Origin of the sequence: Salimicrobium jeotgali, assembly GCF_001685435.2 — a bacterium.
In the GTDB taxonomy this organism is placed as follows: Bacteria; Bacillota; Bacilli; order Bacillales; family Halobacillaceae; genus Salimicrobium; species Salimicrobium album.
Genome location: NZ_CP011361.2, coordinates 1,034,358 through 1,149,700 on the forward strand (window position 1 = coordinate 1,034,358; position 115,343 = coordinate 1,149,700).

A 115,343-nucleotide genomic window follows, 5' to 3' on the forward strand; every position below is an offset into this window, starting at 1 on the left:
CGAAAAGTATGTCGGGTTTGTACAGGGGGGTCTGCCAGTTGAACTGGGCCCGTTCCTGTATCGGGAACTGAGGTTGATTTATCGAACCGGGCAGGGAGAAAGGTACTTCCGTGCTGCGAAGATATTGTGGATAAGCGTCAGTTTTGATAAGTAAGCATCCGTAAAGGATAGGCGAAAGACTGAATTGAAGAGGTGAAAAATATATGTTTGTCGATCAGGTGAAAATATATGTAAAAGCGGGAGATGGGGGTAACGGCCTCGTCGCCTATCGCAGAGAGAAATATGTTCCGAGAGGCGGTCCTGCAGGCGGAGACGGCGGCCGGGGCGGAGACGTGGTTTTCGAAGTGGATGAGGGTTTGAACACGCTCATGGACTTCCGTTACCAGCGTCACTTCAAGGCCCGACGTGGCGAAAACGGTATGAACCAGAAGAAACACGGGAAAAATGCTGATGATCTTGTAGTCCCGGTACCCCCGGGCACTACCGTCCGGAATGCGGCTACCGGCGAACTGATAGCAGATTTGCTGGAGCACAAGCAGCGGGCTGTCATTGCTGCAGGCGGGCGTGGCGGCCGTGGAAATGCCAAATTTGCGACTGCCAGAAACCGTGCACCGGAAATCTCCGAGAATGGTACGCTCGGAGTGGAACTCGACGTCCAGTTAGAGCTGAAACTGCTGGCGGATGTCGGGCTGGTAGGTTTTCCAAGCGTAGGAAAATCAACGTTCCTTTCCACCGTTACTGCCGCGAAGCCGAAAGTGGCCGACTATCACTTCACTACCCTGAATCCTAATCTTGGTGTAGTGGAAACGAAGGATGGACGCAGTTTCGTTATGGCCGATCTTCCGGGTCTTATCGAAGGGGCGCACGAAGGTGTAGGACTGGGACATCAATTCCTCAGGCACATCGAGCGGACCAGAGTAATACTGCACGTTATAGATATGTCGGGGATGGAAGCGCGAGATCCTTACGAAGATTACGTAGCTATCAATCACGAACTCGCCTCCTATGATGAAAGTCTTAAAGACAGGCCTCAAATAGTGATTGCCAATAAAATGGACCTGCCCGATTCGGAAGAAAATCTGGAAAAATTCCGTGCCGAAACCGAAAAGGAAAACTTGCGGATCTATCCTCTTTCTGCGATTACCAGAAGCGGATTGGATGAAATCCTTTACGCAGTGGCGGATGAACTGGACCGGATTCCTAAAGAAGTGAAAGAGGAAGTTACTACGGAAAACAGAGTTCTGTATAAATATGAGAAAGAAGCACCTGCCTTTCATATTACGAGAGATGATGATGGGGCTTACGTACTTTATGGAGAGAAGATAGAGTCGCTTTTCCGCCGGACGAACTTCGATCACGACCAGGCTGTCAACCGGTTCGCACAGCAGATGCGCAGCATGGGTGTGGATGAGGCCCTCCGGAAGAAAGGGGCCGAACACGGCGATACGATTCGCCTGCTTGATTTTGAATTTGAATTTGTAGACGGTTAACGGGGGTGAAGTCATGGCAGATTACAGCGAGAAATTTTATCTGGTACGAAGTGATATACTTCCGGAAGCGATGAAAAAAACACTTGATGTGAAAGCCATGCTCGAGCGTGGAAAAGCCGAGTCCATATACGAAGCTGTCCGCGACGTCGGTTTATCACGAAGCGCTTATTATAAATACAAGGATGCTGTTTACCCATTCCAGACGATGGTAAAAGAACAGATCGTTACACTGTTTTTTCACCTGGAAGATCAGAAGGGGAGTCTTTCGAACCTGCTTGCAGTAGCTGCCGGGTTCGGATGCAACGTACTCACGATACACCAGACGATTCCTATCCAGGGAAAAGCGAATGTTACCCTGTCGCTTAATACGGCAGGAATGACGGAGGAGATGAACAGTCTGATGCAGGATATGCAGGGACTTTCCTTCGTCGATAATGTGGAAGTTTTAAGTTCCGGTGCTTAACAATGGAGGGGTGATAGAATGGAGACGCAAAAGATAGGGTATCTGGGACCAAAGGGTACTTTTACGAAAATGGCGGTGGATTCTTTGTTCGACGGCGGGGAGTTTGTAAGCTTTGATACCATCCCTGCCTGTCTCGATGCAGTAGAAGCGGGAGAAATCGATACGGGGGTCGTCCCGCTTGAAAATGCGATCGAAGGATCCGTTCATCTTACCATCGATTATTTGATCCATCAGGTGAACCAGGCGATTATAGCAGAGCTTACTGTTCCCATACGTCAGCACCTGCTGACGCATCCGGAGTATGACGAACACGACATAACCGAAATTCATTCTCACAGTCATGCGATTGCCCAGTGCCATCAGTATTTGCACAAGCATTATCCGGAAGCGGCAATCCATTATACTGCTTCTACGGGGCGGGCAGCCGAAATCGTCAGGGAAAAAGGTGTGCACGCAGCGGCTATCGGTAATCATCTGGCTGCCGAAATGAACGGGCTGAATATTCTGGAAGGTAACATTCATGATTATGACAACAATCACACGAGGTTCGCTGTAGTGCAAAAAGAGCCGAAAACGTTGAAAGTGAAAGATCAGCCTGTGAAAAAACACAAAACTACCGTAATGGTCACTCTCCCTCAGGACTACGTTGGAGCGCTTCATCAGGTTCTCGCTGCTTTTGCCTGGAGAAAAATGAACTTGTCGAAGATCGAGTCACGCCCTATGAAGACGGGTCTCGGCAATTATTTCTTCCTTGTGGACGTGGACCAGCCGTATGATCAGGTACTCTTCCCAGGAGTACAGCAGGAGTTGGAAGCACTTGGCTGCAGACTTAAAGTCCTCGGCACGTATCCAAGTTATGAAATTGAAACTTCTTCTCCCGTAATGAAGTAAAACGTGCCTTCCGAGGCACGTTTTTTAATGAAAAAGTGTACAGTTTTGACAGAGGAATGAATTTTGATATAGTTATTAAAGGAAAAAACTTGATTTGGAGAGGAGAATGCACCATGGCCGGTCATTCAAAATGGAGTAACATTAAACATCGTAAAGGTGCTCAGGATGCGAAACGGGGAAAACTTTTCCAGAAGCTGGCTCGCCAAATCTTCGTTGCTGCAAAACAGGGAGATCCGGATCCGGAGATGAACCCGGATTTGCGGTTAGCTATAGAAAAAGCCAGATCGAATAATATGCCGAAAGATAATATCGACAGAGCCGTAAAAAAAGCTAAGGGCGATGTCGGAGGAAATGAATACGAAGACGTCGTGTATGAAGGATATGGTCCCGGAGGAGTCGCCGTCATGGTCAACGTGCTGACAGACAATAAAAACAGAACGGCTCCCGAAGTCCGTCACGCCTTCAGTAAACATGGAGGAAATTTGGGGGAAAACGGGTGCGTTTCCTTTATGTTCGACAGAAAAGGATTCATCACCATCGACCGCTCCGCCACGGAAGTGGAAGAGGATGATATTATGCTTGAAGCGATCGAAGCGGGTGCAGATGAGCTTGAGACTACGGATGACTTTTTTGAAATATATACGGAACCCGAAAATTTTCAAAATGTAAAACACGCGCTGGAAGCTTATCCTGTGCAGACAGCTGAAGTGACTATGATTCCTCAGACTTACACTCCCCTGGAGGAGGAAGAGACTGTGGAGCAAATGCTGAAGCTCATTGATATGCTCGAAGATAATGACGACGTTCAGGATATCTGGCATAACCTTGATGCCGATCAGGAAGTACTGGAGAAGCTGACCTGAATTCGTCGTTGGAAAGAGTGGTTTTCTTTACATTTAAAGGAAATCACTCTTTTTGTATAGAAATATCTACAGACGCAACGTCATCACTTTTTCTCATACGAACGTGTGTATGTATGTTATAATATCAGGGACAACGCAGGAATGGAGCGAAATGAATGATTGCATACGTTAAGGGTACATTGACAGCGGTAGAAGAAGAAACCATTAATGTGGAAGTTCAAGGTCTTGGCTATGAAGTTTATTGTGCCAACCCTTTTTATTTTGAAACGAAACTCGGGGAAGAAGTGAAAATATATACATACCATCACGTGCGGGAAGACGCTCAAATTCTTTTCGGTTTCCCGAAAAAAGAAGATAAACGACTGTTTGCCAGGCTGCTCAGCGTTTCGGGAATCGGACCAAAAGGGGCGCTGGCCATTCTTGGCGGAGTGAGCGTATCGGATTTCATCAGTGCCATTGAACGGGAAGATGATAAATATCTGACCAAATTTCCCGGGGTCGGAAAGAAAACCGCCAGACAGATGATTCTGGATCTGAAAGGGAAACTGGTCGACTGGCTGCCCGAGGAAGAGAATGAAGCGACCATCTTCTATACCAAAGCAAGAGCCGATCAGTCGCTTATTGCGGAAGCACTGGAGGCACTGGAAGCTCTGGGTTATTCGGATAAGGAACTAAAGTCGATAAAGCCCGAACTTCAGACGATGGAAGCGGACCGGGTGGATGATTACGTAAGACAGGGACTGCAGTTACTACTGAAGACATAGAAAGGAGCAACATCCTATGGAAGATCGCATCATTTCCGGGGAACAGCAGGGAAGAGAAGATGAAATCGAACAAAGTTTAAGACCTGAACTTCTCTCCCAGTATATCGGTCAGGAAAAAACGAAACACAATCTCAGTATATTTATAGAGGCTGCGAAAATGCGGGAAGAACCTCTGGATCATACGTTGCTTTATGGACCGCCGGGCCTTGGTAAAACAACGCTTGCCTCCATAATCGCCAACGAAATGGAAGTGCAGTTTCGGACGACTTCCGGTCCGGCCGTAGAAAGAGCCGGAGATCTTGCGGCCATCCTTTCTTCGCTCGAGGCGGGGGATGTTCTGTTTATCGACGAAATTCATCGCCTTCCGCGTTCCGTGGAGGAGGTGCTGTATCCGGCAATGGAAGACTTCTGTCTTGATATTGTGGTCGGCACCGGTCCGAGCGCGAGATCCGTCCGTCTCGACCTGCCGCCGTTCACTCTCGTGGGAGCCACCACCAGGGCAGGACTGCTGTCGGCTCCGCTCCGTGACCGGTTCGGGGTGCATGGCCGGCTTGAATTCTATTCGAACGAAGCTCTTTCCGACATCATCAGAAGAACGGCGGAAATATTCAATGTATCGATAGATGAGGAAGCCTCGGACGAAATTGCCAGCCGCTCCCGGGGCACTCCGAGGATTGCCAACCGTCTGCTGAAACGCGTACGGGATATAGCCCAGGTGAAAGGGGAAAGTGAAATTTCTCTTGCTACTGCCCGTGAAGCGCTCGGTATGCTGCAGGTGGATGAAGACGGGCTGGATCACATCGATCACAAACTCCTTCTTGCGCTGATGGACTCTTTCCGCGGGGGACCTGTCGGTGTTGATACGATGGCGGCCACCATCGGAGAAGAATCCCAGACTATCGAAGATGTGTATGAACCTTTCCTGTTACAGAAAGGGTACATACAGAGAACACCGAGGGGCCGGACGGCTACTCCTAAAACTTACATGCACTTTGACCGGGAGACGCCCGGAGGGTCATGAACGAGTTCAGTAAAATCTTTATCATTATCGGCATCGTTTTTCTTTTGTTTGGAATCATTGGAGCCTTTATCGGTAAACTTCCGGGAGATCTGATTTTTAAGAAGGGAAATACGACTTTTTATTTTCCGGTAATGACGTCGATCGTCGTGAGCATTATTTTGTCTTTAATATTTTATATAGTCAGCAGATTGAAGTGAGGTTGAAGGATAATGACAACAGATATCAATGAATACGATTTTGAACTGCCGGAAGAACTCATCGCCCAGACGCCGCTTAAGGATCGGGATTCTTCCCGTCTTATGGTTCTTAACACGGAAGCAGAAAAGATAGAACACCGGGTATTCTCGGATGTGAAAGATTATCTCCACCCCGGAGACTGTCTCGTTTTGAACGATACAAAAGTACTTCCTGCGCGGCTGTATGGCGTGAAAGAAGATACGGGAGGAAAAGTGGAAGTGCTTCTTCTTCATCAGCGCGAAGGCGACGAATGGGAAGTACTGATGAAGCCTGCCAAAAAAGTGAAGGAAGGTACGGAACTCACCTTTGGTGACGGACGACTGAAAGCCGTTTGTACAAAAGAGCTGGAGCATGGCGGGAGAATCGTCGAGTTTTCTTACGAGGGCATCTTCCTTGAAGTGCTGGATTCTCTCGGAGAAATGCCACTCCCTCCGTACATTACCGAGCAACTGGAAGACCGTGACCGTTACCAGACGGTTTATGCAAAAGAAGAGGGATCGGCTGCTGCGCCCACGGCCGGTCTTCATTTTACGGAAAGGCTGTTCCGGGAATTGGAGGAGTCGGGGGTTGAACTAGTATATCTCACTTTGCACGTAGGCCTCGGAACGTTCAGACCGGTGAGTGTGGAGAACGTAGAAGAACACGACATGCATGCAGAGTTCTATACTCTGGGGGAAGACTCAGCCGGGACGCTTAATCGTATAAGGGAAAACGGTGGGCGCATCATTTCGGTAGGTACGACGTCTACCCGGACGCTTGAGACGATCTACCGGGAACATCAGCGTTTCGTGGCGCAGAGCGGGTGGACGGACATTTTCATCTATCCTCCGCACCAGGTGGAATCAATCGATGGACTCGTGACGAATTTCCATCTTCCGAAGTCCACGCTGATTATGCTTGTGAGTGCGATTGCCGGCAGAGAATTCATACTGGAAGCCTATCGCAGGGCGGTGACAAAGAGATACCGTTTCTTCAGTTTCGGAGATGCAATGCTAATTTTAAAGTAGGAGTGGAAGATACAGATGGCAGTAACATATGAACATATAAAAACATGTAAGCAGACAGGTGCAAGGTTAGGGAAGGTCCATACTCCTCACGGAACGTTCGAAACCCCTGCGTTCATGCCTGTAGGTACGTTAGCGACCGTTAAGACGATGAGTCCGGAAGAGCTTGAGTCCATGGGGGCCGGTATGATTCTTTCGAACACTTATCATCTCTGGTTGCGTCCGGGAGCGGATATCGTCGAAGAAGCCGGGGGCCTTCACAAATTTATGAACTGGAAAGGTTCTATCCTTACAGATTCGGGAGGTTTCCAGGTTTTCAGTCTTAGTGATCTGAGAAAAATCGAAGAGGAAGGCGTCCATTTCCGTAACCATATAAGCGGGGAGAAGCTATTTCTTTCTCCGGAGAAAGCGATGCACATACAGAATCAGCTCGGCGCGGATATTATGATGGCATTTGATGAATGCCCGCCTTACCCTGCAGAACATAAGTATATGAAGGATTCCGTAGAGAGGACGAGCCGCTGGGCGGAGCGCTGTTTGTCGGCTCATAAACGTCCCCACGATCAGGGCCTGTTCGGTATCGTTCAGGGCGGGGAATACGAAGATCTGCGGAAACAGAGTGCGCGTGATCTTACATCGCTGGACTTCCCCGGGTATGCGATCGGCGGTCTGTCGGTCGGGGAACCGAAAGATGTAATGAACAGGATGCTTGAATCGACGACTCCTTTGCTGCCTACAGATAAGCCGAGATATCTCATGGGCGTAGGATCCCCTGATTCCCTGGTGGATGGTGCAATACGGGGGATCGACATGTTCGACTGTGTGCTTCCGACACGCATAGCCCGTAACGGTACCTGTATGACGTCTAACGGACGTCTGGTCGTCCGTAACGCTAAATTCGCCCGTGATTTCGGGCCGATCGACGAAAATTGTGATTGTCATACGTGTCGTAACTATTCGAGAGCTTATATCCGTCACCTCGTAAAATCGAACGAAACGTTCGGAATCAGACTTACTACTTATCATAACCTGTATTTTCTGTTAAAATTGATGAGGCAAGTGCGAGAAGCCATTAAAGAAGACAGACTCGGAGATTTCCGTGAAGAATTCTTTGAACAATATGGTTTCAACAGGCCAGATGCGAAAAACTTTTAGGGGGGGAAGACAGAGATGGAAACATTGATAAGGCTACTGCCTATTATTTTAATGTTTGTTATCTTTTACTTTTTGCTGATTCGTCCTCAACAGAAAAAGCAAAAACAAGTGCAGCAGATGCAATCCGAACTGCAAAAAGGTGATGAAATCATTACAATCGGCGGCATTCATGGTACGATTCACGCGCTTGACGAAGGCACCGTCGTCGTTACGGTTAACGATGGCTCTTCGTTGAAGATGGATCGTTCATCAGTCAGAGAAAGAAAGAACGACTAAGACCTAGGGAAACGAAAGACGGCTCTTATTTCAAGCCGTCTTTTATCAATACCTGAGGAAAAAGAGTGATTCCTGCATTGAGCCGGGAATCACTCTTTGTTTTTTGCAGGGGTTTTTTGGATTCTTTCGACTCAAACTGACCTGTAAAAATCTGATCATTCGGTACAGTTTTTCACTGAATAGCCTGTTCATCTTCTCAAAGAAATGATTTTCCGCTACAATAGATTATATGCTTGTACATATAGGCCGGCGCCTCCGCGTTTCAGGGAGGGTGTGTGCTTACCTGCCCTCTTTTGAAGCACGGGCAGGCAATGGTGAAACAGTGATTATATATTGATGAAAAAGGTATGCAATGCAAGCAGGGGCTGCTTTTGTGACTCAAAGGAAGTCCCGTATGATTGACGTCAAGAGGAAAGAGTCCCTGAAAAGAGGGACAATAAGGGGGAGCGAAGGAAATGAAAAAACGAGGTCGCATTGTCGCCTTTTTTCTTATAGTAGCTTTACTTGGAACGATGATAGGCACGACTGTTACGGGTGTCGCCAAAGACATAAAGCTCGGACTCGACCTTCAGGGAGGATTCGAGATTCTCTATGAGGTGGATCCGATTGATGAGGAACAGGAAGTCAACCGTCAAGTACTTGAAGCGACTGTGCAGTCACTGACAGAAAGGGTGGACTCCCTTGGTATCAGTGAAGCGAATATTAACATCGAAGAGCCCAACAGGATAAGGGTGCAGCTTGCGGGTGTCGATAATCAGCAGGAAGCGAGAGAATTACTGTCGACGACCGCCGAACTGTCTTTTCGTGACGTAGAGGGCAATGAATACCTTGATGGCAGTGATATTGTCGAGGGCAGTGCCCAGCAGTCATTTGATGCGAACACGAACCAGCCTGTGGTTACTGTGAAAATGGAAAGTGCCCAGGAATTTTACGAAGTTTCGGATACTATTACGAGTAAGGAACAGGATCCGGAGACTCCGTATGACGACCGTATGATGGTCATCTGGCTCGACTATAACGAATCCGAGACGACGTTCCCGGAAGAGTACGGCAAAGAAGATCCGGCATATATTTCCGCTCTCGGATTTAATAATGATGAGCCGATCAGAAGCACGGACGTCCAGATTGACGGGAACTTTACGGTGGAATCAGCCAAACAGCTGGCCGACATGCTGAACGCCGGATCGCTTCCGGTGAACCTCGAAGAAATGTACTCGACGTCCGTAGGAGCACAGTTCGGGGAGCAGGCGATGAATAAAACCGTTATTGCCGGAGCGATAGGTATTGCGCTAATCTTCCTTTACATGATTGCCTACTACCGTTTTCCGGGGATTATTGCAGCAGTCACACTTTCCGTATATATATACCTTATTCTTGTAGTGTTCGAACTCATGAACGGGGTGCTGACACTGCCCGGGATAGCCGCTCTTATTTTGGGAGTAGGTATGGCTGTAGATGCGAACATCATAACGTATGAACGTATCAAAGAAGAACTGAAATCCGGTAAATCGGTAATGTCCGCTTTCAAATCGGGGAATAAGCGATCTCTTGCGACTATCCTTGATGCGAACATAACAACACTGATAGCTGCAGGCGTACTGTTTATATTCGGGACGAGTTCCGTGAAAGGGTTCGCTACGATGCTGATAGTGAGCATACTGGTAAGCTTCATCACCGCCGTTTTCGGTACCCGCCTTTTCATGGGTCTGTGGATTCACAGCCGTCTGCTGAATAAACGTCCCGGCTGGTTCGGGGTGAAGCCTTCACAAATCCAGGATATTAATGATACGACCCCGGTGAATACAACTGTAAAAGGTAAAACTTTCGATTTTGCAGGGTTACGGAAGCGATTCTTTGCAATTTCGATTATACTGATCGCCTCCGGCGGTATCGCGCTTATGATATTCAAACTTAACTTAGGGATTGACTTCACAAGCGGATCCAGAGTGTCTATTCTTTCCGATGGCAATATCAAAGCTCCCCAGGTGGAAGAGACGCTCGAGGAAGAATTCGGCGTTACGCCGAAACAGATAGTGATTTCAGGGGACAACGACGAAATTGCTGTGGCCCGGTTCGAAACGGTTCTTCCGAAAGATAAGGTAGGAGAAATCCAGGCCCACTATGAAGAAAAATATGGCAACACGCCCAACGTAAGTACTGTATCTCCGATAGTGGGACAGGAACTGGCCAAGAACGCAGCCCTGGCTGTTCTCTATGCCTCTATAGGAATCGTTATTTATGTTACGATCCGATTCGAGTTCTTTTTTGCACTCACGGCAATTCTGGCCCTGTTGCACGATGCTTTCTTTATCATAGCTCTATTCAGCATAACCAGGCTTGAATTCGATATAACGATAATTGCCGCCATTCTGGCAATCGTCGGGTATTCCGTCAATGATACAATCGTCACCTTCGACAGGATACGCGAAAACTTGAAACTTAAGCGGAAAGTGAAGACCTTCGGTGAACTGGCGAAAGTGGTCAACGAAAGTCTGATGCAGACGCTTGCAAGGAGTTTCAATACTGTAATCACCGTGGTGTTCGCAGCGCTGATGATCTTCCTGTTCGGAGCTTCCTCTATAACGAATTTCGGATTTGCTCTTGTAGTAGGACTAGTGGCCGGTACGTATTCTTCACTCTTTATTGCCGCCCAGCTCTGGCTGGTAATGAGAGGACGTACAATCGAGAAGAAACCGATCGAGTACTCTGCGAAGAAGAAAACGAACGGACCGCAGGTATAAAAGCGAAAAGTCTTCGGCACAATTGAATAGCAGATAACAAAAACCGGACCCTTGTGTTCGGTTTTTGTATTTTTTACGAGTAAGGGGGAGATGGATTGGGCACCTCTGCCCGGAGCGAGCCTGTTATCCTTCCCTTCAGATGCGAAGGTAAGGATAACGTTCTTTTCGTGACGTTGAGAGGTATGAAGGAGCGGTGAATGTCACGATTCCGGCATAAACGTTACCTTCGTTCCGTTTCACAGCTTACGAAAGGAAGGAAAGCCGACAGATGACACTTACTCTTTCTATTCGCTGGAAAAAGGAGGGCCGGGCTTACCTGTTTTCTGATTGAATCACTTTCCGCGGGGGTATACTACAGAAGAAAGGAGGTGGCTGTCGTGAAGGGACAGACTTACATTATACTGGCCATTATATTTGCTCTTTTAGTAGCTATATTTGCAGTCATTAACGTGGATCCTGTACAAGTGGACTATTTATTCGGATCCGGTGAAGCTCCCCTCATACTTGTCATCCTCATCTCCGTACTGATGGGTGGAATTATAACTGCTTCCGTAGGCTCACTCCGGTATTTCCGGCTGAAACAGAATTACCGTTCTCTGGAGAAGAAAATGCAGAACGGCACGGAAAATACACCGGAAGAGCCAACCGTCAGTGAAAAGGATGAGGAGAAAGGCTCGAACGATGAGCCGGATAAACATAAGGACAGGTAATATGGTTGTTCACACCCCCGGCCTTTAGTATAATTAACAGGTCAGGGGTGTCGTTATGTTAAAAAGTAAAATGAAATGGGATTTTACATACAGTTCGGATTCTGCCAACAGGCAGGAGTTGATAAATGAGTTACTGGAGCAGCGCGGCTTGCATACGGAAGAGGAAAGAAACAGGTTTTTGCACCCGGCGCTTGCTGATTTACATGACCCTTTCCTCATAAACGGAATGCGGAAAGCTGTGAACCGGGTCAAAGAGGCTATCCACTACGGAGAGCCCATTCTGATTTTCGGGGATTATGACGCAGATGGTGTCAGTTCGACAGCGTTAATGATGGAGTGTCTGCGATCGCTCGGAGCGGAGTGTGACTTTTATATTCCTAACAGGTTTACGGAAGGATACGGTCCAAACGAAAATGCATTCAGATGGGCCTCCGCACAGGGATACACGCTTATAATTACAGTGGACAACGGTATAGCCGCTGTGGAAGAAGCGAAAGTTGCAAAAGAATTGGGGATCGATCTCATTATTACGGATCACCACGAAGTCCAGAACGAACTGCCGGAGGCATTTGCGATTCTGCATCCGAAAACGTCTCTCCAGTATCCTTTTCAGGAACTGGCAGGGGTCGGGGTGGCGTTCAAATTCGCCCACGCTCTTCTGGAAGAGAAGCCGGTTCACCTGCTTGATCTTGTAGCTATAGGAACGGTCGCCGACCTGGTGCCACTTGAAGATGAGAACAGGATACTTGTTTCCTTCGGACTTGAGGCTATTACAAAGACGAAGCGCCCGGGGCTCCGTCAGCTGAAAAATTTGAATAGCATAGACGGAGACGTAGATGAAGAAGCGGTCGGATTTATGATAGGTCCAAGAATGAACGCAGTCGGCCGCCTGCAGGATGCTTCTCCTGCCGTGGATCTTTTACTTACCAGGGATGAAGAAGAGGCACAGGAACTGGCCGGGTTCGTTCAGGAACTGAATAAAGAGCGTCAGAAAATCGTTCAGGAAATAGCTGACGAAGCCGAGACACTGCTCGGGGAAGACGTGCAAGATGAAGTGATTGTGGTGGCCAGGGAAGGCTGGAACGCCGGAGTGCTTGGCATCGTCGCTTCCAAGCTTGTGAGGAAATTCGACAGGCCTGCAATTGTTCTTACCATTGATAAGGAGAAAGGTCAGGCGAAAGGGTCCGCCAGAAGTATAGATGCCTATGACATGTTCGAAAATTGCATGGAGCACAGGGATCTGTTTCTTCACTTCGGCGGGCATTCCCAGGCTGCAGGTATGACACTGACGGAGGACAATATAGTTCCGCTGAGAGAAGAGTTGTCCCGACTTGCGAGAGAAAAACTGGCGCCGGAGGACTACCGTCAGTCATTACCTGTCACGATGAGTCTCGATCTCAGTGAAGTGTCATTACAGCAGATAGAATTCGTCAATCAGCTGCGGCCATTCGGAATGGCTAATCCGAAACCGTATTTCCACGTCAGAAGCAAAGCGAAGGAATTGAGGCTGATAGGCAGCAAAAAGAATCATATGAAAGTAACGCTGGAGCAGAACGGCTCCCGTCTCGACGCTATCGCGTTCGGACAGGGAGACGCATATCACTCGATCGCTCCTCAGTCTCCGATAGATATGGTAGGGCAGCTGAGTATCAACGAGTGGAACGGAACGAGGAAACCACAGCTGATGGTGGAAGACATTGCAGTGAAAGAGTGGCAGCTGTTCGACTGGAGAGGAACGAAACATTTGCAGAAGTCTTTACCTTCCTTCCAGAAAGACGAAGCCGCCTGTGTCACTTTCGGGTTGCAGACGGAAGGACCCGGAGAGTTACCGGTGATCGGGTTCAACGACAGCAGGGTCAAAGATTACAGTACCTTGATTTTACTCGATCTCCCCGAACGGCTTGAAGATCTGCATGTGCTCCTCGGGGAGGTATCACCTGAGCGTATTTACGCCGTCTACTCTTTGAGAGACGATGCGTTCATGCAGACGCTGCCGTCCCGGGAACATTTCAAGTACTTTTATGGAATGCTGAAGAAGAAGAAAACGTTTGACCTTGAAAAAGATTCGGCTCTTCTCGCAAGACACAAGGGATGGAAAGTCGATTCGATAAAATTCATTTGTAACGTGTTTTTTGATTTGGGTTTTGTTACAATAAAAGATGGTCAATTGTTTATGAACACACAACCCGAACAGAAAAGCCTGACAGAATCCCGGACGTTCCAGACGAGACAGGAACAGATGGAAGTTGAAAAAGTACTATACTATTCGACATATAAAGAATTGAAAGATTGGATGGAAACCCGGCTGCAAATTACAGGGGCGGAAGTCAAGGAGGAAATAGGATATGGATTATAAAGAACATATAGCAATTGTTGAAAACTGGCCGAAAGAGGGAGTTCAGTTTAAAGACATCACTCCCCTTATGGATAACGGTCCTGCTTTTAAAGCAGCTGTGGATGACATCGTGACTTATGCCAAAAAGCGCGACATCGACATCGTAGTAGGTCCTGAAGCCCGTGGCTTTATAGTAGGGTGCCCTGTGTCCTACGCTCTTGAAATAGGTTTTGCCCCGATTCGCAAGAAAGGAAAACTTCCCCGGGAAACGATTGAAGTGGATTACGGTCTGGAATACGGCCAGAACATCCTGGCTATACACAAAGATGCAATAAAACCTGGCCAGCGCGTACTTATCATCGACGACCTGCTCGCTACCGGAGGTACAATTGAAGCAACTATAGATCTGGTGGAACAACTGGGCGGAGAAGTGGCAGGGTGTGCCTTTCTCATCGAACTTCAATACCTGAACGGCAGAGACAAGCTCGAAGGATACGATGTACTGACACTAATGCAATACGAGTAGAAGAGTGCGCCCTCTGTAAGGGCGCTCTTTTGCTATCATTTCCCTTGGAAAGGCGGAGGTTATGTTCAGCATTTCAGTAAAAGATAATTCAACATATAGAAATCAGGGTGATTGTTATGGCGAATGATAATGTGTTGACTGCGGAAGAAGTGATTGATGGGGCAAGACATTATCTGAATGAAGACGATTTACAATTTATTCGGAAAGCCCATGAATATGCTGCCTGGGCACATCGTGATCAGTATAGAAAGTCAGGGGAGCCTTACATTATACACCCGGTCCAGGTAGCCGGGATCCTCGTCAATCTGGAACTCGATGCTGAAACGATAGCCAGCGGCTTTCTTCATGATACGGTGGAGGATACAGGCGTAACGGTGGAAGATCTGAAGGTGACTTTCAATGAGGAAGTCGCTATGCTCGTGGACGGAGTGACTAAATTAGGGAAAATCAAATATAAGTCTAAAGAAGAACAGCAGGCGGAGAATCACAGGAAGATGTTCGTCGCAATGGCGAAGGATCTTCGTGTCATTCTGATTAAACTTGCTGACAGACTTCATAACATGAGGACTCTCAAGCACCTGCCGGCTGAGAAACAGCGGAGAATTTCCAACGAAACTCTGGAGATTTTTGCACCTCTCGCTCACCGTCTCGGTATTTCAACTATCAAGTGGGAACTTGAAGATACAGCACTGCGATATCTGAATCCCCAGCAGTATTACCGTATCGTGCACCTTATGAAGCAGAAGAGAAACGAGCGGGAGCACTACGTGGATGAAGTCATCAATCAGATAAGGGGCGAGCTCGATAATGTAAACATAGAGGCTGATCTGGATGGCCGCCCGAAGCATCTGTACAGTATTTACAAAAAAATGGTTCTGCAAAGCAAGCAGTTTAACGAAATATACGATCTGCTTGCCGTACGCATTCTGGTAAACAGCATTAAAGACTGTTATGCAGTATTGGGCATTATACACACATGCTGGAAGCCGATGCCGGGACGCTTCAAGGATTATATCGCCATGCCGAAGCCGAACCTGTATCAGTCTCTGCATACGACAGTCATCGGTCCGAAAGGTGATCCTCTCGAAGTGCAGATCAGAACACATGATATGCACGAAATCGCCGAATACGGCATTGCTGCCCACTGGGCTTATAAAGAAGGAAAACAGTCCGGCAGCACCCAGTCTTTTGAAGAAAAACTGTCCTGGTTCCGTGAAATTATGGAATGGCAGAGCGAGACCCATGATGCGGAAGAATTTATGGAATCTTTAAAAATGGATCTGTTTTCCGATATGGTTTACGTCTTCACTCCGAGAGGTGATGTTATCGAACTGCCGTACGGTTCGAACCCTCTTGATTTTGCATACCGGATCCATACGGAAATCGGTAACCAGACTATAGGTGCCAAGGTGAACAGCAAAATGGAGCCTCTTGATTACGTGTTGAAAACCGGAGATATCGTAGAAGTGATGACTTCAAAACATTCCTACGGTCCTTCTGAAGACTGGGTGAATATTGCCCAGACTTCCCAGGCAAAAAATAAAATCAAACAATTTTTCAAGAAGCAGCGCAAGGAAGAGAATATTTCCAAAGGCCGGGACGCAGTGGCACGGGAAATAAAGAACCTTCACCTGTCTCCGAAAGAGGTACTGACACAGGATAATATTCAGCGGGTGCTCGATAAATTCAATTTCACCTCGCTTGATGATATGTATGCAGCGGTAGGATACCAGGGAATCACTGCAATTCAGGTAGCAAACCGTCTTACGGAGAGAATCCGGCGTGAGAAAGAAAAGCAGGAGGCTCTGGAAGATACGGTAGCCAATGTAAACAAAAAAGACTTAAAAAAACAGCCCAACGTGAAAAAAGATGCGGGGGTCGTAGTGGAAGGGGTCGACAATCTGCTCGTCCGCTTAGCCAAGTGCTGCAGTCCGGTTCCGGGTGACGAAATCATCGGATATATAACGAAAGGCCGCGGTGTTTCCGTGCATCGGACCGACTGCCCGAACGTCAAGACCGAAGAAGCTAAAGATCGTCTCCTGCCTGTTAAGTGGGAAGAAGAGGAAGATAACGGCAAACAGTATCACGTGGATCTCGAGATCTGGGGGTATGATCGGAGAGGTCTTGTCAATGAAGTGTTACAGGCTGTCAACGAAACGAAAACGAATATTACGGCGGTTTCGGGAAGGTCCGACCGCAATAAGATGGCTACAATCAATATTACAATACTGATTCAGAATACTTCCCATCTCAGGAAGATAGTGGAGAGAATCAAACAGATCCAGGAAGTATATACGGTGCGGAGAGTAATGCAATAGAGGTGAAATCAAATGAAAGCAGTAGTACAGCGGACGACTGAAGCGAAAGTTACGGCAGAAGGAAAAGAACCGGGCAGAGTGGATAAAGGTCTCGTGGTTCTTCTTGGCGTTTCCCGGGAAGATACGGAAGAAGACGCTCTGTATCTGGCGAAAAAAATACCTCATCTGCGGATTTTTGAAGATGAAAATGAAAAGATGAATTATTCTGCGGTGGACGTGGAGGGGGAGATACTTTCGATATCTCAATTCACTTTATTCGGCGATACGAGAAAAGGCCGCAGGCCCAATTTCATGCAGGCTGCCAAGCCTGATATGGCCAATGACCTGTATGAAAAATTTAACGCCTACGTCCGCAGGGAAGGAATCCCTGTGGTGACCGGGAGTTTCGGAGAAATGATGCAGGTGGATCTTGTGAACGACGGTCCCGTCACATTGATTCTGGACAGCAAAGAGCGGTGAGTCTTGACAGAATGACAGGACGTCTATATGATAGAAAGCAATTCAGTTAAAGATAAAACCATCGAGGGAAAAAGTAACCGGTACCCACATAGTTCAGAGAAGAAGTGTCACGGCTGAGAACACTTCCCTATGATGCATCGGTGAAAGACGTTTCTTAGGTGCCGTGCCGAACGTTATTGGTAGGTGCGGACGTAAAGCCTGCGTTAAAGGTCCAAAGTGGAAGAATTATCTTCAATTAGGGTGGCACCACGGGCAGTCCCGTCCCTTTTTCTGCAGCACTGCAGAAAAAGGGACGGGGCTTTTTTTAGGGCTCTGTCGCCCTGATCGGTAAGAGTAAATGAATATTCATAATATGAATCAGGAGGAATGGCTATGGCAATGAATGCGCCGAGAGGGACTCAGGATATACTGCCGGGAACTGTAGAGGATTGGCAATATATAGAAAACACTCTTAAAGATTTGTCGCATCGCTTTAATTACAAGGAAATTCGCACGCCGATATTCGAACATACGGAACTTTTTCAGCGCGGGGTGGGTGATTCCACCGATATCGTGCAAAAAGAGATGTACACGTTTGAAGACAGGGGTGGCCGGAGTATAACGTTAAGACCCGAAGGCACGGCTTCGGTTGTACGTTCATTCGTACAGAACAAACTTCATGGTCTTGCGAACCAGCCTACCAAACTTTTCTACATCGGTCCTATGTTCCGCTATGAACGTCCTCAGCAGGGAAGAACCCGCCAGTTCGTGCAATTCGGAATAGAGGCCCTTGGCAGTGAAGATCCTGCTGTAGACGCCGAAGTTTTATCTTTCGCGATGAAAGCATATCAGGAACTCGGTCTCTCTTCGTTAAAACTGATCGTAAACAGTCTTGGGGATCAGGAAAGCAGGGAAGCGCACAGGGAAGCACTTGTGAACCACTTCTCTCCTCACAAAGAGGAACTTTGCAGTGACTGTCAGATCCGTCTTAAAGAAAACCCGCTGCGGGTACTTGACTGCAAAAAAGACAGAGATCATCCGGCGATGAAGACTGCTCCGTCTATTCTGGACTTTCTGAATGAGTACTCGAGAACGTATTTTGAGAAAGTGAAGTTTTATCTTGACGCAATGGATATCGATTATGAAGTCGACCCGAATCTGGTACGGGGGCTTGATTACTACAATCATACAGCCTTTGAAATCATGAGTGAGGCTGAAGGGTTCGGCGCCATCACAACACTGAGCGGTGGCGGCCGATATAATGGGCTCGTGGAGGATATCGGCGGTCCTGCGACACCGGGTATAGGTTTCGCTCTTAGTATCGAACGTCTTCTGATGGCTCTGGAAGCGGAAGGAGTGGAACTGCCGAAACAGGAAGAACTTGATTGCTATATCGTTGCAATCGGTGAAAAGCCGGAGCTTGAAGCGGTGAAACTGGTGGATAAATTACGTTCGGAAGGACTTCGCGTTGATAAAGACTATCTCCATAAGAAAATGAAAGCACAGTTTAAGGCTGCGGATCGACTGAAAGCTAAAAAAGTGCTAATTCTTGGAGATAGAGAAGTGGAAAATAACTTGGTGAACGTTAAAGATATGGCAACGGGAGAACAGAAAGAAGTCTCTCTTGAAAATGTTATGGCTGAGCTGAAGAAAATGAAGGAGGAATAGAGAATGGAGCGTACGTCTTGCGGATCGTTACGGCAAGAACACAAAGGAGAGAACGTATTACTGAAAGGATGGGTGCAGAAGCGGAGGGATCTTGGAGGTCTTATTTTCATCGATCTCCGGGACCGTTCCGGTATCGTGCAGGTGGTGTTTAATCCGGAAACGTCCAAAGAGGCACTGGCGGTAGCGGAATCGGTGCGCAGCGAGTACGTCCTCGAAGTGGAAGGGAAAGTGGTGCAGCGGGATGAGAGCACCGTCAACGAACAGGTAGCTACCGGGAGTATCGAGGTGGTAGCGACAGATGTTCAGGTTTTAAACAAAGCGAAAACTCCTCCTTTTATGATCGAGAACGATACGGACGTTGCAGAAGATGTTAGATTGAAACATCGCTACATCGATCTGAGGAGAAGTGAGATGCAGGAGACATTTCTCATCCGTCATAAAACGACACAGGTCATCCGCGACTATCTCAACAGCGATAATTTTCTGGAGATGGAGACACCTATTCTGACTAAAAGTACACCGGAAGGGGCAAGGGATTACCTTGTGCCGAGCCGTGTCCATGGCGGCGGGTTTTACGCTCTGCCCCAGTCCCCTCAGCTGTTCAAGCAATTACTGATGATGAGCGGATTTGAAAAATATTATCAGATCGCCCGGTGTTTCCGGGACGAAGATCTCCGGGCGGACCGTCAGCCTGAATTCACCCAGGTGGACATCGAAGCTTCTTTCGTAACAAAAGAAGACATTATGCGCATGACAGAGGGTATGATGAAAGCGGTCATGAAAGAAGTGAAAGGGATAGAGATCGATACTCCTTTCCCGAGACTATCCTATATGGAAGCTATGGAAAGATACGGGTCCGATAAACCGGATACTCGATACGGACTTGAGCTCGTTAACGTTTCTTCGGTTGTTTCCGAGAGCGGTTTTCAGGTTTTTGAAAAAGCCGTCTTTTCGGGTGGTCAGGTGAGTGCCATTAATGTGGAAGGGCAGGCTGATCAGTTCTCCCGGAAAGATATAGACCAGCTCACCGAAGAGGTGAAGGTTTACGGAGCGAAAGGGCTTGCCTGGATGAAAATCAAGGACGGGGAAATCACCGGTCCCATAGCTAAATTTTTCGGCGAGCCGGAAGCCTCTTCTCTTAAAGAAGCTTTAAACGCCAAAGATGATGACCTGCTGCTGTTCGTAGCAGATAAATCGGGAGTGGTTCAGGAAAGCCTTGGAGCACTTAGGCAGAAGCTGGCCAGCCGTCTCGGCCTTATCGATCGTTCCAGTTTCAACTTTCTCTGGGTGGTGGACTGGCCGCTGTTTGAATACAATGAAGAAGATGGAAGGTACTACGCTGCCCACCATCCGTTCACTATGCCGGCGGCTGAAGATGAACAGCATCTTCTCGACCGCCCGGAGAGTGTACAGGCTGAAGCTTACGATATTGTACTGAATGGATATGAGCTTGGAGGAGGATCGCTTCGTATTCATAAGCGCGAACTTCAGGAAAAAATGTTTGAAGCTCTCGGTTTCTCAAGGGAAGAAGCCGAAGAGCAATTCGGATTCCTGATGGAGGCACTGGATTCCGGAGCACCTCCTCATGGCGGAATCGCTTTCGGACTGGACCGGCTGATCATGATTCTCGCCCATCGTCAAAACCTTCGTGACACGATTCTGTTTCCTAAAACGGCTTCCGCTTCCGATCTTTTAACGGACGCGCCGTCTGAAGTTGCCGGGAAACAGTTGGAGGAACTGCACTTGAAATTGAATAAAAAGAAATAAGATTCCTTGATAACCTTATACATCTATGCTATGATTTGAATACAAAGTAAAAGAAATCAATCCTGATGTGTTCGTTGTAAAACTGTACGTTTTGACCGAACATTTATGAGAAGGGAGTCCGAAGTTTCTGCATGGAATGAATGCCTCGTTGTATATTTATACTTAGAGGACTCAAGAAATGCAGAACAGGACACCCACCTGCCAGTAGCGGGTTCAAAACTCATGACACGACGGCACGATCGGGATTGATTTTTTTAATGTAAGTAAACCCGACTTTTTAAGTCGGGTTTTTAGTTTGCAGCTCAACACTTACAATTGTCCTATTTTTTCTTTTGCTGATTTATATTTTCGTAAACTTTCTGCAGTGCCTGCTCATATTTACCGCTCGATTTCGGCTCGTAGTAGCGCCTGTCCTTAATTTCATCCGGGAGGTACTGCTGATTGACCCATCCCGCCGGTGCATTGTGAGGGTACTTGTAATCGACTCCGTGTCCGAGGGATTCCGCTCCTTTATAGTGAGAATCTTTTAAGTGATCAGGCACTTCCCCGCTTTTTCCTTTTTTAATATCTGATATAGCTGCATCGAGTGCTTTGTATGCGCTGTTTGATTTCGGTGAGAGTGATAAGTCCGTCACGGCTACCGCCAAGGGAATTCTCGCTTCGGGAAAGCCGAGGCGTTCCGCTGCCTGTACCGCATATAAAGCTTTCGGTCCGGCTTGAGGATTGGCGACTCCTATGTCTTCGTAGGCGATGACAACAAGTCTTCTGGCGATACTCTCGAGATCTCCGGCTTCTATCAGTCTTCCGAGGTAGTGAAGAGCAGCGTTGACGTCACTCCCGCGAATCGATTTCTGAAAAGCGGATAATACGTCGTAGTGAGCGTCCCCGTCTTTATCGTGAGAAAAACTTTTCTTCTGCATCGATTCCTCCGCAGCACTCAAGTCGATTGATATAACTCCATTTTCATCTTCCTTCGTTGAATAAGCGGCAAGTTCAAGACCGTTCAAAGCCCCTCTCAAGTCTCCATTTGAAGCCAGCGCAAAGTGATTGAGAGCTTCTTCGGAAATATCAAGAGAAAGATCGGCCAGTCCTTCTTCGGCGTCTACAGCACGTCCGATCGTTTCCTTCACTTCTTCGAGGGACAGTTTCTCAAGTTCAAAGAGATGGACCCGGCTTCTGATTGCAGGGTTTATGGAGTGGTAGGGATTGCTTGTGGTACAGCCTATCAATGTGATAGTATTCTTTTCTATATGAGGGAGAAGGAAGTCCTGTTTGGCTTTATCGAGCCGGTGAACTTCGTCCAGAATAAGCACCATCCCTCCGTGCATTTTCGCCTCTTCTACAGCTACTTCCATGTCCTTCTTCTTATCCGTCACCGCATTCAATATTTTATAGGGAAGAGACAAGCTCTTGGCAAGAGCTGTAGCGAGAGAAGTTTTTCCGGTGCCGGGCGGACCGTACAGAATCATTGACAGAAGTCTTCCGGAATCGATCATTCGCCGTAACGTTTTCCCTTCGCTCACGAGATGTGATTGGCCGATAATGTCTTCTATGTGTGCAGGTCTCATTCGAAATGCCAGTGGTTGTTGACTCATTATGTCCTCCTTGGTGTAGGTAATATACGATAATCGTAGAGTTTGTACAGAAAAAATGCAAGCACTCCACCCTTCATGGTATAATGGCGTGTGGTAAAATAGGGAGAAGGATTAATTATGCGGAAAACTATGGACAATAAAAAGTTACGATGGTCTTTTTTCACCATCGGTCTCATTATTCTGGCGTTCGGAATTTCTCTTACAATCCAGGGCCGGGCTCTTGGTATCGGCCCGTGGGACGTGTTCCATTACGGATTGTACGAGCAGCTCGGACTTACGATAGGATCGTGGTCGATAATCGCGGGGATAACTATCGTAGTCGCCACCTCCATTTTTTACAGGCAGTTGCCGAAACTCGGGACTATTTTAAATATGATTCTGATTGGCGTATTCATAGATATATTTAACTGGATGCTTGTAGAACCCGAGACACTTGCAATGCAGATCACCGTTTTCGCGCTCGGAACGCTGATTATGGCGTTCGGGATAGGAATCTATGTAGCTCCTGATCTAGGTGCGGGTCCGAGGGACAGCTTTATGCTGATGCTTTCCGATGTGCTTGGCTGGAAGATCTCCACCTCCAGAAACGTGATGGAAGTATCCGTGGCGGTCCTCGGATGGCTGCTGCAGGGACCGGTAGGTGTAGGGACAGTATTTATAGCACTTATGCTCGGTACAATGGTAGGATACAGCCTGCCTATGGCGAAACGTTTGTTGAAGTTTTTTATGAAGAAGGGTGAGAAGAATGAAAATATCGACCAAAGGACGTTATGGTCTTACGATAATGATTGAACTGGCCAGAAAATACGGGGAAGGTCCCGTGTCTCTCAAGCAGATTGCGAGAGACAACGACTTATCCGAACATTACCTTGAACAACTTATCGCTCCTCTCAGAAACGCCAGCCTCGTGAAAAGCGTGCGCGGTGCTTATGGGGGCTATATGCTTAAGGATCGTCCCGACGAAATTACGGCAGGAGATGTGATCAGAGTTCTGGAAGGACCGATCACCCCTGTTGAAGGAATCGAAGAAGAGGAACCGGCAAAACAGGCGCTGTGGCTGCGGATCAGGGATGCGGTCAGGGAAGTGCTTGACACGACTACTCTGGAAGATTTGAAGAATCATACCGGAGAACAGACACAGGATGAGTTTATGTTCTACATTTAAGACCAGGAGGAAATCAGTTATGGAAGCAATTTATCTTGATCATGCTGCCACGACGCCAGTACACGACGAAGTGATTGAAGCTATGGTACCTGTTTACCGGGAAGTATACGGAAACCCCTCCAGCATCCACCAGTATGGAAGAAAAGCACGGCAGGTGCTGGACGAAGCGAGACGGAAGGTGGCTGCCTCTATCGGAGCCGGGGAAAAAGAAATCATTTTCACAAGCGGTGGAACGGAAGCTGATAACCTTGCGATTTTCGGTGTGACCGAAGAATTGGGTGAAGGTCACGTCGTTACCACCTCCATCGAACATCACGCTGTGCTCCACGCCGTGGCTGCTTTGGAAAAACAGGGGTTTGACGTGACGTACGTCGCTCCGGAACCGGACGGAGCGGTAACGGCCGAAGCTGTTAAAGAAGCACTCCGCGAGGATACAGTGCTTGTTTCTGTTATGATGGTGAATAATGAAACAGGGGTGCGGCAGCCCGTGGAAGAGATCGGAGAAGCTTTGAAAAATCATCCGGCCTATTTTCATTCGGACGCAGTTCAGGCTCTTGGAATCGAGAACATTGATGTAAGGGAGACGGCTGTGGACCTGCTTGCATTTTCCGGCCATAAGATTAATGGACCGAAGGGCATCGGCTTTCTTTTCGCCCGGGAAGGTGTACCTCTCACTCCGATGACTTACGGAGGGGAACAGGAACGGAAACGTCGGGCCGGTACGGAAAACGTTCAGGCTGTGAAAGGTCTTGAAAAAGCGATGGAAATGATGGAAGAGAATCGGGAAGAGAATGTAGCGCAGTACGAAAACTACAAAAAATCGTTCCTGTCGGTCCTTGAAGAGGAAGAAGTGTCGTTCGAGGTGAACGGACAGAATACGACAGCTGCCATCGTCAATATCAGTTTTCATAATATGGACGTAGAGACGATGCTTACGAATTTTGATCTGGAAAAAGTAGCCGCTTCAAGCGGAAGCGCATGTACTGCCGGTTCTTTTGAACCTTCCCACGTTTTGAGCGCTATGTTTCCTGATGATCCGGAACGTATGAGAAATTCCATACGCTTCAGTTTCGGAGCAGCAAACAACGAGACGAACGTAAAAGAAGCTGCTCGACGGGTGGCTTCCATTTACAGAAGATTAAACAAATAGGAGGGATCCTTAATGAAAGAACCGAAAGACACACGGGTTGTTGTCGGAATGAGTGGCGGGGTCGATTCATCCGTGGCTGCTCTTCTTTTGAAAGAGCAGGGGTATGACGTTGTGGGCATTTTTATGAAAAACTGGGACGACACGGACGAAAACGGCGTGTGTACCGCTACGGAAGACTATGAAGACGTCATCCGTGTCTGTAACCAGCTTGATATCCCTTATTATGCAGTGAATTTTGAGAAACAGTACTGGGATAAAGTATTCACGTATTTTCTTGATGAATACAAAGCCGGACGGACACCGAACCCGGATGTAATGTGTAACAAAGAAATTAAATTCAAAGCTTTTCTCGACCATGCTCTCTCTCTTGGAGCCGATTATCTGGCTACCGGTCACTATGCACGTGTCCGGGAGCGGGACGGACGAGTGGAAATGCTGCGGGGCGTGGATGAGAACAAAGACCAGACGTATTTCCTGAACCAGCTGGACCAGGAAGCTCTGACTAAAGTTATGTTCCCGCTCGGAGATATACCGAAGCCGGAGGTGCGGGAAATCGCCCTCGAAAACGGACTCGCAACAGCCAAAAAGAAAGACTCGACGGGCATCTGTTTCATTGGAGAACGGAATTTCAAGGAATTTCTGAGCGAGTATCTGCCTGCCCAGCCCGGTAGAATGGAGACGCTGGACGGAGAAACTAAGGGTGAGCACGACGGTCTTATGTATTATACCCTCGGACAGCGCCAGGGTCTCGGCATCGGCGGTGCGGGTGATCCCTGGTTCGTCGTCGGTAAAAACGTAAGCGAGAATATTCTCTACGTCGGTCAGGGATTTGACCACGAAGCGCTCTATTCCGATGCTTTAATTGCTGTGGAAATGAACTGGACGGACAATCGCGTGCCCGAAAATTCATTCGAGTGTACAGCCAAGTTCCGTTATCGTCAGAAAGACTCCAAAGTCACCGTCCATCCTTTGACGGACAACCGGATCAAAGTCGTGTTCCATGAACAGGAACGCGCTATTACACCGGGCCAGGCAGTTGTTCTGTACGATAACGAAGTGTGTCTCGGAGGAGCCACAATCGATGAAGTCGAAAAGAACGAGGTACCGATGCAACACGTCGGTTAATAGAGGAAAGCCATGTAGTTATACGGCATGGCTTTTTTCCTACATAAAAGAAAGGGGTATCGGTATGGATAAACTGCAACAGGGCATCGACCGGATGCAGGAACAGAAATTTGAGGAAGCCGCGAAATTGTTTACGGATGTTATTGAGGAGAATCCCGGGGAGCCGCTCGGCTATATAAACTTCGGAAATCTGCTTTTGCATATGCAGGAATACGAAAGGGCAGAAAGGTTTTTTGAACGTGCGATTTCGCTGGATGATACTGCAGCCACCGCTTATTACGGTCTCGGTAATGTGTATTATGAACAGGATAGTTTTACGAAAGCCCAGAATCAATTCCTCCAGGCGATCGAAAAAGGGCTGGATGAAGCGGACGTTTATTTTCTGCTCGGAATGAGTCTCGTTCAGCAGGATTATCACAAGCTGGCTCTTCCCTATCTGTCCCGGGCAGCCGAAATAGATCCGAACGATGTGGACATTCAGTTTCAGTTCGGCCTCTGTCTTGCACAGAATGAACAATTCGACGAAGCGGCACGGGTATTAAAGGCGCTTCTTGATATAGTTCCGGAACATGCGGATGCTTTCTACAACCTCGGCGTGATCTGCATTTATAAAGAAGAAGCCGAAGCAGCCCTCGATTATTTCAATGAAGCACTGAAGGTGCAGAGTGATCACATGCTCGCTGCCCATGCAAAAGGGGAAGTCGAAAAAGCACTGAATGGGAAATAAGGAGCCGGGTGATGGATAATCAGCAATCGATCGAACAGGAAAAGAGACCGTATGTAAAAGCGGAACTGAAGCGGATGATTTTTCATAAAGAAGAAGAGGCATTTTCGATAGCTTCCGTGAAAGTACTGGAAACCACCGAAAATCTAAAAATGGAAGAACTGATTGTCAAAGGGCATTTCACTCCTCTTGAAGAAGGGGAAACCTATATATTCCACGGGTACTTCGAACATCATAAAAAATTCGGGGAACAATATGTAGTGGAGGAGTATCGCAGACTTCTCCCGGAAACGAAGGATGGACTGATCGCCTACCTTTCCAGCGAACTGTTTGACGGTGTCGGGAAGAAGACGGCCGAGAGAATTGTAGAGACTCTCGGGGAAAATGCAGTACCGAGAATTCTCTCCGACAAACAGGTCCTCGATCAGGTGCCGAAGATGTCGGCGAAGATAAAAGATAAGCTTTATTATTCTCTCACGGAGCATCAGGGGTTCGAACGGGTAATGGTAGAGCTTACGAAGCACGGTCTCGGCCTCAAAACGATACAGAAGATTTACGGTGCGTTCGGGGATAAAACGCTTGATATTCTGGAAGAGGACCCTTACCAGTTCGTCTTCACCGTCGAAGGCTTCGGTTTCCACAGAGCAGATGAGCTGGCAAGACACAGGAACCTGACCCATGATCATCCTACCCGTATCAGGGCCGGATGCCTGTATACTCTTCACCAGAACCTCCAGGCCGGTCACATTTATTTGCCGCTTGAAACGTGTCTTCTCGAGATGGAGCAGCTGCTCCATCATCCCGGGGAGTCGCCGCTTACGTATGAACAGCTTTCCGGGGAGGTGATTCACCTCGGGGAAGAGAAATATGTATATATTGAAGAGGATCGTATTTACCTCCCGACCCTTTATTTTGCAGAAAATGGTTTCGTTACACAGGTGGAGCGCATTCTCTCCGGAGAGATGGAGGTCGACTTCACCCAGGCCGAATTGTTGAAAGTTATCGGTTCCATTGAAGAGGAAGAGACGATGAGTTACGGAAAAGAACAGTTCGAAGCTATTGAGACAGCTCTAAAAAAGAAAATGATGGTAATCACCGGTGGTCCGGGGACGGGAAAAACGACCGTAATCAAAGGCCTGTTACATGCGTACTCCAAACTTGAAGACTGCTCTCTCGACCCGAAAGACTATACGAAAGATGTGCCTTTCCCTTTTGTGCTCGCAGCTCCTACCGGCCGGGCGGCTAAAAGAATGAATGAGTCTACAGGTCTTCCTGCGAGTACTATTCACCGGCTTCTCGGCTGGGACGGCCATCAGACGTTCGAAAAAGACAGTACTAATCAGATCGAAGGAAAGATTTTGATCATTGATGAATTCTCTATGGTGGATATGTGGCTGTCCAATCAGTTATTCCGTGCGATTCCTTCCGACATGCAGGTAGTGGTCGTTGGGGATGAGGACCAATTGCCTTCGGTCGGGCCGGGGCAGGTGCTCGCCGACCTGATAGCTTCCGATGTCATTCCGCTGATACAGCTGATTGAAGTGTATCGGCAGAAAGAAGGTTCGAAAATTATCCACCTTGCTCACGCAATAAAAAATGATACGTGTACGCTTGATATGCTGAAGAAAGAGCAGGATTTTAATTTTATCCACGCTCCCGACAGCCGCCTGAACGAAGTAGTGACCAACATCGTGGCGAAAGCGCATGAGAAATCTATCGATATGAAAGATATCCAGGTTCTTGCTCCCATGTACCGATCGGAAACGGGTATTCATGAGATCAACCGTTCTTTACAGAACAGAGTGAATCCCGGAAGTAAAAACAAACGAGAAATAGAGTGGAAAGGAAACATTTTCCGAAAAGGGGATAAAGTCATCCAGCTTGTAAACCAGCCGGAAGAGGGAGTCTTCAATGGAGATATAGGGGAAGTGGCCGCCATTTTCCGTGCGGAGGAAAACATCGATCACGTTGAACAGGTGGTAGTAGAGTTCGATACGAAAGAAGTGACGTATTCCAAAAAAGAACTCTCCAACATTATGCTTGCCTACTGCACTTCTATCCATAAGTCCCAGGGCAGTGAATTCTCGATAGTGGTTCTTCCGGTCACCTATCAGTACAACCGTATGCTGAAGAAGAATCTTCTTTATACGGCGGTGACCCGTGCTAAGCAGTCGCTGATTCTTTGTGGTGACCCGCAGGCGTTCATCAAGGGCATACGGACAAAGGATACCAATCAGAGATATACGTATCTTCAGGAGAAATTGAAAAAAGAGACGGATTTTACTTACGATGAAGATGAAGAGGATGAGGCTCTTTCTCCATATGATTTCATGTAAAGAGCCGGTTTCTTTTAGAACCGTTGACACGGGAATATCCGTTGCTTATAATTTAATTTAGATATTAAGACTAATGCGAAGATGGGAAGAAGTACGTATATCGGTCATCCAGAGAGGTGCCCCCAGAGGCTGGAAGGGGTGTTATGTAACTGAATGCGGAAAGCTCTCCCGGAGTGCGGGTTAATCCCCGACGGCTTTATGGACGCCGTTACAGGTCCACTAAGTGATGGTTTATCCATAACCAGGGTGGTACCGCGGTCATAGCCGTCCCTCAGAATATTTCTGAGGGATTTTTTTATTAGAGAGATCAGGAAGGTGAATATTACCTTCTGGCGTTGAGTATATTAAAAGGAAAAAAAGGAGTGGCACACGTATGAAAAATTTATCATCAGTAGAAGTCAGGCAAATGTTCATCGATTTTTTTAAAGAGAAAGGGCATGGGGTAGAGCCGAGCGCCTCCCTTATTCCTCACGAAGATCCGACGCTTCTCTGGATCAACAGCGGAGTAGCTACATTGAAGAAATATTTCGATGGACGTGTCGTGCCCGAAAATCCGAGAATAGTGAACGTGCAGAAGTCGATCAGAACCAATGACATTGAAAACGTGGGCTTCACCGCGAGACACCACACATTTTTTGAAATGCTAGGTAATTTTTCCATCGGTGATTATTTCAAGGAAGAAGCGATTGAATGGGGATGGGAATTTCTTACCAGTGACAAGTGGATAGGATTCGATGAAAACAAACTTTCTGTAACTGTTCACCCTCAGGATGACGAAGCGTACAACATCTGGAAAGATAAAATCGGATTGCCTGAAGAAAGAATCATCAGAATCGAAGAAAACTTCTGGGACATCGGAGAAGGACCGAGTGGCCCGAACACAGAGATCTTCTATGATCGCGGGGAAAGCTTCGGGAATAACCTGGAAGACCCGGAACTTTATCCGGGAGGAGAGAATGAACGGTACCTTGAAATATGGAACCTCGTGTTTTCCCAGTTCAATCACAACCCGGATAATACGTACACTCCACTGCCGAAGAAGAACATTGATACCGGCATGGGACTCGAACGGATCGTTTCGGTCGTCCAGGGCACGCGGACGAACTTCGAGACGGATCTCTTCCTTCCGCTGATCAAGCATACTGAAGAGATCTCAGGTCGTTCCTATGATGAAAATGAAACGACGGATGCGGCTTTCAAAGTAATCGCCGACCATATTCGTACGGTAGCTTTTTCTATCGGAGACGGTGCTCTTCCTTCCAATGAAGGCCGGGGGTACGTATTAAGGAGACTGCTGCGGCGCGCTGTCCGATTTGCAAAACAGCTGGGCATCGATGAGCCGTTTCTTTATAAACTCGTTCCTGCAGTTGCCGGCATCATGGAAGATTTCTATCCGGAAGTGAAGAACAAAGAGAGCTTTATCCAGACGGTCATTAAATCGGAAGAACAGCGATTCCACGAAACTTTAAATGAAGGTCTCGATATCCTTTCTTCGATCATGAAGAGGGAAGCGGAAAAGGGGAGTCAGGTATTCCCCGGCGAGGATGTATTTCTGCTTTATGACACATACGGATTTCCTAAAGAGCTGACGGTGGAATACGTGGAAGCGGAAGGCTTCACCGCAGATGAAGAAGGTTTCCGGAAAGAGATGGAGAACCAGAGGGAGCGCGCCAGAAGCGCCCGTCAGAAAACGGATTCCATGCAGATCCAGAACAGCGTCCTCGGTGATATCCACACGGAGAGTAAGTTTGTGGGATATGATCTGCTCGAAACGGAAAGTGTAGTGACGACCATAGTGAAAGAAGGAGCCATCGCGGAAAAAGCGGAAAAGGGAGAAACGGTGTATCTGATGCTTGATCGTACTCCCTTCTATGCGGAAAGCGGAGGCCAGATCGCTGACAGAGGTTTCCTATCGACTGAGGAGGCCACTCTTGAAGTGACGGACGTACAAAATGCGCCGAATAATCAGAATCTGCATGAAGTTACAGTGAAAGAGGGGTCGATCGGTCAGGGAGAAGAAGTCCGGGCTACAGTGGACAGGAGCTCGAGGTCTTTCATTGTCAAAAACCATACGGCTACCCACCTTCTGCATCAGGCTCTCAAAGATATATTGGGTGAGCACGTGAATCAGGCCGGATCTCTCGTTGAGAGCGAGCGGCTGCGATTCGACTTTTCCCATTTCGGAGCTGTTACTGAGGATGAGTTAAAAGAAATAGAAAATGCAGTAAATGAGAAAATATGGCAGGCTCTTCCGGTTTCGGTCGATTACAAGACTCTCGAAGAAGCAAAACGTGAAGGCGCTATGGCGCTTTTTGGTGAGAAATATGGAGAGGAAGTACGAGTCATCAGTATCAGCGACTACAGCCTTGAGCTTTGTGGCGGCTGTCACGTAGCAAATACTTCTGAAATCGGTGTGTTTAAGATCCAGTCCGAAACGGGAATCGGAGCAGGTACAAGACGTATTGAAGCTCTGACATCAAAAGCTGCGTATGAATTGACGAATGAACGGGAGGCCGTATTGCGTGAGTCAGGAGAACTTCTTAAAGCACGTATGGAGCAGGTGCCGGAAAGAATTCAGACTCTCCATCAGGAAATCAGGGAGATGAAGAAAGAAAACGAATCGTTGACTTCCAGATTATCGAACCTCGAAGCTTCCTCCATTCTCGATGAATTTAAAGAAGTGAACGGAGTGAATGTTCTTGCCAAACAGGTGGAGGCCAAAGACATGAACGCTTTACGCGCAATGATGGACGACTTGAAACAGAAGGTTTCATCAGGGATAATATTGCTTGCCACCCCTTCGGGTAATAAAGTTCAGCTCACAGCCGGAGTTTCCAAAGATCTGGTGGAAAAAGGTTACCATGCAGGAAATCTCGTCAAAGGTGCCGCTTCCCGCTGTGGCGGAGGCGGAGGTGGACGCCCGGATATGGCGCAGGCAGGCGGGAAGGATACTTCCAGAATCTCGGAAGCTCTCGACTATGCCTATGATTACGTATCCGGGACTGTCTGATTTTTATTCTTCGTTAAATAGTATATAATGGAGGGTAACTAAACGTGCGAGGTGATGAAGATGAGTTCAATGGATAAGACTATGAAGTTCAATTCCCCGGAAGATCCTGAAAACAGGGAGATAGAATCGATTTTAATGAACGTTTACGATGCGCTTCAGGAAAAAGGGTATAACCCGATTAATCAGATTGTCGGTTATCTTCTTTCAGGTGATCCGGCTTATATCCCTCGTCACCGGGAAGCGCGCAATCTGATCAGAAACGTGGAGCGGGATGAATTGATCGAAGAGCTGGTGAAATCGTACCTGAATAAACAAAAAGAGGGTAAGGAATGAAGAAACTGGGACTGGACGTCGGGGAAAAAACGATAGGTGTAGCTGTCTCCGATGCTCTGGGGATGACAGCGCAGGGAATCAAAACGATTCACTGGGATGAAGATGATTATTCGACTGCGAGGCAAGCTCTGACGTCGATCATCGAACGGGAAATGATTACCGAAGCAGTAGTCGGATATCCTAAAAACATGAACGGGTCTATCGGACCGAGGGCTGAGCAGAGCGAGCGGTTCGCGAATTGGCTTGAAAAGAACTTCGAAATTCCTGTACACCTGTGGGATGAGAGATTGACTACGATGGCAGCTGAACGCGTGCTGTTAGAAGCCGATGTAAGTCGGAAAAAGCGTAAGAAAGTAGTGGACAAAATGGCAGCTGTAATGATCCTTCAGGGATATCTGGATGCCCCAAAATAAGGAGGATGAATATCATGGCACTGGAAAAAGAAGAAAAAATTGTAATACCTGATGAAAACGGAGAGGAGCACCTTTTTGAAGTATTGTTCACGTTCGATGTCGACAAAACGGAACAATCGTATATCGCAGTTGTGCCCGCCGAGCAGAAAGATAATGAAGAGGTGGAAGTTTTCGCCTTCCGTTATGAAGAAAAGGAAGACGATGATGAGAATCTTTCCCTCTATCAGATTGAATCCGACGAGGAATGGGAAATGGTCGAAGAAATGCTGAACACCCTTTCTGACGAAGATTTGACTTAAGTTAACTCCCGGTTTGAAACCGGGAGTTTTTCCTTTAAATACAACTGTTCTGCATTAAACGGAATACATAGCATTCATGAGGGGCAAGTGGAACCGCTTGTTGAAAAAGTGAAGAATTTCGACACAATCCTCTGAATTATAGTATAATAAACCCGGTGAAGGAGGATGTGACGTGTCGGATTCCAAGTTCAAGGAAGAATACGAAAAGAATAAGAAAAACCGCACCGAAGAAGCCGGTAAAGTCCGGAAAATTGTAGCATCTGTGCTGATTGTTATAACAATCGTGCTTATCGTTGGTGTGGTGGGCGGGTATTTCTACGTCTCGAGTGCTTTAAAACCTGTGGACGAAAATGATGAAGAACCCGTGAACGTAGAGATTCCCAGTGGCTCCACCAATTCTGAGATAGCTGCGATTCTTGAGGACAAAGGAGTTATATCGAATTCAACCATCTTCAGATTTTATACGAAGTTCAAAAATGAGACGGGCTTCCAGGCCGGGTCCTACGAATTTACGCCCGCGATGAAGACGGATAGTATTATAGATTCACTTCAGTCCGGAAAAGTCGTTAAGGAACCCAAAAAACGGGTCACTATTCCGGAAGGGCAGACAGTGGAACAGATAGCGGAGATCTACGCCGGTGAATTTTCATTTTCCAAAAAGGAATTTATGGACAAGATGAAGGATACCGACTACATCTCGAGCTTGAGAGAGAAGTATCCGGAACTGTTGAGCGAAGCTATTATGCAGGAAGAGATACGTTATCCGCTCGAAGGATATCTGTTCGCAGCCACCTATTCCTTTTACAAAAAGGAGGTGGGCATCGAAAAGATCATAGAGAAAATGGTGTCGAAAACATCTTCGGTCGTTATTCCTTACAAAGAACAAGTGAAGGAACAGGGCCTCAACATTCATGAAGCGGTAACGATGGCCTCGCTGCTTGAAAATGAAGCAAGAACAGCTGAAAGCCGCAGGGAAATCTCCGGAGTGTTCTATAATCGTCTGGAAGAAGATATGCGCCTTCAGACGGACCCTACTGTTGCTTATGCACACGGGGAGCACCTGGAACGTACGAAATATGATGATCTGGAGATCGAGTCTCCCTTTAACACCTATCATATAAGCGGACTTCCTATCGGACCGATTTCCAATTTCAATGAGAACTCCATGGAAGCTGTGGCAAGTCCTATTAATTCTGAATACTTGTACTTCCTTGCGGATGGAGAAGGTAATATCCACTATTCGAAAACGCTGAAGGAACACAATAAGAAAAAGGAAAAATATATCTCCGGTAATTGAATAGGGAAAGCGGGAATAACCCTCGCTTTCCTTAATTTTTTTATGTTAGAATAATTAAGTTGTGAACGGAATCTTATAAAGGAAGATGTCTATGAATAATGATAACGAATATATCAGGGGCCTCCTTCCTGATTCGGAAGGGCATATACGTGAAATGGAAGAATATGCAGCAGAAAATCACGTACCTATAATGGAGAAAGACTCCATCCATTTTCTCAGGCAGATGATACGTCTTCAAAAACCCTCAGTCATTCTGGAAATCGGGACTGCAATCGGTTATTCTGCTATTCAGATGGCCGAAGCATTTCCGGGGGTGCGTGTCGTATCAGTAGAAAGAGATGCCGGACGGTATGAAGAGGCGATGGAAAACAGGAAAAAATCCCCCTGTGGAGCTGACCTCATTCTTTACCATGGAGACGCTCTTGAAATGAAAGATGTTGTACAGAAGGAAGGGCCGTTTGATCTTTTATTCATCGATGCAGCGAAAGGGCAGTACAAACGGTTTTTTGAGCTATACACGCCTCTTTTGAGGGAGGAAGGGGTAATCGTCACCGACAACGTGTTATTCAAGGGGCTGGTGGCCGACCCGGATAATGCTGACAAAAGATTCGGAAAGATTGCCGGGAAAATCCGCAGCTTCAACGACTGGCTTATGCAGCTTGAAGATTACGAAACGTCCATCGTCCCTTCAGGAGACGGTGTGGCGATTACCACCCGAAAGCACAGAAGATCAATGAGGGGAGAAAATTTTTCAGATGAAAGATAAACCGATTGTAATAGGAGTAGCCGGTGGTTCCGGTTCCGGAAAAACGAGCGTGACAAAGTCGATCATTCAGCAGTTTACGGAACAGTCCATCTTGATGATAGAACAGGATTATTACTATAAGGACCAGTCCCATCTCCCTTTTGAAGAGAGATTGAATACGAACTATGACCACCCTCTTGCTTTTGACAACGATCTTTTAATCGAGCATATCAATAAACTGATCAAGCGGGAACAGATTGAGAAACCGGTCTACGATTATAAAATGCACACGCGCTCCGAAGAAACGGTGCAGGTGGAAGCGAGAGACGTAATTATCCTCGAAGGTATTCTGATTCTCGAGGATGAAAAACTTCGTGATCTTATGGATATCAAGGTCTTCGTAGATACTGACGCGGACGTCCGCATTATACGAAGAATGCTCCGTGACATCAATGAGCGGGGGAGGACGCTTGACTCTGTCATAGAGCAGTATACAAACGTCGTGCGTCCCATGCACCTGCAATTTGTGGAGCCGACGAAACGCTATGCGGACATCATTATACCGGAAGGCGGACAGAATCATGTCGCTATTGATATTATGGCTACGAAGATCCATACTATTCTGAGAGAGCGGGGCCTCATTCCGGACAGCCTTTGATACGGGAAATTATTTGACTGTTTTTCATAATTTGGTAAAGTATAGAGAGATTGTTATGAATAGTGGAGCAGTTCATTAAGGAGTGTAAAAAATGGCAGAAGAAAAAAGCTTTTATATGACAGAAGAGGGTAAAAAGAATTTAGAAAGTGAACTTCATGAATTGAAGACAGAGAAACGTAAGGAAGTAGTGGAACGTATAAAAACAGCGAGAGATTTCGGAGATCTTTCCGAGAACTCTGAATATGATGCTGCTAAAGATGAACAGGCTTTCGTGGAAAGCCGCATTCAGCAGATAGAAAATATGATCAGAAATGCAGTTATCATTGAAAATACGTCCGATAATCCGGATGTCGTGACTCTCGGTAAAAGCGTCACATTTCAGGAACTTCCTGAAGGAGACGAAGAGAAGTATACAATAGTCGGTAGTGCCGAAGCCGATCCTTTCGAAGGTAAAATCTCCAACGAATCCCCGATGGCGCAAAGTCTGCTTGGCAAAGAAATAGGGGATAAAGTCACGGTACAGACTCCGGCAGGCGATTTGAAAGTTAAAATTATATCGGTCTCATAAGCAGGAATACATTTCCTGCTTTTTTGCTATATTCATCTTTTTTCAATACGTAGTATAATACATATGTGAAGGAGGATTTCTTACATGAGTGAATCGAAAAACAATTCCAGACAGGAACGGATGAAAGAAAAAAGAAAAAAGAAAACGGTAGTTTCGGCAGCGATTGTATTAGTGGCCGTGCTCCTGTTGTTCTGGGTGGCAGGCAGTCTGACTGGAGGAAATGAACAGCAGGCGGGTGATCAGTCTGCTTCCGGAACGGAAGAAACGCAGTCCGGAAACGAGAGTTCGGGCAGTGAAAATGAGTCTGAAGGCGAGAGTTCACAAAATGAGTCTTCCACTGACAAAGATTCTTCCGGAGAGAATGAATCTTCCTCAGATAAAGACTCTTCCGAAGACGAGAAGAGTTCAGACGAGGGAAGTTCTTCAGACGAAGAAAAGACTTCCGGTGATGAATCGGATAAAGATGCATCCTCTGAGGAAGAGCAGAAGGAAAACAGTGAGGAAGACGGACAGTTCGATGTTGTAGAAACGGAACAGGATACTTCAGGGTCTCACAGAGTCACTTACGATCGCGGCTCACAGGACTGGAATGAGATTTTGCAGGCAGCCGCTAATGCTACCGGTTTGAACCAGAGCGACATGATTGCCTGGAGAGTCGAAAACGGCGGTGGTCCTCAACTGGTGAATACCGTTGTTTCGGACAGTCAGCAGAATAGTGTTTACCGTGTGCTCATCGAATGGCAGGAGGGGCAAGGGTACAAGCCTATTGAAAAAGAAGTTTTAGAGAATAACCCATACGATTGATGGAATAAAGGAGCTTTTGGATGAGTGTAGGTATAATTGGAGCGATGGATCAGGAAATAAAGCATTTGAAAGAAGCGATGGAAGTAGAAGAGGAACGTACAGTAGCAGGACAGGTTTTTACGAAGGGACGATTAAATGGAAAAAGTGTAGTACTGTTATTATCAGGTATAGGGAAAGTGAACGCCGCCATGTCCACCACCATTCTGCATGAAGAGTTTGACATAGACTACTGCATCAATACAGGTTCTGCAGGCGGATTTGATTATGAACTGGAAACAGGAGATATAGTCATTTCAGAGACCGTTCTGCATCACGACGTGGATGCTACGGCATTCGATTACGTTCACGGTCAGGTCCCCGGGATGCCGGCTGTATACCCTGCCGATAAGCAACTTGCTTTTGATGCCCTGCGTCAGCTTAAAGAAATGGGGCTGAACGGAAAGCTGGGGGTCATTGCTTCCGGAGATACGTTTATGCAGGAAGAAGTGAGAATCAACGAAGTGAGGGGTCGTTTCCCCGATCTTATTGCTGTCGAGATGGAAGCTGCTGCAGTGGCGCAGGTATGTTACAGATACAGTACTCCATTCGTCGTCATTCGCGCTTTGTCCGACGTGGCAGGAAAAGAATCGTCTGTATCCTTTCAGAAATTTCTCGATCAGGCTGCGAAAAATTCCACTGATTTAATCAAAGCCCTCATATAGTAAGAACAAAACCCGGAGAAGGGAGGATGCGTGTTGCATCTTCTCTGCTCCGGGTTTTGTATGGATTAAATAAATTCCTATCCTTAGGAAAAAACAGACGGATTACTCTTCAAAAGTTTCTTTGTAGTCATCCTGGACCGCTTCTTCAGAAAGAGGGATACCGCTTTTATAGGCGGCACGACCAATCATATGAGCGGAGACGGGAGCCGTAATGAGAACGAACAGAATACCGAGCAGAAGTTTTCCGCTGACGATGCCATGTTCGTTAAGCATGAAAAGAAAAGCCCCCAGCATAAGGCCGGCCACACCGAGAGTTGAACTCTTGGTGGCAGCGTGCAGACGTAAATATACGTTTTTGAATCTTACTACTCCCAAAGCACCGGAAAACACGAAAAATGTACCGGAAAGCAGGAAAAAAATGATCAGAATGTCTATCAGTAAATTAATTATCGTCCCGTTCAATAATAACACCCTTTTCTATGAATTTCGCCAGGGCGATCGTTCCTATGAAAAGAAGTATCCCGATTAACAGGACAACGTCGTTCAGTTTTGTCGTAACGAGAAGGATGGTGACCAGCCCGGCCAGTGCCATCAGAGTAATGCCCATTACGTCGAGGGCGACGGCCCGGTCAGGATTGGTAGGACCTTTGATTACCCGGTAAAGCAACATGAAAATAGATATCCCGACGCCGATGATAGCCACCTGGGTCGAGATTTCCATGATGGTCCGGGTCACACTCAATGCAGTTTCCATCAGCGGGTCACCTCCATTATCGCTTTTTCAAAAGTGTCTTTGATATCCGATATTGAGGTTTCAATATCAGGGATATCCATGGCGTGTATATATAACACGTCGTGATTATCACTTACTGCAAGCGACAGAGTTCCCGGGGTAAGAGAAATAAGATTAGCCAGAAGCGTTACCTCCCAATCGCTCTTAACCTCAAGAGGAAGGGCGAAAATACCCGGGCGGTTATCCAGTTCCTTTTTGTAGACGAATTCCACGATATCGATAGAGGACATAATGAGTTCCCTGATGAACAGCAGAATAAGCAGGCTCACTTTCCACACTCTGTTAAGGTAGAAAGGTCTTTTAACGAATCGCCTCATGATGAAGAGAAGGAAGATCCCTAAAATGTACCCGACCGCAAAGGTTGAGAAATTATATGTTTCACTCAGAAACATCCACATAACAGCGATAATAATATTTAAAACTATTTGAAATGGCATAGACGTTTACTCCTTAAGAACAGATTCAATGTATAATTCAGGGTCCATTACATACTCGGCGATGGAGGATACGGCAGGGTAAAACATTTCTGCACCGACACCGAGAAGGATGGAAAGGCTGAGCAGGATGCCGACCGGCCACGTCATGGCGGCCAGAGAAGGTTTCTGTTTCGGTAAATCCATTATATCAGCTTCTCCCCAGAATCCTCCAATGAATATTCGGATCATGGAAAACAGAATTCCAAGACTGGATATGAGCGCTACGATTACGATGAGGATCTCTTCCTGATTCAAACCTCCCTGGAGCAGCAGCAGCTTTCCTATGAAACCGCTGAAGGGCGGAATTCCGGCCAGAACCAGGGTAGAAAGAAAGAACATCCAGCCGAGCACCGGATAGTGGTGGATCAGCCCTCCCATTTTTTTCAGATCGGAAGTGCCGGCAGCATAAGTGACAGCACCGATAAGAAGGAATAAAACGGCTTTGATGATCATGTCGTGTACCAGATAGTAAATGGAACCTGCAATGGACGTCTCCGTGAAAATACCGATTCCCATAAGCATAAAACCGACAGCCGGAATAACGTTATAAGCTATGATCAGTTTTACGTTGTTCGTTGATAAAGCGCCTATCACCCCGAATATCATTGTAAACATCGCCAGGTATATGAAGAGGGTATGCGTTAAATCGACTTCGTAGTTGAAGATGAGCGTAAACGTACGAAGGATGGAGTATACCCCTACTTTGGTCAAAAGCGCTCCAAACAAAGCGGATACGACAGCATTAGGCACGGTATAGGAAGAAGGGAGCCAGTAATAGAGAGGGAAAACAGCTGCTTTTGTAGCAAAAACGAAAAACAGCAATATACCTATTACGGTAAGCACACCCTGCTGTTCGACCTCGCCCACTCTTTCGGCCGCCTGGGCCATGTTCACTGTACCGATAACGGAATAAAGGAACGATATAGTGGTTACAAAAAGCATGGAGGAGAAAAGGTTAATTAAAATATACTTCAGCGATTCCCTCAGCTGTGCTTTTCCGTTCCCGAGAACGATGAGCCCGTAGGAAGCCATGAGCAGTACTTCAAAGAACACGAACAGGTTGAAAAGGTCCCCGGTAAGGAAAGCACCGTTCACCCCTGCAATCAGCAGGAAGAAAAAGCTGTAAAAATAAAATTCCTCCTGGATCCTGGAAAGTGATTTAGGTGCATAGATGACAGCCGCCGTTGCTACCACTGCTGTAGTCATAGTCAGTAGAGCAGACAGAGGGTCAGCTACTATCACAATACCAAAAGGCGCTTCCCACCCTCCGACTTCAAGCACATAAGTACCCGATTCCTGGACACTCATAAAGATGAAAATAGTGAGCGCCAGATGGATAACAGTGGCTATGATTGAAAAAATTCTTGATGCTATCAGATTTTTATGAAAGAAAGCTACCAGTACCCCTGCCAGAAACGGCAGCAGTATAGGCAGTATAGCTAAATTACTCATAGTCGTTACCTCTCAGTTTTTCCATATTGTCCGTGTGGTTTATTTTGGATGCCCGATAAGCTAATACCAGCAGGAGGCTGGTGACACCGAAACTGATAACGATAGAAGTAAGAATCAGTGCCTGTGGAAGAGGGTCGGTGTAATTTTCCACTCCGTCGGTCAGAATAGGTGCAGCCCCATCTTTCAATTTACCCATGGTAAGGATGGTGAGGTGAGCCCCGTGTGAAATGAGTGCTGTTCCTATAACGATTCTCAGCAGTTGTTTTTGGAGGAGGTTGTACACGCCGGTCATAAACAGAAGACCGGCGAGGACGGACATCACTATTTCCATTCTTATTCCTCCTTCTTATTCTTGATTTTAATCAGGCTGTAAATAGCCATGGCTGCAAGGCCGAGGACGGTAATTTCGAAAATAGTATCCAGTCCACGCATGTCCACCAGGATGACGTTCACTATATTATCTCCGCCTCCGAGTTTATAGGAATTTTCAACGAAGTAACTGGAAATCGAATCAAACCATTTACTGCTGTGGGAAGAAATGGCCACAGTGGTTACGAGAAGTCCGAATCCTATGGAAATGATCCAGTTGGATATTTTGGCAGGTTTGGATTCCCCCCTGCTATTCAGGGAAGGAAGATGGTAGAACACCAGCAGGAACAGGGCTACTGTAACTGTTTCAATAATCAGTTGTGTAAGAGCAAGGTCAGGGGCCCGGTAAATAATGAACAGCATGGAAAGCCCGTAACCGACCACACCGAGTATCAAAATGGCCGCAATTCGATTGTTCGTAAATATTGTTCCTAAAGCAGCAATTGCCATAGTGACTGCTACGATAAGTTCAATTGTGGTAACTGATGCAAGTTGTGACGTATCTATCGCAAACCCGTCTGTAAGGAAGAAAAACGCGAAACTCACTAATATAATAGCTCCGAGTATAAGTTTCATATAAAGGGCAAGCGATCCGTTCATGTAGCCTCTCGTCAATTTCGACGAGAAGGATACGGACTTATCGACTGTGAAATCATATGCCTTATTCAGACTCAGTACGCCCGGAACATAGCTATAGACGGAACTCCACCGCGGGATGGTCAACGCCAGTATCGTTCCGAAAGCTACCACCGTCAAAGACATGATTAACGGAAGGTTGAAGCCGTGCCAGAAGTATATATCCTTGGAAGCATCGGCCCCGTAAACGGCCGTAGCCGCATGACTGATGAAAGGTTCATTGATGAAAGACGGGAATAGTCCGATAATCACTACGAGCAGCACCAGAATAGCAGGAGAAATAAGCATCCCTACAGGTGCTTCATGCGGTTTTTTCGGCAGTTTTCCAAGGTTCGCCCGTCCCCGGAACGTTCCGAAGAAAAAGTACATGGAATATACGAATGTAAAAATACTTCCAAAAACCGCCAGATAAGGAACGAGGCTTGCGACTATCGATGCAAAGTCTCCCTGCCCGCTCAGATCCAGCGATGATAAAAAGAACATTTCTTTACTGTAGAATCCGTTTAGAAACGGAAGCGGGAAGCCTGCCATCGAAAAAACGCCGAACATAGCCAGAGTCGCGGTCATCGGTAAGTAATTCATCAGACCGCCCAGCTTGCGGATATCCCGTGTTCCGGTTTCATGATCGACAATCCCCGCCACCATAAACAGACTTCCTTTAAAAGTAGCATGGTTTAAAATGTGGAACATGGCTGCAAATACAGCGGCCTTCGTACCAAATCCTAACATAGCCATAATCATACCAAGCTGACTGATGGTAGAGAAAGCCAGAATCCCTTTCAAATCTGTCTGTCTTACAGCCATATAGGAACCCCAGCACAAAGTGAGGATTCCGAAGCTGGAGACGATGATGAAAAACCATTCGGAAGAAGACAGCATAGGTGAAAAGCGGGCTACGAGAAACAGTCCTGCTTTTACCATGGTAGCCGAATGCAGATATGCACTAACCGGCGTCGGAGCTTCCATAGCGTCCGGTAACCAGATGTGAAAAGGAAACTGTGCCGATTTCGTAAATGCTCCCAATAATAGAAGTATAAGGATTAACGGGAAAAACTCACTATTTAAAATAGCTTCACTGTCAGCCAGCATCTGCTGGATACTCGTAGTTCCGGTTATGGAGTGCATAAAAACAAGTGCACCCAGAAGGCTGAGTCCGCCGAATACCGTAATAAGCATCGACTTCAGCGCGCCGTATCTGGATGCATGTTTATGATTCCAGAACCCGATGAGAAGAAATGAAGACAGGGAAGTGAATTCCCAGAAGCTGTACAGTGCATATACGTTATCGGACAGCACCAACCCAAGCATGGATCCCATGAAGATCAGAAAGTAAACGTAGAAGTTCCCGAGTTTTTCTGTCGTATGTAGGTAGTAAATGGAGTACAGAGCTACCAGTGTACCTATGCCTGAAATAAGTAGAACAAACAGAAGGCTTAAGCCATCCAGATGAAAAACCAGATTCATATTTAGGGAGGGGACCCAGTTGTAGGTTTTAGTTACAGCACTGAAGCCTCCTGCAAAGAAACTGGCAAAATAAATGAATATTATAAGCGGTACAATTGTAACCACTATGCCTGTATGAAACTTTTCTTTCCATTTACTCAGGAAAGGGATAAAAATAGCAATGATAAACGGTAATAATACGGGTAGTATCATCTAAAGGTGCCTCCCTCAATCTCTCGTCCTTTTAGAATGTCTTCTCAATTGTAATCAAAAACACAGTTATTATTCAACTAATCTTTCTTCCTGTACTGCAGATAAATGCACCTTTCTGTTTAAATATTAAATAGGAAGAGACAGATGATTCCGGCCTGATAAAATTTCTTCCGAGTTCTGCAAAGATGGAGTTTCCTTAAGGGTGAGAGCGTGTAATTATACATGGAAGAGTTGCAAACCTTAATGAATGACGGAGGAAATCAGCTGCTGATTCAACAGGGAGGTTACTATCGGGTTACATGTGAGGTACAATGGGGTAGTTATCTGAAGTGTAATTTAATAAAATAGGTTAATATATGATAGTTATCGTCAGATACGGTGGCGAATGATCTGACAGTATGACCGTCCGGGTAAGTGGAACAGTTATTCATGAAAAGAATGACTTTGAACCCCGGAAGAATTTTGTATATGATTGAAAGGGTATATATACGGAACGGGGAGTGAGAAGCAGGTGTTTAATATATTTATTCCTGACAGGCATGCGAACAACATTCTGGAGATAACTCCGGAAGATCTTGAAAAAGAAAACGTGAAAGGTATCATTACGGATCTGGACAATACGCTCGTCGCCTGGGATGAGCCGAACGCTCCGGAGGAAATAATAGAGTGGTTCAAAAGGATGGGAGACGCTGGAATTGAGATAGTAATTACCTCCAATAACAATGAAAACCGCGTCAAACTTTTCTCTGAACCTCTGGATAAGTCCTTTATCCATAGTGCCAGAAAACCACTGGCGCGGGCTTTTCAGAAAGCGAGAAAAGATATGGGACTCAAGAAAGAAGAAATCATCGTAGTAGGAGATCAGCTCCTGACAGACGTACTGGGCGGGAACCTGGCCGGGTATTACACAGTACTCGTTACCCCTATCGTAGACAGTGACGGGTTCTGGACGAAGATAAACAGAAGAATAGAAAAAGTCATTATGAAGAATCTCGAGCATAAAGGGAAAATATAACATGGGAGGTCCAAATATGGACAAATTGATATGCGCAGGGTGCGGCGCGGAAATCCAGACGGAGGATGAATCGGCAGCGGGTTACGCTCCGAAGTCAGCACTTGAAAGAGAAACGGTGATCTGCAAGCGGTGTTTTCGTCTGAAACACTACAACGAAGTACAGGATGTTGATTACGACGATGACGATTTCCTGGAAATGCTGCAGCAAATTAACGATACAGACAGCCTGGTTGTACAGCTTATAGATATATTCGATTTTAATGGGAGTCTGATTCCCGGTTTGAATCGTCTGACGGGGAACAACCCTGTTATACTTGCGGCGAATAAAATGGATTTACTTCCGAAATCGGTGAATCTCAATAAAGTTGAGAAATGGCTGAGACGGGAAGCGAAGGAAGCAGGACTGCTCGTGGAAGACGTGCATCTTATCTCCGCTTCCACGAACCAGGGGATCGACGAACTTGCCAAAGCGATTGAACAGAAACGAAGTCGTAAGGATGTATTTGTCGTGGGCACGACGAACGTCGGGAAGTCCACGCTTATCAATGAGCTCATCAACCGGTCGACAGGAATCAAGGATGCCATTACTACATCTTACTTTCCGGGAACTACACTGGGATTCATCGACATCCCGCTGGATGATCACAGCTCTCTATATGACACACCTGGTGTAATTCAACGTCATCAGCTGGCACATTACGTTTCGGATGAGGATCTCAAACTCATCACTCCCCAAAAAGAAATTAAAGCGAAAATCTATCAGCTGAACGAGGAACAGACTCTCTTTTTCGGTGGCCTGGCACGTATGGATTTCGTTAAAGGGGAGCACTCTTCCTTTGTATGCTATCTTTCTAACCGTATACCGATTCATCGTACGAAAATGGAAAAAGCCGGACATATCACCGAAAACAGGATCGGGGAAATGCTCGTGCCTCCGGATGAGAACTCATTATCAAAACTGCCTCAGTGGAAGCGGCAGACTTTCAGAATTCCTGAAGGAAAACACGATGTAGTCATATCCGGGCTCGGCTGGATCATGATTCCCGAGGGAGAAGTCACTGTCCACATCCATGCACCTGAGGGAGTGAAAATTTCCCTCCGCGAATCACTAATTTAAAAAGAGGGAGGTCTTACATGTTACAATTAGGATTGATCGGATCACCGCTCGGACACTCTTTATCCCCGTGGCTTCACAGCAATTTCCTGGAGCAGACAGAACTGAAGGGTGAATATCAGTTAATGGAGATTAAGCCGGAGAATTTCCCCGAAGAAATCAGCACGTTGAAAGACAGGGAAATGAACGGCTTTAATGTAACAGTTCCTTTCAAAAGGGAAATCATTCCGTTTCTGGACAGCATTGATGACAGGGCTTCTCGTTTGGGAGCCGTCAATACAGTGGTGGTGCAAAATGGAAAGTGGAGGGGTTACAACACTGACGGGGACGGCTATCTCGAATCAGTCCGTGCTGTATACCCTGACATTATTTCCTCTGCCGAAAGGGTGCTCATCATTGGAAGTGGAGGTGCCGCCCGGGGAATCGCTTTTTCTTTAAGTGGTTTATCGCTTAAAATCGATGTTACGAATCGCACTCCCTCCAGGGCCGAAGAGCTGCTTTCGGATCTCCCGGAAGCTGTTCGGGGCCGTTTTTTAACACTGAACGAAGCTGCTCTTGCTCTGGATGAATACGATTGGGTGATCCAGACCACTTCAGTGGGAATGGCACCGAAGGCGGAAGAAATTCCGATTGACGTAAAGAAAGTGAAAGAAAATGCTTTGTTCAGTGATATAGTGTACAGGCCGCTTGAGACCCGATTTTTGCTGGAAGCAAAAAGAAAAGGAGCGAGAGTTCATTACGGGCATCTGATGCTGCTTTATCAGGCTGCTTACTCATTTGCCCTTTGGACGAACGAAGAAGTGCTGCCCGCTTCTTTAATAACAGAAATGGAATCGAAACTGGAAGGATGATATCATGCTCACAAGTAAACAAAAGAAACACTTAAGGAAATTATCCCATAATATACAGCCTATATTCCAAATTGGAAAAGGCGGTCTGAACAGTAACCTGGTCGTTCAGATAGATGAAGCACTGGAGAAAAGAGAACTGATTAAAGTCAGTATACTTCAGAACTCGATGGAAGAACCATCTGTTGCTGCAGAAGAAATAGCGCAGGATACAGATGCTGAAATTGTACAAGTGATCGGGGGAACGATCATACTCTACAGAGAATCGGAAGAAAATAAAGAAATCGAGCTTCCTTAGAAGGAGCGTACTTAAATGGAGAAAATAGGTTTGTTTGGAGGTACGTTCGATCCTCTTCACATCGGCCACATGATTCTTGCAGAGGCTGTTCGGGAAGCTTGGAAGCTGGAGGAGATATGGTTTATCCCCTCTCACCTCCCTCCCCACAAAGAGAAAGCTTCCGTCAGCGGCAGGGATCGTATGGAGATGGTCAGGGAGAGCATCAGCCAAAATGACAAGTTCAAAGTCTGTGATCTGGAACTCCTGAGGGGGGATAAATCCTACACTTTGAAAACAGTACGTGAGTTGAAAGAACGGTATCCGGATAAAAAGTTTTTTTTCATCATAGGCGGAGACATGGTCGAGTCTCTCGGGAGCTGGTACCATACTGAAGAACTTATGGAGGAGGTTTCGTTTGTCGGAGTGAACCGTCCCGGTTACTCATTCGGAACTGATTATCCTGTATCGAAGGTGGAAATTCCTCCTCTGTCTATATCTTCCAGTGAAATAAGGGAAAGGATGGAGAGAAATTTGACCATCCGCTATATGGTACCTGAGCCGGTTTACTTTTATATCAAAAGGAAGGGTCTGTATGAACACGAATAGAGAAGTGCTGAAAGAGTTTGTCCGCCCCCATTTAACAGAAGAACGGTTCCGACACACCATACGGGTGACGGATACTGCGCATCAGCTGAGTGGCAGGTTCGGCGGAGACAGTGATAAAATTGAGGAAGCGGGTATGCTCCACGATTATGCCAAGTTCAGGCCGAAAGAGGAAATGGCCCGCTGGATTTCCGGGAGCGTGGAGCTGCCGAAGGATCTTCTGGATTATTCCCCGGTTCTCTGGCACGGACCGGTAGCTGTGAAGATGCTTGAGAAGGAATGGGGGCCGTTGCAGCCGGAGGTACGTACAGCCATCGCTTCCCATACGACGGGGAAAGCTCATATGTCCCTGTATGATAAAATTATTTTCCTGGCCGATTATATAGAGCCTGCACGTGCTTTTCCGGGAGTGGAGGAAGTGAGGGAGATCGCCGAAGAGAGCCTGGACCGGGCCTGTCTCGCTGCCCTTACCAATACGATCGGTTTTCTGATGAAGAAGAAGCAGACCGTCTACCCGGATACGTTTCATGCTTATAACGAACTACAACGAAAACAGGAGGAACATTATGGATAGTAAAGAACTTGTGAAAATAGCGGCTCAGGCCTGCGACGATAAAAGGGCCAACGATATAGTTGCTCTGAATATGGAAGGAATTTCTCTGATCACTGATTATTTCCTGATCTGCGACGGTTCCAATGAAAGACAGGTGCAGGCTATTGCCAAGGAAGTGAAAGACCAGGCGGATAAAAATGGAATTGAAGTAAAGCGCGTAGAAGGAGAAAAGACAGGAAGATGGATTCTTGTAGACCTTGAAGATGTTGTATGCCACATCTTCCACAAAGACGAACGCGACCATTACAATCTCGAAAAACTATGGGGAGATGCCGAAACAATGTCTCTTGAAGGAATAGCGAGTTCATGAGTTACGGGCAGTTAGCCGTCGTTTACGACCGGCTGATGGAGGATGCTCCATATGATGAGTGGAAAGCATTTTTTCTGAACGTTTTATCAAACGAAGAGGTCCGTGCTGAATATGTACTTGAACTCGGGTGCGGTACCGGTGAAATCACTCACCGGCTGGAAGAGGAAGGTTTTAAGATGACCGGCGTCGACCTGTCGGAAGAGATGCTTGCGATTGCTTCCTCTAAACGCAACTCCTCCGTCCGCTGGGTGCAGCAGGATATTGCTAACCTTGAAGGCCTGCGGGGATACGGGGCCGTCATTAGCTTCTGTGATGTAGTCAATTACATCACAGAAGCGCGAGGGCTTGAATCGATGTTTCTGAACGCTTATGAGGCACTCGGAGAAGGAGGGGTGTTCATCTTTGATATCCACTCGCCTTCCCATGCCCATGAACATATGTCGGGTCAGACTTTTGCAGAAGTTTATGATGACCTCAGCTATATATGGTTCTGTGATGAAGAGGACGACGTGATGACCCATGACCTTACATTTTTCGTAGAACATGAGGGGGTCTACCGTCGTTTTGATGAAGTGCATCATCAGCGCATATACCAACCGGACTATATCCGTAAAGCGCTATCGGATGCCGGCTTTGAAATTTCGGGTGTTTACAGCGACTTTTCGATGGATGAAGCAGAAGACGGCGACCGATTATTTTTTGTGTGTAAAAAGGTGTGATAACTTCACATCTTTTTTTCATAGGTGTGTAACTTTAAGGGACGTAAAAGAGGAATATGAGAATAAATGTCGAATATTTACTTACTGACACCATCCCCCTCAAATAACACATCATAACCAATTACCCCTGTTTATCCTCTTCCTTTTCGTTTCCGAAGTCCACTTTCTCCTCCCGTATATGGAGGATCGAATATGACTTTCATAAAAAGATATTGGCCGGCGGGTATCGTACTTATTATCGTTATCAGCCTATTGTTCAATTTTACGACCGGCAGCAGAGAGGAAGTACTAGAGCAGAAAGAAAACCCCTTAATCACAGAGGCGGAGCCGGCGGGCGATGATGAAACAGAAGCTGCGGAAGGTGATCTGATCGTCGATGTTAAAGGGGAAGTCAACGCCCCGGGCATCTATGAAGGGAGGCCCGGTATGAGGGTGTATGACGCTGTGGAGATGGCCGGAGGATTTACCGATCAGGCGGACGAGGCGAGCGTAAATCTCGCTCAGAAACTTGAGGACGAAATGGTTATTCTTGTAACAGTTGTTACCGGGACGGAGGGCGGCGCTGGCTTGGCCGTTTCGGAGCAAGGCGACAAAGTGAAAATTAATTACGCCACAGTGGATGAAATAACGACCATCAATGGTATAGGACCTTCTAAGGCAGAAGCGATTGTAGCCTACAGAGAAGAAAATGGAATGTTCAGGAAGACTGAAGAACTTTTGGAAGTCAGGGGGATAGGTGAGAAAACTCTTGAAAATATGGAGGAATATATTTTGATCCCCTGAAAAGATTTGACGGATCAGGTGGAAGTATTTAAACTTTTTTCAAAAAGGATGTGAGAGCAATGGCTAGAATTGCATGGGACCAATATTTCATGGCCCAGGCTCATTTACTCAAGTCGAGAAGTACGTGTGAACGCCTTTCCGTCGGTGCAGTGATAGTAAGAGAAAAGAGAATGATCGCCGGAGGTTATAACGGAAGTGTCACCGGAGGTGTTCATTGTACAGATGAAGGGTGCTACGTTGTGGACGGTCACTGCATCAGAACGATCCATGCAGAAATGAACGCACTGCTTCAGTGTTCCAAATTCGGAGTAGCCACAGAAGGTGCAGAGATATATGTAAGTCATTTCCCATGTGTGCATTGTACAAAAGCTATCATCCAGTCGGGCATCAGAGCGGTGTATTATGGGGGGGATTATAAAAACCACCCTTATGCCGTAGAACTGCTTCAGCACGCAGGCGTACATACAGAAGAAGTACCGTCGACAGTAGCCATAAGAGATTCTGAGGAAGAGACCCGGCTTATGGATGAAATGCTGGAACGGCTGAAGGAAAGAGACGATCCAGAGTACGAAGAGTTCCGCAGGAAAGTTGATAACCTTACGAATGAACGGATAAGTTCCAATCTGTGAAGGGGAAATGGCATTTTCCCCTTCTCTGTTTTTTACTAGGCGCCTCGTTGATCCAGTTTTCACCATCGTGGGTGATCCTCCTGTTTTTTCTGATATGGATGCTCTTCTTTATACGGTCGGGAGTTTTGTTTCCGGTGATGCTCGCAGCTTTCTTTTCCGGTGTACTCGTATACAGTTTATCTGCCGAGACGATTGAAGATACAGGAAGTCCCTACACGGGAAAAATCCTTTCTCCCCCCAAATATAACGGGAGTGCAGAATCTTTTTCACTGAAGACAGACGAAGGGGTGATTCTGGACATTACTCACTTTGTCGGAGAGGGTAGCTCCTTTTTCTTTGATGAATTCAAAGCAGGTGCTGAATGCAGGGTGCAGGGAGAAATCGAATCGTTCCCTGCAGCGTCCAATCCCGGTGAATTCGATTACTCCGGTTTTATGCAAAAGCGCGGCTACGGGGGGCAGGTAGAGGTCGAACATACTGCTGAAATTACGTGTGACGGATCGAGTCTGCTCGGTGAGTTTTATGAACGAAGAGAAATGGTTATGGACGAGTTGGCAGGGAAGACTTCAATTGCCCTGTGGCCCTGGATGAAAGCTCTTGTTTTCGGGGAACAGACAGAAATCAGGGAAGAGACCCTCCAGGCGTTCCGTAAATGGGGAGCCTCTCATATCCTGGCTATATCCGGCTTACACGTGGGGTTATTGTGTGGCCTGATATACGTTCTTTTCTACCGAAGCGGTGTTATGACGTTGTCACAGGTGAAAATACTGATTCTGTCCGTGCTCCCGATTTTTGCTTTCGTGGCAGGCTCACAGCCTTCCGTACTCCGTGCTTCCCTGATGGCATGTTTTATGGCGATATTGTGGTATTTGAAAATGAAGCCTTCCATGACTGATATATTGTCGGCCGCCGCTTTTATACTTCTTTTCATAAACCCCGCACTTCTTTATAACGCAGGGTTTCAGTTTTCGTTCGCTGTAACATTCAGTCTGCTGCTTTCCGCCAATTTCCTTGGAAGGGACACGCGGGCGTGGGTTCTTTCCCTACGGGTCGCGCTGATATCCCAGTTAGCGCTCCTGCCGCTCCAGCTTTACTACTTTTATGAATTCTCCCCTTTATCGCCCCTGATCAATTTACTGCTCGTTCCTTATTTCACCCTCTTTTTTATTCCTTCCATTTTCCTTTTGTTTCTGATGTTCTTCAGCCTTCCGGAATTCGTATATGAAGCGTTCACAGCAATGCTGGGCAAAATACACGTCAAATTTATCGATGCAGTTCTTTATCTGGGAGAAGAAGTTAACGTACAGTGGGTGACAGGGGAGTTCCCTCTTTCCTGGTTTCTTCCGTACTATTTATGCTTTTACGTAATGATGAACCATGTTGTGAAAGGAGAAAACCGGGCAGCGTTCTGTTACGGAACGCTACTGTCTCTGGTACTTATTGTCCACAGTTCTCTCCCTTACATGAATGAAGAAGGGAAAGTGACTTTTCTGGACGTCGGTCAGGGGGACAGTGCAGTTATAGAACTTCCTCGCAGAAGAGGTGTAATTATAGTGGATGCGGCAGGTCCTCCACACTTCCAGGAGAATCGGGATAAAATAGCGGAAAATATTCTTATGCCTTTTCTCAACTCCCGGGGGATAAAGAAAGTGGATGCAGTGTTCATCACTCATAATGATACTGATCACAACGGCAGTTTCGCCGGTTTGCTTAAAGATATCGATGTCGGCCGTCTTTTCGTCTCCCCTTATGATGAGGGGGACTACAAATTCAAAAAGACGGAACTCTCCGCCGGAGATACTTACGGAATAGAGGGGTACGAATTCCACGTACTGTCCCCGGAGGAAGATCACCTGGATAAAAATGATAATTCACTCGTTTTCCATACTGAACTCGGCGGAAAAGGATGGCTATTTACGGGAGATATTTCGGCAGGGGTGGAGAAAACGGTGAAGGAGGCTCATGGGCTGCTTCCTGTTGATATTCTGAAAGTGGCTCACCACGGCAGTGAAACTTCTACCTCGGAACTATTCCTCGATACTTTTGAACCCGGTATCGGAATTATCTCGGCCGGTCGTAACAACAGATATGGTCATCCCCATCCCGAAGTGCTCCATACACTGGAAAAGGCGGGGGTCGAAGTGTGGAGAACGGACAGACATGGTGCTGTCACTGTCACTTTTATGGATGACAACATTGCGACGGTTACGGGTTTTCTTTCTCCATAAAAAAAAGACTGCCGAAGCAGTCTTTACACGACTATGATCCTAATACGGAAAAAGCCGTTCCGATAAAGAAAATGATAAAGAAGAAAACGAATGAAAAAACAAATCCGAGTCCCGAATCGATGACGTCATTTGTTTTTGTTTGAATTTCTTTTTCAAATTGGTTCATGACTCACCCTCCTATATCTTCATTAAGTATAAAAGAATTATAGAAAAAAATCCAGATGAAAATATATTATCATTGTAAGTGATTACCATTGTGTATGTAAACTTCTTTGTATAAAATGGTCCCGCCGCCTTCCGGAGGTTTTTTTGACAGGAGAAGGATTCCTTTTTAAAATGATAGTGATGAACCAGATAGGAAGTCAGTACGTTTAAATGTGAGCGAGGTTATACTATGGGGAAAATCTACGTGTTATACGGAGAAGAAAGATACCTGATTGAGCAGGAAAGAGAAAAAATTGTAAGAGCAGAAACGACGAAAGAGGAAAGAGAATTCAATTACAGTACGTTTAATCTTGAAGATACGCCTGTAGAAGAAGTAGTGGCGGACGCTGAAACTCTGCCTTTTCTCGGAGATCGTAAACTTATCGTCGCAGAAAACCCTGTATTTTTACTTGCCAAACCTCCAAAGTCGGAAGTGGAGCATGATATAAACCGGTTGTTGACGTACATAAATGATCCCGCACCTTACACAACTCTCGTTCTTATTGCTCCATATGAAAAAGTGGACGAACGGAAAAAAGTGATGAAAGAACTGAAGAAAAAAGCGGAAGTGAAATCCTTTTCGGCCATCAGGGAATGGAACATGGAAGAGTGGGTGGACAAATTAGCCGTGGAACTGAATCTTGACCTGGCATCCGGGGTGAAAGAACTGGTTATACAATCTGCCGGCACCAACCTTATGATTATGAGAAGTGAGCTTGAAAAGCTCGGTCTTTATGCAGAAAATAACTATATCTCCACGGATATTGCCGAGGAGCTTCTTTCATCTTCTCTTGACACTTCAGGACTGAAGCTCGTGGATGCTGTTATTAATAAAGATTTAGGCAAAGCCGTGTCCATTTATAAAGAACTGTTGAGGATGAATGAAGAACCTATTGCTCTCATTGCTCTGCTGGCCTCCCAGTTCAGAATGATCGCCCAGGTGAAGATTTTGAAGCAGAAAGGGTATACGGAAAACCATATGAAAAATTATATTAAAGCTCACCCCTACGTTTTGAAATTGGCAGGCCAGAGGGAAAAGAAATTCACTCAGGAGAAACTGGACCACATTCTTCTTACCCTCGCAAGAACGGATGAGTATATGAAAAGCGGACAGATGGAGAAGGAACTGGCTTTTGAGATGATGCTTTACGATATTATAGCTGAACATAACAGAGGCGCACTTACCCCGTAACGGGGAGGTGCGCCTCTGTTATGTTCATTTTATATACGGTATAAAAAAAACGACCCGCTCACGGATCGTTTGTTGGTCATAAAAGAAAACCTGTTACGCGTTTTGAACAAGCTTCGTCAAGCGGGATTTTTTACGGTTACCGTTATTTTCATGAATTGCTCCACGTTTAACGGCTTTATCAATCTTCTTAATTGCCCCGTCAAGAGCTTCTCCTGCGTTTTGGTCATTGCTTTGCGCCAGTTTTTCTACGCGTTTAATCGCAGTACGCATATCTGATTTGAAAGCTGCGTTCAGTTGACGAGCTTCTTCGTTAACACGTACGCGTTTTTTGGATTGTTTAAGGTTAGCCATTCTTTCACCTCCTAGGTAAAAACAGTAGCATAATTGCATTCGAACAAGGGATATTGTATCAAAGCGGCGCTGTTATTTCAATGATATTCGTTCTGCAATCTTTAAAATAACAAAATAACAAAGAAGGAGAATACGCTCCGGGATCAGTTCCGCTCTGAATCGACGTTACGCAGGAACCGTAGCTGAAAAGGTTGATACAGATGAAGGGATCTAATTGAATAATTCCTGTTCAGTTGCTATAATCAACCTAGCTGTATGCGCGATTTTACTAGGAGTGATATATGTGACAACGCAAATCAAAAAGGAGAATGTGCGTAATTTTTCAATTATAGCCCACATTGACCACGGAAAGTCTACGCTCGCCGATCGTATATTGGAAAAAACGAAGGCGTTGACGCAGAGAGAAATGAAGGAGCAGTTCCTTGACGGAATGGATCTTGAACGTGAAAGAGGTATAACCATTAAGCTGAACGCAGTCCAGTTGAACTACACCTCTGCAGCGGATGAGGATTATTTATTTCACCTTATAGATACACCGGGTCACGTGGATTTTACATACGAAGTGTCGCGGAGCCTGGCCGCCTGTGAAGGGGCGATTTTAGTCGTGGACGCTGTCCAGGGGATTGAAGCCCAGACGCTCGCGAACGTGTACCTCGCTCTTGAGAACGAACTGGAAATCATTCCTGTCATCAATAAAATTGATCTGCCAGGCGCTGATCCGGACCGGATAAAACAGGAAATCGAAGACGTTATCGGTATCGATGCGTCGGAAGCCATTCTCGCTTCCGCCAAAGATGGAGTCGGCATCGACGAAATACTTGAACGGATAGTAACGGACATTCCGGCTCCCGCCGGAGCAAAAGAGAACCCGACAAAAGGGCTGATCTTCGACTCCCTGTATGACTCTTACAAAGGAGTCATCGCTTATACATGTATAAGGGAAGGTTCGATCCGGGTAGGTGACAAAATCCGGATGATGGCGAAAGGGAAAGAATTTGAAGTGACGGAAATCGGCGTCTTCCGCCCGGAGCCTACGCCGGTTAAAGAATTGATAGTGGGTGATGTCGGTTACCTTACAGCTTCCATCAAAAATATCGGAGATTCCCAGGTCGGGGATACTATTACTCTCGTCAAAAATCCGGCTGCCGAACCATTGCCGGGGTATAAACGAATGAATCCTATGGTCTACTGCGGAATGTTTCCGGTTGATTCCAACAGCTATAATGACCTTAGAGATGCTTTGGAGAGGCTTCAACTTAACGATTCCTCCCTGCAGTTCGAAGCTGAGACGTCGCAGGCTCTCGGTTTCGGTTTCCGTACAGGATTTCTCGGTATGTTGCATATGGAAATCATACAGGAACGGATTGAACGGGAATTTAATATCGACCTGATAACTACGGCTCCAAGTGTTATTTACAACGTTATCCTGACGGATGGAACAGAAAAACAGGTGGATAACCCTTCCATGATGCCTGACAACCAGAAACTTGAAGAAGTTCAGGAACCTTATGTGAAGGCGACCGTAATGGTGCCGAACGAGTATGTCGGTCCTGTGATGGAACTTTGCCAGAGGAAACGCGGTAATTTTGTGGACATGAAATACCTTGATGATAATCGCGTGAACATCATCTATGATGTCCCGTTATCCGAAATCGTTTATGACTTTTTCGATACGCTGAAATCACAGACTCGAGGGTATGCTTCTTTCGATTATGAGTTCATAGGTAACCGTACGTCCGATCTCGTGAAAATGGAAATCCTTCTGAACGGCGATACGATTGACGCTCTTTCGTTCATCGTCCATAAAGATTTCGCTTTCGAGCGCGGCAAGCAGATTACGGAGAAGCTGAAAGATCTCATACCGAGACAGCAGTTTGAAGTTCCTGTTCAGGCAGCTATCGGTAATAAGATCGTTGCCAGATCCACTATCAAAGCGATGAAGAAAAACGTACTTTCCAAGTGTTACGGCGGAGACGTTTCCAGAAAGCGGAAGCTCCTTGAGAAACAGAAGGAAGGTAAAAAACGTATGAAGATGGTAGGGTCTGTAGAAGTCCCTCAGGAAGCTTTTATGTCCGTGCTTGAAATTAATGATGATTGATCAACGGAAAACCGCAGGGAAATGCTTGCGGTTTTCTTTAGTGGGGAGGAATAGTATATGAAAATTTCTTCAGCTTACATCCACATTCCGTTTTGTCAGCAGATTTGTCACTATTGTGATTTTGTTAAATTCTTTTATGACGAGAAAGCTGCAGATCAGTATCTGGAAGCGCTGGAAATAGAGATGGACGGGTATGTCCCGGGTGCGAAACAGGTGATGAAGACGATTTATGTAGGAGGCGGCACACCTACCGTTCTGACAGCTGTCCAACTGGAAAAACTGCTTAAAATGATCGACGGCCATTTTGATATAGATAAATGTGAAGAATATACTTTTGAAGCGAACCCGGGTGATCTTGATCAGGAGAAAGCCGATCTGCTTGCGAAGTACGGAGTGAACCGGATCTCTCTCGGAGTTCAGACTTTTGATAATACACTACTGGAGGAGCTCGGCAGGGTTCATAAAGAAGAAGATGTATATCTTAATATTGACAGGTTGCGTCACGCCGGGATAGACAATATAAGCATCGATCTTATGTATGGCCTTCCGAACCAGTCCGTCGAACTCTTTGAGGAATCTGTGGACAAGGCACTCGAACTGAACCTGCCCCACTATTCCTCTTATTCGTTACAGATAGAGCCGAAGACGGTGTTCCATCAGCGGTACAAAAAAGGTGAACTTTCAAAACCCCCGGAAGAAGATGAAGTGGAAATGTATCATCTCCTGCAGAAAAAACTCCGGGAAGAAGGCATTTACCATTATGAAATAAGCAATTTTTCCCGCCCGGGTTATGAGAGCGAGCACAACCTCACTTATTGGGACAACGCTTATTATTATGGAATCGGTGCAGGCGCTCACGGGTACCTGCCCGGAAAACGGACCATTAATATCAGGCCGCTCCCTGCCTATTTGAAGAAAGTATTTGAAGATGGAAAGCCGGTACTGCATGAAGAGCCGGTAGAATTGAAAGAAATGATGGAAGAAGAAATGTTTCTCGGGTTGAGGAAGATGGAAGGTGTTTCCCGGGCACGATTTAAAGAGAAGTACGACAGGGACCCTGACGAAGTTTTCGGAGGAGCTGTCGATACGTTGATCGACCGGGGCCTTTTAGAAGAGGATGGCGGATATATAAAGCTGACGGAACAGGGGAAACTGTTCGGCAATGACGTCTTTGCCTCTTTTTTAATCGACTGAGAATTTTTCCGGTTTATTCGTTGACATCTTTCTGACCTTTTGATAACTTAATTATAGATTTAGCACTCGGAACCAATGAGTGCTAACAGAGGTGATCATCGATGCTAACAAATCGTCAGTTGCAAATACTAAAAGTAATCGTTGATGATTTTATTCTTACTGCCCAGCCGGTGGGCTCACGGTACATTTCCAAGAAAGAAACCGTGGACTTCAGTCCGGCGACTATTCGTAATGAGATGGCGGACCTCGAGGAAATGGGTTTTCTGGAAAAGCTTCATTCCTCTTCAGGAAGAGCACCGTCTGAGAAAGGGTATCGATTTTATGTGGATCATCTGCTTTCTCCCTCCACACTGAGTTCCAGGGAGAAAAACCTCATTCGGGAATCTTTCGGGAAGAAAACGCTGGAGTTTGAACAGGTGGTGGAAAAGTCGGCAGGAATACTTTCTGACCTTACCAATTACACCTCTATCATTCTCGGGCCGGAAGTTTTCGAAACCAGACTTAAACAAATCCAGATTACTCCCCTGTCTCATGAAAAAGCTGTAGCAGTGCTCGTTACCAACACGGGTCATGTGGAACACCGCGTGTTTTCAACACCAGTGGAGATTAAATCGACTGATCTTGAGAAAATGGTCAATATCCTTAACGAGCGTTTGAAAGGCGTGGCTTTGATTGAAGTGCCCGAGAGATTGAATAAAGAAATTTTTTCTCTTTTGAAAGAGCATGCCGAACACTTCAATGATGCTTTCATGTACCTTCGTGCAGCTTTGGCCAATGATAACTCCGCCAAGCTCTACGTAGGGGGAAAGACCAATATTCTGATGCAGCCCGAATTCAAGGACATAGACAGGATAAGGTCTATTATGTCCATGATTGAAGAGGAAAAGGATATTGCCAGCCTTCTGAAAACGAGCGATAAGGGTATTCAGACAATGATCGGTCACGAAAATCCTTTTATTGCCCTTCAGCACTGCAGTATCATTACCGCTAATTACTACCTCGGGAATCAGCAGGTGGGGACACTGGCTCTGCTCGGGCCGACCCGTATGGAATACAACCGCGTAGTAACGTTAGTGGAAGAACTGTCCAGACACATGACGGAAACCTTCAGGGAATGGTATTAAACGAAGGTTCCGCTTGTTGCTGTCACTTTCTTTTGTGATGGTGTTTATATGTGTTATATTCAGTAACGGTGAGAATAACCCTGGGAGGTGGCCTTCATGGCAGAAGAAGAAAAAGACACTAATACTGTTATGAACGAATCGGATGGGACAGAAGAAAACCCTGAAGATATAGTGTCCGAATACACAGAAGAGCAGACAGAACTGGAGAAAGTCGAGCAGGAAAGAGACGAAATCCAGGAAAGAATGCTTCGTGTACAGGCGGATTTCGACAACTTCCGTCGGCGTACACAGAAAGAAAAAGAGATGGATCGTAAATACAGATCCCAGTCTCTCACAGAAGAATTGATCCCTGTCCTGGATAACTTTGAGCGTGCTTTACAGACAGAAGTTAAAGAAGAATCCGCTCAAGGGTTTGTCGACGGGATGAAAATGGTATATAACCAATTGTGGAGCGCTCTTGAAAAAGAGGGTGTGGAAGTAATAAGTGCCCAGGGAGAAACGTTCGACCCTCATGTGCATCAGGCAATGATGCAGGTGGAGGAAGAGGGTTATGAATCAAACGTGGTCGTCGATGTACTTCAGACCGGTTACAAACTGAATGACCGCGTGATTCGCCCTGCTATGGTAAAAGTAAACCAATAAAAGTTTAATGTATTGAAGGAGGATGTCACTATGAGTAAGATTATCGGAATTGATTTAGGTACCACAAACTCTTGTGTAGCAGTGATGGAAGGCGGGGAATCGAAAGTAATCCCTAACCCGGAAGGGAACCGTACTGCTCCATCTGTAGTAGCGTTCAAAAATGGCGAACGTCAGGTAGGGGAAGTGGCGAAGCGTCAGGCTATCACTAACCCGAACACTGTCCAGTCCATTAAACGTCACATGGGCACGGATTACAAAGTGGAAATCGAAGGAAAAGAATATACACCACAGGAAATTTCAGCAATCATCCTTCAGTATCTGAAAGAATATGCGGAAGACTATCTCGGTGAAAAAGTGGAGAAGGCAGTTATTACAGTACCTGCTTACTTCAACGATTCCGAACGTCAGGCTACAAAAGATGCCGGTAAGATTGCAGGCCTTGAAGTAGAACGTATCATTAACGAGCCTACAGCTGCGGCGCTTGCATACGGTATTGACAAAGAAGACCAGGATCAGACAATCCTTGTATATGACCTTGGTGGCGGTACGTTTGACGTGTCCATTCTGGACATTGGTGACGGTACGTTCGAAGTTGTGTCCACAGCAGGGGATAATCGTCTCGGTGGTGACGATTTCGACGAACTTCTTATGGACCACATGGTCAAAGAATTCAAAAAAGAAAACGGAATCGATCTTTCCAAAGACAAAATGGCTAAACAGCGCCTGAAAGATGCCGCTGAAAAAGCTAAGAAAGATCTGTCCGGAGTAGCACAGACGCAAGTATCCCTTCCGTTTATCACAGCGGGCGAAGCAGGTCCTCTTCACCTGGAGATGACAATTACCCGTGCGAAATTCGAAGAGCTTACTTCCGAGCTCGTGGAGCGTACGATGAAACCTACACGTCAGGCTCTTAAAGATGCGAACATGAGTGCATCCGACATTGACCGTATTCTTCTCGTAGGTGGCTCCACTCGTATTCCTGCTGTTCAGGAAGGTATTCAAAAAGTAGTAGGAAAAGAACCTTCCAAAGGCGTAAACCCGGATGAAGTAGTGGCTCTCGGTGCCGCTATTCAGGGTGGAGTGCTTCAGGGAGACGTCAAGGACGTTGTTCTTCTGGACGTAACACCGCTCTCTCTCGGTATCGAAACGATGGGTGGCGTAACGACGAAACTTATCGAAAGAAACACTACGATTCCTACAAGTCATTCCCAGACTTTCTCTACAGCAGCGGACAATCAGACAGCTGTCGATATTCACGTCCTGCAAGGGGAACGTGAAATGGCCCAGGATAACAATACGCTAGGTCGTTTCCAGCTGACTGATATCCCGCCGGCACCGCGCGGTGTACCACAAATCGAAGTTTCTTTCGATATTGATGCAAACGGTATTGTAAACGTTCGTGCCAAAGATCTCGGAACGAACAAAGAGCAATCCATTACCATCAAGTCCTCTTCCGGTCTCTCCGACGAAGAAGTGGAGCGTATGGTTAACGAAGCCGAAGAAAACGCTGAGGCTGACAAGCAGAAGCGCGAAGAAATCGAACTTCGTAACGAAGCTGATCAGCTGATCTTCACTACAGACAAGACGATCAAAGATCTTGGCGAACAGGTAAGTGAAGAAGAGAAACAAAAAGCTGAAGATGCTAAAGCTGAGCTGCAGACAGCACTTGAAGGCGAAGATATTGAAGATATCAAAGCTAAGCGCGACAACCTTCAGGAGCAGGTTCAGGCGCTGTCCGTAAAAATGTACGAGCAGGCCGCCCAGCAACAACAGCAGAATGAAGGCGAAGAAGGTCAGGACGATGTTGTAGATGCTGATTACGAAGAAGTGAACGACGAGGATAAAGACGAAAATAAATAAGAAAGATCAAAAAAGTCAAAGTCAGGATTTTCTTGGCTTTGACTTTTTTCAACAGAATGAACGTGTCAATGCAGGGCAAGCTGGAAGAGGTGATCCGCCTGTAAGGCGGATTTTCTTTCGGACGCCTGTTGAAGGAAGGACGATATCCTTCTATAATTATGCTTGTAACAGAGTTCGGGAGAGTGATTGAATTTGAGTAAACGAGATTATTATGAGGTCCTTGGAATTTCTCAGGATGCTTCAAAACAGGATATTAAGAAAGCTTATCGCAAACTCGCCAGAAAATATCACCCTGATGTAAGCGAAGAAGAAGGGGCTCAGGAGAAATTTAAAGAAGTAAAAGAAGCGTATGAAACACTGAGCGATGATCAGAAAAGATCTCAATACGATCAGTTCGGTCATGAAGGTCCCGGCATGGGTCAGGGAGGATTCGGCGGAGCTGAAGACTTCGGCGGTTTCAGTGACATTTTCGATATGTTCTTCGGCGGCGGCGGGGGACGCAGACGCGATCCGAACGCACCGAGAAGAGGTAATGATCTGCAGTATACGATGACTCTTGAATTCGAAGAAGCGATCTTCGGCAAGAGTACGGATGTAGAGATTCCACGGGAAGAAGAATGTGACACTTGTGACGGTTCAGGCGCCAAGCCTGGCACTTCTCCGGAAACGTGCCCTCATTGTCAGGGGGCAGGGCAGATCAATCAGGAACAGAATACACCGTTCGGCAGAGTCGTTAATCGCCGCGTCTGTCATCACTGCCAGGGATCCGGAAAAATCGTTAAAGAAAAATGTGCGACCTGTGGCGGAAACGGCCGGGTAACCAAAACAGATTCCATCCATCTGGACATTCCTGCAGGTGTGGATGAAGGCCAGCAGGTACGGATTCCAGGAAAAGGAGAAGCAGGTGTCAACGGCGGTCCTGCCGGGGATCTGTATGTAGTTATCCAGGTCAAACGTCACGAATTCTATGAACGTGACGGCGATCACATTTTCTGTGAAGTGCCACTCACATTTGCTCAGGCCGGGCTCGGTGACGAAATCGAAGTGCCGACCCTGCACGGAAAAGTTATGCTGAAGATTCCTGCAGGAACGCAGACAGGCAAAACCTTCCGCTTGAAAGGGAAAGGTTCCCCTAACGTTCATGGCCGCGGCCACGGTGACCAGCATGTTAAAATAAGAGTGGTTACTCCTAAAAACCTGACGGACAGACAGAAAGAACTGCTCCGTGAATTCAACGAAATCAGCGGGAATGAGACAGCCGAAGAACAGCATGGAAACTTTTTCGAAAGAATGAAACGTGCTTTTAAAGGTGAATAATTTTGTGTAAATATAATGCTCGATGTAAGATAGGAAGGAGGAGCTCCTCCTTCCATTTACATGGAGTATTTTGTTTTATGGCGTGTTCAGAGCGAAATGTCGACAAAGACCGCTTTCAAATAAGTTCCGTGATAAAACGACCCTTTTTATTAAATCAATCATTCTCTGTTTTATTTTTGACAGATAAATGAGGAAAGAGCAGGTGGAGGAAATGAATTGGTCCGAAATCAGTATACATACAACAAATGAAGCGATAGAACCGGTTTCAAACCTCCTGCAGGAGTTCGGGGCAGGCGGAGTGGTGATCGAGGACCCGTCGGATCTTGAAAAATATTCCGCGAGATTCGGGGAAATCTATGATCTGGATCCTTCAAATTATCCGAAGGATGGGGTTATCGTTAAAGCATACCTGCCCGAGAGTTCTGCAACACCGGAGGTTATAAAAGAGATCGAGGCCTCAGTGACGTCCCTTACCGATTATGGCATTGATATCGGATATAATGAAATCACTGTAAAGGCCATAAGGGAAGAGGACTGGGCAAACTCCTGGAAAAAATATTATAAACCTGTAAAAATATCCGAAAAAATCACAATTGCCCCGACCTGGGAAGATTATGAAGCGGACACACCGGGAGAACTTGTAATTGAAATGGACCCCGGCATGGCATTCGGAACCGGAACACACCCCACTACGGCTCTCAGTATGCAGGCGCTGGAGAAATATATCAAAGATGGGGATGCGGTACTTGATGTCGGCGCAGGCTCCGGTATTCTCAGTGTAGGAGCCGTGCTTCTCGGAGCTGCCTACGTACATGCGTTTGATCTGGATGAGATAGCCGTTAAGAGTACCAGAAACAATGCACGGTTGAACGGTGTAGAGGACAGGGTGAAAGCGGAAGAAAACAACCTTTTAGAAGGCGTAACACAGGAGGCGGATGTCATTGTCGCCAATATACTTGCGGAGATCATCGTCAAGTTTCCAAATGACGCCTTCTCGTTGTTGAAGCCGGGCGGTTATTTTATAACATCCGGAATTATAGAAGGAAAAAAAGACCTCGTACGTAACAGCCTGGAGGAAGCCGGATTCGAAATCGTGGAAACGACTAACATGAAAGACTGGGTCTCCTATACGGCAAGACGTCCGCTGCAGGAGGACGAATGATGCAAAGATACTTTGCAGGACGTGAAAACTGGAACGAAGACAGAGTGAAGATCACCGGTCCGGATGTGCATCATATACGGAAAGTTATGAGAATGGCCCCTGGAGATACAGTGACAGTAATTCACCCTGACAAGAAAGCTTTTGAGGCGGAAATAACAGAGATAAATGAGGAAGTGTACTGTGCACTGAAACATCCTCTCGAAACCGATCCGGAACTTCCCCAGAAAGTGACCATCGTGCAGGCAATCGGAAAATCCGACAAGGTGGAGTGGGTCGTGCAAAAAGGCACGGAACTCGGGATGGCGGAAATGATCCCTTTTCAGGCGGGGCGCTCCGTAGCGAAATGGGATGAGAAAAGGCAGCAGAAAAAAGTGGAAAGATGGAACAAAATTGCCAAAGAAGCTGCTGAGCAATCGGAAAGACTGATGATCCCCGAAGTTAAATCAGTGGCATCTTTAAAGCAGGTCATCCAGTGGACGGAGGGATTCGGGCATTTGTTGTTCGCTTATGAAAACGAAGCCCGGGAAGAGACGGAATCCCGGTTGTCCGGGTACATCGGAAAAGTGGGCCCCGGTGAAAGCGTCTGTCTGGTTATAGGTCCGGAAGGCGGATTCACCCCGGAAGAAGTTTCTGTGTTGTACCAGGCATCTTTTCAACCGGTGCGGCTCGGCCGTCGCATTTTAAGAATGGAAACAGCCGCTTTATATTTCCTCTCTGCCCTGTCGTATGAATGGGAAGAATAAGAAAACGCTTTTCTTTTGGTTTGAAAACAGTTACTATGGAGTTAGATGTACGAACAAGCTGAAAAGGAGATGTATTATGAGCACACTGGCAAAGATGATCGACCATACACAGCTTAAACCCGAAACGACGAAGGAAAAAATCGAACAGGTATGCGAAGAAGCAAAAGAGTATGATTTCGCTTCTGTCTGTGTAAACCCGTACTGGGTTTCTTACTGTAACGAACAGTTGAAAGATACGGATGTAATGGTTTGTACGGTTATCGGTTTCCCGCTTGGCGCTTCTACAACAGAAGTTAAAGTATATGAAACGAAAACGGCGATTGAACATGGTGCCGAAGAGGTGGACATGGTCATCAATGTAGGGGAACTGAAAAGCGGCAACACGGATGCGGTACAAAAAGATATCGAGGCTGTCGTGGAAGCCGCAGCCGGCAAAGCCACTGTTAAAGTGATTATTGAAACCGCTCTTCTTGAAAATGAAGAAAAAGTCACAGCTTGTGAACTTGCTAAACAGGCCGGTGCTGATTACGTGAAGACCTCGACCGGTTTTTCGGGTGGAGGAGCTACACTCGAAGATGTTTCTCTTATGAGGGAGACAGTCGGAGAGGACATGGGAGTCAAAGCATCAGGCGGCGTAAAAGATTACGAAGATGCAAAACAGATGATTGATGCAGGAGCTACGAGAATTGGAGCGAGTTCCGGAATTGCGATCATTCAGGGAAAAGAAGGCACATCTGATTATTAAGAGCAGAGTGCTTGTTGACCTGATGAATTTGGTGTAATATAATTGACAAAGATATGGGGTCTTTCCATATCTTGAACTAGTTTTGTTTGTTTCGGAGGGAGGGAAGTAATATGTCTAAGACCACTCGCGTACGCAAAAACGAATCTTTAGAGGATGCTCTTCGTCGTTTCAAGAAAGACGTATCTAAAAGCGGTACTCTGGCTGAGGCTCGTAAGCGTGAATATTACGATAAGCCAAGCGTTCGTCGTAAGAAAAAATCCGAGGCAGCAAGAAAGCGCAAGTAAGTGTTCTGTGAAGAGGGTGTAGAGATAAAATGACTATTTCTGAACGTCTTACAGAGGACATGAAAGTCGCTATGAAAGCCAGGGATAAAAAAAGACTTGGCGTTATCCGTATGGTGCGATCATCCATGCAGAACGAAGCGATAAAACTCGGTAAGAATGATCTGACGGAAGAAGAGGAACTGACGGTTTTATCGCGTGAGGTAAAACAAAGGAAAGATTCCCTCCAAGAATTTAAACAAGCTGGTCGGGATGACCTTGTAAGTGACCTTCGGGAAGAAATCAACATTCTAAACGACTATCTGCCGAAGCAGTTGACGGAAGAAGAGTTGGAGACTGTAGTCTCTGAAACTATTAATGAAGTCGATGCTTCCGGTAAAAGCGACATGGGTAAAGTAATGTCTGCCGTTATGCCTAAAGTAAAAGGGAAAGCGGACGGCACCCAGGTCAATAAAGAAGTTATGAAGCAATTATCATAAACAGGGAAAAGGCCTCTCAGAAACGAGAGGTCTTTTTTCATAAATTCCCTGAAACGTTTTCACAGCTACATACGTATAAGGTATAAGCGAGACGAAAGGGGGGATGACGGTGAGCGTGATCAGGAAATGGAAAAGCTCCATATTACTCTTTCCATTTCTGCTTATGTTATTAGCTCCTGTCTCCGTGGAAGCGGCGGGCGAGGTGTATGTAGTTCCTGTTGAAGAAACGGTGGAGAAAGGTATGGCCTCGTTTATCGACAGAGCAATAACTGAAGCGGAAGATGCGGGGGCGAAGCAACTTATTTTCGAAATCGATACCCCGGGCGGACGTGTGGATGCAGCGAACGAGATAGGTGAGTATTTAACCAATACCGACGTCCCGACCGCTGCCTACGTCACTAGTCGTGCGTACTCTGCCGGCTCGTATATAGCTCTGAATATGGATGATATCTATATGAAATCCCAGGCGACCATGGGAGCCTCCGGAGTCATCAATTCGGACGGAACGGCGGCAGATAAAAAAGCCCAGTCCGCCTGGATATCAGCTATGACTGCGGCAGCAGAGAATACCGGGAGAGACCCTTTGTATGCAAAAGCCATGGCGGATAAAAGTATAGACTTACCCGAGCATGGAGCTCCGAAGGGAGAGTTTCTTACACTGACCCCCGCCCAGGCAGTAGAGGTGGGGTATTCTGAAGAAACGCTTTCCAGTATGGACGCTGTCGTTAAGAAACTCGGGTATGACCCTTCCGACACGGTGAGGGTCGAGCCTACATTTTCCGAAAATCTTGCCAGATTCCTGACAAACCCTGCGGTCGTACCTATTTTGTTATCGCTCGCAAGCTTAGGACTTATAGCGGAAATATATACTCCGGGCTTTGGTATCCCCGGTTCTATCGGTATCATGTCGCTTGTCCTTTTCTTTTACGGGCACGTAATCGCCGGACTTGCAGGATTTGAAGCGATTATTCTGCTTGTGGCAGGAATAGCACTTATTATCGCAGAGTTCTTCCTCCCGGGAGGAATTGCCGGGATCGGAGGGGCGGTTGCTATTGTGGCTTCGCTCCTCATGTCGGGGCAGGATCTTGGATATATGGCTTTCAGCATCGGAATAGCTGTTCTTGTTACTATCGTAGCCTCAGTCCTTCTTTTTAAATTTGTCGGTTTCCAGAACAACTTCGTTAAAAAAATTGTTCTGAGCGATTCCACAAACACTTCGGAAGGTTACGTTTCGTCCCGAAGCAGACTGGAACTGATAGGCGAGACAGGCGAAAGTCTGACCCCTCTCCGTCCTTCCGGGTCCGGTGTTTTCGGAGACGAAAGGCTGGATGTAGTGAGTGAAGGGTCATTTATTCAGGCAGGTACAGGAATCAAAATCGTAAAAGTGGAAGGGTCAAGAATTGTAGTACGGGAAATTGGAGATAATAAGGAGGAAAAATCATGACGTTACAGGAATTGATGCCATTAATCATCGTCGGAATCATTATTATTGCTTTAGCTGTACTGTTCACTTTCATCCCCGTGATGCTGTGGATCAGCGCACTGGCTGCAGGGGTCAAGATCAGTATATTCAGTCTTGTGGGTATGAGATTAAGACGGGTAACTCCCGCCAGAGTCATCAACCCTCTGATCAAAGCTCATAAAGCCGGTCTTGATATTAATACGAACCAGCTCGAGAGCCACTACCTGGCCGGGGGTAATGTGGACAGGGTGGTCAATGCGCTTATTGCCGCGCACCGTGCAAACATAGAACTGACTTTCGAGCGATGTGCAGCGATCGACCTGGCCGGCCGGGATGTACTGGAAGCTGTTCAGATGAGTGTTAACCCTAAAGTGATAGAGACTCCTTTCATCGCCGGTGTGGCTATGGACGGTATTGAAGTGAAAGCGAAAGCCCGTATCACGGTCCGGGCCAATATCGACCGGCTCGTAGGGGGTGCCGGGGAGGACACGATTATCGCACGTGTCGGAGAAGGTATCGTTTCTACTATCGGTTCCAGTGAGAACCACAATAAAGTGCTTGAGAATCCGGATTCGATTTCCAAAAACGTTCTCGGAAAAGGGCTTGATGCAGGTACGGCTTTCGAGATTCTCTCGATTGATATTGCAGATATAGACATCGGTAAGAACATCGGAGCTATTCTGCAGACGGATCAGGCAGAAGCTGATAAAAATATCGCTCAGGCGAAAGCGGAAGAACGAAGAGCGATGGCTATCGCCCAGGAGCAGGAAATGCGCGCCCGTGTTCAGGAAATGCAGGCGAAAGTGGTCGAAGCGGAAGCGGAAGTACCACAGGCTCTTGCAGAGGCGTTGCGTTCCGGAAAAATGGGAGTTATGGATTATATGAACTACCAGAACATTGATGCGGACACCGACATGAGAAAAACGTTAGGTACTACCGGAGAAACGGATGACGAGGACAACGGCAAGTAATTGGACCTCATTTTCAAGCTTTTGAAGAAAGAGGTGATGATCAGTGGGAGATTTAATATCAGTGATCTTTTCAAACATTTTCATAGTGGGAGCTGTACTTTACGGGATTTTCTCTCTCTTCCAGCGTTCTCAGGAAAACCGGGAAGATAACAGCCCTTCCTCCGTACCGGAACGGCAGAACAGTCCCGCCCCTTCTCTCAACGAGAAGTATGAAGAAATGAAGGAACACGCGGATCAGGATTTTGAAGAAGAGAATGTACACGTTGAAAAAGCATCGGAGAAAAAACATGACGGAATTTTGCAGCACGGAGATCTCGTTGTAGATAAAAAAGAAGACGAGACTAAGGAAGTCCATCCGTTCCTCAGGGAAAATTGGACGAAAAGACGAATTCAGGACGGTATCATAATGAGTGAAATCCTGGGTCCGCCAAGAGCAAAACGTCCCCATCGGCCTTTAAGAAGATGGTGAAGCACGAGACCCGGTCTGCCGAATGCAGGCCGGGTTTTGCTCGTGGTTTAGAAGGAGGTGTGAAAAGGTATGTGAAAACTATAAACATACATATCCGCCTCCTTATTACGAAGAGCACAGGGACTGGTGGAAAAGTTTTGCACCGCTATACAGACAGTGGTAAAGTAAAATTAATTCTAAAATATAAATTAAATCAAAAATCTTATGCAACGAAATATATTAATCAAGGAGATTGAATATGCAGGAAGACTTACAAACGATAGATGTGCATCTGGACAGTCCCGAAGAAGCGCTCACGCTGTTCGGGACGGAAGACAGAAACCTTAAACAGATGGAAGAACAGTTAAGCGTAACTATTGTTTCCAGGGGAGAAAAAGTGAACGTTTCCGGTGTTCCGGAACACGTAGCCATCGTAGAAGATGTTATCGGCTCCCTGCTGGCGCTCATACGCAAAGGCCTCAGTGTTACGGAGAGAGACATTGTATACGCCATTGAGCTTGCTAAAAAAGGTAAAATTAATCAGTTCGAAGCATTGTACGAAGATGAGATAACGAGAAACGCCAAAGGAAAACCGATTCGTGTGAAAACACTGGGGCAAAGAGATTATATCAGTGCCATTAAAAGGAATGATTTGACTTTCGGTATAGGCCCTGCCGGGACGGGAAAGACATATCTTGCTGTAGTTATGGCTGTCAACGCGCTGAAGAATGGAGACGTCAAGAGAATTGTACTCACCCGGCCTGCTGTCGAAGCCGGAGAAAGTCTCGGTTTCCTGCCCGGAGATCTGAAAGAGAAGGTCGATCCGTACCTTCGTCCCCTTTACGACTCCTTACATGACTTGTTCGGTGTTGAGCACACGGCAAGACTGATTGAAAGGGGAACGATTGAAATTGCACCGCTTGCTTATATGAGAGGACGGACGCTTGACGACGCTTTCGCTCTTCTGGACGAAGCACAGAACACTACACCGGAGCAGATGAAGATGTTTTTGACAAGGCTCGGTTTCGGATCGAAAATGATTATTACTGGGGACATAACCCAGGTGGACCTTCCGAAAGGTATGAATTCCGGTCTTATCGAAGCGAAGCAGAAGCTGTCGAAGGTGAAAGGGAGCTCTTTTATCCATCTTGATGAAACGGACGTTGTTAGACATCCGCTGGTGCAGCGGATTATTGAAGCGTATGAAGATAAAGAATAGAGGGGGCTGTTAAGATGTTGAAAATCGATTTTCATGATGAGACGAATTCCATCGATGAAGCATTTGTGGATCTGATTGAACGGGTATTATCTTTTGCTGCCGAGAAAGAAGGAGTAGCAGGGGATAATGAACTTTCCATTACCTTTGTCAACAATTCGCAGATACAGGAACTGAACAGAAATTACCGGCAGATAGATCAGCCGACAGATGTTCTCTCCTTCCCTATGCTTGAAGAAGGGGAAGATGAGCTTGAGGCCATCGATGAAGATATGCCACGAATGCTCGGGGATATCGTTATCTCCGTTGATAAAGCAAATGAGCAGGCGGACGATTACGACCATTCTTTAGAGAGGGAGTTTTCTTTTCTTGCCCTTCACAGCCTCCTGCATCTGCTCGGGTATGATCATGAAAAGGAAGAGGACGAAAAGAAAATGTTCAAACGTCAAGAGGACATATTGAATGAATTCGGACTTGAAAGGAAGTAAACGAAATAAGCGGATAGGTTTCCGCTTCGCCCTGTCGGGTATCCTTGCCGTGGTAAAGACAGAGAGGAATCTGAAAATCCACTGTTTTGCCTCTGTAGCCGTACTTTTAACAGGAATCTTCCTTTCCATTTCACCCATTGAATGGGCAGTATTGTTTTTGACGATGGGACTCGTCCTGTCCCTGGAGGTCGTCAACTCTGTAATAGAACGGGTGATGGATTTCATTCATCCGTCCTATCATCAGGAAGTGAAAGTGATTAAAGATGCTTCAGCCGGAGCAGTTCTTATTGCTGCATGTTTTGCAGTAATGATTGCTCTGGTAATTTTCGTGCCAAATTTGTAAGTATGGAGGATGACATATGTCAGATACGTTTAAGTCCGGCTTCACAGCCATCGTGGGCAGGCCCAATGTGGGGAAATCCACATTCATGAACCGTGTGATCGGTGAAAAAATTGCCATTATGAGTGATAAGGCGCAGACGACAAGAAACAGAATACAGGGTGTATATACCGATGAAGACAGCCAAATAGTTTTCATTGATACCCCGGGCATCCATAAACCGAAACATAAGCTCGGGAACTATATGGTCAATACTGCTGAGCAGACGTTGAACGAAGTGGATATTATTTTATTTATGATAAACGCCGAGGAAGGTTATGGGCGTGGCGATCAGTTCATTGTGGACCGTCTGAAGAACGTGGATCGCCCCGTCTATCTGATCATCAACAAGATCGACCGCGTGCATCCTGATAAGCTGATTACGCTTATTGAGCAGTACAGAGAACTGATGGAGTTCACAGAAATCGTTCCCATCTCTGCTCTGGAAGGAAACAATGTCGACCATCTTCTCACAGTTATCAAAGGCCATCTTGAAGAAGGGCCGCAATACTATCCGGAAGATCAGATTACAGATCATCCCGAGCGATTTGTTATAAGTGAATTCATAAGAGAGAAAGTTCTGCACCTGACAAGAGAAGAAATTCCCCACTCCATCGCGGTAAAGATAGAGGAAATAGATGAAGAGGAGAATGGTTCTCTTCACATTCAGGCAATTATAGTTGTAGAAAGAAAGTCACAGAAGGGTATAATCATCGGAAAGCAGGGGAGCATGCTGAAAGAAGTGGGGACAAGAGCCCGAAAAGACATAGAAGCGCTCCTCGGAAGCAAAGTTTTTCTTGAGCTTTGGGTGAAAGTTCAGAAAGACTGGAGAAACCGGTCGATTGATCTGAATGACTTCGGATACAGAGAAGATGACTATTAATAGAGACACTCCTCGCCCCGCTTATTTTGAGTGAAATATTTGCTCCATGGGAGACAGGTTTGAAATGACGGGGAAAGAATCATGAGTGGGAGGACAGGTGAAAGAGTTTGTTGGAAAAAATCGAGGGTCTGGTTATCAGGACAAGAGATTACGGAGAAACTCATAAAATTGTCACGCTTTGGACACGGGAAAAAGGCAAGATTACTGTAATGGCCCGGGGAGCGAAAAAACCGAGCAGCAGAATGAGTTCGGTGACCCAGCCCTTTATTTACGGCAACTACCTTATATATATAGGGAGCGGCATGGGATCGATGTCCCAGGGAGAAACTGTCGATTCTTTTCGTTCAGTGAGGGAAGATATATTAAAGGCGGGATACGCTTCTTTTGCCTGTGAACTCGCTGATAAACTGGTGGAAGAAAAAGAGCCGGACCCATTCCTTTTCGAACAACTTCTTACAACACTTACCTACATCGATGAAGGCCGGGACCCGGAAATTGTCACGATGATGTTCGAATTGAAAATTTACAGGAAAGCGGGATTTGCTCCGGTCCTCTCCAGGTGCATTAATTGTGGAAATTCGGAAGGTCCTTTTTCTTTTTCTGTCGCGGAGGGAGGATATCTCTGCAACAGGTGTAAACACGTGGATCCTGATCGTTATGAGTTGTCGGAGAGGTTCAGCAGTCTGCTGCCTCTGCTCGCAGAGATGGACCTGAAGAGACTCGGAAACATATCGATGAAGAAAGAAAATAAAGAAAAGCTTCGTCAGCTTTTGGACAGATACTACGAACAATACGGAGGGTACTTTCTGAAGTCCCGGAAGTTTTTGAAGCAAATGGATAAGTTTTATTGACAAGTGGAGCTCAGATTATGTATGCTTTCATATATCATATACATTGTGAAGAAGGGAAGTAGTACTCGGAAGCGGAGATGTCCAGCGAGGCTGTAACAGGTGCAAGGCAGCCCATTTCCCTCCGAAGAAGGCAGTCCGGAGCAATGATCGGAAAGTGGCTGATACGTCAGGACGTATCGGCAAATAGGGTGGAACCGCGGAAATCCCGCCCCTATGTCTTAACGGCATAGGGGCGGGATTTTTCGTGCAGGATGGTGAGTAAAAAGAATTTCTTTAATATACAGGAGGTAGAGGAATGGATATCCAAACGATGATATTGACTTTACAGAAACACTGGTCAGACCATGGGTGCATTTTAATGCAGGCCTACGATACGGAGAAAGGGGCCGGGACGATGTCTCCTATGACGCTGTTAAGGAGTCTGGGACCGGAACCGTGGAATGTAGCTTATGTGGAACCTTCACGTCGTCCGGCTGACGGAAGATATGGAGAGAACCCGAACAGACTTTATCAGCACCATCAGTTCCAGGTCATAATGAAACCGTCTCCGGACAACATACAGGAAATATATCTGGAGTCCCTGGAAGCTCTCGGTATCGACCCGAAGCAGCACGATATCCGTTTTGTGGAGGATAACTGGGAAAACCCTACACTCGGCGCTGCCGGCCTTGGCTGGGAAGTGTGGCTTGACGGCATGGAAATCACTCAGTTCACTTATTTCCAGCAGATAGGCGGCCTGGAAGCGAAACCGGTTTCTGCGGAAATCACGTACGGTATTGAACGGCTGGCTTCCTATATACAGGATAAGGAAAATGTATTCGAGCTGGAATGGACGAACGGGGTGACCGTAGGCGATATTTTTTCTCAGCCCGAGTATGAACATTCCGTCTATACTTTCGAGGAATCGGATGAAGAAATGCTGTTTGAACTGTTTACAACGTATGAAAAAGAAGCGGAGAAGCTTATGGAAAGAAATCTCGTTTTCCCTGCCTATGACTACGTTTTGAAATGTTCCCATACGTTCAACCTTCTGGATGCAAAAGGTGTTATATCCGTCACTGAGCGGACCGGTTATATCGGAAGAGTGCGTAACCTGGCGAGAAAGATAGCGAAGGCGTATGTAGAGAAGCGGGAAGAACTAGGTTTTCCAATGTTAAAGGAGGAATCGACCCATGAGTAATGAGGCACTATTCGAAATAGGTCTTGAGGAGCTGCCTGCCCGATTCATCAGCAGTGCCGAAAATCAACTGAGAGAAAAAACAAAAGAGTGGCTGGAGGCGAACAGACTTCCATTCACCGGGATAACTGTATATTCCACTCCGAGAAGACTGGCTGTATATATAGAAGGGCTGCCTGAAAAGCAGCCGGATACCGAGGAAAAGGCGAAGGGTCCTGCCGAGAAAATTGCGGTAAATGAAAATGGAGAGTGGTCGAAGGCAGCTATCGGTTTTTCCAAAGGTCAGGGAAAAACCCCGGAGGATATCTACTTTGAAGAGGTTAACGGTACGTCTTATGCGCACATAGATAAATATATTAAAGGCGAAGAGACGGAAACTATTCTGCAGGACTATAAGAACGTGATCCTGTCCCTCGCTTTTCCGAAAAATATGCGCTGGGGAAATCATTCCCTTAAATTCATAAGACCGATCCGCTGGCTCGTCGCTTTGTTCGAATCAACAATCATTCCTTTGGAAATCGAAGGGGTTTCCGCAGGAAAAACTACGCGCGGTCACCGGTTTTTAGGAAAAACCGTTACAATAGAACATCCTTCCCGGTACGTAAGCGCTCTTTACGAACAATTCGTGGCAGTGGATCGTAACGAACGTAAAGAGGACATTCAGCGTCAGCTGGAGCAGCTGCAGCAGGAGAAGAACTGGGACATCCACGAAGATGAAGATCTTTTATGGGAAGTCACGGACCTCGTAGAGTATCCGACGGTGTTCAGCGGGAGTTTTGACCAGTCCTTTCTTAAGGTACCGGATGAAGTACTGATCACTTCTATGAAAGAGCATCAGCGTTACTTCCCTGTGCACCGGGACGACGCTCTTCTTCCTTACTTTGTAGGTGTGAGAAACGGTGATGGAGAGCATATCGATAATGTAGCGAAGGGGAATGAGAAGGTGTTACGGGCAAGACTGTCGGACGCCGAGTTCTTTTACGAAGAAGACCTGAAGGTATCGATTGAACAAAGGCTTGAAAAGCTTGAGAAAATCGTTTATCAGGAAGAGTTGGGAACGCTCGCTGAAAAAGTGGGCAGAAATGAAGATATAGCTCTTATCATAAGCGACAAACTGGCTATCTCAGATAGTGACAGGGCAAATGTGCAAAGGGCAGCCCGTATATCCAAATTCGACCTCGTTACGCAAATGGTCGACGAGTTCACTGATTTACAGGGAATCATGGGTGAAAAATATGCACGCATTTTCGGGGAAACTGAAGAAGTTGCTGTAGCTATCCGTGAACAGTATCTTCCGAAACAGGCGGGAGGCGCCGTACCTGAAACAATTACAGGGGCCGTATTAAGTCTGGCTGATAAACTGGATACAATCGTCGGGGCGATAGCTGTCGGTAACCTTCCGAGCGGTTCCCAGGACCCTTATGGTCTCAGAAGACAGGCCCTCGGAGTTCTTAAAATCATCGAAGATCACGGGTTTGATATCAATATAACGGAACTTCTGGACAGAGCGGTGTCCTACTACGGGGAGAAGGCGGTCGGAACAGCAGCACAAACGGAACTTCGAGCCAATGTCCATGAGTTTTTCAATGCAAGAACCGCCTACCTGTTGAAAAAAGAAGATGTAGAAAGCGATGTCGTGGAAGCGGTGCTTGCGGAAGGTAGCGGTAATTATTCCCTCACGAAAGAAAAAGCCCATCTGCTTTCCGCAAAAAGGCATGAAGACGGGTTCCGCGCTGTTCAGGAAGCGTTTGGAAGAACATTGAATATGGCCGACAAGGCAGAAGGTGCCGAAGTGGATAAATCTTTATTCGAAAAAGAAGAAGAACTAAGGTTATATGAAAAACATGAAGAAGTGAAAGAAGCATTCTTTAAACAACTGGAGGAGAAAGAAATAAATGCTTCTCTCCGCACTCTGAGCGAACTGGCGGAGCCGATTCATTCATTCTTCGACAATATTATGGTCATGGCGGAAGATGAAAGTGTAAGAATGAACCGTCTGGCACTTTTAAAGAACGTGGCGGACACTCTTTACGTTTTTGCAGACTTTAATGCTATCCAGTGGAAGCAGCAGAATTGACGCCTCCCTTCTTTTCCTTTCTTTTTAAAAATGTATATAATATTAAATAATAGTATGGCATAGTTAGGACGAGGGTGGTGAAATCATGGATCTGTCCAACCGACAAGAAAGAATTATTGAAATCGTAAAAGAACAGGGCCCTATTACCGGGGAAAATATAGCTGATCAGCTAAGTCTCACGAGAGCCACGTTGCGGCCCGATCTTGCGATACTGACAATGGCCGGCTACCTTGATGCCCGGCCGAGAGTAGGCTATTTCTTTACGGGTAAAACCGGATCGGAACTGCTTACGGAGAAACTGAAAAAATTTAAAGTGGGAGATTTTCAATCGATCCCGATTGTTGTAGATGAAAATGTATCGGTTTATGACGCTATTGTTAATATGTTTCTGGAGGATGTAGGTACTATTTTCGTCACGAATGAAAATGCTAAACTGACAGGCATCCTCTCGAGGAAAGATTTACTGCGGGCAAGCATAGGGAATCAGGATCTCACTTCGGTACCCGTACACATCATAATGACCCGAATGCCGAATATTGCCTACTGTTCAGCAGAAGATTTACTGCTCGATACCGCACAGACATTAATTGAAAGACAGATAGATGGAGTGCCGGTCGTGGAGGAAAAGGAAGACGGCCTTGAAGTGGTAGGCCGTTTGACGAAGACGAATGTAGCGAAAGCGCTGGTCGAACTCGGGAGAGACGAGCACCTGTAAATCATTTTGGGAGGGGACAGCATGGTCAAACCATTTGTATATATTATGTCAGACTCCGTCGGGGAAACGGCGGAACTTGTAGTGAAAGCGGCTTTGAGCCAGTTTAATGATGGACCCTTTGACGTACAGAGAATACCATATATCGAAGATGAATCGATCATCGATGAAACGCTCATTCAGGCAAAGGAACATGAAGCATTGATCGGGTTCACCCTCGTATCGCCGGAACTCAGGAAGTATCTGCTTAAGCGGGCCGAAGAAGAAGAGTTGGAATGTGTAGACATAATGGGGCCTATGATAGACTCTATGGAGAGACACTTCGGTAGAGAACCTAGGCTTGAAGCAGGACTCGTCCACAAACTTGACGAAGATTATTTCAAGCGGGTGGAAGCGATCGAATTTGCAGTCCGCTACGATGACGGCAGGGATCCGCGAGGGATAAAGAAAGCCGACATTGTACTTATCGGGGTCTCCAGGACTTCCAAAACCCCTCTTTCCCAATATTTGGCGCATAAACGGCTTAAAGTTGCCAACGTTCCAATCGTTCCGGAAGTCAAACCACCGAAGGAACTTTTCGAAGTTGATCCAAGAAGATGTATAGGCCTGAAGATAACGCCCGAAAAATTGAATGATATAAGAAAAGAACGCTTAAAAGCGTTAGGTCTGGGCGATGAGGCGAGTTATGCCAATCTTGAAAGGATCAAACAGGAAATTTCCTATTTTGAAGGAATTGTCGAAGATATCGGCTGTGAAGTAATAGATGTCTCCCACAAGGCTGTGGAAGAGACGGCTAATAAAATTATTCACACTTTACGTACCAATGGAGAAAAATAGAAAAGTCGCGCTGTGACAGCGCGACTTTTTCAAGCGTGAAAGCCAAATAGTGGCATCCGGCCAGAAAGTTGTTTTATAATAGAATGTCGTAGCCCAATATGGAGCTTTCAGAATAATAAAACATTCATCAGAAAGAAGGATTTCAGAGTGCTCTGTAGAAACTAAAATTATGACGAAATTTACACTGACTATATGGGTAGACGCTGACAGCTGCCCTGTAAAAGAAGAGATTCGATCAATTGCGTACTTGCAGACTATACCCGTCCGATTCGTAGCGAGCTACGACCATTATTCCCCGGATCTCGGAGAGGAATGGACTTTCGTAGAGAAAGGGCAGGATGCGGTGGATCTGTTTATTCTTAATCATGTAAACCCTGGTGATGTAGTGGTGACACAGGATTTATCCCTGGCATCACTGCTTCTTGAGAGAGGGGTTTACGTTCTGACCCCCAGAGGTAAACTGATTAAAAGCTTTGAGGTGGAATCGATTATGCATTCCAAATATATAAGAATGAAGGAAAAAAGACGCGGAAACTATGGGAAGGGGCCTGCCGCTCTGACCAGGCATGACCGCATGCTGTTCAAGGAAAGATTGTCTGATATCCTGCATGAGCGTGGCATGTAATCAAATTATAGAGTGCTGGTGATAGAAATGGCCGGACGAATTCCGGAAGAAACTGTAGAAGAAGTTCGGAAAACCACGGATATTACAGATGTAATCGGGGAACATGTACAACTGAAGAAACAGGGGAGGAACTATTTCGGACTATGTCCGTTTCACGGAGAGAGTACGCCTTCTTTCTCTGTATCTCCGGAAAAACAGATTTTTCACTGTTTCGGTTGTGGAAAGGGAGGAAACGTATTTTCCTTCCTGATGGAAAAAGAGAACTGGACGTTTATCCAGGCTGTCGAACATCTGGCTGCCAGGAATAATATCGCCCTTCCCGAAAAGAATCAGACGGTGACCGAAAGGGAAGTTGACGGAGTCCAGCGGATATTGGAAGCCCATCAGTGGCTGGCTAAACTTTATCATCATTTTCTGGTGAACACTACGGAAGGTAAGGAAGCACTTCAATACCTGACGGAAAGAGGTTATTCAAGGGAGACCATTGATACTTTCAATCTGGGGTACGCCCCTGACAAGCCGGATGTAGTAGCCACTTTTCTGGAGAAGAAAGGTTATCACCCTCAGGAAATGGTGAAAGCCGGTCTGCTTTCGGAGACAGGCAGTGGAGGGTACCTCGACCGTTTTCGCGGAAGAATCATTTTCCCGCTGCGGAATCATCTGGGAAAAACGGTAGCTTTTGCCGGCCGGACCCTTGGGGAAGGCCAGCCCAAGTATTTAAACAGTCCCGAAACTTCCGTGTTTCATAAAGGGAAACTGTTGTATAATTTTGATCTGGCGCGTGGCTATATCCGGAAACAGAACCGGATCGTTCTTTTTGAAGGATATGCCGATGTGATCGCTGCTTATCAGGCGGATATCGGCCCCTCCATCGCTACCATGGGAACGTCGCTCACCCCGGGGCAGGCAGAGCTTATGAAGCGGTATTCGGAAAAGGTTATCATATGTTATGACGGGGACAAACCTGGAATCGAAGCTTCTGTGAAGACAGCCAAAGAACTCCAGAATGCCGGCATTCACGTATTTATAGCCAGAGTGCCCAATCAGAAAGACCCTGATGAATTTATAAAGACAGAAGGCGGAGACAGGTTCAAACGGGAAGTAATCGATACGAGTGAGCCGTTTGTAGGGTATCTCATGAGATACTATAAAAACCAGTTCAATCTTCAGGTTGAAGGCGACCGTTTCGAATACCTCGAGACTGTCCTGCGGGAAGTCGCCAAGTTAGAAAGAGGGGTAGAGAGGGAATACTACTTACAGGAACTCAGTAAGGAGTTCTCTTTATCCATGGAGAGTCTCAAAGAGGAAATGGAAAAATGGAAACCTGAAGCAAATACGGAGACACACCGTCATCAAAGCTGGCGGAAAGCAAATGATAAAGAATCACGTGCTCCTTCCGGTAATAAACCCCGTCGTGCTTTTCACAACGCGGAGCGGAGACTGCTGGCTTATATGATGAAAGACACTTATATTGCTGAAGTGGTGAAACAGGAGATTTCTGCCTCTTTTAATATTGAAGACCACCAGATTATAGCAATGCAGCTATATGCGTATTATGAAGAAAATGAATCAATGAATATCAGTGAATTTCTGGAAAGTTTCAGCGAAGACCGTCTCAGGAATCTCGTTACGGATATCGCTTCCATACCTCTTACACCTGAAGTCCCTGAAAAAGAGATAGAGGATTATCTGTATCAGGTGAAAAGGGAGAAATGGAAAAAAGAAAATACGAATCATTTGCACAAAGAAATGAAAGAAGTGGAAAAACAGGACCCGATACGCGCTGCTGAGATAGCCATGCAACTGTTGCAGGAAAACAGAGGCTGGAAGAGCAGAAAGTAGGCTGTTTACAAGTTTGAAGGAGGGGAGCTCATGGCTGAAAATAACCAAAAGTCAGCTAACGCTAATGCTAACGAAAATGAACTGACGCTGGACCAGGCTAAAGAACAGGTAATGGAGCTTGGAAAGAAACGTGGAGTTCTTGCTTATGAAGAAGTGGCAGAGAAATTATCCCATTTTGAATTGGATTCCGATCAGATGGATGAATTCTATGAGAAGCTGAATGAGCAGGGTGTAGAAGTGATAGGGGACTCCGAGAAAGACCCTAATATGCAGCAGTTGAACAAAGAAGAAGAGTTCGACCTGAACGATTTGAGTGTACCGCCAGGAGTGAAAATAAACGATCCCGTGCGTATGTATCTCAAAGAAATAGGACGTGTGAATCTGCTGTCTGCGAATGACGAAATCAGTCTAGCCCACCGTATCGAAGAAGGAGACGAGTTCGCTAAGAGAGAGCTGGCGGAGGCGAACCTTCGTCTCGTCGTAAGTATCGCCAAGCGTTATGTAGGCCGTGGTATGCTGTTCCTGGATCTGATTCAGGAAGGGAACATGGGTCTGATCAAAGCGGTAGAGAAGTTCGACTATCGTAAAGGGTTCAAGTTCAGTACGTATGCAACCTGGTGGATCCGCCAGGCGATTACGAGAGCTATCGCCGACCAGGCCCGGACGATACGTATCCCTGTCCACATGGTAGAGACTATCAACAAACTTATTCGTGTCCAGAGGCAACTGCTTCAGGATTTCGGCAGAGAGCCGACACCCGAGGAGATTGCGGAAGAAATGGAGCTTACTCCTGATAAAGTCAGAGAAATACTGAAAATAGCTCAGGAACCCGTTTCCCTTGAAACGCCTATAGGCGAGGAAGATGATTCCCATCTGGGGGATTTCATTGAAGACCAGGAGGCTACATCTCCTTCCGATCACGCAGCATACGAACTCTTGAAAGAACAGCTTGAAGATGTACTGGATACGCTTACGGACCGGGAAGAGAATGTTCTTCGTCTACGTTTCGGCCTTGATGACGGCAGGACCCGGACACTTGAAGAAGTAGGGAAAGTTTTCGGGGTTACTCGCGAGAGAATAAGGCAAATCGAAGCCAAAGCTCTGCGCAAGCTTAGACATCCGAGCCGCAGTAAACGTCTGAAGGATTTTATGGAGTAAAGGGAATAAAGCATGGTGTCCGGGGAGCTTAATGTCTCCGGGCATCCATTAATACCCTGGAGGTAGACGAACTTTGTCAAAAAACCGTAAGGACGTTATCGTAGATGAAATCAGATACTGGAAAGAGAATAAGCTGTTACCTGATAAATACTGTGATTTTCTGTTAGCTTTATACACAGAAGGTGAGAGCGGAGCTGATAAAGAGAAAAAAGTCTCACGTACAAGCCCGTGGCTTGCTACATATTACTCTGTTAATTTCCTGTTGATTCCATTGTCATTTACAGTTATATATTTTACTGAAAACGGTATCATTTTGCAATCTTTACTTTTGACCGGTTTTGCAGCTTCCTCTTTTTTAATGCAGAGCTTGATAAAAAAAGAAAATGCGCCGGTTGAGCTTCCGTTGGTCATTACACTTATTATCGTTTTCCTGCTTACCACTTCTTCCGCTGCTTATTATTTCCCCGTGATATACGCCGAGGGGATTGCTCTTTTGAATGCAGTCGGATGGATGACGATCGGTATGCGGAGGAGCCTGTTCTATGTCAAGGTTTCAGGCATCGCTCTGTTGGCAGGCACGTTGATCAGCATGCTGATCAGATAATTTTTAGTACTTATAAACCTCTTTAAAAATTTAATTTTTAATTTATCATCTTTTCTAAATGGAGGATATCGAGTAGAATATATATAGCTCGGTTTAAAATACCTACAGTATAATGAATACATAAGGAGGAAGTTTTGTATGATAAAGAAACGATTAGTCCCTTTTGCACTTATCGCCGTATTGGGTATCCTGACGATGATAATTGTCGGCAGCGTAGGGATGAACGAGCAACAGGCGATTGAAAACGAAGACGAAGGCGGTGGAGAAGAACAGACGGCCAGCGCCAATCCTGAAGAAATGTTCCAGAATTCCTGCGCAAGCTGTCACGGCAGTGATTTAAGCGGCGGGGTAGGTCCGAACCTCCAGGGCGTGGGCGACCGTCTCTCCGTTGAGGAAATCGTCAGTACTATAGAGAACGGTAAAGGCCAGATGCCGGCGGGGCTTTACACCGGAGAAGAAGCTAAAGCAGTAGCTGAATGGCTGGCGGAACAATAAATACGTAAGTGAAAAGCTTTCTGGATGCCAGGAAGCTTTTCTTATTGAAGGAGGAGTAAATGGTGAGGTTATCCGAACGCCTGTCTCTCATCGCGGAGTATCTTCCGGAGGAGACATATTTTGCAGACATAGGGTCCGATCATGCTTATTTGCCTGTATATTACTGTTTGAATCATCCGGAAGCGAAGGCTTTGGCCGGTGAGGTGAACGAGGGACCGTTGAACAGTGCAAAAAAAGTAATAGAAGAATACGAGGTCCATAACAGAGTAGAAGCGCGGAAAGGGGACGGGCTGGACGTTCTGGAGGGCCGTAACGTTTCCGAGGTGGTCATTGCAGGTATGGGCGGGCCGCTGATCGCCTCCATTCTTGAAAGAGGGAAGGACAGACTCCGAGATGTAAGGCGCTTACTGCTCCAACCTAATATCCATTCCGAAATAGTGCGCAGATGGCTTGAGGAAAACGGGTTTGCCCTGGTCGATGAAAAAATCATCGAAGAAAATAATCATATATATGAAATATTGATTGCAGACCGCGGTGCACCGTCTTCGTTGTATACAAAGGACTGTAAAGAAACGGAGTTATGGCTCGGTCCTATTTTAATGAAAGAAAAAACGGAAGCGTTCAGAAAAAAATGGGAACGGCAATTGAAGAAAAATATGGAAATTCTTCATAAGTTGGAACTGGCTGTAGATGAACAGGAATCGAAAAAGAAAGAAATTATAAAAGAAATCGATATACTGAAGGAGGTCCTCTATCATGAAAACGATTAAGGCAAAAGAAATTATGCGGGTAATGGACGACTGGGCACCGGAGACGTGGGCATTTGACTGGGATAATGTCGGTCTTCAGGTAGGCGGCAAAAATAAACAGGTGTCTAAAGTTATGGTTACTTTGGATGTACTTGAACCTGTAGTTGATGAGGCAATCAGTGAAGGTGCGGACTTAATTATTGCTCATCATCCCCTCCTTTTTCAAAAACCGGATACGATTGATACAGAGAAGGCTAAAGGTCGAATACTCCAGAAACTGCTCGCTCACGACATCACCGTCTATGCATCGCACACCAACCTTGATATCGCTGAAGGCGGTGTAAATGACGTGTTGAGTGACAGCATAGGATTACAGAGAACGAAACCGTTTGTATCTTTATTTCAGGAAAAGGTGTACAAGGTAGCTATACATGTTCCTCATGACCATGCAGAAGATATCAGAAACGCTATGGCTGAAGCCGGAGGCGGACACCTTGGTGAATACAGTCACTGCACTTTTCAGATTGAGGGTGAGGGGACATTTAAGCCTTTGGAAGGAGCGGACCCTTATATAGGTGCACCGGGAGAAATGGAAAGAGTCGATGAGTTAAAAATAGAAACTATAGTGAAAGAAAACGATTTGAATAGTGTTATTCAGGCAATTGCGAAAGCTCATCCGTATGAAGAACCTGCTTATGATGTCTACGAAGTGAAAATCAATGGGGAGAACAGAGGCCTTGGCCGAATAGGAACACTAGCCTCGCCGACAAATCTTGAAAGTTTTACGGAAAAAGTGAAAAAAGCTTATCAGGTACCCTCAGTACGGGTTACCGGAGATTTGAATAAACCGGTGAAGAAAGTGGCAGTCGTCGGAGGGAGCGGCGAAGATTTTTTCAAAGCCGCAATCTCAAAAGGCGCTGACGTGCTGATCACAGGTGACGTGACCTTCCATAAAGCCCAGGATGCCTGGGCGGAAGGACTGGCTATCATTGATCCGGGCCACCACGTGGAAAAACTGGTATGTCCGGAGATTAAAAGAAGAGTCGAAGAAGCATTCGATGTAGAAGTGATCATATCGGAGACACAAACTGAACCTTTTCGATTCATTTAGAAGAGAAATGCAGTAAGACCGGCAGTTTTACCTTCGCCGGTCTTTTTTGAATTTTTATTTAACATACAAAAAATACAGAATGCCTGTTGCGGCATTCTGTATTTAAAAGTACTATACGGTGATAACGCTTTTCAGTTTTGCTTTGATGCTTTCGGTTTGTTCTGTTTCCGTTTAACCGGAGGTAGTATTTTTTTCTGTTCTACTTTGGATTCGCGGATCCAAGTGTCTTCGTCTTCCTCGTCGAAGTTTTCAATAAAACGGATTACCTCTTTGGTGATCGGAGTAGGGGTGGATGCACCGGCGGTTACAGCTACGGTTTCCACTCCATCAAGCCAGTCGAGGTCGATGTCTGTTACGTCTTTAATGCGATAGGCCTGTGTACCGGCTTTTTCAATAGATACCTGGGCAAGTCTGTTGGAGTTGTTACTCTTAGGATCTCCCACGACTAGGGTGAGATCGGCTTCCCCTGCCTGCTCAGAAACGGCTTCCTGACGGACCTGAGTGGCCATGCAGATTTCCTGATGTTTTTCGGTGTGAGGATATTTCTCCTTCACCCTTTCCATAACATCATAAACGTCCCACTGGCTCATCGTAGTCTGGTTAGTGATAAGCAGTTTATCACTGTTGACTTCCAGATCCTCCACTTCGTCTTCCGTCTGAATCAGATGAACTTTTCCGGGAGCGACTCCAAGCGCACCTTCGGGTTCCGGGTGCCCTCTTTTACCTACATAAACGATTTCGTATCCTTCTGCCACTTTATCCCTGATAAGGTTGTGCGTATTCGTAACGTCAGGACATGTAGCATCCAGAGTCATCAGCCCTTTTTCTTTAGCCCGTTCTTTAACTTCGGGCGAAACTCCGTGGGCCGTAAATACGACTGTTCCATCATTGATGGATTCCAGTATTTCCAGACGATTTTCACCGTCGAGAGTTATAATCCCTTCGCTTTCGAAGGCGTCCGTAACGTGGGAGTTATGGACGATCATCCCTAAAATATATATCGGCCGCGGAAGGTTCGGGTCTTTCGCTGCGTTCTGCGCGATGACCATCGCATCCACGACACCATAGCAGTAGCCACGAGGGGCAATTTTAATAACTTCCATGTGTTTTGTCCTCCTCCGTCTTCAAACTCTAATCTCATTATAAAGGTAAACGTTACTGATGTAAAAATTATTAGTGTGCAATATGAACCAGCCTCTATTATAATAGGGAAAGGATAAATTCTAAAGGAGTTTGATTATGAGTACACATTCGTTCGACCAGTACGACATTACACCCACTGTTTCTAATATCGTGACCGCCTTGAAATTCAAAGAACCTACTGAAATTCAGCATAAAGTATTGCCGCCATTTTTAAGGGGGGAAAGTGTGATTGCACGGTCGCACACCGGTTCGGGTAAGACCCATGCCTACCTCCTTCCGATTTTTAACCGCCTGGTACCGGACAGGAAAGTGCAGGCGGTCGTCACCGCCCCGACGCGGGAGCTGGCCATGCAGATTCATGAAGAAGTCAAAAAGTCTCTGCAGGCTTCCGGATTCGGCGAAGAAGTAAAAGCGAAACTTGTCGTAGGGGGAAGCGACAAGTACAGAATGATGGAACAGTTGAAGAAGACTCCTCCGCAAATAGTAGTGGGCACTCCCGGGAGAATTCTTGATATGACTAAAGAGGGCGCCCTTGATTTATCTGATGCAAAAACATTCATTCTGGATGAAGCTGATCTGATGGTGGATCTCGGGTTCATCGAGGACGTGGATCAGATTCTGATCCGGATGAAAGAGGACCTGCAGGTAGGAGTGTTTTCCGCCACCATCCCGGAAAGATTGCAGCCTTTTCTTAAAAAATATCTCCAGTCCCCCGTATATATAGAAACTGATATGAAGCAGCTGGCCCCGGAATCCATGGAACACAGGCTGGTAGAGCTGAAGCATAAGGAACCGGCTGATGTAATTATCGAAATTTCGAAAGCGATACAGCCGTATCTGGCTATTATTTTCACAAATGGGAAAGACGAAGCCGATAAACTCGCTGCTGAATTGACTTCACGGGGAATAAAGCCAGGTCTCATCCACGGAGGTCTCAGTCCAAGAGAAAGAAAACGCGTACTTAAAGATCTCAAGGAACTGCGGTTCCAGTACATCGTAGCTACCGACCTTGCTTCAAGAGGTATAGATATCCAGGGGGTCAGCCACGTAATCAACGCTCAGATGCCTAAAGAAACGGAATTCTATCTTCACCGGGTAGGACGGACAGCGAGAGCAGGTTTAGAAGGCACCGCCATTAATCTGTACAAAGATTCGGATCTTCCCCTCATTGAAAAGCTGAAAGGGAAGGGGCTCACATTCAACTTCTACGAAGTGAAAAAAGGTGAATGGAGAGAAGCGAAGGACTACCGGCGCAGAGAAAACAGAGAAAAACAGGAAAACGAAATGGAAAAGAAAGCGAAACAGCTCGTACGTAAACCGAAAAAAGTGAAACCGGGCTATAAGAAGAAAATGAAATACAAAGCTGATAAAAACTATAAACAGATGAAAAGAGAAAGTTACCGAAAAGGGAAGAAATGACAGGAGGACTGCTGAAGTATGACTAAAATTGGTTCACACGTTTCGATGAAAGGTAAAAAAATGCTTCAGGGGGCCAGTGAAGAAGCTGTCTCCTATGGCGCCAATACGTTCATGATCTATACAGGTGCCCCTCAAAACACGAAGAGGAGACCGATCGAAGAACTCAACATCGAGAACGGGCAGAAGCATATGGAGGAGCATGGAATCGAAGAATTTGTAGTGCACGCTCCTTATATCATCAACGTCGGTAATACTGTGAAGCCGGAAACGTTCGAGCTGGGCGTGGATTTTCTCAGAAATGAAATTTCAAGAACAGAAGCTCTCGGAGCAAAACAGATTGTTCTTCATCCGGGCTCTCACGTAGCTCAGGGGGCGGATCTCGGCATCGCCAAAATTATCGAAGGGCTGAATGAGGTGTTATATAAAGACCAGCACGTACAGATAGCACTGGAGACGATGGCCGGAAAAGGTTCTGAAATAGGCAGGAACTTCGAAGAGCTGGCTTCGATAATGGAAGGGGTGGAGCATGATGAACACCTTTCCGTATGCCTTGATACGTGTCACATTCACGATGCAGGCTACGACATTGTAAATGATTTCGATGGTGTGCTGGAAACGTTCGACCGTATTGTGGGACTCGACCGGCTGAAGGTTATTCACGTAAACGACAGTAAGAATGAGAGAGGGGCCGCCAAAGACCGGCACGAAAATATAGGTTTCGGTTATATCGGCTTTGAAGCTCTCCATCACGTCGTTCACCACCCTAAACTCAAAGATCTTCCCAAAATACTGGAGACCCCTTACGTAGGAGAAGATAAGAAAAATAAAAAACCCCCTTATCAGCACGAAATTGAAATGCTGGAGGCCGGGATTTTCGACCGGGATCTGAAAGAAAAAATTATGAATCAGTAAGTTCGCGACTGCTGCCGACCTCTATGAAACATTGGAGGGAAGCGGCAGTTTTTATATCTTTTATCATAGAAAAAGCCCTGACGAATATTTCTTCGTCAGGGCTGATGCCAAGGAAAGAGGATCAGTTAATGATTCCTTCTTCTCTTTGTTTTTCGTAATGTTCTTCGGCAAGTTTATCCACTTCTTTTTTCAGTTCCTCTACCATAATGTCTTCAGGAACTTTACGTATGATTTCACCGTGTCTGAATAACAGACCTTCGCCGCGGGCACCTGCAATTCCTATGTCGGCCTCACGGGCTTCGCCCGGACCGTTCACCGCACAGCCAAGTACTGCAACTTTGATGGGAGCTTTAATCGTCTGGATATACTCTTCCACTTCGTTGGCAATGCTGATCAGGTCGATTTCGATTCTCCCGCATGTAGGACAGGAGATGAGTGTGGCTGCGTTGGATGCCAAGCCATAGGTTTTAAGAAGCTCTCTCGCTACTTTCACTTCTTCCACAGGATCGGCACTCAGGCTGATACGCACGGTACTTCCGATGCCTTTGCTCAATATAGCGCCGAGACCGGCAGCACTTTTTACCGTTCCTGCGAACAGAGTACCTGATTCGGTTATACCTAAGTGAAGAGGGTATGAGATCTGTTCAGCAGCTTTTTCATAAGCTTCAATCGCCAATTTAACGTCGGAAGCTTTAAGAGAGACGATAATATCATGGAAATCCAGCTCTTCCAGAATCTGAATATGGTGAAGGGCACTTTCTACCATACCTTGAGCGGTCGGATATCCATATTTTTCGAGAATATGTCTTTCGAGTGAACCGGCGTTCACCCCAATACGGATCGGTACACCATTCGCTTTTGCTGCTTTTACAACTTCTTCGACTTTTTCACGTTTACCGATGTTTCCGGGGTTGATACGGATTTTGTCCGCTCCGCCTTCAATAGCTTTCAGTGCTTTACGGTAGTCAAAGTGAATATCTACGACAAGCGGTATATTGATTCTCTTTTTAATCTCGGGAATAGCGTCTGCTGCCCGGTCGTCGGGACAGGCTACGCGTACAATCTGACAGCCTGCTTCTTCCAGACGAAGAATTTCTGCCACAGTCGCTTCTACATCATGAGTTTTTGTGGTAGTCATGGACTGTACAACGACCTGGTCGGAACCTCCGATAGTGAGATTTCCTACTTTTACAGGTCTGGTGTCTTTTCTGTGAGTTATTGCCATTATGAATCGCTCCTTTTACATTAAAAGGTCTCTTGTCTCATTATAAAGGCCAATATTTTAAATGAGAAGTTTCCCTTTTTCCTTTATACTGAATAATAACATCATATCATGTTTAAAACTATCTACAAAGCAAGAGAAGTTATTGAAACGAAATACGTATATTTTTCGTACATATGGTAAAGGTGAGGTGAGTACTTTGTTGACATATGACTGGATTGCTTTCTTTATAACCTTCTTCAGTACAATGTTCCTTCTGGGGGAACTGCTCGTCCGTATGAAAGGCGTTTTTGCGCTGCTCGGTATCGGGTTTATTACTGTGTATTTCTCTTCGTATCTCGAGCCTGATATGTTCTTCCTGATGGGGGCGATGTATCTGCTGGGGCTGGCACTTCTCATCGTGGACGGAAAATTTGTGAACGACGGTACACTCGGTACGATCGGGGCGGTAATCATGGTACTATCCGTAAGTCTCAGTGCACCGAGCTGGGGAGCGGGATTATACAGTGCGAGCGGGGTAGTTCTTGGTGGATTATCTTCATTGGTATTCCTTAAAGTATTCCCTAAACGTCAGATGTGGAGCAAGGTTGCTTTGAATGATCAGTTATCCTCGGAGCTCGGGTATAACAGTATGAATGAGACATATAGAGCTCTTATCGGTGAAAATGCGACAGCCGTAACCGATATGCGCCCTACCGGAACGATAGAAGTAAAGGGGAAAGAATATAGTGCCACTACGAATGGTAAGTGGCTGGAAAAAGGAGAACAGTTGACCGTCGAGGATGCCGATGGTACAAGGATTCTCGTTACGAAGACAGAAACCTGAACAAATGGTTTCTGTCTTTGTTTGTAAAGATAATGTTAAGATTCGAAAATAACCTTTACAATAGCTCTTTCAATCATTAATAATGAGGACGGTAACAGAGAGAATGATTGATAACCAGCTGCCTGGGCAGTGAAAGGGTGAGGGGATTGGATATTAGTTATCAGGAAATTATATTTCAGTTTTTCGGTGGACTCGGAATATTTTTATTCGGTTTAAAGTATATGGCGGACGGTTTGCAGAGGACAGCCGGAGATCGCCTGAGAGATATTCTGGATAAATTTACGAAGAACCCTTTTATGGGAGTCATCGCCGGTGCAGTAGCAACGGGTTTTCTTCAAAGTAGTTCAACCACGACCGTGTTGACTGTCGGGCTTGTGAACGCAGGGTTCATGACCTTCAGACAGGCGATCGGGGTCATAATGGGAGCGAACATAGGTACTACACTTACAGCATTCATTATCGGTATTAATATTAAGGCATACGGGCTGCCTATTTTGGCAATCGGGGCCTTTATGATTTTCTTCTTTAAAAACCACAAAGTTTCCAACTGGGGCCAGACCATTTTCGGTTTCGGTGCACTCTTCTTCGGACTCGAGACGATGGGGAAAGGTGTAGAACCTCTTGAAAATGTTCAGACATTCACAGACCTCACAGTCAGCATGAGTAACAACCCGATTCTGGGTGTAGTCGTGGGAGTTCTGTTCACGGTTCTTGTCCAAAGTTCAAGTGCCACCATAGGTATTCTTCAGAGTCTGATGGGGGAAGGACTGGTATCCATTGATGCCGCCCTACCGGTGCTTTTCGGTGATAATATCGGTACTACCGTAACGGCGGCTCTTGCTGCAATCGGGGCAAGTGTCGGAGCCAAACGGGCAGCTTTCGCTCACGTTATCTTCAACGTGCTTGGAGCCGTAATCTTTCTTATGCTCCTCGTACCCTTCGAAGCTTATGTCAGATGGATAAGCAGTTATCTGGACCTGGGCCCCGAGATGACGATAGCTTTTGCTCACGGGTCGTTCAACATCGCGAACACGATTGTACAATTTCCATTCATCGCAATACTTGCATGGATAGTAATGAAACTGGTGCCGGGTGAGGATACGGTAATCGAGTACAAACCTCAGCACCTGGATCCGATCTTCATAGAACAGTCCCCGTCTCTTGCCCTGGACCAGGCGAAAGCAGAGATTATACGTATGGGAGACTATGCCTACAAAGGTCTCAGTGAAACGAACCTGTATCTCACAAGTAACCTGAGAAAACACTCCGAGCTTGCGACACAGGTGGAAGAAGCACTGAACAACCTCGACAGAAAAATCACAGATTACCTGGTCGACCTGTCGCAGACCTCACTTTCCGACGACGACAGTCATAAGCACGGGGCACTTCTGGACTCGGTGCGCGATTTCGAAAGGATAGGAGATCATTTTGAAAACCTTATAGAACTGATCGATTATAAAAATACGCACAAAGTGAACTTGACTGAACAGGCTCATGACGATCTGAATGAAATGTTCAGTCTGACTCTGGAAACGGTGAATCAGGCCACCAGATCTCTGGAATTCATGGATGAAGATGAAGCCCGGGAAGTAGTGCGGAAAGAAAATGAGCTTGACCGAATGGAACGTACTTACCGTAAGAAGCACATTATCAGATTGAACGAAGGAATCTGTTCAGGCCAGGCAGGTATCGTATTTGTGGATATGCTCAGTAACCTTGAGCGTATCGGTGATCATGCTGTAAACGTGGCGGAAGAAGTGCTTGGGGAGAAAGAAAACCTGTAGAAAAAGCAGGAGGAGGGAGGGGAAAACCTTCCTTCTCCATTAAATTTTCATGAACGTGTTGACAATAATAAATGACGCATGCTATATTAAATAGCGTCGTTAAAATACTTCATATGGCGGTGTAGCTCAGCTGGCTAGAGCGTACGGTTCATACCCGTGAGGTCGTGGGTTCGATTCCCTCCACCGCCATTACATATCTATGGCGGTTGTGGCGAAGTGGTTAACGCACCGGATTGTGGTTCCGGCATACGTGGGTTCGATCCCCATCAACCGCCCCATACGGACCCTTAGCTCAGCTGGTTAGAGCTATCGGCTCATAACCGATCGGTCGCAGGTTCGAGTCCTGCAGGGTCCATTATTACGGGGGAGTACCCAAGTACGGCTGAAGGGAGCGGCCTCGAAAGCCGCCAGGCGGTATTTATGCCGCGCGGGGGTTCGAATCCCTCCTCCTCCGCCACTTCCTTTACTTAGGCTCGGTAGCTCAGTCGGTAGAGCAACGGACTGAAAATCCGTGTGTCGGCGGTTCGATTCCGTCCCGAGCCATTTAAAAATGAACAGGCATCATCCGGAATCATCAAATTCATATGAATTTGATGATTTTTTGTTTAAACGGAAAGTAACTGAGGTAAACAATGGATGGATGCGGAAGGTAGTCGATCAAAACGTTTGCATCGATACTGACCGTTTGGTAAGTTAATAGTAAGGGTTTCAATCCCTTACATATTAAATACAAGGAGGATTTTATTTATGGCTAAATTTGAACTTCCAGAACTTCCATATGCTTATGATGCACTGGAACCGACAATCGACAAGGAAACGATGAACATCCATCATACCAAACACCACAACAAGTACGTATCAACATTGAATGATGCGTTGGAAGGTCACAGTGACCTGCAGGACAAATCCCTCGAAGAACTTCTTCAGAACAACCTGGAAATTGTTCCTGACGAGATTAAAACACCGGTACGCAGAAACGGCGGCGGTCACGCTAACCATGACCTTTTCTGGACTATCATGTCTCCGAACGGTGGCGGTGAGCCAAGTGGTAAACTTGCGGACGATATTAAACAGACGTTCGGAAGCTTTGAAGATTTCAAAGAGAAATTCGAAGCTACCGCTAAAGGCCGTTTTGGTTCCGGATGGGCCTGGCTCGTAGTTAATAACGGAAAACTTGAAGTTATTGATACACTGAACCAGGATTCTCCTCTTATGGAAGGTAAGACACCGGTACTCGGTCTGGACGTATGGGAGCACGCGTACTATCTCAACTACCAGAACCGTCGTCCTGACTATGTTGCAGCGTTCTGGAACGTTGTCAACTGGGACGAAGTAGAAAAACGCTATAACGAAGCTAAGTAATTCTTTACGCCCCTGCCGTTCATACGGCGGGGGTTTTGCTTAGGTTGCGGACCTTAGTTCCGCTCCCTGCGTACAGGCAGCTTCTGACGGAAAACATTCAAATAAAAGAAAAGTGTATTGTGAAAATGCTTGAAAGGGAAGCGACAATCTGCTATTATAATGAAGTCTGATTACAACTTTGAAATCATTAACATTAAAGAAATATTGGAGGGACAGAATATGCGCGTAAATATTACACTAGCCTGTACTGAAACAGGAGACCGTAACTATATTACTACTAAAAACAAACGCACAAACCCTGAGCGTCTTGAATTGATGAAGTATAGCCCACGCCAGGGGAAACACACTTTGCACCGTGAAACAAAATAAGCTTATCATCAGATCGCGACATTCACTGTTGCGATCTTTTTTTACATACGGAAGTACAGGCATTTCACTGCTTCAGGGGAGAGGGTGAGTCCATGAAGAAATTGATGCGTACTGAAATTATGCGTTACTTAAAGAACCTTTCGAGAGAACAGAGACATCGAATTGAGGAGGAACAGTTTGTAAACGTAACGGGTACTTCCCAATGGGAAAGAGCCCGTGTAATAGCTATAACAGTTTCCAAATACCCGGAATGGAGTACGAGAAACTTTATCGAAAAAGGGTGGGAGGAAGGTAAGAAGGTCGCGGTTCCCAAAGTCTCCCCAACTTTAAAAAGCATGGAGTTCTATCTCGTTCATACATATGAACAAATGAAAGAAGGATACAGCGGTATTTTGGAACCTGATCCTGAATTCTGTTCAATAATTCACAAAAAAGACATTGATTTACTTTTTGTGCCGGGCTTATTATTTAATTACGACGGGTATCGTATAGGGTTCGGCGGGGGCTTCTATGACCGTTACCTGGAAACATTTTCAGGAAAGACGTTATCTGTAACTTCCGAAAATCAATTGCAGGACTTCATACCCGTCGAAGATCACGATATACCCGTTCAGTTGATTGTAACAGAGAGCCGTCTTATCAATACTTCCGGGGAGGAATGAACTTATGATGAATATGCGAAATAGAGTAGTTATCATTGGGAACGGAGCGGTGGGTTCCAGTTACGCCTATGGACTCCTGAACCAGGGAGTGGCTGATGAGCTGGTGATCATCGATCTGGATAAAGATAAAGCGGAAGGAGATGTCATGGATTTGAATCATGGACTTGCTTTCGCACCATCTTCTATGCAGATAAGAACGGGGGACTACCGGGACTGTGAGGGAGCGGATATAGTTGTAATTACTGCGGGAGCCAATCAGAAGCCCGGAGAAACCAGACTGGACCTTGCCATGAAGAATACGGAAGTGTTCAAATCCATCGTTGATCAGGTGATGTCCCATTCATTTGATGGTATATTTATAGTAGCAACCAATCCTGTGGACGTTTTAAGTTATATGACCTGGAAGTTCTCCGGGTTATCCTCCGAGCGGGTTATAGGGTCCGGCACGATTCTGGATACCGCCAGATTGAGGTATCAGCTGGGAGATTATTTCCGTATCGATGCAAGAAATGTACACGCCTACATCATCGGTGAGCATGGTGATTCGGAATTGCCTGTCTGGAGTCATGCGAACGTGGGCGGTATTCCCGTGGATCAGTACATATCCATGCATACGGAGAGATATGATGAAAAGGATCTGGAACCTATTTTCCATAAAGTACGCGATGCGGCTTATCATATTATAGAAAGAAAAGGTGCTACTCATTATGGAATAGCAATGGGGCTGGTACGCCTGACCAAAGCGGTTCTCCGCAACGAAGATGCCCTGTTCACTGTATCGGTACTTCTTGAAGGGCAGTATGATGAGGAAGATGTGTACGTGGGCGTACCGGCGATCATTAACAGAAACGGCGTTAGGGAAATAGTGGAATTGAATTTACGACAGGACGAGAAGGATTTATTCAAGAAATCCGTCTCTGTAGTGAAGGATGCTGTGGAGCGCGTAAAACATTATTAAGTTGTGACGAAGGGGGAGGTTACATGGAGATGGAACAGCGGTATTTTTTTTGGAAGTTGGCGTATGATCTCGTCTCCCGCTTCGATTTTGAGATTATACATCTTCACCTGCAGCGTGAAGAGGTGTGGCTTGAGAAGTCGTCCGGAGGTCAGTCACACGTAATCCGTCTGCTGAACAAGGAATTTCACTGGTCTAATCACGTGAAGGCGGACATTGAGCATGTGAACAGACAGCTGGAGAAAAACAAAAGATATTTTTCGGGACGGATAAAAAACATCGATTTATTATATGTGGCTGAACACCCGACAGTAGACGAGTTCGATTCTCCGTCGGTAAAACTGGCACATAATTCGAACGTTATTTTTCTGAGTGATGATAATAAAGAGAGGGGACTGGAACAATTAGCTGCCACGAACAAGCTGGATCACCCGCCAGAAATCAACTATAAACTGCCGGATGCCCCTCTTGAATATGAATCTACCATTGAATATATGAAACATCAGCTTTATTCTATCAGGCAGAAGCAGCAGCAGAAAATGAGAGAAGTTTTCGAGTATGGAAAGCCCAGGATCACTTACCTCCTGTTGATAATAAACTTAATCATTTTTTATTATTTGGAAAGTGTCGGGAGTACTACTTCCATCAGCACTCTCATTGAATACGGAGCTAAGTATAATCCCGGAATCATCGAAGGGGAATGGTGGCGTCTTATATCTTCCATGTTTCTCCACATTGGTGTCCTGCATCTGCTGATGAACATGCTGGCTCTTTTTTATTTAGGTACAGCAGTCGAACAGATATATGGATCTTTCAGATTTACGATGATTTATTTTCTTGCAGGAATACTCGGTAGTGCAGCGAGTTTTTACTTCAATACTTCGGTGGCTGCAGGAGCTTCGGGAGCGATTTTCGGATTGTTCGGAGCGCTTTTATATTTTGCATGGCGGTATCCCTCTCTGTTTTTCCGCACGATGGGATGGAACCTTATTATACTGGTTGCGATTAATATCGTATTCGGTATAACGGTGCCCCAGGTGGATAACAGCGGTCACATGGGAGGACTTATCGGCGGTTTTCTGGCTGCGCAGCTGGTGGATCTGCCAAAACTTTCTCATCGGGTTTATCGGACAGTGTCTGTCGCCTTGTACGCTTTGGGGTTAGCTGTATTATTAGCATCAGGAAGCGGAGGTGATTTAAAACTTACGGCCGCAGATATACAGTATTTGCAGGAATTGCAGGAAGAAGAAAGATATGAAGATATGCTGGATATTACGGAAAGCCTGGAGAAGACGGAAGGCGAGTGGGAAGATGAATACTTATTTTTCCGATCATATGCTTACTTACAAACAGGAAAAGAAAATCTGGCATTCGACGACCTGAGAAAAGCCGTGGACATTGCTCCGGAGTTTGCTGAAGCTCATTTTAACCTGAGTATCCTTTATGAGCGCCGGGGTAATGAAAAGAAAGCGGAGTACCACCAGGAAAAGGCTGAGGAACTTAATGCAGAATTACGGAACAAAGATCCCGAACGGCCTGCTTCTTCGTAGTATGAAAGAAGCGCCGTTCTTTTTTGTGTTTGGAGAAATTTATAAATAATGCCCGTTCCAGCAGAGTTCCATCGTTTCTTTTGTCAGGCAGGATTGATATAATGAAGGCGGTGATAAAGATGAAAACAATTTACGATATCCAACAGTTTCTGAAGAAATTCGGAACCATTATTTATGTCGGAGACCGGGAAGCGGGCCTCGAACTAATGGAAGATGAAATCCAGGAACTGTATAAATCTCAATGCATGACCCAGGAAGACTACCGTATGGCTATACTATTGCTGCGTTCGGAGATAGCCCGGGAGAAGGACAGGAAAAGAAAAGAGGTCTAATACTGCTATGGAAAAAGATAAATATATTGGTGTTGATATCGGTGGTACTACTGTAAAAATGGCTGTTCTTGATAGAGATGGGGAAATGATACATAAGTGGGAGATACCCACCGTTACTGAGGAAAGCGGGAACAGTATCATTTCTGATGTCGCTTTGTCTCTGGAGCATACACTGGATGAGCTGAAAATTGATAAACGTACACTTCATGGTATAGGAGTAGGAGCACCGGGGTTCATAGAGCAGGAAGAAGGTTACGTTTATGAAGCTATAAATATAGGCTGGAAAGACTTCGGAATGGGAGAAGCCTTAAAACAGGCTGCCGGCCTGCAGGTATGGGCTGATAATGATGCTAATATCGCAGCACTCGGGGAAAACTGGCTCGGAGCGGGGCATAATTGCGCCAGTATGGTGGCAGTCACTCTTGGAACCGGTGTAGGTGGCGGTATTATCGTCAATCATAAGGTGATCAACGGTACGAACGGAACCGGTGGAGAGATTGGTCACATCACAGTAAAACCGGGGTCTCCGCATTATTGTAATTGCGGCAGATACGGGTGCCTCGAAACAGAAGCGTCTGCGACGGCGATAGCTCGTAAAGCGAAAGAAAGACAGTTGAAGAATGAAAACGGGTTTTTATCATCCATTAAAAATCCGGAAGCAAAAGACGTATTCGAGGGGCTGAAACAAGACGACGAAGACTGCCGGCTTATAGTGAAAGACGTCACGGATCAGCTGGGTCTGGCTCTGGCCAACCTCGCAGTTTCCATCAATCCGGAAAAGATAGTGATAGGCGGAGGTGTATCGAAAGCCGGCGAACAGCTTATAGAACCTTTGAAGACGGCTTTCCGTAAGTATGCTCTTCCACGTGTCAGGGAAGTCTGTGACATCAGTATCGCCGAGCTTGGTAATGATGCAGGTGTTATAGGAGGCGCCTTCCTGGTTAAGACAAAGACGGAGAACAAACAGACCGGGGCTCAGGAAAGATAATCGCTCCCTTGCGATCGACTTCGTTATTTTCATTTACTTGAAACTTATGAAAGCAGTCGAACGTTATAATAAAGAAAGGTGTTATCTTCTGCGAGGCAGGAGATGGTATGTAAAGTGTTTTGTTGTGAAGCGGAACGAGGAGGAAATTTAATGAAAGAATTAATAAGGAGAACTCCCTTATTTGTTCTTGCAGCCATTTTGTTCGGTTTAAAAACTTATTTGGTCTACAGATTCATGTTCGGCATTTCTATCGATAGTGCGTTGCAGGAACTTATATTAATTCTGAATCCGCTTGTCAGTGCCTATGTGATTTTTGTTATAAGCATTTGGCTGAAAACGAATAAACAAGGAAGATACCTGAAATATTCATCGCTATTAGCAACTCTTGTACTATATGTGAATTTGCTGTTTTATCGTAATTTCACGGATTTCATTACACTTCCCGTCCTTTTTCAGGGAAACAATGCGGCAGATCTGACTTCAAGTATTTTTACTCTGATCCACTTCACGGATCTGCTGCTGTTTCTGGATGTGATTTTGATCTGGATTCTCAGTAGAAATCCCGGATGGCCCGCCATTTCTGAAAAACCGCAGAAAGTAGCGGCTACGGCAGTTATGTTTCTGCTGCTTGCGATGAACGTCACTTTAGCTGAAGTGGAGAGGCCCATGCTTTTTACAAGAACGTTTGACAGGGAGTATCTGGTGAAGAATATCGGACTGTTCAACTATCACATATATGACTTGACGATGCAGACGAGAACACAGGCCCAGAGAGTGTTTGCAGACGGAAGTGAAATAGAAAAAATCCGTAATTATATAGCCGATCAAAAGGGAGAAGAATCGTCGAAGACAGAACTTTTCGGCATAGCCGAAGACAAAAACGTAGTTTTGGTAAGTGTGGAGTCGATGCAGAACTTTGTTTTGGATAAAGAAGTGAATGGGGAGGAGATAACCCCTTTTATGAACGATCTGAAAGAAAATAAAGATACTTTATGGTTCAAGAACTTCTATCATCAGACAGCACAGGGGAAAACGTCGGACTCCGAGTTCCTCGTAGAAAACTCTTTGTACCCTCTCGACCGGGGGGCTGTTTATTTTACACATGCCCAGAACTATTACAATGCGTTGCCCGAATTGTTGAATGAAAAGGGGTATACTACTTCCGTGTTCCACGCTAACAATGAAAGTTTCTGGAACCGGGACGTCATGTACGATAATATCGGGTATGATCATTTTTATTCGAAAGAAGATTTTGAAATCAAGGAAGAGAATTCTTTCGGTTGGGGTCTGGAAGACAAAGCATTTTTCGAACAGTCCATTCCATATTTGAAAGAACAGGAGCAGCCGTTTTACAGCAAGTTTATAACACTTACCCATCACTTTCCTTTTGACCTCCCGGAAGATAAAGCATCGATCGATAAACTGGATACAAATTCCACTACACTGAATCAATACGTACAGACAGCGAGGTACACGGACGAGTCGCTGAAGGAATTTATGAACCGGATGAAAGAAAAAGGTATGTATGAAGATACGATGTTTATATTCATGGGAGATCACTATGGAATAAGTGAATTCCATAAAGGTGCCATGAGTAATTATCTCGGCCGGGATATTAACGGATACGAACATATCCAGCTTCAACGTGTCCCTTTAATGATTCATATACCTGGTTCGGGGGAAGGGAAAATCTATGAAAAAATCGCCGGACAAATAGATATGAAGCCCACGATACTGCACTTATTGGGAATCGAGGAGAAAAGGGATATTAATTTTGGTGAGAACATGCTGGCAGAACACAGGAAGGATTTTATAGCTATGCGCGATGGCAGCTTTATAACGAAAGATTATATTTATTCGAAATCTGTCTGTTATGATAAGGAAACCGGTGAGCCTGTCGAATTGCCTCCGGAAGAGGAATCGCCTTGTGAACCTTTTAAAGAAAAAGTATCGAAAGAACTCGAGTATTCGGACAACATCATTTATGGAGATTTATTCAGGTTTTATGATTTCAAAGATTAGCCATGGGACCGTCCTTTTTAGCACAGGACGGTCTTTCCTTTATCGGGAGAACGCATAGGGGGTAAATAAATGTGATCGAATTCAGAAATGTGAGCCACGGGCCGCTCAGAGATATTTCTTTTACGCTTCAAAAACAGGAGCGGGCTATTCTTTTCGGACCTTCAGGAACCGGAAAAAGTACGCTTCTTTTTCTTTTTAATCGGCTGAAAGATCCGGAGGAGGGGGGAATTTTTTACAACGGAAAACCTTTGGCAGATGTACCAATTATCGAACTGCGTCAAAAATTCGGTCTGCTTCTTCAATCTCCGAATCTATTTCCGGGCACTGTCCTCGATAATTTGAAATATGGCCCTTCTCTCACTAATTCGTGGCGACCGGGCAGAGAGAAGGAGCTGCTTGAGTATGTCCAGCTGTCTCCGGAGATGAAAGACCGTGACGTCGATCATCTGTCGGGAGGTCAGCAGCAACGGGTGTCTCTGGCGAGGACTCTTGCAAATGAACCGGAGGTGCTTTTACTGGATGAGCCGACAAGCGCTCTTGATGATAAAACTGGAGAAGATATCGAAACGGTGCTGAAGGAGCTTATTGAACAGCAGGGGCTTACGATGGTAATGGTGACCCACCAGATGGCCCAGGCGAGAAGATTGGGGACAAATGGCTTGTTCATGAATGAAGGAACTATTGAGGAACATGGAAAAATACCGGAAATGCTTGAGCAGCCGCAAAGTAGAGCATTGAAGGAATATTTACAGGGATAGGGGGGGGAATCATGTCACCTGAAATTTCGAGCCAGTCTTTATGGTTTTTGATTATTTTTGTAGTTATACCGCTATCCGTATCTTATTTCTATCAACTGGGGTTAAGCCGCAATGTCATAGTCGCTTCTCTCAGAGGTACTGTGCAGCTTTTTGCGATCGGTTATATCCTTACTTACTTATTCGATTTAAATGCATATATAGGTATTCCTTTAATGGTAACGGTCATGCTGGTAGTTGCAAGCTTTCATGCAAGAAAGAAAGGGAAAGAATTGCCGCATATTCTTCCTGTGATTTTTGGCGGGCTCGTGCTCGTGGAAGTCAGCGTACTGGCCATGTGGCTTCTTTTCGGCATGGTGGAATTCATCCCCTCCGAAGTTATACCGATGAGCGGGATGGTCATCGGGAACAGTATGGTAGCGATGGGACTTGCGCTCGAAAGGATGAAAAGTGAGTTCACCGAGAATAGGGGGAGGCTTCTTGCTGCTCTTTCGTTAGGGGCGGAACCGAAACAGGCATCCACGCTGATTGTTCGGAGAACTTTGAATGCAGCACTCATTCCGAACGTGGACAGAATCAAGACCATTGGACTTGTCCAGCTTCCGGGAATGATGACGGGACTGATTCTCGGAGGAGTGGAGCCGATTATGGCTATCAAATACCAGTTGGTAATTTCCCTCAGTATATTTTCATCCGTATCTTTAAGTGCGATGTTCGTCACGCTTATTATGTACAGACACTTTTTTACGGAAAACAAGCAATTGCTTGAATCGGAAGAAGCGATGCTCGCTTATGCTTCCAATCAGGAAAAATAAAAAAGACGCTGAGAATCTCAGCGTCTTTTTAGCCGAATAAATTAGCATAGATGGTCATTACGGAAAACCATCCGAATACTGCTGCAGAAATTAAAGAAAAAGCTACGGCAAGAAAGTTTTTAGTTTTAATTTCCCGGAAAATTGCCATGACGCAAAGAATAGTCACGAGCAAAAACAGGATAGCTGTTACCATGTCCGCACCTCCCAGTTGATTCTATCTGTACTGTTGTACGAGATGTTATACTTATGTAAGATATTCATTCTTCACTTATTTTATAGGATTTTTTCTATTTTGTCGAGGAATAAAAATGTAAAGCTGATAATGGAGGGACATTATGTTACGGATTGCAAGAATACCACTCGGACCTCTGGGTACGAATGGCTATGTACTTTATGAAAATGGCAGGGCTCTCGTTATTGATCCGGGTGGTGATTTTGATAAGTTGAGAAAACTTATGGACGAAAAAGAATTGAAGGTGGAAGCGATAATTCTGACTCACGCTCATTTTGATCATATAGGGGCACTTGAAGAAACGAGGACGCACTATGACGCTCCCGTTTTTCTCCATCTGGACGAAGCCGGGTGGCTGAGTGACCCTGCAAAAAACGGTTCGGAATGGTTTGGGATGGATCCTGTCATTGCTGCGGACCCTGATTTTATATTGGAGGAAGGAAAGCAGAAGATCGGAGCGTTTTCCTTTGAAGTCCGACACGTCCCGGGTCATTCTCCCGGAAGCGTAGCTTTAGTGTTCCGGAATGAAAGGTTCACTATCGCCGGAGATACATTGTTTCAGGGAGGGATAGGTCGGACTGATTTGCCCGGTGGAGATCATGAACAGCTGCTGGATGCGATATTAAGTGAACTGTTCACCCTTCGTGACGATATGAGAATCTATCCCGGGCACGGAGATCCCACGACCGTTGGAGATGAAAGAAAATCGAATCCTTTTCTTACCTAAAAAAACGTTCCATTAGTGCACAGCACTGATGGAACGTTTTTTTTAGTGACCAAAACCTGGTTGTAAAATAAACGAGGTATAATAAGTAAAACCAATCATAAAGACTGTCAAATAAGAGAAAAATATGTAGATATACATACGTTCAGACAGCTTGAGAAAGCCAATCGCAAGGAAAAAGGCAGTTTGAGCCAGGGATATCAATGTAGCTTCCATCATGTCACCAGCGTAAAACATGACAGCAAATATACCTGTCCAAAAGGCCAGCGTACGAAACATACGATCCATACTTCTTCCCCTCCTTCATATTAAACTATCATTCACATTATATACGAGAATAATCAGGATGTAAATGAAACGTAAGAGGGAATCTAATCCAATTTGTAAGTTTGTTTGTAATTTTTGTGTAAATCTTTGTAGATTACCGTGTATGTGCACAAGATTCGGACTTCTTCATCGTTGCAGGTGACAGATGCCTCTCCATCCGTCAGGGGACGGCGGATAGTTAGTGGAAAGCTTGTGGAAGAGATAATGAACGGGGTCCATTTATCATAAACGGACTGGTAGTATCGCTGGGTCTGATAGCTTTTTTTAATTGCCTGATTCAGTTCCATGTTTTGATAATAGGTATGGATCATATAACCGAATACCAGCAAAAACATAAATAGTAAAGCCGAAACCCAGGGGTAGTAGAATCCCTTTTCATTTACCGGGAACGTATAGCGATTTTTCAAACCGTTCTCCACCTTCGTATTCAATTTTTACATGCAATACGTCCGACTTAAAAAAGAAAGTCATATCCCTTATGTCGAATAGTAACGTTTCATGTCCCTTACCGCTCACTCTTCTTCTTACTAAGTTACGATATTGTTCTATAGAGACGATACTTCCCTCTATATTAGTGTAATGGAGATTATTCTTTTGAACATTCACTGAAGAGGCCGTGTTCAGTTCTTCCTGCAGCAGCTGAATATATTGGTGTGTTTGCCAGTCCCCGTTCCACTCCAAAGGTCTCAAATAATTCATCAGGGGGACTAACACGACGAGTGCTGTCAAAAGGATCGAAAGGGATAACAGCACTTCCATTAACGTGAAACCTTTCGTATCTTTAATCATACAGACAAAGCTCCTGTTGCTGTCCGTTCTCCCAACGTGCGCAGTATCTATGGGATTCTTTCAGTACAGTGACCGGATACTTATATTCGATTTCGCCCGCGTGTGAATCCAGTATAGTGTAATTGTGCAACAGCATCAGAATTTCACGCTCGTCTTTCAAATGATTCAATGATGTATGGACGGTAATAAAAGAAGGGAAAATCAGAGCGGTAAAAACAGTGATAAGAGCAAGTGTTCCGACAGCTTCCAGTAATACAAATCCTTTATTGTTCATCAATAACGACCCCGTTTCTGCTGAAAGGAAAGGTGACTTTATACTGTTTATCTCCGGTATGGAACCACATTGTACCCGGAGTGCTGATTGTACCGTTCACGTGAAAAGTCGTATAGGATTTCAAAGTTGCAAGCTGTATCTCCCATTCGGGAGGGAACTCTTCCTGTATTATAGGGGAAGAGCCCCAGCTTTCATAAATGCGATAAACGTTGTTGACTTTATCAATATAGAGCGTATGTTCTATTCCCTTCTGAACACTCATCTGCTGAGCAAAATGTATGTCGTCGGCAAATTGTTGAATGGTCTGCTTCTCTGTGAGATGAGAATGACTTAAGTGCTGGCCGGGAGCTAAAATAGCAAGCGAAACGGTAATGAAACAAAGAACCACTATCACTTCTACCATCGTGAAACCTTTATGGTTGTAAAACACTCGAAGTTATTTCTCCGGTTGAACTGTCGTAATTAGGGATCTCTCCGTTAGGACATGTGCTTTGTTTCAGGTATCCTTCGTCTTCCAGAGTTTCCAGACTTAAAGGGAAAGCTCCGGTTTTCATAAAATAAGATTCTATCTGTGCCTCTGCTGTCAGAGTGAAAGCTTCACACCCTTTTGTTCTGATAGTGTTGTTATTTTCGGTGATGTTCGGAAGTGCCACGATAAGCAACACAGTGATTATAAGTAAGACTACAAGCATTTCTATTAATGTAAAACCGGCATTATTTTTCATTATGGTACACCTCATTTTTAATATGTTTCTATCCAGCTGTATAAAGGAAGCATTATAGACAGATAGATGGAAATAATTACTACTGCAGTTATAATCAGAAATATCGGCTGTATAAGCTGAATCGTCTTCTCAGTTTTCATCTGCAGCTGCTCCAGAAACATCCCCGCAAGCAGCGATAGTTCATCAGCCAGTGCCTGGTTGTCATTAGCTTCGTGGAAGATTGACACCATTTCTTTACGCATTAATACTGTTTCGTTAGCTGCCATGCCCAGAGTGTTCCCTTCGGATAAAGATTCGAGAATAGTCCGGGCGCTGAAGGAGAGTTCCTGCTGGTTTCTCTGGGAAATAAGAATATCAAGCACCTGATTAAGGGAGAAACCCGCTTTAAGCATGGAGCTCGCATGGATCGCAAACTGATAGCTGACAATGTAAGTTTTTATACTTAGAACAAACGGGATTCTTCTGTAAACATTCATTTTTGTCTCGAATTTCAGTCTAGGAGCAGCCAGTTTGTATACGAAAAAAGTGGTGCCGGCAATAACCGAAAGAAGAACAAAGAAAGATATGGAATAATCTATGGTCTGAAAGATGTAAAGGGACCACGGTTTATTCTCTTCATGTTCATAAAGGTTTTGAAAACTCGGAATTACGGACTTTTTCATGAAATAAAAGGTCAACAACAGAAACAACATTAAAATGACAGGATACCTCAACGTGTGCGCAAGTTTCTTTTTAGTTTGATAAGTTATGGTTAATAATTGAAAACACTGATGGAATAAAGAGGGGAAATCTTTTCTCATCTTTCCGAAGTAAAGGAAAGATATGACGAGGGAAGAAAAGCGGGCTTCGGCAAACGCCTTCTCCATAGGTTCGCCTTTTTCGAAATGATATAAAAGCTGCGAAGTCAAAGGCTTCAGGTCCTGGTCCCAGCCTGTAATGTTTAACGCCCGGGGCAGGGAATATCCTTTGTTCAGCAATGGGTACATTCTTTTGAAGAAATGAATCTGCAGTGGGACAGCGAGAGTTTTCCGATTAAATAAATCCATAGGCCCATGCTTTCTTTTTCAGGTGAGGGAAGGTATGAGAAGTAACAGGGGGGGAACCTTTCAAGGCGGTGGAAAGAGCAGCATCTTCCAGTATTTCCAGAATGGCCACTCTGCGCTTAATAGCGGAAGAAAGAAGCAGTTTCTGACTGGCGACTGCCCTTAAAGTCTGCTCCAAATCAACTTTCGGTATATTCATTTCCTGGAGCCTTCTGATTGTACCCAGAGCGTTTTTGGCATGAAGGGTACTGAAAACCAGATGACCGCTGAGAGCTGCCCGTACTGCAAAATGTGCCGTGGCTTCATCCCGGAGTTCTCCCACGATGATGATATCCGGATCATGTCGTAAAGCGGCTTTCAGTCCTTCGTTGTAATCGAAAGCATTTTTTTCATTCACCTGTACCTGAATGACACCGGGTACACTTCTTTCCACCGGATCCTCCAGGGTAATAAGCTGGAGGTGCCCTTTTTGTGCAAGTATTTCCATTAGGGCATATAGAGTCGTTGATTTGCCACATCCGGTCGGACCCGTAAAAAGAACAAGACCTGAGGTGTAACCGATCCATTTCATAACCCTCTTCATTTGTTCAGGAAAGAGGAAAAGCTCACCGATAGAAAGATTTTCGGTTACGGAAAACAGCCGGATGGCAAGACTTTCCGTAGAAGAAAGGGGTAATGTCGACAACCTGAGGTCTGTAGAAAGACCGCGGGAAAGGTAAGAGAGTTTGCCGTTTTGAGGGAGCTTCATTTCTCCTATATCCATTTCCGAGGAGAATTTCAGAAATGTGAGAAGTTTGTTGTAAAGGGGGAGAGGGAGGGAGCGGGAAAAAACCCGGAGTCCCTGTACGCGGAAATAAACGTGGACGTTTTCATCCTCCGGAATAAAATGAATATCCGAAGCTTTCCGGTCCAGGGCTTCATCAATAATTCTTCTGCTTAATTCTTTGGCGTTCAACTCATTAATCACCTCTTCTTATGTTTATAGTAATATATATTCGACCCCGAAGGAGATATTCCTCTTTTTTGTCTGGCCCGCGCTTCTTTATTTTAGAAAATTTTCAATTAAGTGAAATATTATATCCTGGTATGATACAATGAAAATGCTTCATTATTCATAAAAGTTAAATTACATAATCAGCGCGGATGACCGTGGAGGGAGAGACTGCAAGTACGGATCATTAGTAACTGCGGCGCCGAAGGAGCAAGCTACGAGCGAATCTCTCAGGCACAAAAGACTTTCACGGGACGCAACTCTGGAGAGCGTCTGCATATGCAGACCACCTACGAAGCAAGCCCTCGGGCGTTAAACTTTCCGGTAACAGGACAGAGACTTTTTCTTAAAAGGGGAAAGTCTCTTTTTTTATGCCGGTGAAAAGGAGGAAACCTGATGGATCAACAGAAAAAGACTCCACTATATGAAGAGTTTGTCAGATTGGGAGCGAAGACGATTAACTTTGGCGGCTGGCAGATGCCGGTACAGTTTACGAGCATCAAGAAAGAACATGCAGCCGTAAGGGAAGCTGCAGGGTTGTTCGATGTTTCCCACATGGGAGAAATATCCGTCAAAGGAGAAAAGGCAACAGCTTTCTTGAACAGCGTTCTTACTAATGATGTGGAAAAACTGAGCGAGGGAAGAGCTCAATACACGATGATGTGTTATGAAAATGGTGGCACTGTCGATGACCTGATCGTTTATTATCTCAATAAAAATGAATATTTACTTGTAGTTAATGCTGCTAACAAAGATAAAGATCTGGAATGGCTGCTTGCCCATCAGACGGGTGGAGTCGAGATTGATGATGTTTCCGCCTTCTATGCACAACTTGCCATTCAGGGTCCGAAGGCTGAAGAGATTCTCCAATCTCTTACGGATACTCAGCTTCAGGACATTAAGTTTTTCCGCTTTCATGCCGGGACGAGTTTTGACGGGGTAGACGGAAAGGCGCTCGTTTCCCGTACCGGTTATACCGGAGAGGACGGATTTGAAATTTATCTTCCCGCATCATCCGCTGTAGATTTATGGAAGGCGTGTCTCGAAGCGGGGGAAGAGTACGGGATTCAGCCGGTCGGTTTAGGTGCAAGAGACACGTTGCGCTTTGAAGCCGGTCTGCCGCTGTATTCCCAGGAGCTATCCGAAAATATCACCCCGGTAGAAGCTGGGCTTGGCTTCGCGGTAAAAATAGACAAAGAGGCGAATTATCCAGGTAAGGCCGTCCTGAAAAAACAGAAACAGTCCGGAGTCGGGAGGAAGTTGGCCGGAATCGAAATGCTGGATAAAGGAATTCCGAGAACCGGATATGAGGTTTACGATGAAGATGGCGAAAATATCGGTTTTGTTACGAGCGGTACTCAATCACCGACTCTCGGAAAAAACCTGGGTCTTGCCATTGTGAAAAAAGAATATACGGACTTGGATCAGATAGTATACGTAGAAGTAAGAAAGAAAATGTTAAAAGCCAAAATAATAAATACTCCATTTTATAAAAGGTAGGAGGCACGACGGATGGAATTCAGATATTTACCTATGACCGACGAAGATAAGTCTGAGATGCTGGAAACGATCGGAGTGGGGTCGACCGATGATTTGTTTTCGGATATCCCCGAAAAGATCAGATTAAAAGAGGAAATGAAGCTGAAACCTCCTGAAAATGAATATGCTCTGATGAAGGAACTGAGGGAGCTTTCCGAGAAGAACGCGAACATGCGTCAGTATACCTCGTTTCTTGGAGCGGGCGTATATGATCACTACATACCTGCAGTAGTTGATCATATCATTTCAAGATCGGAATTCTATACAGCATACACCCCTTACCAGCCTGAAATTTCTCAAGGGGAGCTGCAGGCTATTTTCGAATTTCAGACGATGATTGCCGAGCTTACAGGCATGGACGTCGCCAACTCTTCCATGTACGACGGCGGCACGGCGCTTGCAGAAGCTGTAACCCTTGCTGCGGCACAGTCGAAAGGAAAAAAAATATTACTTTCGGATACGGTACACCCTGATTCACTGGAAGTAATAAAGACGTACGCCAAAGCACACGACCTGGAACTGGTGTTTCTTAAGGAAGAGAACGGGACGATGGCCTTAGACGAGCTCGAAACTCATCTGTCGGAAGATGTTGCGGCAGTTGTAGCCCAGTACCCGAATTTCCTCGGGAAAGTCGAACCGCTCGGAAAAATAAAGAAAGCCATGAAAGAAAAAGCTGAAAAGGCGATGTTCATCGTCTCTGCCAATCCGCTTGCTCTCGGATACCTGACTCCACCCGGGGACTTCGGGGCGGATATCGTAGTCGGTGATACACAGGTGTTTGGTATTCCGGCCCAGTACGGGGGGCCACACTGCGGGTACTTTGCCGTTACGAAGAAACTGATGAGGAAGGTTCCCGGAAGGCTCATCGGGGAAACGGTGGATGAAGAAGGGGAAAGAGGCTTCGTTCTGACGCTTCAGGCCAGGGAACAGCATATCCGCAGAGAAAAAGCGACATCGAATATCTGTTCCAACCAGGCACTGAATGCTCTTGCTTCAAGTGTTGCACTTACATCACTCGGCAAGGAAGGTCTGGTTAAAATGGCGAAAATGAATATTCAGAAAGCAATGTATCTGCGAAAGTGTGTAATAGAAAAAGGAATGAGTCTGCTCGTGGATGGTCCGTTCTTTAATGAATTGGCTATCAGACTTCCTGTTCCGGTCAAAAAAGCCAACGAGTATTTGTTCGACCACGGAATCATAGGTGGTTTTGATCTTGGAAAGATAGACGGTAAATATGAGAACTGCATGCTGGTGGCAGTAACTGAACTCCGTTCAAAAGATGAAATTGAAGAATTTGCACAGTTGTTGGGGGGATTAGATGAATAACGAGGCGTATCCACTTATATTTGAAAGAAGTACCGCTGGAAGATCCGGTTTCAGTCTGCCCGAAAATGATGTGGAGGACATGGAGATTGAAAGCATGTTTGAAGATGAATACATCCGAAAAGAGAAGGCAGAACTTCCGGAAGTGAGTGAGCTTCAGCTGATCAGGCATTATACAGGTCTTTCCACGAGGAACCACGGTGTGGACACAGGTTTCTACCCTCTCGGTTCCTGTACGATGAAATACAATCCAAAGCTGAATGAGGACGTAGCGCGACTTCCGGGCTTCAGTCACATTCATCCTTACCAGGAGGAGAGCACGGTGCAGGGGGCTCTCACATGGATGTATGATCTGCAGGAGTCTCTCTGTGAAATCACGGGTATGGACACCGTGACACTTCAGCCGGCAGCCGGTGCTCAGGGCGAATGGACAGGACTTATGATGATCCGGGCCTTCCATGAAAATAATGGGGACTACGGACGGACCAAAGTTATTGTGCCTGATTCTGCCCATGGAACGAATCCTGCTTCCGCAACAGTAGCCGGGTTTGAAGCGGTAACAGTGAAGACGAATGAACGCGGGCTGGTGGACATTGAAGATCTTAAGCGACTGGTCGATCATCAGACCGCTGCCCTTATGCTTACGAACCCTAATACTCTCGGTTTGTTTGAGGAAGAAATTCTTGTAATGGCAAAAATCGTTCATGAAGCCGGCGGCAAACTGTATTATGACGGAGCGAACCTGAACGCGATCTTAGGGTACACAAGGCCCGGAGATATGGGTTTTGATGTTGTCCACCTAAACCTTCATAAGACATTTACAGGCCCGCACGGAGGAGGAGGACCGGGGTCCGGGCCGGTCGGGGTGACCGCCGAGTTTGACCCGTATCTGCCTAAACCGGTACTCGTGAAAAACAATGACAGTATTACGTTCGAGTACGAGAGACCTTCCTCCATAGGACGAGTGAAGCCTTATTACGGTAATTTCGGCATAAATCTGCGTGCCTACACCTACATCAGGACTATGGGGGCAGAGGGGCTCAGGAGAGTCAGTGAGTACGCTGTCCTTAATGCCAACTACATGATGCGGAAGCTTGAAAAATCATTTGACCTTCCGTACAAACAGCATTGTAAGCATGAGTTTGTAATTTCCGGAAAACTTCAGAAGAAGCAGGGAGTACGGACGCTGGATATGGCGAAGAGACTGCTTGATTTCGGTTATCATCCGCCGACGATCTATTTCCCGATAAATGTCGAGGAAGCGATGATGATCGAGCCTACGGAAACAGAAGCCAAAGAAACGCTGGATGGTTTCATTGAGACGATGGAGCAGATTGCGCTGGAAGCGAAAAACGAGCCAGAGAAAGTGCAGGAAGCCCCTCATTCAACAGTAGTGGGACGAATGGATGAAACGACTGCTGCGAGAAAACCGGTCCTGAAATACGACTTCAACAGATAACGGCTGCGGGAGCATATGTAATAATAATAACCCCCGGACAATAGAGAGTCCGGGGGTTATTACTGTTATTTTTTTGCCTTGATTTTACCGTTCCACTTTTTGAATCCACCCTCGAGCTGATTCAGATCTTTGTAGCCTTTTTTGTGGAGAAGCATGGCTGCACGTGTCGATCTTGCTCCGCTCTGACAATAAAGGTAGACGGGTTTATCCTGACGTATTTCCGCTGTACGGTTACGCATCTGCGAAAGAGGAATGTTGCGTGCTCCGAGGATATGTCCGCTATCGAACTCTTTCGGTTCCCTTACATCAATCAGTTGTGCTTTCCGGTATTCCTGTTTAAACTCATCTTCTGACAGCGTAGTTAGAATTTTCTTGGATTTCATATATCGATACACAGAAAAGGCAATGAAAATAATGACAATGCCCAGTAGAATCCACCAGCTCATAAAGTCTTCCCCCTAATTAAGAATATTTCCTTATTAATTATAATCAGTTCCCCTTACAATTTCAAAGGTTTCCTTCCTGGAAAAGCCATCCAAAAAAAGCAAGGCACAAATTCTTTTGAAAGCAATGATTTTGACGGATTTTCCTGTATTATACGCCGTCACGTTTCTTTATATATACGTTTGCTAAGTTGACAAATTAAAAATAAGTTGTTCAAAAACACAATATATTGTGTTTTTTTAAAAATGAAGCACAATATATTGATTAACTTTTTGTGGATGTGGTATGTTACTAATTAGAAGATATGTTCCGGAAAGGGAGAGGATTACCATGACAACGAGTGCATCTGAAAAAGTTCACACAAAAATTAATGTACAACAGTTGAACGAGGATATCAAATTGTTTCCTCAGGTTTTTGAGGTGAGTGATGACATGACCACCACCCATAATGGTGTCTCCAGGCTTGTAATGCTGGACAGGTATGCATTTAAGGATACAGAGAGACTGACGTTAAAAGAAGGGGACTTTGTCGTACTGACCGTCAAGGCTGATCCCAAATTCCCTGCACGAGGATACGGTTTCATCGTCTCTATCGACTGGGAAACTAGAGAGGCTATGGTGAAAGTGGAAGATGAGTTTTCTCACGTGCTGGATGAAGAAGAAGCTGACGGAATCGTGAAACGCGGTCTCGATACTATCGATAAACCTCTGGAAGTTTATTATGAACAGATAGCCAAAAGAAATGCTGCGGGTCTTTCCCGGGTCGAGACTACTAAAGAAAGACAGGAACAGAGTTTCAGCGAATTCTATGAAGAACTCTCACAGATGAACTTCGTTCCTGCAGGCCGGGTGCTTTACGGGGCAGGTTCCGAAAAGGAAGTAACGTATTTTAATTGTTACGTTATGCCTTTCATCCAGGATTCTAGGGAAGGCATTTCAGATCATCGTAAACAGGTGATGGAAATTATGTCCCGGGGGGGAGGAGTCGGTACAAACGGATCGACATTAAGACCGAGAAACACGTTGGCAAGAGGAGTGAACGGGAAGTCCTCAGGCTCCGTCTCCTGGCTCGATGACATAGCGAAACTGACTCATCTGGTGGAACAGGGCGGTTCCCGCAGAGGGGCTCAGATGATCATGCTTGCCGACTGGCATCCGGATATTCTGGAGTTCATAATTTCCAAGATGCAGAACCCGAGAATTCTCCGCTATTTAATTGAAAATACAACGGACGAACAGATTAAGCAGCTGGCGCAGGATAAGCTCAAATTCCAGCCTCTTACCGAAAAAGAACGGGACCTTTATCAGAGTGTCGTTAATTTTAAGGGGATAGAAGGTCAGGGAGGATTTACAAACCAGTCTATCAGAGAGGCTGAAGAAAAACTCAGAGATGGCGGCACGTATTCCGTACATCACTCAGACTTTTTGAGCGGGGCCAATATTTCTGTATGTATTACAGACGAATTTATGGAAGCTGTTGAGAATGAAGCGTTCTACTCTCTTCGCTTTCCGGACGTGGAGTCGTACTCCGAAGAAGAAATGAAGTATTACAATGAAAACTGGCAAAACTCCGGGGATGTAAGAGAATGGGAAGAAAAAGGACTGGGCGTACGTACTTACAGAAAAGTTGCAGCCCGGGAACTATGGGATCTGATTAACATCTGCGCAACTTATTCAGCAGAACCGGGGATCTTTTTCATCGACAATGCGAATGAAAAAACAAACGCTACGTCGTATGGACAGAAAGTTGTTGCGACCAATCCTTGCGGGGAACAGCCACTGGCTCCCTGGAGCGTGTGTAACCTTGCAGCTGTGAACCTTGCAGAGATGGCTGATAAGGAAAACAAAACGGTTGATTACGAAAAATTGAAACATACGGTAAGCGTCGGAGTACGCATGCAGGATAACGTTATTGATTCCACTCCTTACTTCCTGGAGGAAAACAAAAAACAGGCTCTGGGAGAACGCCGGGTAGGTCTTGGTGTAATGGGTCTTCATGATCTGCTTATTTATTGTGAGACAGAGTATGGTTCGGAAGAAGGCAATAAACTGATCGATGAAATTTTCGAAACGATTGCCGTAACCGCCTATGAGGCTTCGATTGAACTTGCCGGCGAGAAAGGCAGTTTCCCATTCATAGAAGGGGGATCTCCGGAAGATACGAAAGAAAAGAGAAGTCAATTCGTTAACACGGGATACATGAAAGGAATGCCGGAACACGTAAGAGAAGGAGTGATGAGAAATGGAATCCGGAACTCTCACCTGTTGACCGTGGCTCCTACCGGTTCCACAGGAACGATGGCCGGAGTGAGTACCGGTCTGGAACCGTATTTCTCCTTCTCCTATTACAGAAGCGGCCGTCTCGGGAAATTTATCGAAGTGAAGGCGGATATCGTTCAGGAATATCTGGATCGTACGCCTGGAGCTGATGAAAACAATCTGCCACACTGGTTCGTAACGGCCATGTCCATGACTCCGGAAGCTCATGCTGATGCCCAGTGTGTAATCCAGAGATGGGTGGACAGTTCAATTTCGAAAACGGTGAACGCTCCTAAAGGTTACACTGTGGAACAGGTGCAGTCCGTTTACGAAAGGTTGTACGATGGCGGTGCAAAAGGCGGTACCGTTTATGTGGACGGCAGTCGTGACTCCCAGGTTTTAACCCTGAAAGCCGAACAAAGTGAATTCGACGGGGAACAGGAATCTTTTGAGTTCGAAGATGAAAAAAGAAAAGTAGTTCTCATGGATACTGTACAGGAGTTGCAGTCCACTAACGTTTCTATCGGATCAGAAATCGGAGATACATGTCCTGTATGCAGACAGGGGACGATTGAAGACATCGGCGGCTGTAATACTTGTACGAATTGTAATGCTCAGTTGAAATGCGGTCTCTAAAAGTGTCAAAGTGAAGATATTCTAAGGCGTATATGTATGAAAAGGACCCGGACTCTTTCAGAATAGTCCGGGTCTTCGATATATGCGGAATGATTTTCCACCAGTGGTCATAAACCTTCGTGATCACCCTGACGTAAAATGGAACGGATGTTTTCACGTGAAGCTGAGTTGTTAATCCCTTTGAATTAGTGTATGATTTTTAGTGAATGACCTGAGTGATAACGGAGGTAAATTATGCCCACACCGAGTATGGAAGATTACATTGAGCAGATTTATTTGTTAATTGAGAATAAGGGATATGCCAGAGTTTCCGATATTGCGGAAAATCTTAAGGTTCATCCTTCCTCTGTAACCAAAATGGTACAAAAACTCGGGAAAGATGAATACTTGATCTACGAAAAATACAGAGGTTTAATGCTTACTTCAAAAGGTAAGAAAATCGGGAAGCGTTTAGTATACCGGCATGAGTTACTGGAGAACTTTCTTAAATTAATCGGGGTGGAGAAGGATAAAATATACGAAGAAGTGGAAGGGATCGAACACCACTTGAGCTGGGATTCCATCGATCGTATCGGTGATCTGGTTCAGTATTTTGAAGAAGATTCCTCGCGACGCGAAGCCTTAATCCACATTCATAATAAAAGCGAAGAAGATGCTTAAAACGCATCTTCTTTTTTGATCACCTGAATAATCGGTGTTTATGAACATATGCAAATACGGCGGGGATCAGAAGGTCGCTCTGTCTTTGTCTTTGTTCTTTCCTTTACTCCCGTTGATCACTTTCAGGTGAGGAGCGTTGGATCTGCGTTTTCTCGTTTGTTTCCCTGAGGGCCTGGAAGATTTGACCGGTTCGCTTGAGCTGGTGCCGTACTTCTGTTTTGACTGTTTGACGGCCTGCTTATATTTCTTCATTTCATCTGTGTTGCCCCTTACACCTCCGGGTCTGCGTCGAATGAAAAAGAAATAAATCACCCCGTAGATGATGACGGCGACAACAACCATAGTAAGAATGGAAGCCAGAAAGCTGCCCGTGTTGGTCAGAAGCTGATTGACGATGTAGAATACTGCAAATCCAATAAATACATACATTACCCATTTAAACCATCCGCGTGCCATGAGGAGGCCTCCTTTCATAGCTCTTATACTACTGTTATACCACTTTTCGGGGTGTTTCTATCATGAAATCGCAAAATTTTTTAATTCTTATTTCACGTATCGCCCGGCAAATCACTTAAACAGATGAAAACCCGCGACAATCTTTTTAGATCAATAGTCGCATACGGATGGATGACGCTAGAGTAGTGATGGGACGTACAATTATGATACACTATTAATGGCTATTAGTAAGAATATTCAAAGGAGGGTGAACACATATGTCGCGATTAGTACAAATAAGGGAGTCCATGAAGAAACAGAATATAGACGGGCTACTGGTCATGAGTGATAAAAACAGGAGGTACATAACTGGTTTCACCGGAACTTCCGGAGCTGTAGTCATTACGGACACGACTGCTAAACTGATTACCGATTTCAGATATGTAGATCAGGCGAATGATCAGGTGAGTGAATTTGAAGTGGTAGAACACAAGGGCCCGATGTCCGACGAAGTGGCTGCACAGTTTTCCGAAGCAGGCAGTAAAAAAATCGGATTCGAAAAGGACCACATTACCTATGGTATATATGAAACTTTTTATGAGAAAGTAAAAGGGGAACTGGTTCCTGTATCAGGTATCGTCGAAGCTTTGCGTTTAATAAAAACGGACGAAGAACTTAGCGTGTTGAAGAAAGCAGCTGAAATTGCGGATGATGCTTTCGCTCACATTCTGAACTTCATCAAACCTGGTGTAAAAGAGATAGACGTATCGAATGAACTT

119 protein-coding genes, 5 tRNA genes, 1 other RNA gene, 1 riboswitch and 1 other annotated feature (1 of these 127 only partly in view) are annotated in these 115,343 nt (G+C 45.8%); of the genes, 103 read left to right on the forward strand and 22 right to left on the reverse strand.

What is annotated here, in order from left to right; genetic code table 11:
• Positions 1-203: 203 nt before the first annotated feature.
• The 19 genes from obgE to ssrS all read left to right on the forward strand — a co-directional run bounded on the left by obgE (position 204) and on the right by ssrS (position 20,917).
• A complete protein-coding gene (gene obgE / locus AAV35_RS05135) occupies positions 204-1,490 on the forward strand; it encodes a GTPase ObgE (RefSeq protein WP_008588664.1) in 1,287 nt (428 codons plus the stop codon).
• 13 nt (positions 1,491-1,503) lie between these two features.
• The gene (locus AAV35_RS05140; protein WP_008588665.1) at positions 1,504-1,953 is read left to right on the forward strand and encodes an ACT domain-containing protein; all 450 of its coding nucleotides are present in this window, start codon (positions 1,504-1,506) and stop codon (positions 1,951-1,953) included.
• An 18-nt stretch (positions 1,954-1,971) separates the two neighbouring features.
• Positions 1,972-2,844, forward strand: a complete 873-nt coding sequence (gene pheA, locus AAV35_RS05145) for a prephenate dehydratase (protein WP_008588666.1) — start codon at positions 1,972-1,974, stop codon at positions 2,842-2,844.
• A gap of 113 nt (positions 2,845-2,957) precedes the next feature.
• Positions 2,958-3,707: a YebC/PmpR family DNA-binding transcriptional regulator gene (locus tag AAV35_RS05150; protein WP_008588667.1), complete on the forward strand. Its 750-nt coding sequence runs from the start codon at positions 2,958-2,960 to the stop codon at positions 3,705-3,707.
• A 155-nt stretch (positions 3,708-3,862) separates the two neighbouring features.
• Positions 3,863-4,471, forward strand: coding sequence for a Holliday junction branch migration protein RuvA (gene ruvA, locus AAV35_RS05155; protein ID WP_008588668.1), 609 nt, complete (start codon positions 3,863-3,865; stop codon positions 4,469-4,471).
• A gap of 16 nt (positions 4,472-4,487) precedes the next feature.
• On the forward strand, positions 4,488-5,492 hold the full coding sequence (ruvB, locus tag AAV35_RS05160) for a Holliday junction branch migration DNA helicase RuvB (protein ID WP_008588669.1): 1,005 nt from the start codon (positions 4,488-4,490) through the stop codon (positions 5,490-5,492).
• Positions 5,489-5,689 carry a DUF2905 domain-containing protein gene (locus tag AAV35_RS05165; RefSeq protein ID WP_008588670.1) on the forward strand — a complete coding sequence of 67 codons (201 nt, stop codon included), beginning with the start codon at positions 5,489-5,491 and terminating at the stop codon, positions 5,687-5,689. The genes ruvB and AAV35_RS05165 overlap by 4 nt, the downstream gene beginning before the upstream one ends.
• A gap of 12 nt (positions 5,690-5,701) precedes the next feature.
• Positions 5,702-6,736, forward strand: a complete 1,035-nt coding sequence (queA, locus tag AAV35_RS05170) for a tRNA preQ1(34) S-adenosylmethionine ribosyltransferase-isomerase QueA (RefSeq protein ID WP_008588671.1) — start codon at positions 5,702-5,704, stop codon at positions 6,734-6,736.
• Between the two features lie 15 nt (positions 6,737-6,751).
• Positions 6,752-7,888, forward strand: a complete 1,137-nt coding sequence (gene tgt / locus AAV35_RS05175) for a tRNA guanosine(34) transglycosylase Tgt (RefSeq protein WP_008588672.1) — start codon at positions 6,752-6,754, stop codon at positions 7,886-7,888.
• Positions 7,889-7,903: 15 nt separating this feature from the next.
• The gene (yajC, locus tag AAV35_RS05180; RefSeq protein WP_008588673.1) at positions 7,904-8,164 is read left to right on the forward strand and encodes a preprotein translocase subunit YajC; all 261 of its coding nucleotides are present in this window, start codon (positions 7,904-7,906) and stop codon (positions 8,162-8,164) included.
• A 455-nt stretch (positions 8,165-8,619) separates the two neighbouring features.
• Positions 8,620-10,905, forward strand: a complete 2,286-nt coding sequence (gene secDF, locus AAV35_RS05185) for a protein translocase subunit SecDF (RefSeq protein WP_008588674.1) — start codon at positions 8,620-8,622, stop codon at positions 10,903-10,905.
• 377 nt (positions 10,906-11,282) lie between these two features.
• Positions 11,283-11,615, forward strand: coding sequence for a LapA family protein (locus tag AAV35_RS05190; RefSeq protein ID WP_008588675.1), 333 nt, complete (start codon positions 11,283-11,285; stop codon positions 11,613-11,615).
• Positions 11,616-11,670: 55 nt separating this feature from the next.
• Entirely contained in the window at positions 11,671-13,971 is a 2,301-nt protein-coding gene (gene recJ / locus AAV35_RS05195; RefSeq protein WP_008588677.1) for a single-stranded-DNA-specific exonuclease RecJ, read from the forward strand.
• Positions 13,961-14,476, forward strand: coding sequence for an adenine phosphoribosyltransferase (locus AAV35_RS05200; protein ID WP_008588678.1), 516 nt, complete (start codon positions 13,961-13,963; stop codon positions 14,474-14,476). Before recJ ends, AAV35_RS05200 begins: the two co-directional genes overlap by 11 nt.
• Positions 14,477-14,592: 116 nt before the next feature.
• The gene (locus AAV35_RS05205; RefSeq protein WP_008588679.1) at positions 14,593-16,794 is read left to right on the forward strand and encodes a RelA/SpoT family protein; all 2,202 of its coding nucleotides are present in this window, start codon (positions 14,593-14,595) and stop codon (positions 16,792-16,794) included.
• 12 nt (positions 16,795-16,806) lie between these two features.
• Positions 16,807-17,253: a D-aminoacyl-tRNA deacylase gene (gene dtd, locus AAV35_RS05210; protein ID WP_008588680.1), complete on the forward strand. Its 447-nt coding sequence runs from the start codon at positions 16,807-16,809 to the stop codon at positions 17,251-17,253.
• A gap of 52 nt (positions 17,254-17,305) precedes the next feature.
• Positions 17,306-17,522 (forward strand) — a binding site (T-box leader).
• A 103-nt stretch (positions 17,523-17,625) separates the two neighbouring features.
• Positions 17,626-18,900 (forward strand): histidine--tRNA ligase, encoded by a 1,275-nt coding sequence (gene hisS / locus AAV35_RS05215; RefSeq protein ID WP_008588682.1) that lies wholly within the window; start codon positions 17,626-17,628, stop codon positions 18,898-18,900.
• A 3-nt stretch (positions 18,901-18,903) separates the two neighbouring features.
• Positions 18,904-20,667, forward strand: a complete 1,764-nt coding sequence (gene aspS / locus AAV35_RS05220; RefSeq protein ID WP_008588683.1) for an aspartate--tRNA ligase — start codon at positions 18,904-18,906, stop codon at positions 20,665-20,667.
• A gap of 56 nt (positions 20,668-20,723) precedes the next feature.
• A non-coding RNA gene (gene ssrS / locus AAV35_RS05225) (6S RNA) lies at positions 20,724-20,917 on the forward strand.
• Positions 20,918-20,987: 70 nt separating this feature from the next.
• On the opposite strand, the gene AAV35_RS05230 is transcribed toward ssrS, so the two are convergent.
• Positions 20,988-22,262, reverse strand: a complete 1,275-nt coding sequence (locus tag AAV35_RS05230; protein WP_008588687.1) for a replication-associated recombination protein A — start codon at positions 22,260-22,262, stop codon at positions 20,988-20,990.
• Between the two features lie 117 nt (positions 22,263-22,379).
• Here AAV35_RS05230 and AAV35_RS05235 point away from each other — a divergent pair, with 117 nt between their 5' ends.
• The 16 genes from AAV35_RS05235 to mtnN all read left to right on the forward strand — a co-directional run bounded on the left by AAV35_RS05235 (position 22,380) and on the right by mtnN (position 37,590).
• Positions 22,380-23,054 carry a YczE/YyaS/YitT family protein gene (locus AAV35_RS05235; RefSeq protein ID WP_008588688.1) on the forward strand — a complete coding sequence of 225 codons (675 nt, stop codon included), beginning with the start codon at positions 22,380-22,382 and terminating at the stop codon, positions 23,052-23,054.
• On the forward strand, positions 23,008-23,427 hold the full coding sequence (cymR, locus tag AAV35_RS05240) for a cysteine metabolism transcriptional regulator CymR (protein WP_008588689.1): 420 nt from the start codon (positions 23,008-23,010) through the stop codon (positions 23,425-23,427). Before AAV35_RS05235 ends, cymR begins: the two co-directional genes overlap by 47 nt.
• Before the next feature lie 19 nt (positions 23,428-23,446).
• On the forward strand, positions 23,447-24,577 hold the full coding sequence (locus tag AAV35_RS05245) for a cysteine desulfurase family protein (protein WP_008588690.1): 1,131 nt from the start codon (positions 23,447-23,449) through the stop codon (positions 24,575-24,577).
• A gap of 12 nt (positions 24,578-24,589) precedes the next feature.
• Positions 24,590-25,702, forward strand: a complete 1,113-nt coding sequence (mnmA, locus tag AAV35_RS05250; protein WP_008588691.1) for a tRNA 2-thiouridine(34) synthase MnmA — start codon at positions 24,590-24,592, stop codon at positions 25,700-25,702.
• A gap of 64 nt (positions 25,703-25,766) precedes the next feature.
• Positions 25,767-26,429 (forward strand): tetratricopeptide repeat protein, encoded by a 663-nt coding sequence (locus tag AAV35_RS05255; RefSeq protein ID WP_008588693.1) that lies wholly within the window; start codon positions 25,767-25,769, stop codon positions 26,427-26,429.
• 11 nt (positions 26,430-26,440) lie between these two features.
• The gene (recD2, locus tag AAV35_RS05260; RefSeq protein WP_008588694.1) at positions 26,441-28,762 is read left to right on the forward strand and encodes an SF1B family DNA helicase RecD2; all 2,322 of its coding nucleotides are present in this window, start codon (positions 26,441-26,443) and stop codon (positions 28,760-28,762) included.
• A 373-nt stretch (positions 28,763-29,135) separates the two neighbouring features.
• Positions 29,136-31,772, forward strand: a complete 2,637-nt coding sequence (gene alaS / locus AAV35_RS05265; RefSeq protein ID WP_008588697.1) for an alanine--tRNA ligase — start codon at positions 29,136-29,138, stop codon at positions 31,770-31,772.
• Between the two features lie 60 nt (positions 31,773-31,832).
• The gene (locus AAV35_RS05270) at positions 31,833-32,105 is read left to right on the forward strand and encodes an IreB family regulatory phosphoprotein (protein WP_008588699.1); all 273 of its coding nucleotides are present in this window, start codon (positions 31,833-31,835) and stop codon (positions 32,103-32,105) included.
• Positions 32,102-32,518, forward strand: a complete 417-nt coding sequence (gene ruvX / locus AAV35_RS05275; RefSeq protein ID WP_008588700.1) for a Holliday junction resolvase RuvX — start codon at positions 32,102-32,104, stop codon at positions 32,516-32,518. The genes AAV35_RS05270 and ruvX overlap by 4 nt, the downstream gene beginning before the upstream one ends.
• A gap of 14 nt (positions 32,519-32,532) precedes the next feature.
• Entirely contained in the window at positions 32,533-32,817 is a 285-nt protein-coding gene (locus tag AAV35_RS05280) for a DUF1292 domain-containing protein (protein ID WP_008588702.1), read from the forward strand.
• A 172-nt stretch (positions 32,818-32,989) separates the two neighbouring features.
• Positions 32,990-34,114: an endolytic transglycosylase MltG gene (gene mltG / locus AAV35_RS05285; protein ID WP_008588704.1), complete on the forward strand. Its 1,125-nt coding sequence runs from the start codon at positions 32,990-32,992 to the stop codon at positions 34,112-34,114.
• 85 nt (positions 34,115-34,199) lie between these two features.
• The gene (locus tag AAV35_RS05290) at positions 34,200-34,880 is read left to right on the forward strand and encodes an O-methyltransferase (protein WP_040609192.1); all 681 of its coding nucleotides are present in this window, start codon (positions 34,200-34,202) and stop codon (positions 34,878-34,880) included.
• Positions 34,870-35,517: a uridine kinase gene (gene udk / locus AAV35_RS05295; protein WP_008588708.1), complete on the forward strand. Its 648-nt coding sequence runs from the start codon at positions 34,870-34,872 to the stop codon at positions 35,515-35,517. The genes AAV35_RS05290 and udk overlap by 11 nt, the downstream gene beginning before the upstream one ends.
• 91 nt (positions 35,518-35,608) lie before the next feature.
• Positions 35,609-36,085 (forward strand): transcription elongation factor GreA, encoded by a 477-nt coding sequence (gene greA / locus AAV35_RS05300; RefSeq protein WP_008588710.1) that lies wholly within the window; start codon positions 35,609-35,611, stop codon positions 36,083-36,085.
• A gap of 84 nt (positions 36,086-36,169) precedes the next feature.
• Positions 36,170-36,889, forward strand: a complete 720-nt coding sequence (locus tag AAV35_RS05305; RefSeq protein ID WP_008588712.1) for a YrrS family protein — start codon at positions 36,170-36,172, stop codon at positions 36,887-36,889.
• Positions 36,890-36,909: 20 nt separating this feature from the next.
• Complete coding sequence (gene mtnN / locus AAV35_RS05310) at positions 36,910-37,590, forward strand: 5'-methylthioadenosine/S-adenosylhomocysteine nucleosidase (protein ID WP_008588714.1); 681 nt, start codon at positions 36,910-36,912, stop codon at positions 37,588-37,590.
• Between the two features lie 102 nt (positions 37,591-37,692).
• Here mtnN and mnhG read toward each other — a convergent pair whose 3' ends face one another.
• Genes mnhG through mbhE form a run of 6 tightly spaced genes read right to left on the reverse strand, consistent with a single transcriptional unit; the run spans position 37,693 to position 42,972 of the window.
• The gene (gene mnhG / locus AAV35_RS05315; RefSeq protein ID WP_008588715.1) at positions 37,693-38,052 is read right to left on the reverse strand and encodes a monovalent cation/H(+) antiporter subunit G; all 360 of its coding nucleotides are present in this window, start codon (positions 38,050-38,052) and stop codon (positions 37,693-37,695) included.
• The gene (locus AAV35_RS05320) at positions 38,033-38,344 is read right to left on the reverse strand and encodes a Na(+)/H(+) antiporter subunit F1 (RefSeq protein ID WP_008588717.1); all 312 of its coding nucleotides are present in this window, start codon (positions 38,342-38,344) and stop codon (positions 38,033-38,035) included. The genes mnhG and AAV35_RS05320 overlap by 20 nt, the downstream gene beginning before the upstream one ends.
• Entirely contained in the window at positions 38,344-38,820 is a 477-nt protein-coding gene (locus AAV35_RS05325; protein ID WP_008588719.1) for a Na+/H+ antiporter subunit E, read from the reverse strand. Before AAV35_RS05325 ends, AAV35_RS05320 begins: the two co-directional genes overlap by 1 nt.
• 6 nt (positions 38,821-38,826) lie before the next feature.
• The gene (locus AAV35_RS05330; RefSeq protein ID WP_008588722.1) at positions 38,827-40,311 is read right to left on the reverse strand and encodes a Na+/H+ antiporter subunit D; all 1,485 of its coding nucleotides are present in this window, start codon (positions 40,309-40,311) and stop codon (positions 38,827-38,829) included.
• Positions 40,304-40,642, reverse strand: a complete 339-nt coding sequence (locus AAV35_RS05335) for a Na(+)/H(+) antiporter subunit C (RefSeq protein WP_008588723.1) — start codon at positions 40,640-40,642, stop codon at positions 40,304-40,306. Before AAV35_RS05335 ends, AAV35_RS05330 begins: the two co-directional genes overlap by 8 nt.
• A gap of 2 nt (positions 40,643-40,644) precedes the next feature.
• Positions 40,645-42,972 (reverse strand): hydrogen gas-evolving membrane-bound hydrogenase subunit E, encoded by a 2,328-nt coding sequence (gene mbhE, locus AAV35_RS05340; RefSeq protein WP_008588726.1) that lies wholly within the window; start codon positions 42,970-42,972, stop codon positions 40,645-40,647.
• Positions 42,973-43,483: 511 nt separating this feature from the next.
• On the opposite strand from mbhE, the gene AAV35_RS05345 reads away from it, so the two are divergent.
• The 11 genes from AAV35_RS05345 (at position 43,484) to AAV35_RS05395 (ending at position 52,111) form a co-directional block, all read left to right on the forward strand.
• On the forward strand, positions 43,484-43,987 hold the full coding sequence (locus tag AAV35_RS05345; protein WP_008588728.1) for a YqeG family HAD IIIA-type phosphatase: 504 nt from the start codon (positions 43,484-43,486) through the stop codon (positions 43,985-43,987).
• 16 nt (positions 43,988-44,003) lie between these two features.
• Entirely contained in the window at positions 44,004-45,104 is a 1,101-nt protein-coding gene (yqeH, locus tag AAV35_RS05350; protein ID WP_008588730.1) for a ribosome biogenesis GTPase YqeH, read from the forward strand.
• Positions 45,105-45,121: 17 nt separating this feature from the next.
• A complete protein-coding gene (gene aroE / locus AAV35_RS05355) occupies positions 45,122-45,952 on the forward strand; it encodes a shikimate dehydrogenase (RefSeq protein ID WP_008588732.1) in 831 nt (276 codons plus the stop codon).
• Positions 45,953-45,956: 4 nt separating this feature from the next.
• Positions 45,957-46,247 (forward strand): ribosome assembly RNA-binding protein YhbY, encoded by a 291-nt coding sequence (gene yhbY / locus AAV35_RS05360; RefSeq protein ID WP_008588734.1) that lies wholly within the window; start codon positions 45,957-45,959, stop codon positions 46,245-46,247.
• A gap of 15 nt (positions 46,248-46,262) precedes the next feature.
• Positions 46,263-46,832: a nicotinate-nucleotide adenylyltransferase gene (locus AAV35_RS05365; RefSeq protein ID WP_008588736.1), complete on the forward strand. Its 570-nt coding sequence runs from the start codon at positions 46,263-46,265 to the stop codon at positions 46,830-46,832.
• Entirely contained in the window at positions 46,819-47,403 is a 585-nt protein-coding gene (gene yqeK, locus AAV35_RS05370) for a bis(5'-nucleosyl)-tetraphosphatase (symmetrical) YqeK (protein WP_008588738.1), read from the forward strand. Before AAV35_RS05365 ends, yqeK begins: the two co-directional genes overlap by 14 nt.
• Entirely contained in the window at positions 47,396-47,752 is a 357-nt protein-coding gene (rsfS, locus tag AAV35_RS05375) for a ribosome silencing factor (protein ID WP_008588740.1), read from the forward strand. The genes yqeK and rsfS overlap by 8 nt, the downstream gene beginning before the upstream one ends.
• Positions 47,749-48,471, forward strand: a complete 723-nt coding sequence (locus AAV35_RS05380) for a class I SAM-dependent DNA methyltransferase (RefSeq protein ID WP_008588743.1) — start codon at positions 47,749-47,751, stop codon at positions 48,469-48,471. Before rsfS ends, AAV35_RS05380 begins: the two co-directional genes overlap by 4 nt.
• A gap of 192 nt (positions 48,472-48,663) precedes the next feature.
• A complete protein-coding gene (locus AAV35_RS05385; protein WP_008588745.1) occupies positions 48,664-49,254 on the forward strand; it encodes a helix-hairpin-helix domain-containing protein in 591 nt (196 codons plus the stop codon).
• 59 nt (positions 49,255-49,313) lie between these two features.
• Positions 49,314-49,883 carry a ComE operon protein 2 gene (locus AAV35_RS05390; protein WP_008588747.1) on the forward strand — a complete coding sequence of 190 codons (570 nt, stop codon included), beginning with the start codon at positions 49,314-49,316 and terminating at the stop codon, positions 49,881-49,883.
• A 71-nt stretch (positions 49,884-49,954) separates the two neighbouring features.
• Positions 49,955-52,111, forward strand: coding sequence for a DNA internalization-related competence protein ComEC/Rec2 (locus AAV35_RS05395; RefSeq protein ID WP_082409505.1), 2,157 nt, complete (start codon positions 49,955-49,957; stop codon positions 52,109-52,111).
• A gap of 31 nt (positions 52,112-52,142) precedes the next feature.
• On the opposite strand, the gene AAV35_RS05400 is transcribed toward AAV35_RS05395, so the two are convergent.
• Positions 52,143-52,277, reverse strand: a complete 135-nt coding sequence (locus AAV35_RS05400) for a YqzM family protein (protein ID WP_008588751.1) — start codon at positions 52,275-52,277, stop codon at positions 52,143-52,145.
• 228 nt (positions 52,278-52,505) lie between these two features.
• Here AAV35_RS05400 and holA point away from each other — a divergent pair, with 228 nt between their 5' ends.
• Positions 52,506-53,507 carry a DNA polymerase III subunit delta gene (holA, locus tag AAV35_RS05405; protein ID WP_008588753.1) on the forward strand — a complete coding sequence of 334 codons (1,002 nt, stop codon included), beginning with the start codon at positions 52,506-52,508 and terminating at the stop codon, positions 53,505-53,507.
• Positions 53,508-53,600: 93 nt separating this feature from the next.
• Here the strand turns inward: holA and rpsT are convergent, their stop codons facing one another.
• Positions 53,601-53,858, reverse strand: a complete 258-nt coding sequence (gene rpsT, locus AAV35_RS05410) for a 30S ribosomal protein S20 (RefSeq protein WP_008588755.1) — start codon at positions 53,856-53,858, stop codon at positions 53,601-53,603.
• A 283-nt stretch (positions 53,859-54,141) separates the two neighbouring features.
• Here rpsT and lepA point away from each other — a divergent pair, with 283 nt between their 5' ends.
• The 30 genes from lepA to AAV35_RS05560 all read left to right on the forward strand — a co-directional run bounded on the left by lepA (position 54,142) and on the right by AAV35_RS05560 (position 83,588).
• Entirely contained in the window at positions 54,142-55,956 is a 1,815-nt protein-coding gene (gene lepA, locus AAV35_RS05415) for a translation elongation factor 4 (protein WP_008588757.1), read from the forward strand.
• 57 nt (positions 55,957-56,013) lie between these two features.
• On the forward strand, positions 56,014-57,150 hold the full coding sequence (gene hemW / locus AAV35_RS05420) for a radical SAM family heme chaperone HemW (RefSeq protein ID WP_008588759.1): 1,137 nt from the start codon (positions 56,014-56,016) through the stop codon (positions 57,148-57,150).
• Between the two features lie 101 nt (positions 57,151-57,251).
• The gene (gene hrcA / locus AAV35_RS05425) at positions 57,252-58,274 is read left to right on the forward strand and encodes a heat-inducible transcriptional repressor HrcA (RefSeq protein ID WP_008588761.1); all 1,023 of its coding nucleotides are present in this window, start codon (positions 57,252-57,254) and stop codon (positions 58,272-58,274) included.
• 96 nt (positions 58,275-58,370) lie between these two features.
• A complete protein-coding gene (grpE, locus tag AAV35_RS05430) occupies positions 58,371-58,916 on the forward strand; it encodes a nucleotide exchange factor GrpE (protein ID WP_008588763.1) in 546 nt (181 codons plus the stop codon).
• A gap of 30 nt (positions 58,917-58,946) precedes the next feature.
• Entirely contained in the window at positions 58,947-60,776 is a 1,830-nt protein-coding gene (dnaK, locus tag AAV35_RS05435; protein ID WP_008588765.1) for a molecular chaperone DnaK, read from the forward strand.
• A gap of 192 nt (positions 60,777-60,968) precedes the next feature.
• Positions 60,969-62,093 (forward strand): molecular chaperone DnaJ, encoded by a 1,125-nt coding sequence (gene dnaJ / locus AAV35_RS05440; RefSeq protein WP_008588767.1) that lies wholly within the window; start codon positions 60,969-60,971, stop codon positions 62,091-62,093.
• A 211-nt stretch (positions 62,094-62,304) separates the two neighbouring features.
• Positions 62,305-63,255 carry a 50S ribosomal protein L11 methyltransferase gene (prmA, locus tag AAV35_RS05445; RefSeq protein ID WP_040609195.1) on the forward strand — a complete coding sequence of 317 codons (951 nt, stop codon included), beginning with the start codon at positions 62,305-62,307 and terminating at the stop codon, positions 63,253-63,255.
• Positions 63,252-63,998, forward strand: a complete 747-nt coding sequence (locus tag AAV35_RS05450; RefSeq protein WP_244890595.1) for a 16S rRNA (uracil(1498)-N(3))-methyltransferase — start codon at positions 63,252-63,254, stop codon at positions 63,996-63,998. Before prmA ends, AAV35_RS05450 begins: the two co-directional genes overlap by 4 nt.
• A 73-nt stretch (positions 63,999-64,071) precedes the next feature.
• The gene (gene deoC / locus AAV35_RS05455) at positions 64,072-64,743 is read left to right on the forward strand and encodes a deoxyribose-phosphate aldolase (RefSeq protein WP_095821176.1); all 672 of its coding nucleotides are present in this window, start codon (positions 64,072-64,074) and stop codon (positions 64,741-64,743) included.
• A 110-nt stretch (positions 64,744-64,853) separates the two neighbouring features.
• Positions 64,854-65,027 (forward strand): 30S ribosomal protein S21, encoded by a 174-nt coding sequence (rpsU, locus tag AAV35_RS05460; RefSeq protein ID WP_008588775.1) that lies wholly within the window; start codon positions 64,854-64,856, stop codon positions 65,025-65,027.
• Between the two features lie 29 nt (positions 65,028-65,056).
• On the forward strand, positions 65,057-65,503 hold the full coding sequence (locus AAV35_RS05465; RefSeq protein ID WP_008588777.1) for a GatB/YqeY domain-containing protein: 447 nt from the start codon (positions 65,057-65,059) through the stop codon (positions 65,501-65,503).
• Positions 65,504-65,606: 103 nt separating this feature from the next.
• Positions 65,607-66,947, forward strand: coding sequence for an NfeD family protein (locus AAV35_RS05470; RefSeq protein ID WP_008588779.1), 1,341 nt, complete (start codon positions 65,607-65,609; stop codon positions 66,945-66,947).
• A complete protein-coding gene (gene floA, locus AAV35_RS05475) occupies positions 66,944-67,936 on the forward strand; it encodes a flotillin-like protein FloA (RefSeq protein WP_008588782.1) in 993 nt (330 codons plus the stop codon). Before AAV35_RS05470 ends, floA begins: the two co-directional genes overlap by 4 nt.
• Positions 67,937-67,979: 43 nt before the next feature.
• Complete coding sequence (locus AAV35_RS05480; RefSeq protein ID WP_040609197.1) at positions 67,980-68,405, forward strand: hypothetical protein; 426 nt, start codon at positions 67,980-67,982, stop codon at positions 68,403-68,405.
• Positions 68,406-68,643: 238 nt separating this feature from the next.
• Positions 68,644-69,603 carry a PhoH family protein gene (locus tag AAV35_RS05485; RefSeq protein ID WP_008588786.1) on the forward strand — a complete coding sequence of 320 codons (960 nt, stop codon included), beginning with the start codon at positions 68,644-68,646 and terminating at the stop codon, positions 69,601-69,603.
• Between the two features lie 17 nt (positions 69,604-69,620).
• Entirely contained in the window at positions 69,621-70,088 is a 468-nt protein-coding gene (gene ybeY / locus AAV35_RS05490; protein ID WP_040609211.1) for an rRNA maturation RNase YbeY, read from the forward strand.
• Positions 70,063-70,431 carry a diacylglycerol kinase family protein gene (locus AAV35_RS05495; protein WP_008588790.1) on the forward strand — a complete coding sequence of 123 codons (369 nt, stop codon included), beginning with the start codon at positions 70,063-70,065 and terminating at the stop codon, positions 70,429-70,431. Before ybeY ends, AAV35_RS05495 begins: the two co-directional genes overlap by 26 nt.
• Positions 70,432-70,447: 16 nt before the next feature.
• Positions 70,448-71,350: a GTPase Era gene (gene era, locus AAV35_RS05500; RefSeq protein ID WP_008588791.1), complete on the forward strand. Its 903-nt coding sequence runs from the start codon at positions 70,448-70,450 to the stop codon at positions 71,348-71,350.
• A 107-nt stretch (positions 71,351-71,457) separates the two neighbouring features.
• Complete coding sequence (recO, locus tag AAV35_RS05505) at positions 71,458-72,201, forward strand: DNA repair protein RecO (protein WP_040609198.1); 744 nt, start codon at positions 71,458-71,460, stop codon at positions 72,199-72,201.
• Between the two features lie 295 nt (positions 72,202-72,496).
• Positions 72,497-73,381: a glycine--tRNA ligase subunit alpha gene (glyQ, locus tag AAV35_RS05510; RefSeq protein WP_008588794.1), complete on the forward strand. Its 885-nt coding sequence runs from the start codon at positions 72,497-72,499 to the stop codon at positions 73,379-73,381.
• Entirely contained in the window at positions 73,374-75,455 is a 2,082-nt protein-coding gene (gene glyS, locus AAV35_RS05515; RefSeq protein ID WP_008588796.1) for a glycine--tRNA ligase subunit beta, read from the forward strand. Before glyQ ends, glyS begins: the two co-directional genes overlap by 8 nt.
• An 85-nt stretch (positions 75,456-75,540) precedes the next feature.
• Positions 75,541-76,170, forward strand: coding sequence for a transcriptional regulator CcpN (gene ccpN / locus AAV35_RS05520; RefSeq protein ID WP_008588798.1), 630 nt, complete (start codon positions 75,541-75,543; stop codon positions 76,168-76,170).
• 21 nt (positions 76,171-76,191) lie between these two features.
• Positions 76,192-77,004 (forward strand): pyruvate, water dikinase regulatory protein, encoded by an 813-nt coding sequence (locus AAV35_RS05525; RefSeq protein WP_008588801.1) that lies wholly within the window; start codon positions 76,192-76,194, stop codon positions 77,002-77,004.
• Between the two features lie 169 nt (positions 77,005-77,173).
• The gene (locus tag AAV35_RS05530) at positions 77,174-77,629 is read left to right on the forward strand and encodes a YaiI/YqxD family protein (protein ID WP_008588804.1); all 456 of its coding nucleotides are present in this window, start codon (positions 77,174-77,176) and stop codon (positions 77,627-77,629) included.
• A 27-nt stretch (positions 77,630-77,656) separates the two neighbouring features.
• Complete coding sequence (dnaG, locus tag AAV35_RS05535) at positions 77,657-79,471, forward strand: DNA primase (RefSeq protein WP_008588806.1); 1,815 nt, start codon at positions 77,657-77,659, stop codon at positions 79,469-79,471.
• A gap of 30 nt (positions 79,472-79,501) precedes the next feature.
• Positions 79,502-80,629: an RNA polymerase sigma factor RpoD gene (gene rpoD / locus AAV35_RS05540; RefSeq protein WP_008588808.1), complete on the forward strand. Its 1,128-nt coding sequence runs from the start codon at positions 79,502-79,504 to the stop codon at positions 80,627-80,629.
• Between the two features lie 73 nt (positions 80,630-80,702).
• Complete coding sequence (locus AAV35_RS05545) at positions 80,703-81,233, forward strand: hypothetical protein (RefSeq protein ID WP_008588810.1); 531 nt, start codon at positions 80,703-80,705, stop codon at positions 81,231-81,233.
• Between the two features lie 138 nt (positions 81,234-81,371).
• On the forward strand, positions 81,372-81,728 hold the full coding sequence (gene cccA, locus AAV35_RS05550) for a cytochrome c550 (RefSeq protein ID WP_008588812.1): 357 nt from the start codon (positions 81,372-81,374) through the stop codon (positions 81,726-81,728).
• Between the two features lie 59 nt (positions 81,729-81,787).
• A complete protein-coding gene (locus AAV35_RS05555; protein ID WP_008588814.1) occupies positions 81,788-82,498 on the forward strand; it encodes a tRNA (adenine(22)-N(1))-methyltransferase in 711 nt (236 codons plus the stop codon).
• The gene (locus AAV35_RS05560; RefSeq protein WP_008588817.1) at positions 82,485-83,588 is read left to right on the forward strand and encodes a Nif3-like dinuclear metal center hexameric protein; all 1,104 of its coding nucleotides are present in this window, start codon (positions 82,485-82,487) and stop codon (positions 83,586-83,588) included. The genes AAV35_RS05555 and AAV35_RS05560 overlap by 14 nt, the downstream gene beginning before the upstream one ends.
• A 131-nt stretch (positions 83,589-83,719) precedes the next feature.
• On the opposite strand, the gene AAV35_RS05565 is transcribed toward AAV35_RS05560, so the two are convergent.
• The gene (locus AAV35_RS05565) at positions 83,720-84,691 is read right to left on the reverse strand and encodes a 4-hydroxy-3-methylbut-2-enyl diphosphate reductase (RefSeq protein WP_008588819.1); all 972 of its coding nucleotides are present in this window, start codon (positions 84,689-84,691) and stop codon (positions 83,720-83,722) included.
• A 136-nt stretch (positions 84,692-84,827) separates the two neighbouring features.
• Between AAV35_RS05565 and AAV35_RS05570 the strand changes: the two genes are divergently transcribed.
• Together AAV35_RS05570 and AAV35_RS05575 are read left to right on the forward strand one after the other, a co-directional pair.
• A complete protein-coding gene (locus AAV35_RS05570) occupies positions 84,828-86,150 on the forward strand; it encodes a DEAD/DEAH box helicase (RefSeq protein ID WP_008588820.1) in 1,323 nt (440 codons plus the stop codon).
• Between the two features lie 18 nt (positions 86,151-86,168).
• Positions 86,169-87,062 carry a deoxyribonuclease IV gene (locus tag AAV35_RS05575; protein ID WP_008588822.1) on the forward strand — a complete coding sequence of 298 codons (894 nt, stop codon included), beginning with the start codon at positions 86,169-86,171 and terminating at the stop codon, positions 87,060-87,062.
• 121 nt (positions 87,063-87,183) lie between these two features.
• Here the strand turns inward: AAV35_RS05575 and ispG are convergent, their stop codons facing one another.
• On the reverse strand, positions 87,184-88,287 hold the full coding sequence (ispG, locus tag AAV35_RS05580; protein WP_008588823.1) for a flavodoxin-dependent (E)-4-hydroxy-3-methylbut-2-enyl-diphosphate synthase: 1,104 nt from the start codon (positions 88,285-88,287) through the stop codon (positions 87,184-87,186).
• A gap of 199 nt (positions 88,288-88,486) precedes the next feature.
• Between ispG and AAV35_RS05585 the strand changes: the two genes are divergently transcribed.
• The 17 genes from AAV35_RS05585 (at position 88,487) to AAV35_RS05665 (ending at position 100,704) form a co-directional block, all read left to right on the forward strand.
• Positions 88,487-89,110 carry an NfeD family protein gene (locus AAV35_RS05585; RefSeq protein WP_008588826.1) on the forward strand — a complete coding sequence of 208 codons (624 nt, stop codon included), beginning with the start codon at positions 88,487-88,489 and terminating at the stop codon, positions 89,108-89,110.
• A gap of 146 nt (positions 89,111-89,256) precedes the next feature.
• Positions 89,257-90,894 (forward strand): Na/Pi cotransporter family protein, encoded by a 1,638-nt coding sequence (locus AAV35_RS05590; protein WP_008588828.1) that lies wholly within the window; start codon positions 89,257-89,259, stop codon positions 90,892-90,894.
• A gap of 115 nt (positions 90,895-91,009) precedes the next feature.
• A tRNA-Met gene (locus AAV35_RS05595) sits at positions 91,010-91,083 on the forward strand.
• 13 nt (positions 91,084-91,096) lie between these two features.
• Positions 91,097-91,172, forward strand: a tRNA-His gene (locus AAV35_RS05600).
• Positions 91,173-91,175: 3 nt separating this feature from the next.
• Positions 91,176-91,249: transfer RNA gene (locus AAV35_RS05605), tRNA-Ile, on the forward strand.
• 7 nt (positions 91,250-91,256) lie between these two features.
• A tRNA-Ser gene (locus AAV35_RS05610) sits at positions 91,257-91,351 on the forward strand.
• Positions 91,352-91,364: 13 nt separating this feature from the next.
• Positions 91,365-91,437 (forward strand) — tRNA-Phe (locus tag AAV35_RS05615).
• 204 nt (positions 91,438-91,641) lie between these two features.
• The gene (locus AAV35_RS05620; protein WP_008588831.1) at positions 91,642-92,256 is read left to right on the forward strand and encodes a superoxide dismutase; all 615 of its coding nucleotides are present in this window, start codon (positions 91,642-91,644) and stop codon (positions 92,254-92,256) included.
• A gap of 219 nt (positions 92,257-92,475) precedes the next feature.
• Complete coding sequence (rpmG, locus tag AAV35_RS05625; RefSeq protein ID WP_073991986.1) at positions 92,476-92,625, forward strand: 50S ribosomal protein L33; 150 nt, start codon at positions 92,476-92,478, stop codon at positions 92,623-92,625.
• A gap of 92 nt (positions 92,626-92,717) precedes the next feature.
• The gene (locus AAV35_RS05630) at positions 92,718-93,287 is read left to right on the forward strand and encodes a 5-formyltetrahydrofolate cyclo-ligase (RefSeq protein ID WP_008588836.1); all 570 of its coding nucleotides are present in this window, start codon (positions 92,718-92,720) and stop codon (positions 93,285-93,287) included.
• Between the two features lie 4 nt (positions 93,288-93,291).
• Positions 93,292-94,245 (forward strand): L-lactate dehydrogenase, encoded by a 954-nt coding sequence (locus AAV35_RS05635; RefSeq protein ID WP_008588838.1) that lies wholly within the window; start codon positions 93,292-93,294, stop codon positions 94,243-94,245.
• A 23-nt stretch (positions 94,246-94,268) separates the two neighbouring features.
• The gene (locus AAV35_RS05640; protein WP_008588840.1) at positions 94,269-95,792 is read left to right on the forward strand and encodes a rhomboid family protein; all 1,524 of its coding nucleotides are present in this window, start codon (positions 94,269-94,271) and stop codon (positions 95,790-95,792) included.
• Positions 95,793-95,911: 119 nt separating this feature from the next.
• Complete coding sequence (locus AAV35_RS05645; RefSeq protein ID WP_008588843.1) at positions 95,912-96,124, forward strand: YqgQ family protein; 213 nt, start codon at positions 95,912-95,914, stop codon at positions 96,122-96,124.
• A gap of 7 nt (positions 96,125-96,131) precedes the next feature.
• Positions 96,132-97,112 (forward strand): ROK family glucokinase, encoded by a 981-nt coding sequence (locus AAV35_RS05650; RefSeq protein ID WP_008588860.1) that lies wholly within the window; start codon positions 96,132-96,134, stop codon positions 97,110-97,112.
• 150 nt (positions 97,113-97,262) lie between these two features.
• Positions 97,263-99,134 (forward strand): LTA synthase family protein, encoded by a 1,872-nt coding sequence (locus tag AAV35_RS05655; protein ID WP_008588863.1) that lies wholly within the window; start codon positions 97,263-97,265, stop codon positions 99,132-99,134.
• A 71-nt stretch (positions 99,135-99,205) separates the two neighbouring features.
• Positions 99,206-99,892 carry an ABC transporter ATP-binding protein gene (locus AAV35_RS05660; protein ID WP_008588864.1) on the forward strand — a complete coding sequence of 229 codons (687 nt, stop codon included), beginning with the start codon at positions 99,206-99,208 and terminating at the stop codon, positions 99,890-99,892.
• Positions 99,893-99,903: 11 nt separating this feature from the next.
• Positions 99,904-100,704, forward strand: coding sequence for an ABC transporter permease (locus AAV35_RS05665; RefSeq protein WP_008588866.1), 801 nt, complete (start codon positions 99,904-99,906; stop codon positions 100,702-100,704).
• Between the two features lie 28 nt (positions 100,705-100,732).
• Here the strand turns inward: AAV35_RS05665 and AAV35_RS05670 are convergent, their stop codons facing one another.
• Positions 100,733-100,897, reverse strand: coding sequence for a DUF2759 domain-containing protein (locus AAV35_RS05670; protein ID WP_008588876.1), 165 nt, complete (start codon positions 100,895-100,897; stop codon positions 100,733-100,735).
• A 142-nt stretch (positions 100,898-101,039) separates the two neighbouring features.
• Here AAV35_RS05670 and AAV35_RS05675 point away from each other — a divergent pair, with 142 nt between their 5' ends.
• Positions 101,040-101,663, forward strand: coding sequence for an MBL fold metallo-hydrolase (locus AAV35_RS05675; protein ID WP_008588878.1), 624 nt, complete (start codon positions 101,040-101,042; stop codon positions 101,661-101,663).
• A gap of 42 nt (positions 101,664-101,705) precedes the next feature.
• On the opposite strand, the gene AAV35_RS05680 is transcribed toward AAV35_RS05675, so the two are convergent.
• The 8 genes from AAV35_RS05680 to comGA form a co-directional block, all read right to left on the reverse strand.
• Positions 101,706-101,948: a DUF2626 domain-containing protein gene (locus AAV35_RS05680; protein ID WP_008588880.1), complete on the reverse strand. Its 243-nt coding sequence runs from the start codon at positions 101,946-101,948 to the stop codon at positions 101,706-101,708.
• An 83-nt stretch (positions 101,949-102,031) separates the two neighbouring features.
• Positions 102,032-102,394, reverse strand: a complete 363-nt coding sequence (locus AAV35_RS05685; protein ID WP_008588881.1) for a hypothetical protein — start codon at positions 102,392-102,394, stop codon at positions 102,032-102,034.
• Positions 102,363-102,776, reverse strand: a complete 414-nt coding sequence (locus AAV35_RS05690; protein ID WP_008588882.1) for a competence type IV pilus minor pilin ComGF — start codon at positions 102,774-102,776, stop codon at positions 102,363-102,365. The genes AAV35_RS05685 and AAV35_RS05690 overlap by 32 nt, the downstream gene beginning before the upstream one ends.
• Positions 102,769-103,050, reverse strand: coding sequence for a hypothetical protein (locus tag AAV35_RS05695; protein WP_008588883.1), 282 nt, complete (start codon positions 103,048-103,050; stop codon positions 102,769-102,771). Before AAV35_RS05695 ends, AAV35_RS05690 begins: the two co-directional genes overlap by 8 nt.
• On the reverse strand, positions 103,040-103,480 hold the full coding sequence (comGD, locus tag AAV35_RS05700) for a competence type IV pilus minor pilin ComGD (RefSeq protein WP_008588885.1): 441 nt from the start codon (positions 103,478-103,480) through the stop codon (positions 103,040-103,042). Before comGD ends, AAV35_RS05695 begins: the two co-directional genes overlap by 11 nt.
• A complete protein-coding gene (comGC, locus tag AAV35_RS05705) occupies positions 103,464-103,775 on the reverse strand; it encodes a competence type IV pilus major pilin ComGC (RefSeq protein WP_008588886.1) in 312 nt (103 codons plus the stop codon). Before comGC ends, comGD begins: the two co-directional genes overlap by 17 nt.
• Before the next feature lie 17 nt (positions 103,776-103,792).
• Positions 103,793-104,821, reverse strand: a complete 1,029-nt coding sequence (locus AAV35_RS05710) for a type II secretion system F family protein (RefSeq protein WP_008588888.1) — start codon at positions 104,819-104,821, stop codon at positions 103,793-103,795.
• Positions 104,808-105,773, reverse strand: a complete 966-nt coding sequence (comGA, locus tag AAV35_RS05715) for a competence type IV pilus ATPase ComGA (protein WP_008588889.1) — start codon at positions 105,771-105,773, stop codon at positions 104,808-104,810. The genes AAV35_RS05710 and comGA overlap by 14 nt, the downstream gene beginning before the upstream one ends.
• 188 nt (positions 105,774-105,961) lie before the next feature.
• Positions 105,962-106,066: riboswitch (glycine riboswitch) on the forward strand.
• Positions 106,067-106,205: 139 nt separating this feature from the next.
• On the opposite strand from comGA, the gene gcvT reads away from it, so the two are divergent.
• Genes gcvT through gcvPB form a run of 3 tightly spaced genes read left to right on the forward strand, consistent with a single transcriptional unit; the run spans position 106,206 to position 110,130 of the window.
• The gene (gene gcvT, locus AAV35_RS05720; RefSeq protein ID WP_008588890.1) at positions 106,206-107,309 is read left to right on the forward strand and encodes a glycine cleavage system aminomethyltransferase GcvT; all 1,104 of its coding nucleotides are present in this window, start codon (positions 106,206-106,208) and stop codon (positions 107,307-107,309) included.
• Positions 107,310-107,321: 12 nt separating this feature from the next.
• Positions 107,322-108,674: an aminomethyl-transferring glycine dehydrogenase subunit GcvPA gene (gene gcvPA / locus AAV35_RS05725; RefSeq protein WP_008588892.1), complete on the forward strand. Its 1,353-nt coding sequence runs from the start codon at positions 107,322-107,324 to the stop codon at positions 108,672-108,674.
• Positions 108,667-110,130, forward strand: a complete 1,464-nt coding sequence (gene gcvPB, locus AAV35_RS05730) for an aminomethyl-transferring glycine dehydrogenase subunit GcvPB (protein ID WP_008588895.1) — start codon at positions 108,667-108,669, stop codon at positions 110,128-110,130. Before gcvPA ends, gcvPB begins: the two co-directional genes overlap by 8 nt.
• A gap of 65 nt (positions 110,131-110,195) precedes the next feature.
• Here gcvPB and AAV35_RS05735 read toward each other — a convergent pair whose 3' ends face one another.
• A complete protein-coding gene (locus AAV35_RS05735) occupies positions 110,196-110,576 on the reverse strand; it encodes a rhodanese-like domain-containing protein (protein ID WP_008588897.1) in 381 nt (126 codons plus the stop codon).
• Between the two features lie 328 nt (positions 110,577-110,904).
• Between AAV35_RS05735 and AAV35_RS05740 the strand changes: the two genes are divergently transcribed.
• Both AAV35_RS05740 and mntR read left to right on the forward strand, forming a co-directional pair.
• Positions 110,905-113,469, forward strand: a complete 2,565-nt coding sequence (locus AAV35_RS05740; protein ID WP_008588899.1) for a vitamin B12-dependent ribonucleotide reductase — start codon at positions 110,905-110,907, stop codon at positions 113,467-113,469.
• Between the two features lie 234 nt (positions 113,470-113,703).
• Complete coding sequence (gene mntR, locus AAV35_RS05745; RefSeq protein WP_008588901.1) at positions 113,704-114,129, forward strand: transcriptional regulator MntR; 426 nt, start codon at positions 113,704-113,706, stop codon at positions 114,127-114,129.
• 66 nt (positions 114,130-114,195) lie between these two features.
• Here mntR and AAV35_RS05750 read toward each other — a convergent pair whose 3' ends face one another.
• Complete coding sequence (locus AAV35_RS05750; protein ID WP_008588904.1) at positions 114,196-114,585, reverse strand: SA1362 family protein; 390 nt, start codon at positions 114,583-114,585, stop codon at positions 114,196-114,198.
• Positions 114,586-114,842: 257 nt separating this feature from the next.
• On the opposite strand from AAV35_RS05750, the gene AAV35_RS05755 reads away from it, so the two are divergent.
• On the forward strand, positions 114,843-115,343 hold the start of the coding sequence (locus AAV35_RS05755; protein WP_008588905.1) for a M24 family metallopeptidase. Its footprint extends 561 nt past the window's final position; only the first 501 of its 1,062 coding nucleotides appear in the window; it begins with the start codon at positions 114,843-114,845; its stop codon lies beyond the right edge, outside the window.

Bases quoted from the DNA above. Each gene is read 5' to 3' on its own strand.
- glyS (WP_008588796.1), top strand. From the start codon at position 73,374: ATGAGTAATGAGGCACTATTCGAAATAGGTCTTGAGGAGCTGCCTGCC.
- dtd (WP_008588680.1), top strand. From the start codon at position 16,807: ATGAAAGCAGTAGTACAGCGGACGACTGAAGCGAAAGTTACGGCAGAA.
- hrcA (WP_008588761.1), top strand. From the start codon at position 57,252: ATGCTAACAAATCGTCAGTTGCAAATACTAAAAGTAATCGTTGATGAT.
- AAV35_RS05530 (WP_008588804.1), top strand. From the start codon at position 77,174: ATGACGAAATTTACACTGACTATATGGGTAGACGCTGACAGCTGCCCT.
- AAV35_RS05710 (WP_008588888.1), bottom strand. From the start codon at position 104,821: ATGGATTTATTTAATCGGAAAACTCTCGCTGTCCCACTGCAGATTCAT.
- rpoD (WP_008588808.1), top strand. From the start codon at position 79,502: ATGGCTGAAAATAACCAAAAGTCAGCTAACGCTAATGCTAACGAAAAT.
- AAV35_RS05290 (WP_040609192.1), top strand. From the start codon at position 34,200: ATGTCTATGAATAATGATAACGAATATATCAGGGGCCTCCTTCCTGAT.
- AAV35_RS05165 (WP_008588670.1), top strand. From the start codon at position 5,489: ATGAACGAGTTCAGTAAAATCTTTATCATTATCGGCATCGTTTTTCTT.
- AAV35_RS05235 (WP_008588688.1), top strand. From the start codon at position 22,380: ATGCGGAAAACTATGGACAATAAAAAGTTACGATGGTCTTTTTTCACC.
- AAV35_RS05740 (WP_008588899.1), top strand. From the start codon at position 110,905: ATGACAACGAGTGCATCTGAAAAAGTTCACACAAAAATTAATGTACAA.
- rsfS (WP_008588740.1), top strand. From the start codon at position 47,396: ATGGATAGTAAAGAACTTGTGAAAATAGCGGCTCAGGCCTGCGACGAT.
- AAV35_RS05665 (WP_008588866.1), top strand. From the start codon at position 99,904: ATGTCACCTGAAATTTCGAGCCAGTCTTTATGGTTTTTGATTATTTTT.
- tgt (WP_008588672.1), top strand. From the start codon at position 6,752: ATGGCAGTAACATATGAACATATAAAAACATGTAAGCAGACAGGTGCA.
- gcvPA (WP_008588892.1), top strand. From the start codon at position 107,322: ATGGAATTCAGATATTTACCTATGACCGACGAAGATAAGTCTGAGATG.
- queA (WP_008588671.1), top strand. From the start codon at position 5,702: ATGACAACAGATATCAATGAATACGATTTTGAACTGCCGGAAGAACTC.
- AAV35_RS05205 (WP_008588679.1), top strand. From the start codon at position 14,593: ATGGCGAATGATAATGTGTTGACTGCGGAAGAAGTGATTGATGGGGCA.
- AAV35_RS05640 (WP_008588840.1), top strand. From the start codon at position 94,269: ATGGAGATGGAACAGCGGTATTTTTTTTGGAAGTTGGCGTATGATCTC.
- AAV35_RS05140 (WP_008588665.1), top strand. From the start codon at position 1,504: ATGGCAGATTACAGCGAGAAATTTTATCTGGTACGAAGTGATATACTT.
- AAV35_RS05330 (WP_008588722.1), bottom strand. From the start codon at position 40,311: ATGAGTAATTTAGCTATACTGCCTATACTGCTGCCGTTTCTGGCAGGG.
- AAV35_RS05735 (WP_008588897.1), bottom strand. From the start codon at position 110,576: ATGAGCTGGTGGATTCTACTGGGCATTGTCATTATTTTCATTGCCTTT.
- ispG (WP_008588823.1), bottom strand. From the start codon at position 88,287: ATGGCAATAACTCACAGAAAAGACACCAGACCTGTAAAAGTAGGAAAT.
- AAV35_RS05630 (WP_008588836.1), top strand. From the start codon at position 92,718: ATGAAGAAATTGATGCGTACTGAAATTATGCGTTACTTAAAGAACCTT.
- mbhE (WP_008588726.1), bottom strand. From the start codon at position 42,972: ATGATACTACCCGTATTATTACCGTTTATCATTGCTATTTTTATCCCT.
- AAV35_RS05365 (WP_008588736.1), top strand. From the start codon at position 46,263: ATGGAGAAAATAGGTTTGTTTGGAGGTACGTTCGATCCTCTTCACATC.
- ruvA (WP_008588668.1), top strand. From the start codon at position 3,863: ATGATTGCATACGTTAAGGGTACATTGACAGCGGTAGAAGAAGAAACC.
- AAV35_RS05570 (WP_008588820.1), top strand. From the start codon at position 84,828: ATGAGTACACATTCGTTCGACCAGTACGACATTACACCCACTGTTTCT.
- AAV35_RS05495 (WP_008588790.1), top strand. From the start codon at position 70,063: ATGAATTCGGACTTGAAAGGAAGTAAACGAAATAAGCGGATAGGTTTC.
- gcvPB (WP_008588895.1), top strand. From the start codon at position 108,667: ATGAATAACGAGGCGTATCCACTTATATTTGAAAGAAGTACCGCTGGA.
- yqeK (WP_008588738.1), top strand. From the start codon at position 46,819: ATGAACACGAATAGAGAAGTGCTGAAAGAGTTTGTCCGCCCCCATTTA.
- secDF (WP_008588674.1), top strand. From the start codon at position 8,620: ATGAAAAAACGAGGTCGCATTGTCGCCTTTTTTCTTATAGTAGCTTTA.
- AAV35_RS05645 (WP_008588843.1), top strand. From the start codon at position 95,912: ATGAAAACAATTTACGATATCCAACAGTTTCTGAAGAAATTCGGAACC.
- alaS (WP_008588697.1), top strand. From the start codon at position 29,136: ATGAAAAATTTATCATCAGTAGAAGTCAGGCAAATGTTCATCGATTTT.
- greA (WP_008588710.1), top strand. From the start codon at position 35,609: ATGGCAGAAGAAAAAAGCTTTTATATGACAGAAGAGGGTAAAAAGAAT.
- ccpN (WP_008588798.1), top strand. From the start codon at position 75,541: ATGGATCTGTCCAACCGACAAGAAAGAATTATTGAAATCGTAAAAGAA.
- AAV35_RS05555 (WP_008588814.1), top strand. From the start codon at position 81,788: ATGGTGAGGTTATCCGAACGCCTGTCTCTCATCGCGGAGTATCTTCCG.
- AAV35_RS05690 (WP_008588882.1), bottom strand. From the start codon at position 102,776: ATGATTAAAGATACGAAAGGTTTCACGTTAATGGAAGTGCTGTTATCC.
- AAV35_RS05270 (WP_008588699.1), top strand. From the start codon at position 31,833: ATGAGTTCAATGGATAAGACTATGAAGTTCAATTCCCCGGAAGATCCT.
- AAV35_RS05565 (WP_008588819.1), bottom strand. From the start codon at position 84,691: ATGGAAGTTATTAAAATTGCCCCTCGTGGCTACTGCTATGGTGTCGTG.
- hemW (WP_008588759.1), top strand. From the start codon at position 56,014: ATGAAAATTTCTTCAGCTTACATCCACATTCCGTTTTGTCAGCAGATT.
- yqeH (WP_008588730.1), top strand. From the start codon at position 44,004: ATGGACAAATTGATATGCGCAGGGTGCGGCGCGGAAATCCAGACGGAG.
- AAV35_RS05470 (WP_008588779.1), top strand. From the start codon at position 65,607: ATGACGGTGAGCGTGATCAGGAAATGGAAAAGCTCCATATTACTCTTT.
- AAV35_RS05200 (WP_008588678.1), top strand. From the start codon at position 13,961: ATGGATTATAAAGAACATATAGCAATTGTTGAAAACTGGCCGAAAGAG.
- AAV35_RS05305 (WP_008588712.1), top strand. From the start codon at position 36,170: ATGAGTGAATCGAAAAACAATTCCAGACAGGAACGGATGAAAGAAAAA.
- yajC (WP_008588673.1), top strand. From the start codon at position 7,904: ATGGAAACATTGATAAGGCTACTGCCTATTATTTTAATGTTTGTTATC.
- AAV35_RS05450 (WP_244890595.1), top strand. From the start codon at position 63,252: ATGATGCAAAGATACTTTGCAGGACGTGAAAACTGGAACGAAGACAGA.
- mnmA (WP_008588691.1), top strand. From the start codon at position 24,590: ATGAAAGAACCGAAAGACACACGGGTTGTTGTCGGAATGAGTGGCGGG.
- AAV35_RS05230 (WP_008588687.1), bottom strand. From the start codon at position 22,262: ATGAGTCAACAACCACTGGCATTTCGAATGAGACCTGCACACATAGAA.
- glyQ (WP_008588794.1), top strand. From the start codon at position 72,497: ATGGATATCCAAACGATGATATTGACTTTACAGAAACACTGGTCAGAC.
- AAV35_RS05150 (WP_008588667.1), top strand. From the start codon at position 2,958: ATGGCCGGTCATTCAAAATGGAGTAACATTAAACATCGTAAAGGTGCT.
- cymR (WP_008588689.1), top strand. From the start codon at position 23,008: ATGAAAATATCGACCAAAGGACGTTATGGTCTTACGATAATGATTGAA.
- AAV35_RS05325 (WP_008588719.1), bottom strand. From the start codon at position 38,820: ATGCCATTTCAAATAGTTTTAAATATTATTATCGCTGTTATGTGGATG.
- era (WP_008588791.1), top strand. From the start codon at position 70,448: ATGTCAGATACGTTTAAGTCCGGCTTCACAGCCATCGTGGGCAGGCCC.
- cccA (WP_008588812.1), top strand. From the start codon at position 81,372: ATGATAAAGAAACGATTAGTCCCTTTTGCACTTATCGCCGTATTGGGT.
- yhbY (WP_008588734.1), top strand. From the start codon at position 45,957: ATGCTCACAAGTAAACAAAAGAAACACTTAAGGAAATTATCCCATAAT.
- AAV35_RS05400 (WP_008588751.1), bottom strand. From the start codon at position 52,277: ATGAACCAATTTGAAAAAGAAATTCAAACAAAAACAAATGACGTCATC.
- grpE (WP_008588763.1), top strand. From the start codon at position 58,371: ATGGCAGAAGAAGAAAAAGACACTAATACTGTTATGAACGAATCGGAT.
- AAV35_RS05750 (WP_008588904.1), bottom strand. From the start codon at position 114,585: ATGGCACGCGGATGGTTTAAATGGGTAATGTATGTATTTATTGGATTT.
- AAV35_RS05320 (WP_008588717.1), bottom strand. From the start codon at position 38,344: ATGGAAACTGCATTGAGTGTGACCCGGACCATCATGGAAATCTCGACC.
- AAV35_RS05245 (WP_008588690.1), top strand. From the start codon at position 23,447: ATGGAAGCAATTTATCTTGATCATGCTGCCACGACGCCAGTACACGAC.
- prmA (WP_040609195.1), top strand. From the start codon at position 62,305: ATGAATTGGTCCGAAATCAGTATACATACAACAAATGAAGCGATAGAA.
- AAV35_RS05255 (WP_008588693.1), top strand. From the start codon at position 25,767: ATGGATAAACTGCAACAGGGCATCGACCGGATGCAGGAACAGAAATTT.
- AAV35_RS05695 (WP_008588883.1), bottom strand. From the start codon at position 103,050: ATGAACAATAAAGGATTTGTATTACTGGAAGCTGTCGGAACACTTGCT.
- aspS (WP_008588683.1), top strand. From the start codon at position 18,904: ATGGAGCGTACGTCTTGCGGATCGTTACGGCAAGAACACAAAGGAGAG.
- recD2 (WP_008588694.1), top strand. From the start codon at position 26,441: ATGGATAATCAGCAATCGATCGAACAGGAAAAGAGACCGTATGTAAAA.
- hisS (WP_008588682.1), top strand. From the start codon at position 17,626: ATGGCAATGAATGCGCCGAGAGGGACTCAGGATATACTGCCGGGAACT.
- aroE (WP_008588732.1), top strand. From the start codon at position 45,122: ATGTTACAATTAGGATTGATCGGATCACCGCTCGGACACTCTTTATCC.
- AAV35_RS05380 (WP_008588743.1), top strand. From the start codon at position 47,749: ATGAGTTACGGGCAGTTAGCCGTCGTTTACGACCGGCTGATGGAGGAT.
- AAV35_RS05280 (WP_008588702.1), top strand. From the start codon at position 32,533: ATGGCACTGGAAAAAGAAGAAAAAATTGTAATACCTGATGAAAACGGA.
- AAV35_RS05635 (WP_008588838.1), top strand. From the start codon at position 93,292: ATGATGAATATGCGAAATAGAGTAGTTATCATTGGGAACGGAGCGGTG.
- udk (WP_008588708.1), top strand. From the start codon at position 34,870: ATGAAAGATAAACCGATTGTAATAGGAGTAGCCGGTGGTTCCGGTTCC.
- AAV35_RS05680 (WP_008588880.1), bottom strand. From the start codon at position 101,948: ATGGATCGTATGTTTCGTACGCTGGCCTTTTGGACAGGTATATTTGCT.
- rpmG (WP_073991986.1), top strand. From the start codon at position 92,476: ATGCGCGTAAATATTACACTAGCCTGTACTGAAACAGGAGACCGTAAC.
- dnaG (WP_008588806.1), top strand. From the start codon at position 77,657: ATGGCCGGACGAATTCCGGAAGAAACTGTAGAAGAAGTTCGGAAAACC.
- AAV35_RS05560 (WP_008588817.1), top strand. From the start codon at position 82,485: ATGAAAACGATTAAGGCAAAAGAAATTATGCGGGTAATGGACGACTGG.
- ruvX (WP_008588700.1), top strand. From the start codon at position 32,102: ATGAAGAAACTGGGACTGGACGTCGGGGAAAAAACGATAGGTGTAGCT.
- AAV35_RS05385 (WP_008588745.1), top strand. From the start codon at position 48,664: ATGACTTTCATAAAAAGATATTGGCCGGCGGGTATCGTACTTATTATC.
- AAV35_RS05650 (WP_008588860.1), top strand. From the start codon at position 96,132: ATGGAAAAAGATAAATATATTGGTGTTGATATCGGTGGTACTACTGTA.
- pheA (WP_008588666.1), top strand. From the start codon at position 1,972: ATGGAGACGCAAAAGATAGGGTATCTGGGACCAAAGGGTACTTTTACG.
- dnaK (WP_008588765.1), top strand. From the start codon at position 58,947: ATGAGTAAGATTATCGGAATTGATTTAGGTACCACAAACTCTTGTGTA.
- mtnN (WP_008588714.1), top strand. From the start codon at position 36,910: ATGAGTGTAGGTATAATTGGAGCGATGGATCAGGAAATAAAGCATTTG.
- floA (WP_008588782.1), top strand. From the start codon at position 66,944: ATGACGTTACAGGAATTGATGCCATTAATCATCGTCGGAATCATTATT.
- ruvB (WP_008588669.1), top strand. From the start codon at position 4,488: ATGGAAGATCGCATCATTTCCGGGGAACAGCAGGGAAGAGAAGATGAA.
- AAV35_RS05655 (WP_008588863.1), top strand. From the start codon at position 97,263: ATGAAAGAATTAATAAGGAGAACTCCCTTATTTGTTCTTGCAGCCATT.
- AAV35_RS05525 (WP_008588801.1), top strand. From the start codon at position 76,192: ATGGTCAAACCATTTGTATATATTATGTCAGACTCCGTCGGGGAAACG.
- AAV35_RS05670 (WP_008588876.1), bottom strand. From the start codon at position 100,897: ATGGTAACAGCTATCCTGTTTTTGCTCGTGACTATTCTTTGCGTCATG.
- AAV35_RS05465 (WP_008588777.1), top strand. From the start codon at position 65,057: ATGACTATTTCTGAACGTCTTACAGAGGACATGAAAGTCGCTATGAAA.
- AAV35_RS05390 (WP_008588747.1), top strand. From the start codon at position 49,314: ATGGCTAGAATTGCATGGGACCAATATTTCATGGCCCAGGCTCATTTA.
- recJ (WP_008588677.1), top strand. From the start codon at position 11,671: ATGTTAAAAAGTAAAATGAAATGGGATTTTACATACAGTTCGGATTCT.
- holA (WP_008588753.1), top strand. From the start codon at position 52,506: ATGGGGAAAATCTACGTGTTATACGGAGAAGAAAGATACCTGATTGAG.
- AAV35_RS05335 (WP_008588723.1), bottom strand. From the start codon at position 40,642: ATGGAAATAGTGATGTCCGTCCTCGCCGGTCTTCTGTTTATGACCGGC.
- rpsU (WP_008588775.1), top strand. From the start codon at position 64,854: ATGTCTAAGACCACTCGCGTACGCAAAAACGAATCTTTAGAGGATGCT.
- AAV35_RS05485 (WP_008588786.1), top strand. From the start codon at position 68,644: ATGCAGGAAGACTTACAAACGATAGATGTGCATCTGGACAGTCCCGAA.
- comGC (WP_008588886.1), bottom strand. From the start codon at position 103,775: ATGAAAAATAATGCCGGTTTTACATTAATAGAAATGCTTGTAGTCTTA.
- AAV35_RS05675 (WP_008588878.1), top strand. From the start codon at position 101,040: ATGTTACGGATTGCAAGAATACCACTCGGACCTCTGGGTACGAATGGC.
- AAV35_RS05620 (WP_008588831.1), top strand. From the start codon at position 91,642: ATGGCTAAATTTGAACTTCCAGAACTTCCATATGCTTATGATGCACTG.
- mntR (WP_008588901.1), top strand. From the start codon at position 113,704: ATGCCCACACCGAGTATGGAAGATTACATTGAGCAGATTTATTTGTTA.
- AAV35_RS05575 (WP_008588822.1), top strand. From the start codon at position 86,169: ATGACTAAAATTGGTTCACACGTTTCGATGAAAGGTAAAAAAATGCTT.
- rpsT (WP_008588755.1), bottom strand. From the start codon at position 53,858: ATGGCTAACCTTAAACAATCCAAAAAACGCGTACGTGTTAACGAAGAA.
- obgE (WP_008588664.1), top strand. From the start codon at position 204: ATGTTTGTCGATCAGGTGAAAATATATGTAAAAGCGGGAGATGGGGGT.
- gcvT (WP_008588890.1), top strand. From the start codon at position 106,206: ATGGATCAACAGAAAAAGACTCCACTATATGAAGAGTTTGTCAGATTG.